Annotated in this window: 109 protein-coding genes, 2 tRNA genes and 1 other RNA gene (1 of these 112 running past the window's edge); 57 read left to right on the top strand and 55 right to left on the bottom strand. The window is 70.5% G+C overall.

Annotated features, from left to right (window positions below):
* A protein-coding gene (locus ACWEJ6_RS14510) for a flotillin family protein (RefSeq protein ID WP_452423945.1) crosses the window boundary here: on the top strand, positions 1-1,423 show its 3' portion. The gene continues 674 nt to the left of window position 1, outside the view; the window shows 1,423 of its 2,097 coding nt (coding positions 675-2,097); its start codon lies beyond the left edge, outside the window; it ends in the stop codon at positions 1,421-1,423.
* 1 nt (position 1,424) lies between these two features.
* A complete protein-coding gene (locus ACWEJ6_RS14505; RefSeq protein WP_452423943.1) occupies positions 1,425-6,263 on the top strand; it encodes a DNA repair ATPase in 4,839 nt (1,612 codons plus the stop codon).
* Between the two features lie 157 nt (positions 6,264-6,420).
* Here the strand turns inward: ACWEJ6_RS14505 and ACWEJ6_RS14500 are convergent, their stop codons facing one another.
* Together ACWEJ6_RS14500 and ACWEJ6_RS14495 are read right to left on the bottom strand one after the other, a co-directional pair.
* On the bottom strand, positions 6,421-8,259 hold the full coding sequence (locus ACWEJ6_RS14500) for an ABC-F family ATP-binding cassette domain-containing protein (RefSeq protein ID WP_452423941.1): 1,839 nt from the start codon (positions 8,257-8,259) through the stop codon (positions 6,421-6,423).
* 158 nt (positions 8,260-8,417) lie between these two features.
* Entirely contained in the window at positions 8,418-8,858 is a 441-nt protein-coding gene (locus tag ACWEJ6_RS14495) for a MarR family winged helix-turn-helix transcriptional regulator (RefSeq protein ID WP_358291403.1), read from the bottom strand.
* A gap of 84 nt (positions 8,859-8,942) precedes the next feature.
* On the opposite strand from ACWEJ6_RS14495, the gene ACWEJ6_RS14490 reads away from it, so the two are divergent.
* Complete coding sequence (locus tag ACWEJ6_RS14490) at positions 8,943-10,115, top strand: FAD-dependent oxidoreductase (protein WP_452423938.1); 1,173 nt, start codon at positions 8,943-8,945, stop codon at positions 10,113-10,115.
* Here the strand turns inward: ACWEJ6_RS14490 and ACWEJ6_RS14485 are convergent.
* Positions 10,077-10,955, bottom strand: coding sequence for a 4-hydroxy-tetrahydrodipicolinate synthase family protein (locus tag ACWEJ6_RS14485; protein WP_452423936.1), 879 nt, complete (start codon positions 10,953-10,955; stop codon positions 10,077-10,079). The genes ACWEJ6_RS14490 and ACWEJ6_RS14485 overlap by 39 nt on opposite strands.
* Positions 10,956-11,026: 71 nt before the next feature.
* Here ACWEJ6_RS14485 and ACWEJ6_RS14480 point away from each other — a divergent pair, with 71 nt between their 5' ends.
* Positions 11,027-11,896, top strand: coding sequence for a LysR family transcriptional regulator (locus ACWEJ6_RS14480; protein ID WP_387671681.1), 870 nt, complete (start codon positions 11,027-11,029; stop codon positions 11,894-11,896).
* Between the two features lie 25 nt (positions 11,897-11,921).
* Here ACWEJ6_RS14480 and ACWEJ6_RS14475 read toward each other — a convergent pair whose 3' ends face one another.
* Positions 11,922-12,509, bottom strand: coding sequence for a TetR/AcrR family transcriptional regulator (locus ACWEJ6_RS14475; RefSeq protein WP_452423934.1), 588 nt, complete (start codon positions 12,507-12,509; stop codon positions 11,922-11,924).
* A gap of 84 nt (positions 12,510-12,593) precedes the next feature.
* Between ACWEJ6_RS14475 and ACWEJ6_RS14470 the strand changes: the two genes are divergently transcribed.
* Complete coding sequence (locus ACWEJ6_RS14470) at positions 12,594-13,547, top strand: quinone oxidoreductase family protein (RefSeq protein WP_452423932.1); 954 nt, start codon at positions 12,594-12,596, stop codon at positions 13,545-13,547.
* Positions 13,548-13,552: 5 nt separating this feature from the next.
* Here the strand turns inward: ACWEJ6_RS14470 and ACWEJ6_RS14465 are convergent, their stop codons facing one another.
* Entirely contained in the window at positions 13,553-14,503 is a 951-nt protein-coding gene (locus ACWEJ6_RS14465) for a serine hydrolase domain-containing protein (protein ID WP_452423930.1), read from the bottom strand.
* A 124-nt stretch (positions 14,504-14,627) separates the two neighbouring features.
* On the opposite strand from ACWEJ6_RS14465, the gene ACWEJ6_RS14460 reads away from it, so the two are divergent.
* The 3 genes from ACWEJ6_RS14460 (at position 14,628) to ACWEJ6_RS14450 (ending at position 16,979) form a co-directional block, all read left to right on the top strand.
* Complete coding sequence (locus ACWEJ6_RS14460) at positions 14,628-15,611, top strand: polyprenyl synthetase family protein (RefSeq protein ID WP_452423928.1); 984 nt, start codon at positions 14,628-14,630, stop codon at positions 15,609-15,611.
* An 84-nt stretch (positions 15,612-15,695) separates the two neighbouring features.
* Positions 15,696-16,370: a hypothetical protein gene (locus ACWEJ6_RS14455; protein ID WP_352362137.1), complete on the top strand. Its 675-nt coding sequence runs from the start codon at positions 15,696-15,698 to the stop codon at positions 16,368-16,370.
* A gap of 48 nt (positions 16,371-16,418) precedes the next feature.
* A complete protein-coding gene (locus ACWEJ6_RS14450) occupies positions 16,419-16,979 on the top strand; it encodes a thymidylate synthase family protein (RefSeq protein ID WP_358291385.1) in 561 nt (186 codons plus the stop codon).
* Here the strand turns inward: ACWEJ6_RS14450 and ACWEJ6_RS14445 are convergent.
* Both ACWEJ6_RS14445 and ACWEJ6_RS14440 read right to left on the bottom strand, forming a co-directional pair.
* On the bottom strand, positions 16,957-18,387 hold the full coding sequence (locus tag ACWEJ6_RS14445; RefSeq protein ID WP_452423926.1) for an MFS transporter: 1,431 nt from the start codon (positions 18,385-18,387) through the stop codon (positions 16,957-16,959). The genes ACWEJ6_RS14450 and ACWEJ6_RS14445 overlap by 23 nt on opposite strands.
* A gap of 41 nt (positions 18,388-18,428) precedes the next feature.
* Complete coding sequence (locus ACWEJ6_RS14440; protein WP_452423924.1) at positions 18,429-19,157, bottom strand: class I SAM-dependent methyltransferase; 729 nt, start codon at positions 19,155-19,157, stop codon at positions 18,429-18,431.
* Positions 19,158-19,284: 127 nt separating this feature from the next.
* Between ACWEJ6_RS14440 and ACWEJ6_RS14435 the strand changes: the two genes are divergently transcribed.
* The 3 genes from ACWEJ6_RS14435 to ACWEJ6_RS14425 all read left to right on the top strand — a co-directional run bounded on the left by ACWEJ6_RS14435 (position 19,285) and on the right by ACWEJ6_RS14425 (position 22,156).
* Complete coding sequence (locus ACWEJ6_RS14435; RefSeq protein ID WP_387671691.1) at positions 19,285-20,664, top strand: LCP family protein; 1,380 nt, start codon at positions 19,285-19,287, stop codon at positions 20,662-20,664.
* Positions 20,665-20,762: 98 nt separating this feature from the next.
* A complete protein-coding gene (locus tag ACWEJ6_RS14430; protein ID WP_452423921.1) occupies positions 20,763-21,692 on the top strand; it encodes an ATP-binding protein in 930 nt (309 codons plus the stop codon).
* A 77-nt stretch (positions 21,693-21,769) separates the two neighbouring features.
* Positions 21,770-22,156, top strand: a complete 387-nt coding sequence (locus tag ACWEJ6_RS14425; protein WP_358291377.1) for an SCO5389 family protein — start codon at positions 21,770-21,772, stop codon at positions 22,154-22,156.
* Positions 22,157-22,191: 35 nt separating this feature from the next.
* Here ACWEJ6_RS14425 and ACWEJ6_RS14420 read toward each other — a convergent pair whose 3' ends face one another.
* Genes ACWEJ6_RS14420 through ACWEJ6_RS14410 form a run of 3 tightly spaced genes read right to left on the bottom strand, consistent with a single transcriptional unit; the run spans position 22,192 to position 24,806 of the window.
* Positions 22,192-23,172 (bottom strand): LLM class flavin-dependent oxidoreductase, encoded by a 981-nt coding sequence (locus ACWEJ6_RS14420; protein ID WP_452423919.1) that lies wholly within the window; start codon positions 23,170-23,172, stop codon positions 22,192-22,194.
* 17 nt (positions 23,173-23,189) lie between these two features.
* Positions 23,190-23,861, bottom strand: coding sequence for a ribonuclease HII (locus ACWEJ6_RS14415; protein WP_452423917.1), 672 nt, complete (start codon positions 23,859-23,861; stop codon positions 23,190-23,192).
* 9 nt (positions 23,862-23,870) lie between these two features.
* Positions 23,871-24,806: a LysR family transcriptional regulator gene (locus ACWEJ6_RS14410; protein WP_387671698.1), complete on the bottom strand. Its 936-nt coding sequence runs from the start codon at positions 24,804-24,806 to the stop codon at positions 23,871-23,873.
* A 79-nt stretch (positions 24,807-24,885) separates the two neighbouring features.
* Here ACWEJ6_RS14410 and ACWEJ6_RS14405 point away from each other — a divergent pair, with 79 nt between their 5' ends.
* The 3 genes from ACWEJ6_RS14405 to ACWEJ6_RS14395 all read left to right on the top strand — a co-directional run bounded on the left by ACWEJ6_RS14405 (position 24,886) and on the right by ACWEJ6_RS14395 (position 30,219).
* Positions 24,886-26,172 (top strand): pyridoxal phosphate-dependent aminotransferase, encoded by a 1,287-nt coding sequence (locus ACWEJ6_RS14405; RefSeq protein WP_449914045.1) that lies wholly within the window; start codon positions 24,886-24,888, stop codon positions 26,170-26,172.
* Between the two features lie 141 nt (positions 26,173-26,313).
* Positions 26,314-26,958, top strand: a complete 645-nt coding sequence (locus ACWEJ6_RS14400; RefSeq protein WP_352318377.1) for a GNAT family N-acetyltransferase — start codon at positions 26,314-26,316, stop codon at positions 26,956-26,958.
* A 255-nt stretch (positions 26,959-27,213) separates the two neighbouring features.
* Complete coding sequence (locus ACWEJ6_RS14395) at positions 27,214-30,219, top strand: AfsR/SARP family transcriptional regulator (RefSeq protein ID WP_452423914.1); 3,006 nt, start codon at positions 27,214-27,216, stop codon at positions 30,217-30,219.
* A 255-nt stretch (positions 30,220-30,474) separates the two neighbouring features.
* Here ACWEJ6_RS14395 and ACWEJ6_RS14390 read toward each other — a convergent pair whose 3' ends face one another.
* The gene (locus ACWEJ6_RS14390) at positions 30,475-31,887 is read right to left on the bottom strand and encodes a DUF7059 domain-containing protein (protein WP_452423912.1); all 1,413 of its coding nucleotides are present in this window, start codon (positions 31,885-31,887) and stop codon (positions 30,475-30,477) included.
* A gap of 124 nt (positions 31,888-32,011) precedes the next feature.
* Here ACWEJ6_RS14390 and ACWEJ6_RS14385 point away from each other — a divergent pair, with 124 nt between their 5' ends.
* On the top strand, positions 32,012-32,314 hold the full coding sequence (locus ACWEJ6_RS14385; protein ID WP_352318383.1) for a hypothetical protein: 303 nt from the start codon (positions 32,012-32,014) through the stop codon (positions 32,312-32,314).
* On the opposite strand, the gene ACWEJ6_RS14380 is transcribed toward ACWEJ6_RS14385, so the two are convergent.
* The 3 genes from ACWEJ6_RS14380 to ACWEJ6_RS14370 are packed head-to-tail and all read right to left on the bottom strand — an operon-like array spanning position 32,286 to position 34,405.
* The gene (locus tag ACWEJ6_RS14380) at positions 32,286-33,263 is read right to left on the bottom strand and encodes an NAD(P)-dependent oxidoreductase (RefSeq protein WP_358291318.1); all 978 of its coding nucleotides are present in this window, start codon (positions 33,261-33,263) and stop codon (positions 32,286-32,288) included. The genes ACWEJ6_RS14385 and ACWEJ6_RS14380 overlap by 29 nt on opposite strands.
* Before the next feature lie 33 nt (positions 33,264-33,296).
* A complete protein-coding gene (locus tag ACWEJ6_RS14375; protein ID WP_352318387.1) occupies positions 33,297-33,896 on the bottom strand; it encodes a TetR/AcrR family transcriptional regulator in 600 nt (199 codons plus the stop codon).
* Complete coding sequence (locus ACWEJ6_RS14370; RefSeq protein WP_452423910.1) at positions 33,893-34,405, bottom strand: N-acetyltransferase family protein; 513 nt, start codon at positions 34,403-34,405, stop codon at positions 33,893-33,895. Before ACWEJ6_RS14370 ends, ACWEJ6_RS14375 begins: the two co-directional genes overlap by 4 nt.
* A gap of 58 nt (positions 34,406-34,463) precedes the next feature.
* On the opposite strand from ACWEJ6_RS14370, the gene ACWEJ6_RS14365 reads away from it, so the two are divergent.
* The 4 genes from ACWEJ6_RS14365 to ACWEJ6_RS14350 all read left to right on the top strand — a co-directional run bounded on the left by ACWEJ6_RS14365 (position 34,464) and on the right by ACWEJ6_RS14350 (position 37,906).
* Positions 34,464-34,943 (top strand): winged helix-turn-helix transcriptional regulator, encoded by a 480-nt coding sequence (locus tag ACWEJ6_RS14365; RefSeq protein ID WP_387671709.1) that lies wholly within the window; start codon positions 34,464-34,466, stop codon positions 34,941-34,943.
* 32 nt (positions 34,944-34,975) lie between these two features.
* Positions 34,976-35,797 carry an SURF1 family cytochrome oxidase biogenesis protein gene (locus ACWEJ6_RS14360; RefSeq protein ID WP_452423907.1) on the top strand — a complete coding sequence of 274 codons (822 nt, stop codon included), beginning with the start codon at positions 34,976-34,978 and terminating at the stop codon, positions 35,795-35,797.
* Between the two features lie 10 nt (positions 35,798-35,807).
* Positions 35,808-36,551, top strand: coding sequence for a tyrosine-protein phosphatase (locus ACWEJ6_RS14355; protein ID WP_452423905.1), 744 nt, complete (start codon positions 35,808-35,810; stop codon positions 36,549-36,551).
* A gap of 158 nt (positions 36,552-36,709) precedes the next feature.
* Positions 36,710-37,906: an amidohydrolase family protein gene (locus ACWEJ6_RS14350; protein ID WP_352362172.1), complete on the top strand. Its 1,197-nt coding sequence runs from the start codon at positions 36,710-36,712 to the stop codon at positions 37,904-37,906.
* Here the strand turns inward: ACWEJ6_RS14350 and ACWEJ6_RS14345 are convergent.
* The 4 genes from ACWEJ6_RS14345 to ACWEJ6_RS14330 form a co-directional block, all read right to left on the bottom strand.
* Positions 37,903-38,256 (bottom strand): YkvA family protein, encoded by a 354-nt coding sequence (locus tag ACWEJ6_RS14345; RefSeq protein ID WP_452423903.1) that lies wholly within the window; start codon positions 38,254-38,256, stop codon positions 37,903-37,905. The two genes, ACWEJ6_RS14350 and ACWEJ6_RS14345, sit on opposite strands and share 4 nt — an antisense overlap.
* 65 nt (positions 38,257-38,321) lie before the next feature.
* On the bottom strand, positions 38,322-39,740 hold the full coding sequence (locus ACWEJ6_RS14340; RefSeq protein WP_452423901.1) for an amidase: 1,419 nt from the start codon (positions 39,738-39,740) through the stop codon (positions 38,322-38,324).
* Entirely contained in the window at positions 39,740-40,705 is a 966-nt protein-coding gene (locus ACWEJ6_RS14335; RefSeq protein ID WP_452423899.1) for an LLM class F420-dependent oxidoreductase, read from the bottom strand. Before ACWEJ6_RS14335 ends, ACWEJ6_RS14340 begins: the two co-directional genes overlap by 1 nt.
* A 66-nt stretch (positions 40,706-40,771) precedes the next feature.
* Positions 40,772-41,440, bottom strand: a complete 669-nt coding sequence (locus ACWEJ6_RS14330; protein ID WP_357973867.1) for a TetR/AcrR family transcriptional regulator — start codon at positions 41,438-41,440, stop codon at positions 40,772-40,774.
* A 319-nt stretch (positions 41,441-41,759) separates the two neighbouring features.
* On the opposite strand from ACWEJ6_RS14330, the gene ACWEJ6_RS14325 reads away from it, so the two are divergent.
* The gene (locus ACWEJ6_RS14325; RefSeq protein WP_452423897.1) at positions 41,760-42,509 is read left to right on the top strand and encodes a hypothetical protein; all 750 of its coding nucleotides are present in this window, start codon (positions 41,760-41,762) and stop codon (positions 42,507-42,509) included.
* A 146-nt stretch (positions 42,510-42,655) separates the two neighbouring features.
* Here ACWEJ6_RS14325 and ACWEJ6_RS14320 read toward each other — a convergent pair whose 3' ends face one another.
* The 5 genes from ACWEJ6_RS14320 to ACWEJ6_RS14300 all read right to left on the bottom strand — a co-directional run bounded on the left by ACWEJ6_RS14320 (position 42,656) and on the right by ACWEJ6_RS14300 (position 46,548).
* Positions 42,656-43,714 carry an aspartate-semialdehyde dehydrogenase gene (locus tag ACWEJ6_RS14320; RefSeq protein WP_352362183.1) on the bottom strand — a complete coding sequence of 353 codons (1,059 nt, stop codon included), beginning with the start codon at positions 43,712-43,714 and terminating at the stop codon, positions 42,656-42,658.
* The gene (locus ACWEJ6_RS14315; RefSeq protein WP_352318411.1) at positions 43,711-44,985 is read right to left on the bottom strand and encodes an aspartate kinase; all 1,275 of its coding nucleotides are present in this window, start codon (positions 44,983-44,985) and stop codon (positions 43,711-43,713) included. The genes ACWEJ6_RS14320 and ACWEJ6_RS14315 overlap by 4 nt, the downstream gene beginning before the upstream one ends.
* 87 nt (positions 44,986-45,072) lie before the next feature.
* Positions 45,073-45,603 (bottom strand): DUF5063 domain-containing protein, encoded by a 531-nt coding sequence (locus tag ACWEJ6_RS14310; RefSeq protein ID WP_352362187.1) that lies wholly within the window; start codon positions 45,601-45,603, stop codon positions 45,073-45,075.
* On the bottom strand, positions 45,596-46,195 hold the full coding sequence (gene recR, locus ACWEJ6_RS14305) for a recombination mediator RecR (protein ID WP_125640516.1): 600 nt from the start codon (positions 46,193-46,195) through the stop codon (positions 45,596-45,598). Before recR ends, ACWEJ6_RS14310 begins: the two co-directional genes overlap by 8 nt.
* A gap of 2 nt (positions 46,196-46,197) precedes the next feature.
* Positions 46,198-46,548 (bottom strand): YbaB/EbfC family nucleoid-associated protein, encoded by a 351-nt coding sequence (locus tag ACWEJ6_RS14300; protein ID WP_125640519.1) that lies wholly within the window; start codon positions 46,546-46,548, stop codon positions 46,198-46,200.
* Positions 46,549-47,043: 495 nt separating this feature from the next.
* Here ACWEJ6_RS14300 and ACWEJ6_RS14295 point away from each other — a divergent pair, with 495 nt between their 5' ends.
* Positions 47,044-48,300, top strand: coding sequence for a GAF domain-containing protein (locus tag ACWEJ6_RS14295; protein WP_452423894.1), 1,257 nt, complete (start codon positions 47,044-47,046; stop codon positions 48,298-48,300).
* Positions 48,301-48,324: 24 nt separating this feature from the next.
* On the opposite strand, the gene ACWEJ6_RS14290 is transcribed toward ACWEJ6_RS14295, so the two are convergent.
* Complete coding sequence (locus ACWEJ6_RS14290; RefSeq protein WP_452423892.1) at positions 48,325-50,679, bottom strand: DNA polymerase III subunit gamma and tau; 2,355 nt, start codon at positions 50,677-50,679, stop codon at positions 48,325-48,327.
* Positions 50,680-50,710: 31 nt separating this feature from the next.
* Positions 50,711-50,806: signal recognition particle sRNA small type (gene ffs, locus ACWEJ6_RS14285), an RNA gene on the bottom strand.
* A gap of 106 nt (positions 50,807-50,912) precedes the next feature.
* Between ffs and ACWEJ6_RS14280 the strand changes: the two genes are divergently transcribed.
* Positions 50,913-51,000: transfer RNA gene (locus ACWEJ6_RS14280), tRNA-Ser, on the top strand.
* Between the two features lie 95 nt (positions 51,001-51,095).
* Positions 51,096-51,878, top strand: coding sequence for a class I SAM-dependent methyltransferase (locus ACWEJ6_RS14275; RefSeq protein ID WP_452423890.1), 783 nt, complete (start codon positions 51,096-51,098; stop codon positions 51,876-51,878).
* Between the two features lie 10 nt (positions 51,879-51,888).
* Here ACWEJ6_RS14275 and ACWEJ6_RS14270 read toward each other — a convergent pair whose 3' ends face one another.
* Positions 51,889-52,308, bottom strand: a complete 420-nt coding sequence (locus ACWEJ6_RS14270; RefSeq protein ID WP_452423888.1) for an SRPBCC family protein — start codon at positions 52,306-52,308, stop codon at positions 51,889-51,891.
* Between the two features lie 36 nt (positions 52,309-52,344).
* Entirely contained in the window at positions 52,345-53,355 is a 1,011-nt protein-coding gene (locus ACWEJ6_RS14265; protein ID WP_452423886.1) for an aldo/keto reductase, read from the bottom strand.
* 16 nt (positions 53,356-53,371) lie between these two features.
* Between ACWEJ6_RS14265 and ACWEJ6_RS14260 the strand changes: the two genes are divergently transcribed.
* The gene (locus ACWEJ6_RS14260) at positions 53,372-54,613 is read left to right on the top strand and encodes a low temperature requirement protein A (RefSeq protein WP_452423884.1); all 1,242 of its coding nucleotides are present in this window, start codon (positions 53,372-53,374) and stop codon (positions 54,611-54,613) included.
* 50 nt (positions 54,614-54,663) lie between these two features.
* A complete protein-coding gene (locus tag ACWEJ6_RS14255; protein WP_387671730.1) occupies positions 54,664-55,140 on the top strand; it encodes a hypothetical protein in 477 nt (158 codons plus the stop codon).
* Positions 55,141-55,147: 7 nt separating this feature from the next.
* On the opposite strand, the gene ACWEJ6_RS14250 is transcribed toward ACWEJ6_RS14255, so the two are convergent.
* Complete coding sequence (locus ACWEJ6_RS14250; RefSeq protein WP_397212521.1) at positions 55,148-55,789, bottom strand: LysE family translocator; 642 nt, start codon at positions 55,787-55,789, stop codon at positions 55,148-55,150.
* Between the two features lie 88 nt (positions 55,790-55,877).
* Here ACWEJ6_RS14250 and ypfJ (ACWEJ6_RS14245) point away from each other — a divergent pair, with 88 nt between their 5' ends.
* From ypfJ (ACWEJ6_RS14245) to ACWEJ6_RS14230, 4 genes are all read left to right on the top strand, one after another.
* On the top strand, positions 55,878-56,837 hold the full coding sequence (gene ypfJ, locus ACWEJ6_RS14245) for a KPN_02809 family neutral zinc metallopeptidase (RefSeq protein WP_387671734.1): 960 nt from the start codon (positions 55,878-55,880) through the stop codon (positions 56,835-56,837).
* 53 nt (positions 56,838-56,890) lie between these two features.
* Positions 56,891-57,748 carry a KPN_02809 family neutral zinc metallopeptidase gene (gene ypfJ, locus ACWEJ6_RS14240; RefSeq protein WP_358291277.1) on the top strand — a complete coding sequence of 286 codons (858 nt, stop codon included), beginning with the start codon at positions 56,891-56,893 and terminating at the stop codon, positions 57,746-57,748.
* A 45-nt stretch (positions 57,749-57,793) separates the two neighbouring features.
* A complete protein-coding gene (locus tag ACWEJ6_RS14235) occupies positions 57,794-58,090 on the top strand; it encodes a type II toxin-antitoxin system VapB family antitoxin (protein ID WP_352318431.1) in 297 nt (98 codons plus the stop codon).
* Between the two features lie 109 nt (positions 58,091-58,199).
* Positions 58,200-58,517 (top strand): hypothetical protein, encoded by a 318-nt coding sequence (locus ACWEJ6_RS14230; RefSeq protein ID WP_452423880.1) that lies wholly within the window; start codon positions 58,200-58,202, stop codon positions 58,515-58,517.
* Between the two features lie 40 nt (positions 58,518-58,557).
* On the opposite strand, the gene ACWEJ6_RS14225 is transcribed toward ACWEJ6_RS14230, so the two are convergent.
* The 4 genes from ACWEJ6_RS14225 to ACWEJ6_RS14210 form a co-directional block, all read right to left on the bottom strand.
* Positions 58,558-58,647 (bottom strand) — tRNA-Ser (locus tag ACWEJ6_RS14225).
* A gap of 10 nt (positions 58,648-58,657) precedes the next feature.
* Positions 58,658-59,095: a tRNA adenosine(34) deaminase TadA gene (gene tadA / locus ACWEJ6_RS14220; RefSeq protein ID WP_397155899.1), complete on the bottom strand. Its 438-nt coding sequence runs from the start codon at positions 59,093-59,095 to the stop codon at positions 58,658-58,660.
* Positions 59,096-59,109: 14 nt separating this feature from the next.
* On the bottom strand, positions 59,110-59,586 hold the full coding sequence (locus ACWEJ6_RS14215; protein WP_387671735.1) for a tRNA adenosine deaminase-associated protein: 477 nt from the start codon (positions 59,584-59,586) through the stop codon (positions 59,110-59,112).
* Between the two features lie 19 nt (positions 59,587-59,605).
* A complete protein-coding gene (locus tag ACWEJ6_RS14210; protein ID WP_387671736.1) occupies positions 59,606-60,121 on the bottom strand; it encodes a tRNA adenosine deaminase-associated protein in 516 nt (171 codons plus the stop codon).
* A 149-nt stretch (positions 60,122-60,270) separates the two neighbouring features.
* Here ACWEJ6_RS14210 and upp point away from each other — a divergent pair, with 149 nt between their 5' ends.
* The 5 genes from upp to ACWEJ6_RS14185 all read left to right on the top strand — a co-directional run bounded on the left by upp (position 60,271) and on the right by ACWEJ6_RS14185 (position 64,345).
* Positions 60,271-60,909, top strand: coding sequence for a uracil phosphoribosyltransferase (gene upp, locus ACWEJ6_RS14205; protein WP_387671738.1), 639 nt, complete (start codon positions 60,271-60,273; stop codon positions 60,907-60,909).
* 210 nt (positions 60,910-61,119) lie between these two features.
* Complete coding sequence (locus ACWEJ6_RS14200) at positions 61,120-61,344, top strand: hypothetical protein (protein ID WP_352318442.1); 225 nt, start codon at positions 61,120-61,122, stop codon at positions 61,342-61,344.
* 252 nt (positions 61,345-61,596) lie between these two features.
* Complete coding sequence (locus ACWEJ6_RS14195) at positions 61,597-62,130, top strand: PH domain-containing protein (protein WP_352318446.1); 534 nt, start codon at positions 61,597-61,599, stop codon at positions 62,128-62,130.
* 96 nt (positions 62,131-62,226) lie between these two features.
* The gene (locus ACWEJ6_RS14190) at positions 62,227-63,570 is read left to right on the top strand and encodes a helix-turn-helix domain-containing protein (protein ID WP_452423877.1); all 1,344 of its coding nucleotides are present in this window, start codon (positions 62,227-62,229) and stop codon (positions 63,568-63,570) included.
* Positions 63,571-63,670: 100 nt separating this feature from the next.
* Positions 63,671-64,345, top strand: coding sequence for a FadR/GntR family transcriptional regulator (locus ACWEJ6_RS14185; RefSeq protein WP_352318450.1), 675 nt, complete (start codon positions 63,671-63,673; stop codon positions 64,343-64,345).
* A gap of 7 nt (positions 64,346-64,352) precedes the next feature.
* Here the strand turns inward: ACWEJ6_RS14185 and ACWEJ6_RS14180 are convergent, their stop codons facing one another.
* A complete protein-coding gene (locus ACWEJ6_RS14180; protein ID WP_452423875.1) occupies positions 64,353-65,195 on the bottom strand; it encodes an SDR family oxidoreductase in 843 nt (280 codons plus the stop codon).
* Positions 65,192-65,479, bottom strand: coding sequence for an antibiotic biosynthesis monooxygenase (locus ACWEJ6_RS14175; protein WP_387671743.1), 288 nt, complete (start codon positions 65,477-65,479; stop codon positions 65,192-65,194). The genes ACWEJ6_RS14180 and ACWEJ6_RS14175 overlap by 4 nt, the downstream gene beginning before the upstream one ends.
* 62 nt (positions 65,480-65,541) lie before the next feature.
* On the opposite strand from ACWEJ6_RS14175, the gene ACWEJ6_RS14170 reads away from it, so the two are divergent.
* Positions 65,542-65,997, top strand: a complete 456-nt coding sequence (locus tag ACWEJ6_RS14170) for a MarR family winged helix-turn-helix transcriptional regulator (protein ID WP_358291265.1) — start codon at positions 65,542-65,544, stop codon at positions 65,995-65,997.
* 7 nt (positions 65,998-66,004) lie between these two features.
* Here ACWEJ6_RS14170 and dnaN read toward each other — a convergent pair whose 3' ends face one another.
* The 3 genes from dnaN to ACWEJ6_RS14155 all read right to left on the bottom strand — a co-directional run bounded on the left by dnaN (position 66,005) and on the right by ACWEJ6_RS14155 (position 69,298).
* A complete protein-coding gene (dnaN, locus tag ACWEJ6_RS14165) occupies positions 66,005-67,102 on the bottom strand; it encodes a DNA polymerase III subunit beta (RefSeq protein WP_452423872.1) in 1,098 nt (365 codons plus the stop codon).
* 124 nt (positions 67,103-67,226) lie between these two features.
* Positions 67,227-67,880: a response regulator transcription factor gene (locus ACWEJ6_RS14160; protein ID WP_352362228.1), complete on the bottom strand. Its 654-nt coding sequence runs from the start codon at positions 67,878-67,880 to the stop codon at positions 67,227-67,229.
* Positions 67,880-69,298, bottom strand: coding sequence for a sensor histidine kinase (locus tag ACWEJ6_RS14155; RefSeq protein ID WP_452423870.1), 1,419 nt, complete (start codon positions 69,296-69,298; stop codon positions 67,880-67,882). Before ACWEJ6_RS14155 ends, ACWEJ6_RS14160 begins: the two co-directional genes overlap by 1 nt.
* A 109-nt stretch (positions 69,299-69,407) precedes the next feature.
* On the opposite strand from ACWEJ6_RS14155, the gene ACWEJ6_RS14150 reads away from it, so the two are divergent.
* Positions 69,408-70,313, top strand: a complete 906-nt coding sequence (locus ACWEJ6_RS14150) for an ABC transporter ATP-binding protein (protein ID WP_352362232.1) — start codon at positions 69,408-69,410, stop codon at positions 70,311-70,313.
* Positions 70,310-71,041: an ABC transporter permease gene (locus tag ACWEJ6_RS14145; RefSeq protein ID WP_358291255.1), complete on the top strand. Its 732-nt coding sequence runs from the start codon at positions 70,310-70,312 to the stop codon at positions 71,039-71,041. Before ACWEJ6_RS14150 ends, ACWEJ6_RS14145 begins: the two co-directional genes overlap by 4 nt.
* A gap of 5 nt (positions 71,042-71,046) precedes the next feature.
* On the opposite strand, the gene ACWEJ6_RS14140 is transcribed toward ACWEJ6_RS14145, so the two are convergent.
* A complete protein-coding gene (locus ACWEJ6_RS14140) occupies positions 71,047-71,958 on the bottom strand; it encodes an SMP-30/gluconolactonase/LRE family protein (protein WP_387671752.1) in 912 nt (303 codons plus the stop codon).
* Between the two features lie 56 nt (positions 71,959-72,014).
* Between ACWEJ6_RS14140 and ACWEJ6_RS14135 the strand changes: the two genes are divergently transcribed.
* Positions 72,015-72,446: an Lrp/AsnC family transcriptional regulator gene (locus ACWEJ6_RS14135; protein ID WP_452423868.1), complete on the top strand. Its 432-nt coding sequence runs from the start codon at positions 72,015-72,017 to the stop codon at positions 72,444-72,446.
* Between the two features lie 9 nt (positions 72,447-72,455).
* The gene (gene soxR / locus ACWEJ6_RS14130) at positions 72,456-72,962 is read left to right on the top strand and encodes a redox-sensitive transcriptional activator SoxR (RefSeq protein WP_352362238.1); all 507 of its coding nucleotides are present in this window, start codon (positions 72,456-72,458) and stop codon (positions 72,960-72,962) included.
* Here the strand turns inward: soxR and ACWEJ6_RS14125 are convergent.
* Positions 72,928-73,383 (bottom strand): universal stress protein, encoded by a 456-nt coding sequence (locus ACWEJ6_RS14125; protein WP_387671756.1) that lies wholly within the window; start codon positions 73,381-73,383, stop codon positions 72,928-72,930. The genes soxR and ACWEJ6_RS14125 overlap by 35 nt on opposite strands.
* A gap of 105 nt (positions 73,384-73,488) precedes the next feature.
* The gene (locus ACWEJ6_RS14120) at positions 73,489-76,122 is read right to left on the bottom strand and encodes a replicative DNA helicase (protein ID WP_452423865.1); all 2,634 of its coding nucleotides are present in this window, start codon (positions 76,120-76,122) and stop codon (positions 73,489-73,491) included.
* A gap of 282 nt (positions 76,123-76,404) precedes the next feature.
* Between ACWEJ6_RS14120 and ACWEJ6_RS14115 the strand changes: the two genes are divergently transcribed.
* Both ACWEJ6_RS14115 and ACWEJ6_RS14110 read left to right on the top strand, forming a co-directional pair.
* Positions 76,405-77,706, top strand: coding sequence for an MATE family efflux transporter (locus ACWEJ6_RS14115; RefSeq protein WP_387671758.1), 1,302 nt, complete (start codon positions 76,405-76,407; stop codon positions 77,704-77,706).
* A 122-nt stretch (positions 77,707-77,828) separates the two neighbouring features.
* Positions 77,829-79,298 (top strand): APC family permease, encoded by a 1,470-nt coding sequence (locus ACWEJ6_RS14110; RefSeq protein ID WP_452423862.1) that lies wholly within the window; start codon positions 77,829-77,831, stop codon positions 79,296-79,298.
* On the opposite strand, the gene ACWEJ6_RS14105 is transcribed toward ACWEJ6_RS14110, so the two are convergent.
* From ACWEJ6_RS14105 to rpsF, 7 genes are all read right to left on the bottom strand, one after another.
* Entirely contained in the window at positions 79,295-80,038 is a 744-nt protein-coding gene (locus ACWEJ6_RS14105) for an amino acid ABC transporter ATP-binding protein (protein ID WP_364333025.1), read from the bottom strand. The two genes, ACWEJ6_RS14110 and ACWEJ6_RS14105, sit on opposite strands and share 4 nt — an antisense overlap.
* Positions 80,035-80,874: an amino acid ABC transporter permease gene (locus ACWEJ6_RS14100; RefSeq protein WP_452423859.1), complete on the bottom strand. Its 840-nt coding sequence runs from the start codon at positions 80,872-80,874 to the stop codon at positions 80,035-80,037. The genes ACWEJ6_RS14105 and ACWEJ6_RS14100 overlap by 4 nt, the downstream gene beginning before the upstream one ends.
* 17 nt (positions 80,875-80,891) lie before the next feature.
* On the bottom strand, positions 80,892-81,770 hold the full coding sequence (locus tag ACWEJ6_RS14095; protein ID WP_452423856.1) for an ABC transporter substrate-binding protein: 879 nt from the start codon (positions 81,768-81,770) through the stop codon (positions 80,892-80,894).
* 183 nt (positions 81,771-81,953) lie between these two features.
* A complete protein-coding gene (gene rplI, locus ACWEJ6_RS14090; RefSeq protein WP_352322940.1) occupies positions 81,954-82,400 on the bottom strand; it encodes a 50S ribosomal protein L9 in 447 nt (148 codons plus the stop codon).
* 14 nt (positions 82,401-82,414) lie between these two features.
* Positions 82,415-82,651, bottom strand: coding sequence for a 30S ribosomal protein S18 (gene rpsR / locus ACWEJ6_RS14085; RefSeq protein ID WP_020543048.1), 237 nt, complete (start codon positions 82,649-82,651; stop codon positions 82,415-82,417).
* A 63-nt stretch (positions 82,652-82,714) separates the two neighbouring features.
* Complete coding sequence (locus ACWEJ6_RS14080) at positions 82,715-83,272, bottom strand: single-stranded DNA-binding protein (protein WP_352322941.1); 558 nt, start codon at positions 83,270-83,272, stop codon at positions 82,715-82,717.
* A gap of 148 nt (positions 83,273-83,420) precedes the next feature.
* Positions 83,421-83,711, bottom strand: a complete 291-nt coding sequence (rpsF, locus tag ACWEJ6_RS14075; RefSeq protein WP_026214314.1) for a 30S ribosomal protein S6 — start codon at positions 83,709-83,711, stop codon at positions 83,421-83,423.
* A gap of 266 nt (positions 83,712-83,977) precedes the next feature.
* On the opposite strand from rpsF, the gene ACWEJ6_RS14070 reads away from it, so the two are divergent.
* Positions 83,978-84,220, top strand: a complete 243-nt coding sequence (locus ACWEJ6_RS14070) for a hypothetical protein (RefSeq protein ID WP_358291234.1) — start codon at positions 83,978-83,980, stop codon at positions 84,218-84,220.
* 58 nt (positions 84,221-84,278) lie between these two features.
* Here ACWEJ6_RS14070 and ACWEJ6_RS14065 read toward each other — a convergent pair whose 3' ends face one another.
* Positions 84,279-84,458 carry a hypothetical protein gene (locus tag ACWEJ6_RS14065; RefSeq protein ID WP_357973985.1) on the bottom strand — a complete coding sequence of 60 codons (180 nt, stop codon included), beginning with the start codon at positions 84,456-84,458 and terminating at the stop codon, positions 84,279-84,281.
* Positions 84,459-84,534: 76 nt separating this feature from the next.
* Between ACWEJ6_RS14065 and ACWEJ6_RS14060 the strand changes: the two genes are divergently transcribed.
* Positions 84,535-85,278 carry a deoxyribonuclease IV gene (locus tag ACWEJ6_RS14060; protein ID WP_357973988.1) on the top strand — a complete coding sequence of 248 codons (744 nt, stop codon included), beginning with the start codon at positions 84,535-84,537 and terminating at the stop codon, positions 85,276-85,278.
* Positions 85,279-85,353: 75 nt separating this feature from the next.
* On the opposite strand, the gene ACWEJ6_RS14055 is transcribed toward ACWEJ6_RS14060, so the two are convergent.
* From ACWEJ6_RS14055 to ACWEJ6_RS14040, 4 genes are all read right to left on the bottom strand, one after another.
* On the bottom strand, positions 85,354-86,418 hold the full coding sequence (locus ACWEJ6_RS14055; protein ID WP_452423853.1) for a mannosyltransferase family protein: 1,065 nt from the start codon (positions 86,416-86,418) through the stop codon (positions 85,354-85,356).
* Positions 86,415-87,731 carry a glycosyltransferase family 87 protein gene (locus ACWEJ6_RS14050; RefSeq protein ID WP_452423851.1) on the bottom strand — a complete coding sequence of 439 codons (1,317 nt, stop codon included), beginning with the start codon at positions 87,729-87,731 and terminating at the stop codon, positions 86,415-86,417. The genes ACWEJ6_RS14055 and ACWEJ6_RS14050 overlap by 4 nt, the downstream gene beginning before the upstream one ends.
* A complete protein-coding gene (locus ACWEJ6_RS14045) occupies positions 87,728-90,190 on the bottom strand; it encodes a transglycosylase domain-containing protein (protein ID WP_452423849.1) in 2,463 nt (820 codons plus the stop codon). Before ACWEJ6_RS14045 ends, ACWEJ6_RS14050 begins: the two co-directional genes overlap by 4 nt.
* Positions 90,191-90,421: 231 nt before the next feature.
* A complete protein-coding gene (locus ACWEJ6_RS14040; RefSeq protein WP_352322948.1) occupies positions 90,422-90,808 on the bottom strand; it encodes a DUF5318 family protein in 387 nt (128 codons plus the stop codon).
* Positions 90,809-90,941: 133 nt separating this feature from the next.
* Here ACWEJ6_RS14040 and ACWEJ6_RS14035 point away from each other — a divergent pair, with 133 nt between their 5' ends.
* Together ACWEJ6_RS14035 and ACWEJ6_RS14030 are read left to right on the top strand one after the other, a co-directional pair.
* Positions 90,942-91,526 carry a PadR family transcriptional regulator gene (locus ACWEJ6_RS14035; protein ID WP_352322949.1) on the top strand — a complete coding sequence of 195 codons (585 nt, stop codon included), beginning with the start codon at positions 90,942-90,944 and terminating at the stop codon, positions 91,524-91,526.
* 13 nt (positions 91,527-91,539) lie between these two features.
* Positions 91,540-92,619: an inositol-3-phosphate synthase gene (locus ACWEJ6_RS14030; protein ID WP_452423846.1), complete on the top strand. Its 1,080-nt coding sequence runs from the start codon at positions 91,540-91,542 to the stop codon at positions 92,617-92,619.
* A gap of 26 nt (positions 92,620-92,645) precedes the next feature.
* Here ACWEJ6_RS14030 and idi read toward each other — a convergent pair whose 3' ends face one another.
* The gene (idi, locus tag ACWEJ6_RS14025; protein ID WP_452423843.1) at positions 92,646-93,230 is read right to left on the bottom strand and encodes an isopentenyl-diphosphate Delta-isomerase; all 585 of its coding nucleotides are present in this window, start codon (positions 93,228-93,230) and stop codon (positions 92,646-92,648) included.
* Between the two features lie 95 nt (positions 93,231-93,325).
* Between idi and ACWEJ6_RS14020 the strand changes: the two genes are divergently transcribed.
* Positions 93,326-94,615, top strand: coding sequence for an MFS transporter (locus ACWEJ6_RS14020; RefSeq protein WP_452423841.1), 1,290 nt, complete (start codon positions 93,326-93,328; stop codon positions 94,613-94,615).
* Here the strand turns inward: ACWEJ6_RS14020 and ACWEJ6_RS14015 are convergent.
* Positions 94,595-96,019 carry a CCA tRNA nucleotidyltransferase gene (locus ACWEJ6_RS14015; RefSeq protein ID WP_387671775.1) on the bottom strand — a complete coding sequence of 475 codons (1,425 nt, stop codon included), beginning with the start codon at positions 96,017-96,019 and terminating at the stop codon, positions 94,595-94,597. The two genes, ACWEJ6_RS14020 and ACWEJ6_RS14015, sit on opposite strands and share 21 nt — an antisense overlap.
* A gap of 130 nt (positions 96,020-96,149) precedes the next feature.
* Here ACWEJ6_RS14015 and ACWEJ6_RS14010 point away from each other — a divergent pair, with 130 nt between their 5' ends.
* From ACWEJ6_RS14010 to trxA, 8 genes are all read left to right on the top strand, one after another.
* On the top strand, positions 96,150-96,674 hold the full coding sequence (locus ACWEJ6_RS14010; protein ID WP_397155132.1) for a YbaK/EbsC family protein: 525 nt from the start codon (positions 96,150-96,152) through the stop codon (positions 96,672-96,674).
* Between the two features lie 44 nt (positions 96,675-96,718).
* The gene (locus tag ACWEJ6_RS14005) at positions 96,719-98,827 is read left to right on the top strand and encodes a DUF6049 family protein (RefSeq protein ID WP_452423839.1); all 2,109 of its coding nucleotides are present in this window, start codon (positions 96,719-96,721) and stop codon (positions 98,825-98,827) included.
* Positions 98,824-100,428 (top strand): murein biosynthesis integral membrane protein MurJ, encoded by a 1,605-nt coding sequence (gene murJ, locus ACWEJ6_RS14000; protein WP_452423837.1) that lies wholly within the window; start codon positions 98,824-98,826, stop codon positions 100,426-100,428. Before ACWEJ6_RS14005 ends, murJ begins: the two co-directional genes overlap by 4 nt.
* A gap of 230 nt (positions 100,429-100,658) precedes the next feature.
* On the top strand, positions 100,659-102,176 hold the full coding sequence (locus tag ACWEJ6_RS13995) for a protein kinase family protein (RefSeq protein ID WP_452423835.1): 1,518 nt from the start codon (positions 100,659-100,661) through the stop codon (positions 102,174-102,176).
* Between the two features lie 16 nt (positions 102,177-102,192).
* Complete coding sequence (gene sigM / locus ACWEJ6_RS13990) at positions 102,193-102,828, top strand: RNA polymerase sigma factor SigM (protein WP_352322958.1); 636 nt, start codon at positions 102,193-102,195, stop codon at positions 102,826-102,828.
* Positions 102,818-103,690 (top strand): anti-sigma factor family protein, encoded by an 873-nt coding sequence (locus ACWEJ6_RS13985; protein ID WP_452423832.1) that lies wholly within the window; start codon positions 102,818-102,820, stop codon positions 103,688-103,690. The genes sigM and ACWEJ6_RS13985 overlap by 11 nt, the downstream gene beginning before the upstream one ends.
* Before the next feature lie 124 nt (positions 103,691-103,814).
* Positions 103,815-104,747, top strand: coding sequence for a thioredoxin-disulfide reductase (trxB, locus tag ACWEJ6_RS13980; RefSeq protein WP_387671785.1), 933 nt, complete (start codon positions 103,815-103,817; stop codon positions 104,745-104,747).
* A gap of 10 nt (positions 104,748-104,757) precedes the next feature.
* A complete protein-coding gene (trxA, locus tag ACWEJ6_RS13975) occupies positions 104,758-105,072 on the top strand; it encodes a thioredoxin (protein ID WP_352322961.1) in 315 nt (104 codons plus the stop codon).
* A gap of 77 nt (positions 105,073-105,149) precedes the next feature.
* Here trxA and ACWEJ6_RS13970 read toward each other — a convergent pair whose 3' ends face one another.
* Positions 105,150-105,767, bottom strand: a complete 618-nt coding sequence (locus ACWEJ6_RS13970; protein WP_352322962.1) for a GNAT family N-acetyltransferase — start codon at positions 105,765-105,767, stop codon at positions 105,150-105,152.
* Positions 105,768-105,943: 176 nt separating this feature from the next.
* Between ACWEJ6_RS13970 and ACWEJ6_RS13965 the strand changes: the two genes are divergently transcribed.
* The 3 genes from ACWEJ6_RS13965 (at position 105,944) to ACWEJ6_RS13955 (ending at position 111,342) form a co-directional block, all read left to right on the top strand.
* A complete protein-coding gene (locus ACWEJ6_RS13965; RefSeq protein WP_452423829.1) occupies positions 105,944-107,269 on the top strand; it encodes an aminotransferase-like domain-containing protein in 1,326 nt (441 codons plus the stop codon).
* 129 nt (positions 107,270-107,398) lie between these two features.
* Positions 107,399-108,355 carry a D-alanine--D-alanine ligase family protein gene (locus ACWEJ6_RS13960; RefSeq protein WP_452423827.1) on the top strand — a complete coding sequence of 319 codons (957 nt, stop codon included), beginning with the start codon at positions 107,399-107,401 and terminating at the stop codon, positions 108,353-108,355.
* A 1,940-nt stretch (positions 108,356-110,295) separates the two neighbouring features.
* Positions 110,296-111,342, top strand: a complete 1,047-nt coding sequence (locus ACWEJ6_RS13955) for a threonine aldolase family protein (protein WP_452423825.1) — start codon at positions 110,296-110,298, stop codon at positions 111,340-111,342.
* The last annotated feature ends 404 nt before the right edge of the window (positions 111,343-111,746 follow it).

Genomic DNA, 111,746 nt, shown 5'->3' with positions numbered 1-111,746 from the left:
GATCACCCGCCAGAACGTGGACGCCCGCGAGGCCATCCTGGAGCTCCAGCGCCGCCAGGCCGACGCCGAGCTCAAGCAGCGCCGCGAGATCGAGACCGTCAAGGCCCGCGAGGAGGCGGAGATCGCCCGCGTGCAGGCCGAGGAGCGGCTGCGCGCGCAGACGGCCGGCATCAAGACCGACGAGCAGATCGGCGTGCAGCGGGAGAACCAGGCCCGCGAGGTGGCGGTCGCCGAGAAGAACCGCGAGCGGGTGATCGCGATCGAGAGCGAGCGCATCGAGAAGGACCGCCTGCTGGAGGTCATCGCCCGCGAGCGGGAGACCGAGCTGTCGCGCATCGCCAAGGACAAGGAGGTCGAGACCGAGAAGCGGTCGATCGCCGAGGTCATCAGGGAGCGCATCGCGGTCGACAAGACGGTGGCCGAGCAGGAGGAGAGCATCAAGCGGCTGCGGGTGGTCGAGGAGGCCGAGCGCACCCGTCAGCAGGTGATCATCGCGGCCGAGGCCGAGGCGCAGGAGAACCTGGTCAAGGACATCAAGGCGGCCGAGGCCGCCGAGGCGGCCTCGAAGTTCAAGGCCCGCGAGGAGCTGGTGCTGGCCGAGGCCCGGCAGCAGGCCGCGGAGCTGGAGGCGCGGGCCAAGATCCGGCTCGCGGAGGGCGTGCAGGCCGAGTCCGCCGCGGCCGGGCTGGCGCAGGTGCAGGTCAAGGAGCGCGACGCGGACGCCATCGAGAAGGTCGGCCGCGCCGAGGCCCTGTCCCTGGGCGAGCGGCTGCGGGCCGAGGCCGAGGGCGCGCGGGCCATGGCGCTGATCGAGGGCGACCGGCTCAAGGCGCAGGCCGAGGGCGAGCAGGCCATGGCGCTGGCCGGCGCCACCGCGATCGGCGAGAAGCTGAAGGCCGAGGCCGAGGGCCTGACCCAGAAGGCCGCCGCGATGGCCGCCCTGGACGAGGCCAGCCGGGGCCACGAGGAGTACCGCCTGCGCCTGGAGGCCGACAAGGAGATCAGGCTCAAGCACATCGACGTCACCCGCCAGGTGGCCGAGTCGCAGGCCAGCGTGCTGGCGGCGGGACTGGCCAAGGCCAACATCGACATCGTCGGCGGCGACACGATGTTCTTCGACAAGGTGGTCGGCTCGATCACCACGGCCAAGGCGGTGGACGGCTTCGTCGGCCACTCGAACGTCGCGGGGGCCCTCGCGGCGCCGTACCTCAACGGGACGGCCAGCCTGGCGGCGGACATCGCGAGCGTGGTCGGCGGGGTGCGCACCGAGGACATCAAGAACCTGACCGTCTCGGCCCTGCTCATGCGGCTCATCCAGGACGGCGGCCCGCAGTCGACGGCGCTCGGCGAGCTGCTGGAGACCGCGCGCCGGCTGGGCGTGGCCGACTCCCCCGTGGCCGCGCTGGCGGCGGCGAAGGGCTGACGTGAGCACCACCGAGCTGGAAGCCGGGACCTACGAGGTTCTGCGGAACCGTCTCCAGGCGCAGGCCAAGGCCCTCGCGGTGGCGGCGGAGGAGGTCAACGGGCAGCGGCTGCGCGTCTTCGGCGGCGCGGAGCTGCGCCTGCTCGGCACCGAGCGGATCAGGACCGAGAACAACTGCGTCCCGAGGGACATCGTCTCGCTGGGCGAGGTGATGTTGTTCGGCTACAACGTCTTCATCGGGCTCAAGCCGGAGACGACCGTGGCCGACGTGTTCGCCGTGCACCGCTTCACCAGGGACGGGGACGCGTTCACGTTCGAGACGGGGAAGCTGGAGACGCTGGAGGAGCCGGCGTTCAGGAAGGACTTCGCCGAGCTGTACCGGTACTACAAGGAGACCAGGCTCCAGCAGCTGCGCCGGGTCGAGGGCAAGCTGCTGGCGGTGTTCCGGACGGGCCCGGCGGACACCCGGGTGCTCAGGTGGACGGTCAGCAACGGCGGTATCCCGAAATATCTGGATAACAGGGGGGAGCGGGACCACGTCTTCCCCCCGTCCCACGATTTCGAGTGGACGCCGACCACCCGCGACGACCACGTGCTCGGCCGCCATCCGCACATCTCCATCGAGGGCGAGGTCTTCGTCGAGACGATCGGCGGCGACCTCACCATCAAGGTCGAGAACAACACCGAGACCGGCGCGGGCGTCTACTCCGAGCCGGTCACCGAACGCCTCCAGTCGCTGGCCGACGCCGACGTCGAGTACGCCAGGGTCGGGCCGCTCGTCCTCATGCGGATCAGGCCGTACAAGGAGCCGGACTGGCGGCATCTGGTGTTCAACACCCGTACCAAGGCGGTGACCAGGCTCGACGGCATCGGCCAGTCCTGCCAGCGGCTGCCCGAGGACCAGGGGCTGATCTTCCCGGGCGGCTACTACCTGGCCACCGGGATCAGCAAGACCTTCGACACGGACGTGGCGGACCTGGAGTTCGAGCGGGTCGTGCGCTCGCCCAACGGCGAGGACGTCCTGTACGTCTTCCACGCCCGCGGCGACGGCCGCTCGTTGCTGCTGCCGTACAACGTGATCAGGAAGGAGGTGGCCAACCCCATCGTCTGCCACGGGTACTCCCTGTTCGACGACGGCACGATGGTGGTCTTCCGCGCCCTCTCCGAGGAGCCGACCCGGGTCCACCCGATGCAGGTGTGGCAGACGCCGTACGTGTCCGACACCTACGCCGCCGCCCAGCCCGCCGGGACCGGGCCCCTGGAGCGCATCGGCAACGCCGAGCTGGTGCGCGGCATCTCCGACTGCCTGTCCGTGGCCCGGATGGTCGAGGAGATGGCGGCGTCGGAGGCCACGTTCGAGGCGCTGATCGCCGCCTGCACCCGCGCCGCCGACTCCTACCACTGGCTCGGCGAGCACGGGCTCGCCGCGCCGCTCGCCGACGTGCGCGCCACCGCCGAGCAGGTGCTCGACGAGTACGAGAACGTCGAGCAGCTCACCCGCCAGGCCGCCGACACCCTGGCCGCGGCCGCCGCGGAGACCACCCACCTGGTACGCGCGGCCGCCGCCGACACCCCCGCCACCGCCGACGCCTGGGTCACCACGCTGGCCGGACTGCGCAGGCAGCAGGGCCGCCTGGTGACCCTGCGCGACGTCCGCTACCTGGACCTCGCCCGCCTGGACGAGCTGTCCGCCGCCGTGACCGCGGAGCTGGCCGCGACCGGCCGGCGCGCGGTCGCCTTCCTGGAGGGCGCGGAGGCGTTCACCGCCTACCACGTGGCGGTCGAACGGCTGGCCGCCGACGCCGCCGCCATCGCGACCGTGGCCGAGGCCGCGCCCGTCGCCGACCGGCTGGCCGAGCAGGCGGAGGGCCTGGAGGTGGTGACGGAGGTCGTCGGCTCGCTGGAGATCGCCGACGCCACGGTCCGCACGTCGATCCTGGGCCGGATCGCCGAGGTGCTGGCCGGGGTGAACCGGGCGCGGGCCGTGCTCGACGGGCGGCGGCGCGAGCTGCTCGGCTCGGAGGGCCGTGCGGCCTTCGCCGCCGAGTTCGCCCTGTTCGGGCAGGCCGTCTCGGGCGCGCTGGCGATGGCCGACACGCCGGACAAGTGCGACGAGCAACTCGGCCGCCTGATGCTCCAGGTGGAGAACCTGGAGGCGCGGTTCGGCGAGTTCGACGACTTCGCCGCCCAGCTCGCGGGCAAGCGGGACGAGGTCTACGAGGCGTTCTCGGCCAGGAAGCAGACCCAGCTCGACGGCCTGGCCCGGCGGGCCGACCGGGTCTTCGCCTCGGCCGAGCGCATCCTGGGCAGCGTGACCAGGCGGCTGGCGTCCCTGGGGTCGATGGACGAGGTCAACACGTACTTCGCCACCGATCCGATGGTCGGCAGGGTCCGTACGGCGGCGGCCGAGCTGCGCTCCCTGGGCGACGCCGTCCGGGCCGAGGAGCTGGACGGCCGGGTCAAGGCGGCCCAGCAGGAGGCCGGCCGCGCCCTGCGGGACCGGCTGGACCTGTTCACCGACGGCGGCGAGACGCTGCGCCTCGGCCGTCACCTGTTCGCCGTCAACACCCAGCCGATCGACCTGACGCTGGTCCCGCACGACGGCGAGATGCACTTCGCGATCACGGGCACCGACTACCGCGCGCCCGTGCCGGCGTCGTTCGCGGACACGCGGCCGTTCTGGGAGCAGCTGCTGGTGTCGGAGACGCCGGAGATGTACCGAGCCGAGCACCTGGCCGCCTCGCTCCTGGACTCCGCGGAGCCCGGCGCTCCCCTGGCCGACCTGGTACGCCAGGCCGCCGAGCAGCGCTACGACGAGGGCTACGAGCGTGGCGTCCACGACCACGACGCGATCCTCGTCCTGGAGAGCCTGGTCCGCCTGCGCGAGGGCGCCGGCCTGCTGCGCTACCCGCCCGAGGCCCGCGCGGCGGCGCAGCTCTTCTGGGCCTTCGGCACGGACGAGGTTTCACGTAAAACATTGGCCACCAGGGCCGCCTCCCTGGTCCGCGCCCGCGCGGTCTTCGGCCGGACGCCCGCCCTGGAGGCGCTGGCCGCCGAGCTCGGCGGCCGCATCGCCGCCTTCTCCCCCGGCCAGGACACCGGCCAGGACACCGGGCAGGACACCGGGCAGGACACCGCGCAGAGCACGGCCGCGCTGGCCGGCGAGTACCTGGTCGAGGAGCTGGGCGCGACGCCGTCGGGCTTCGTGACCGGCAAGGCGGCGCGCGACCTCCTCGACGGCTTCAGGCAGGCGCTCGGCCCGGCCAGGACGCGCGAGTTCGAGGAGGAGCTGGCCGCGCTCCCCCTGCCCGAGCGGCTGCAGCTCGCCCACGCCTGGATCGGCGCCTACCGGCAGGGCCCCGAGGTGGCCGAGGCCGTCGCCGTGCTCCTGTGCGACCTGCCGCGTCACGACTCCGGCGCCGCCGTCGAGGAGACCGTCGAGGGGCTGCTCGGCGCGCATCCGCGCGTGCAGGACCGCAGGCTCCGGATCAGGCTCGACGAGCTGCTGACCAGGGCGCGCGCCTTCAGGCAGGACCGGGTCCCGGCCTACCGGGCCTACCAGCGCCGCCGCAACGAGCTGATCGAGCAGGAACGCCGCCGGTTGCGTCTGGAGGAGTACCGGCCCAAGGTCATGAGCGCGTTCGTCCGCAACCGGCTGCTGGACGAGGTCTACCTGCCGCTGATCGGCGACAACCTGGCCAAGCAGCTCGGCGCGGCGGGCGCGGGCAAGCGCACCGACCAGATGGGCCTGCTGCTGCTCATCTCACCGCCCGGCTACGGCAAGACCACGCTGATGGAGTACGTCGCCAGCCGCCTCGGCCTGGTCTTCGTCAAGGTGAACGGCCCGGCGCTCGGCCACGGCGTCACCTCGCTCGACCCGGCCGACGCGCCCGACGCCACGGCCAGGCAGGAGGTCGAGAAGATCTCCTTCGCGCTGGAGAGCGGCAACAACACCCTGCTCTACCTGGACGACATCCAGCACACCTCGCCGGAGCTGCTGCAGAAGTTCATCTCGCTGTGCGACGCCCAGCGCCGCATCGAGGGCGTCTGGAACGGCCGGACCCGCACGTACGACCTGCGCGGGAAGCGCTTCGCGGTGTGCATGGCGGGCAACCCGTACACCGAGTCCGGGCAGCGCTTCCGCATCCCGGACATGCTGGCCAACCGGGCCGACGTGTGGAACCTGGGCGACGTGCTCTCCGGCAAGGACGAGCTGTTCGCGCTGAGCTACGTGGACAACGCGCTGACCTCCAACCCGGTGCTCGCCCCCCTCTCGGGCCGCGACCGGGCCGACGTCGAGCTCCTGGTGCGCCTGGCCAAGGGCGACCCGGCCGTCCGGCCTGACCAGCTCCGGCACCCGTACGGCAAGGCCGAGCTGGAGCAGGTGCTCGGCGTGCTGGGCAAGCTGGTGCGGGCGCAGGAGGTGGTGCTGGCCAACAACGCGGCCTACATCGCGTCGGCGTCCCAGGCGGAGGCGTCCAGGACCGAGCCGCCGTACCGGTTGCAGGGGTCGTACCGGAACATGAACAAGCTGGCCGAGCGCATCGTGCCCGCCATGAACGACGAGGAGCTGGAGGCGGTGATCGACGACCACTACCTGGGCGAGGCGCAGACCCTCACCCAGGACGCCGAGGCCAACCTGCTCAAGCTGGCCGAGCTGCGCGGCCGCCTCACCCCCGCCCAGGCGGCGCGCTGGGCGGAGATCAAGGCGGCCTTCCTCAGGGCCAGGGCGCTCGGCGGCTCCGGCGACGACCCGATGACCAGGGCCGTGGGCGCCCTCGGCCTCCTCGCCGACCGGGTGAGCGAGGTGGGCACAGCCATCAGGGAGTCTGACCGCTGACCCCAGCCGTCAGGGGCCGGCCCCTGCGCGGAGCGGCCCCGGCCGTCAGGGGCCCGACCTGTGAGCGGAGCGGCCCCGGCCGTCAGGAGGCCCGATCGCTGAGTGCAGCGACCCGGTCCTCAGCGGGCCCGGTCCCTGAGGGGAGCGGGCCCGGCTGTCAGCGGGCCCGCTCGCTGGGCCGGGCGGGTGCGAGCTCCAGGTGGGTGCCGGAGAAGGCGGCGCGCAGGCGGCGGTCGTGGGTGACGACCACCAGCGCGCCCTCGTAGTGGGCCAGCGCCTCCTCAAGCTGCTCCACCAGCATCGGCGACAGGTGGTTGGTCGGCTCGTCGAGCAGCAGCAGGTCCACCGGTTCCGTGACCAGGCGGGCCAGCTCGACCCGGCGGCGCTGTCCGTACGAGAGGTCGGCCAGCCGCCGCCGCAGGTCGTCCGGCCGGAACAGGCCCAGGCCGAGCAGCCGGTCGGCGTGCTCGTCGGGGCTGCCCGTCCGTCCCTCGGCGAAGGCCGCGAGGACGGTACGGTCCAGCCGGGCCGCCCGCTCCTCCTGGCGCAGCAGACCAGCCCGCCCGGTCCGGCGTACGGTCCCCTCGTCGGGACGCAGCTCGCCGGCCAGCACCCGCATGAGCGTGGTCTTGCCCGCGCCGTTCGGCCCGGTGACGAGCAGCCGCTCCCCCCGCCGTACGGCGAGCCCGTCGATCCGCAGCCGCCCCGCCACCCGCACCCCGTCGAGCACGACCACCATGGACCGCCACCCCACCCCGCCCGCCTCGCCCACACCCGGAAGGCGTCCCGGCAGCCGCACGTCAGCCCGGACACCCACGTCGGGACATTCCGGCAGCCGCACATCGGCCCGGACACCCACGTCCTTGGGGTGTTCCGGCAGGCGCACGTCGGCGGGGGTGATCACCTTTCGCAGGTGATCCGGGAGGAGCACGTCGGCGGGGGTGATCACTTCTCGCGGATGATCCGGGAGGAGCGCGTCGGCGGGGGGCGGGGCGGTGATGGCGGCGGTGAAGCGGAGCGGCACCGGGGGCGGCGGCACGGCGTGCTCTTCGAGCCATCGCATCCGCGCCCGCGACTGCCGGACGCGCCCGGCGGCGCCGTGCGTACGCGACCGCGCCCGCCACGCGCCGGTGCCCATCCCGGCCTGCACCATCCCGCGCGGGATGGCCGCCATCCGCCCCGCGTTGGCCGCCACCAGCCCGGCGTGCCGGGCCAGCTCGGACCGCCACTCCTCGTGGGCCCGCACGTGCGCGGCCCGTTCGGCGGCCTTGGCCGCGAGGTAGCCCGAGTAGCCGTCGCCGTAGCGGCGCACCCGCCCGTCGGAGACCTCCAGGATCACCGTGGTGACCCGGTCGAGGAACGTCCGGTCGTGGCTGATCGCGACGACCGTGCCGCGGTGCTCGCGCAGGTGCTGTTCGAGCCAGGCGACGGCCTGGTCGTCCAGGTCGTTGGTCGGCTCGTCGAGCAGCAGCAGCTCCGGCGCGGCGGCCAGCGTCGCGGCCAGGGCGAGCCTGGACCGCTCGCCGCCCGACATCGTCGCGACCGGACGGTCCCGGTCCAGGCCGGGCAGGCCCAGGCCGTGCAGGGCGACGTCCACCCGGGTGTCGGCCTCGTAGCCGCCGCGCGCCTCGAACTCGGCGACGGCGGCGGCGTAGGCGTCCAGGTCGGTGCCGGCGAGCGCGCGCATGCGCGCCTCGATCTCGCGCAGCTCGGCCAGGGCCAGGTCGACGACGTCGGCCACGGTGGCGTGCGGCGGCAGCTCCAGCGACTGCGGCAGGTGCCCCACGCCGCCGGGCGCGAGCACGGTCAGCTCGCCGTTGTCCGGACGCTCGACGCCCGCCATGAGCCTGAGCAGCGTGGACTTGCCCGAGCCGTTGTCGCCGATCACCCCGGCCTTCTCCCCGGGCCGGACGGTGAGCGACACCCGGTCCAGGACGATTCGGGTGTCGTAACGCTTGGTGATCTCGTTCAGTGCCAATTGGGCAGCGGTACGCATAGAGGCTCCACCTCCTTGTCTCAACGCGGACATGACCGGTACGAGGCGCGGCGGAGCGGTCGGCTCAACGCGTATGCGCCTCGGGCGTGAGAATCACAGGAAGCAGTAACCCATATCGGCGGACACCGTAGCCCATAAGCGGAATTGTGTACAGCCCTTTATTCGGTGCGCAGCGACGTGGTGGCCTCCCGCTGCAGGGCCGTGGACCGCCGGAGGAAGTCGACGATCAGGGCCAGCTCGTCGTCGGTGTAGCGGTCGTACAGGCCGGACATGGCGGCCACGAACGGCTCGAACAGCTCACCGAAGCCGGCCAGCCGCTCCCAGTTGATCTCGACGATGACCCGGCGGCGGTCTTTGGTGTCGCGCACCCTGCGGACCAGCCATTTGGCCTCCAGCCGGTCGATCAGCCCGCTGACGGAGGCCGGGGCGAGGCCCGTGTGCTGGGACAGCTCCCCGGCGGTCAGCGGCCCGAGGCGCTGGAGCAGGTCGAGCGTCTTCTCCTCGGTCATCCCCAGGCCCAGCCGCTCGCCCATGGCGCTGTGGTACATGACCGCGGCGTTGCTGCTCTCCCTGCCCGCCTCGACCAGTTCGTCCAACAATTTCTTTCGATGCTCCGAAATATCCCTGGACATCCCGCCACCCGCGCTCATATATTTCGTTCGGTCGAACGAAAGGATACCAGCATGAAGGCTCTGATCATAGGCTGCGGGATCGGCGGGCCCGTCACGGCGATGGCCCTTCAGGCGGCCGGCATCGACGCCGAGATCCACGAGGCGTACCCGCGGGGCGCCGAGAACGTCGGCTCGTTCCTCAACCTCGCCTCCAACGGCCTGGCCGCCCTGCGCGTGCTCGGCGTCCACCGCGAGGTGCTGTCGTCGGCCATCCCCACCCCGCGCATGGTCATGTGGAGCGGCACCGGCAAGCGCCTCGGCGAGGTGGCCAACGGCCTGCGCCTCGACGACGGCACGGTCAGCCACACCGTGCTCCGCTCCGACCTCTACGGCGCCCTGCGCGACGAGGCCGCCCGGCGCGGCATCCCCATCGCCTACGGCCGGCGCCTGGTCTCCTACGACGACACCGGCGACCAGGTCGTGGCGACCTTCGAGGACGGCGCCTCGGCCGCCGGCGACCTGCTGATCGCCTGCGACGGCGTGCACTCGCGCACCCGTTCGCTGCTCGACCCCGGCGCGCCCGGCCCGCGCTACAGCGGCCTGTACAGCTTCGGCGGCATCGTCAGGAACACCGCGCGCAACGAACTCGGCGGGTTCGGCGGGTTCGGCGGCGAGCCCGGCGTCTACGACATGGTCTTCGGCAAGCGGGCCTTCTTCGGCTGCACGGTGACCGAGTCGGGCGACATGTGGTGGTTCGCGAACCTGCCCAGACGGCTCGGCGACGTGCCCGCCGACTGGCGGCCCGTCCTGGCGGCGGCGTTCGAGGGGGACGCGAACCCCTCGGCCGACCTCGTCCGCCGCGGTCCCGTGGGCCCGGCGCTGCCGGTGTACGACCTGCCGCCGGTGCCCGTCTGGCACCGGGGCCGCGTCCTGCTCACCGGGGACGCCGCCCACGCCACCTCGCCCAGCTCCGGCCAAGGCGCCTCACTGGCCGTCGAGGACGCGGTCGTGCTGGCCAGGTGCCTGCGCGAGGCCAAGGACCACCGCGCGGCGTTCGAGCGGTTCGAGGCCGAACGGCGGCCGAGGGTCGAGCGGGTGGTGGCCTACTCCAGGACGATCAGCAACAGCAAGGCCGCGGGCCCGGTCGCCCGGGTCTTCCGCGACCTGATGCTGCCGATGTTCCTGAAGCGCGGCGCGAGCCAGGAGTCACTGGCCTGGATGTACCGCCACCAGGTCGGCCTGTGACACCGCGGCGGCGGAGGCGGGCAGCAGCGGCAGCCGCACGTCCGGCGTCGGGATCAGGCCCCTGGCGTGCAGGACGCCCTTGATCACGGTGGGGTTGGGCTCGGCGAAGAGCGCGCGGGAGACCTGGGCCAGCCGGTGCCCGAGCGGACGAGCGGTGGCCACGTCACCCGCCAGCCAGGCGTCGACCAGCTCGACGAAGCTCCTGGTCAGCACGTGCGCCGAGGCCAGGATGCCGCCGGTGGCGCCGAGCGCGAGCAGCGGCGAGACGAACGCGTCGTCGCCGCCCAGCACCTCGAAGCCGTCGGGCAGGTCCGCGAGGAGGTCCACCGTGTCCTGGTCGATGCCGCCGGCGGCGTACTTGACGCCCGCGATGTTCGGGTGCTGCCCGACGGCCCGCAGTGTCGCGGCGCCCACGGCCTGCCCGGTCCGGTAGGGGATGTGGTAGATCACCAATGGCACGGGTGACGTCTCGGCCAGCGCCTCGAAGTGCGCGATCACGCCGCGCTCGCCGGGCCGCAGGAAGTACGGCACGGTCACCAGGGCCGCGTCCACCCCGGCGGGCAGCTCGCGCAGCGCCGCGGCTGTCGTGCGGGTGTCGTTCCCGGTCACGCCGACGGTCAGCAGCGCCCGGCGCTCGGCGCACACGCGTACGCAGGTCTCGACCACCAGGGCCCGCTCGCCGGGGTCGAGGGCGGCCACCTCGGCCGTCGTCCCCAGCGCCACCAGACCGGCCGCGCCCTCGTCGAGCATCTGCCGGGCGAGCTTCTCGACCGCGTCGGCGGCCACCTCCCCCGACGACGTGAACGGCGTGACCAGCGGTACGTGGATTCCTCTCAGCATGCTTCGAGCCTGCCGCCCGCAGACCTGTTAGGTCCAGTTCGGATTTCTTCGTTCGAGCTTAAGATGGACTTATGCTCGACCCACGCAAGCTCCACCTGCTCCGCGAGCTGGCCAGGCGCGGCACGATCACCGCCGTGGCCGAGGCGGTCACGTTCACCCCCTCGGCGGTCTCGCAGCAGCTCAGCGCCCTGGAACGGGAGGCGGGCGTGCCGCTGCTGGAACGCACCGGGCGCACGGTCACGCTCACCCCGGCCGGGCTGCTGCTGGTCGAGCACGCGCAGGCCGTCCTGGAACAGCTCGAACGCGCCTCGGCCGCGCTCGCCGCGGCCCGGGGCGGGCCGTCGGGGCCCCTGCGGATCGGCGCGTTCCCGACGGCCACCCGCGTGCTCCTGCCGCCCGCGCTCGCCCGCCTGGCCGCGGACTGTCCGGGGCTGGAGCCGATGGTGGCCGAGATCGACCCCGCCGACGTCTCGGCGGCGCTGCGGGCGGGCGAGCTCGACGTCGCCCTCGTGCACGAGTACGACTTCGTGCCCCCGGTCACCGACGCCTCCATCGAGACCGAGCCGCTGTTCACCGAGCCGATGTACCTGACCGACCGGGCCCGCGTCCTCGACGCCCGCGACGACCCGTGGATCACCGGCAAGCCGGGCACGCTCTGCCACACCATGGCGATCAGGGCCTGTCAGGCGGCCGGGTTCGAGCCCCGGGTCCGGCACCACATCGACGACTTCGACACCGTGCTCGCCTTCGCCGCCGCCGGTCAGGGCGTCGCGCTCGTGCCCAGGCTGGCGGCGCTGACCCCGCCGGACGGCGTCTCGCTGACCCGCCTGCCCCTGAGCCGCCGCACGCGGGCGGCCTTCCGCCGCGGCTACGGCGACCATCCGGCGGTCCGCGCGGCCGTCGCCGCCTTCCACACGGCCGCCACCACCCTCCCCCTCTGACGGCCGTACCCGCCGGTCCTCCGGGCTAAGGGGCGGGCCTGCCGAGCAGGCCCTCGGCGAGGGCGGCGAAGCTGCGGGCGAGCCGCGCGCTGTCCCCCGCCCGCAACCGGCTCGCGATCGGCTCCATGTGCAGGCACCCGAGCAGCAGGTGCGCGATCTCGTCCGCGTCCACGTCGGGGCGGCCTTCGGCGATCAGGGCGGTGACGTGCCGGTGCCAGCCGGTGTAGATCGGGTTGGTCTCCCGGGGCTCGGATCTGCTGGTCGCGACCGCGTGCTCGTGCGCGGCCACCAGGTTGCCGTTGCGCGCCGCCAGCTCGGCCACCGCGCCCAGGAAGGCGACCAGCCGCTCGACGGGCGGCGCTCCGGGGCCGAGCGGCGGCGGGCCCTCGGCCACCGCCTTGTCCAGCTCGCGGGCCCGCTCGCTCATCAGCTCCCGCATCAGCCCGGTACGGCTGCCGAACCGGTGGAACACCGTCCCCTTGCCCACGCCGGCGGCCACCGCCACCCGCTCGACGGAGACCTGCTCGGGCGGGTGGCGGCGGAGCAGTTCCTCCGCCGCCCGCAGGATCGCCCGCCTGTTGCGCGCGGCGTCGGCCCGCTCTTGACGTTCCATCCGGTCATTGTTGCCCATGGACAAACTTGACCAGCGGTCCATATATTAACTGGACCAACGGTTCAGATAGAGACGGGAACAACCATGCGCGCCATCCAGCTCGACGCCCTCGGCGGCCCCGAGACCCTGCGTCCGGTGGACCTGCCCCGCCCGCGCCCCGAGGCGGGCCAGGTCCTCCTCCGCGCACAGGCGATCGGCGTCAGCCACGCCGAGACGCAGATCCGCTCGGGCGCGCTGCCGTTCCCGCTGCCGCTGCCCGTCGTGCCCGGCGCGGAGGCGGTCGGCGAGGTGGTCGAGACCGGCGAGGGCGTGGACGACGGCCTGCTCGGCACCGTCCGCGTGGGGGTGACCGGCGGCCTCGGCGCCTACGCGGAGTACGTGGCCATGCCCGCCGCCCTGACCTGCCCCGTCCCCGAGGACGTGACGCCCCTGGAGGCCCTGGCCGGGGCCGCGCCCGGCGCGATCGCCCTCGCCCTGCTGCACCGGGCGCGGCTCGGCGCCGGGGAGACCGTGCTGGTCGAGGCGGGCGCCGGCACGATCGGCGGCTACCTGGTCGCGCACGCCAAGGAGTTCGGGGCGGCCCGGGTGATCGCCACCGCGGGCTCGCCGGCCAAGCGGCAGCGGGCCCTCGACCTGGGCGCCGACCAGGCCCTGGACCACGGCGACCCGAGCTGGCCGGACACGCTGCCGGACGTCGACGTGGCCTTCGAGTCGATCGGCGGCGCGTCGGCCCGGCGGGTGCTCGACCGGCTCGTGCCCGGCACGGGGCGGATGTTGTTCTACGGCATGCTGAGCGGCGAGCCCGCCGCCGTCACGGCCGCGGACCTGATGGAACGCGGCGTGACCGTCGTCGGCTGCGGCGGCCCCGGCTGGACCGGCCAGGTGTTCGGCACGCACTATCCCGAGATGCTGGCCCGGCTCGGCTCAGGACGCAGCCGCGCCGTCGTCCACGAGACCCTGCCGCTGGCCGAGGCGGCGAAGGCCCACCGGCTCCTGGAGTCGCGCGCGGTCACGGGCCGCGTCCTGCTGGTGCCGTGAGCGGCTCAGCGGTCGAGGACGGCGTCCAGCACGGCCGTGGCGCTGACCTGCTCGGCGTTGTAGTCGCCGGCCGTCACCGCGACGACCAGCTCCTCGCCGGGCAGCACGAGCAGCCGCTGGCCGCCGTTCCCGATCGCCTCGGTCCACGGCCGGTCACCGGTGCTCACGTACCACTGGTAGCCGTAGCGGAAGTCGCCGTCGATGACGACGCGGGGCCGCGTCATCTCGCGCACCCACTGCTCGGGGACGATGCCCAGCCCGCCGCCGAGCACCAATCGGCCGAGCGCGGCCAGGTCGAGGGGCCGCAGCCGCAGCCCGGCCGCGGCCATCGCCACGCCGTCCGTGCCCTTGACCCACTCGGTCCTGGTGATGCCCAGCGGCTCGAACAGCGCCTTGGCGGCGTACTCCGCCAGCGGTTCGCCGGCGCCCCGCGCGATGAGCCCGCCGAGCAGGGCCGAGGCGCCGCCGCAGTACCGCCACCGCTTCCCGGCCTCCTCGACCACCGGACGTTCCAGGACGAACCGGTACCGGTCAGGAGCGAGCTCCATCGCGATCTCGCTGTTGGCCGGGCTCGTGTACGGCAGGTCCTCGTTCCAGTCGATCCCGAGCGTCATGGTGAGCGCGTGCGCGACGGTGAGGTGCGCCCGGCCCGGATCAGCCACCAGGTCCGGATATTCGGGGAACTGCTCCACCAGTCTCGCGTCCGGCGGCGGCACCAGCCCGTCGCGCAGGGCCACGCCGTACAGCAGCGCGACCACGCTCTTGGTGACCGACCGCACGTCGTGCGGCGTGTCGCGGTCGAACACGACGTGCCGGGGCTCCTCGGTGATCCGCTGGTCGACGCCCGCGCCGTAGTGCTCGACGACGACCTCGCCGCCCCGCATGACCACGACCGCGTGCAGATTGGGCGCCGTGCCGGCCTTCAGGACCGCCTCGACCCGCTCCGCCATTCCCATGATGTCCTCCTAAGCCCGGGGGACATCCTGTCGTACCCGCTCACACGATGTCAGGGTCAAGGGCTGAGAGCGTCCTCAGCGTCTCTCAGGAGGGGCACAGCGGCGCGGGAGCAGGCTTGGTCCCATGGAGCAACTCGTGAACAGCCCCGCCGTCAGCCAGGGTCTGCGCAAGGTCGAGGCCAGGATCAGGCGGCTCAGCGGCTCGTCCGCGCTGCCGGGGATCAACGCGGGCGCCGGGCGGATCGTCAGCGCCGGAGGCAAGCGGTTGCGTCCGGCGCTGACGCTGGCGACCTCGCTCGCCCTCGGCAAGGCCCCCGACCGCCGGGTGATCACGGCCGCCGCGTGCGTGGAGCTGATCCACGCAGGCTCGCTCGTGCACGACGACCTCATGGACCGGGCGACCGAGCGGCGCGGCACCCGTACGCTCAACGCCGAGCTGGGCGAGGGCAAGGCCCTGGTGATCGGCGACTTCATGCTGGCCAGGGCGGGGCTGGCGGCCATCACCGCGGTGTCCAGGCCGGTCGCCGAGGTGCTCGCGGCCACCGTGGTGGAGCTGGCCGAGGGCCAGTACCTGGAGACGAGCGACCTGTTCAACCCGGCCAGGACCAGGGAGAGCGCGCTGCGTTCGATCACCGGCAAGACCGCCGCGCTGTTCCGGGCCGGCTGCCTGGTGGCGGCCGTCTGCGCGCGGGCTTCGACCGAGGACCGGGCGCGCGTGGCGGCGTACGGCGAGAAGTTCGGGCTGATCTTCCAGGTGCTGGACGACCTGCTCGACCTGACCGCCTCCAGCGCCCAGCTCGGCAAGCCGGCCGGCAACGACCTGCGGCAGGGCGTCTACAGCCTGCCGCTGCTCCTGTCCGGCACCGATCTCGGCGACCTGCTCGGCCGCGACATGAGCGACGAGCAGGTGGACGAGGCGCTGCGCCGCCTGCGCGCGGGCGACCTGGTGCCCAACACGCTGGAGTTCTGCCGCGGCCTGGCCTCGGACGCGCTGGCCGCCCTCCCGGTGATCCACGACAGGGAGATCGCGGCCCTGCTGTACAGCCTCCCGACGGCCTACATCGACCACGTCGCGGGGGTGTCGTCGCAGTTGACGGGCGTCAGTTGAGATTTGTTGGAACAATTGGTAGGAATCGCCTCCACAACCCGGCGAATCGCGCTAATACTGGAGTCACGCACTACAGGAGCGCACATGCGAAAGATCCCCCCTCGCATGATGATCCGGGACGACGGGCTTGAGTCCAGTCACTTCCTCCAGCTCGCCGCCGTGGACTTCACCGGCATCTACGCGGTCCACCTGGCCGCGAAGGAAGAACGGCTGAAGATGACCAGGCTCGCCATGAGCCTGTTGTCGGGGCCGTTCCTCGCGGCCATCGCCCTGACCAGCGCCAAGGTGGTGGACCCGCAGAGCCTCACGGAGTGGCAGCGCGTGCCGTGGTACCTGTTCGCCCTGGTCACGGCGTTCGGGGTGCTCAGCGTGCTGCCGTTCCTGCGGCTGATCGAGGCGGTCCGCGCGCACGCCAGGACGGCCCGCGCGATCAACAACTTCCGCCTGCTGTACGCCTCCAGGCTCAAGGACCGGCTCGGCTGGAGCCCGAACCTGCCGATCGACCCCCGCTTCCCGGAGACGTACGCGCCGCTGGCCTGGCCCGGCATCAACGTGACCACGCTGGCGCTGGCGAACTCGGCCTACCTGACGGTGGGCCTCACCGGCCTGTGCGGGCAGGCGCCCAACCTGCTCCTGCTCACCTTCGGCATCCTCCTGGTCACGCTGGTCCACTACGCCGTCTACTACGTGCGCTGCAACGTGACCAGGCGGCGCCGGCTCCCGCGCGACCCCTACGAGTTCCCGGATCAGGAGACCTGAATGCCCGGCCCTGCGTCATGGGCGTCATGTGGGGAGGCGTGGATGTGGATGATGCGACATGTCTGGACGGCGGGCACACTCGCCGACGACGACCGCGGCCCCGTGATCGAGGCCCCGTCCGTGCTGTTCGAGATCGCCGAGGTGCGGGGCGACGACCCGATCATCGCGCGGTACGGCGACGCGGAACGGCTGGCCCTGTACAGCAGGAAGTTCAGCGAGGACGTGGTCGTGCCGCCGTTCAAGTACAGCTACGGCGCCCGGATCAGGGGGCAGCTCGCCTGGGCGGCCGACCTGCTGCGGGTCAAGCCGTACAGCAAGAGCGCGTGGATCTCGCTGACCATCCCCGGCGAGCCGTACGACGCGGTGCCCTGCCTGATCGGCGTGGCGTTCCGGATCCGGGACGGCGCGCTCGCCATGACCGCGACCTTCCGCTCCCAGAACGCCTTCACCAGCTACCTCAACTACCTGCCGCTCGCCGAGGTGCACGCGACCATGGCCCGCGACCTGGAACTGGACCGCGGGCCGATGCGGGTGTTCGTGGACGTGCCGCACCTGTACCTGGCCGACAGCACCCAGGTGCTGCGGGTCATGCGGCCCGCGCGGCGGTGAGCGGCGCGGCGATCTCCTCCAGCCCCTTGCGCTCGGCCTTGACCCCGAAGGCCAGCTCGACCAGCCCCGCGACGATCATCACGATCGCGCCGATCGAGAACGCCAGCGCCGTGTCGCCCGGCGCGCCGCTCTCGACCAGCGAGGCGAACACGAGCGGGCCGGCGATGCCGCCGGCGGCCGTGCCGATGGCGAAGAAGAACGCGATGGCCATCGCCCTGGTCTCCATGGGGAAGATCTCGCTCACCGTCAGGTACGCCGCGCTGGCCCCCGCCGAGGCCACGAAGAGCACCACGGACCAGCAGAGGGTCAGCGTCATCGCGGTCAGCGCGCCCTGGTTGAACAGCCAGGCGGTGCCGAGCAGCAGCACCCCGGAGCCGATGTAGGTCGCCGAGATCATGGGGACCCGGCCGACGGTGTCGAAGAGCCTGCCGAGCAGCAGCGGGCCGAGGAAGTTGCCGACCGCGATGATCGCGAAGTAGTAGCCCGTGTGCGAGTCGATCTTGAAGAACGTGGTGAGGATCTGGGCGTACCCGAAGGTGATCGCGTTGTAGAGGAACGCCTGGCCGATGAAGAGCGACAACCCGAGGACCGTGCGCTTGGGATAGAGCGCGACCATCGTGTGCGCGATCTTCAGGAAGCCGATCGATTTGCGCTGGTGGATGGTCATCGACTCCTGCGGCTCGGGCAGGTCCCGGCCGATCTGGCGTTCGATGTCGTCCACGATCTGCTCGGCCTCGCGGTCGCGGCCGTGGATGAACAGCCAGCGCGGGCTCTCCGGGACGTTCCTGCGCACCAGGAGGATGGCCAGGCCGAGCACCACGCCCAACCCGAACGCCACCCGCCAGCCGATGTTGACCGGCAGGTCGTTCAGCAGCGGCACGGTCAGCAGGGCGCCGCCCGCCGCGCCGAGCCAGTAGCTGCCGTTGATGATGATGTCGATGCGTCCCCGGTGGTGGCTCGGGATCAGCTCGTCGATGGCCGAGTTGATGGCCGCGTACTCGCCGCCGATGCCGAAACCGGTCATGAAGCGGAACAGGAAGAACCACCACGCGTCGAAGGACAGGGCGGTCATCAGCGTCGCCGCGAGGTAGACCACGAGCGTCAGCAGGAACAGCTTCTTCCTGCCGAACCTGTCGGTCAGCCAGCCGAAGAACAGCGCCCCCACGCAGGCCCCGGCCACGTAGAGGGCCGCGGCGAGGCCGGCGACCTGCGCCTGGGTGATGTCCAGGCCGCTGCCGGGCTTGGCGAGCTGCCCGGACAGGTTGCCGACGATGGTGACCTCTAATCCGTCGAGCACCCATACCGTGCCGAGACCGATGACGATCATCCAGTGCCAGCGGGACCACGGCAGCCGGTCCAGCCGTGCGGGCACCTTGGTAGTTACCGTGCCGGTATCCACGTCGCTCATAAGGGCACTTGGGTACCCGGTAAACGGATGGCAAACGTTCCCTACAAGGCAGGTTTTCTGGCCTCGACCAGGGTGGTGCCGAACCAGGGGCCGCCGTACCACAGGCGGGCGCCCAGGTCGCGCCGGCGGATGTCGATCACGCCCAGGTCGCGCAGGGCGTCCTCGTAATCGGGCGCGTGCCGGAAGTCCGCGATCAACATGAGCCCGCCGGGCCGCAGCACCCGATGGGCCTCGCCGATCGCCCGCCGGCGGCCTTCGGCGGAGGGGATGTTGTGGATCGCCAGGCTCGACACGACGACGTCGAACACGCCGTCCTCGAACGGCAGGTCGCGCATGTCGCCCGTGACCAGCTCGACCCGGTCGGCGACGCCTTCGGCCGCGGCGTTGGCCAGGGTGACGGCCGCGGCGTTGCCCGACTGGTCCTTCGAGCTCCACAGGTCGACGCCGGCCGCCCGTCCGAAGGTGAGCCGGGCGGCGGCGGCCAGCAGCACCGCGCCGCGTCCGCAGCCGAGGTCGAGCACCCGCTCACCGCCTTCGAGCGGCTCCAGCAGCTCGGCCCAGACGGCGAACTTGCCCCGGCGCGTGGTGTAGAGGTAGCTGGCCGCGCTGGCCAGCGTGTAGAGCCCGCCGAAGGCGAAGGCGATCCCGGCGGCGGGGATGTCCAGCACGAAGGAGAGCGCCGCGAGAGCCAGCAGGACGATGGCCCCGAAGAGCAGTCCGCCGAGGGCCCACGGTGCGTCGAATCCGTAGCTACCGTGTCGAGTGCTCACTCTCACGTTATATCTCAAGAGGGTCTTGACCGGGAATTGAGCAAACACTTCCCCTTCACCCTCAATTGGCCCGCAACGCAATAACTATGGTGACTTGGATGGGCTGGCATTGGGGGTTTGACCAGGCATGACAGGGAAAAAACGCGAATTCGGCCTAGGAGCGAGCATCGCGCTGACGGTGGCGTCGGCCGCGCTGTGGGGGGTGGCGCACCTGGCCACCCACCGTCACCGGATGGGCATCGCCCTCATGGCGGCCTACGTGCTGATGCTCGCCGGCGTCCTGACGGTGTTCACCGCGTTCAGCACCCGGCTGCTGTCGCTGGCGGTCCAGCCCGGCTGGCTCACGGTGCTCACCGTGGCGCTGGTCGGGATCGCGCTGGCGTGGACCGCGGTGATCATCCGGTCGTTCCTGCTCGTCCGTCCCGAGTCCTCCGACACCGCCGGACGTTTCCTGACCACCACGCTCGCGGCCGCCCTCTGCGCGCTCGTCCTGGCCCCCACCGCGTACGCCACCCGCATGGCCTACCTGTCCCGCGACGTCGTCAGCCACGTCTTCGCCACCACCACCAGCAGCGCCCCGGTCGTCGCCCAGGACCCGTGGAACGGCGCGAAGCGCGTCAACTTCCTGCTGATCGGCGCGGACGCCGCCCCCGGCCGCCCCGGCGTGCGCACCGACAGCATGACGGTGGCCAGCGTGGACACCGAGACCGGCGCCACCACCCTGTTCGGCCTGCCGCGCAACCTGCAGAAGGTCCAGCTCCCGCACGGCCCGGCCAGGAGCCGCTTCCCCTTCGGCTTCACCGGCGACGGCCCCAGCACCCCCGGCCTGCTCAACGAGATCTTCCAGTACGCCGAGGACCACCCGGAGACGGTCCCCGGCGTGGGCAAGGGCAAGCGCGGCCCGTCGCTGCTCAAGCGCACCGTCAGCGACATCCTCGGCATCCCGGTCAGCTACTACGCCATGGTCGACATGAAGGGCTTCGCCGAGATCGTCGACGCGATGGGCGGCGTCCGGGTCACCGTCAAGGACCCCATCGTGTACGGCAAGTACCGCGAGGGCCTGCTGCCCGCCGGCACCCGCAAACTGTCCGGCGAGGAGGCCCTCTGGTACGGCCGCTCCCGCACCGACAGCGACGACTACGTCCGCATGGGCCGCCAGAAGTGCCTGCTCAACGCGGTCGCCAAGCAGGCCGATCCGATGACCGTGCTGAAGAGCTTCGAGAAGCTGGCCGCGGCCACCAAGCGGGCCATCTCCAGCGACGTGCCCCAGGACCTGCTGCCCGCCCTGATCGAGCTGTCGGACAAGGTGAAGGACACCAGGATCCGGAGCCTCAGCTTCGTCCCGCCGCTGATCAGCACCGTCACGCCCGACTGGTACCTGATCAGGCGCAAGGTCTCCGAGGCCCTGGACGAGCGCCCGGCCAACCGGTCGGCGAGCGCGCACCACTCCGCCGCCCCGACCCAGGACCCGGAGAACCCGGTCAGCCTGGACGCCGCCTGCGGCTGAACCTCACCTTTCCGACAGCCATCACCCCAGCACGGAGTGTGGCATGATGGTGCGCGGGCCTAACGGAAACGATTTTCATCGTCATTTCAGGAGCGCACGTGAGAGTGGCATTCGTCGGCAAGGGCGGCAGCGGGAAGACGACGATCTCGGCGCTGTTCGCGCGGCACGTGGCGGCCCAGGACGACCCGGTGGTCGTCATGGACGCCGACATCAACCAGCACCTGGCCCTGGTGCTCGGCCTCGACGCCCAGCCCGAGCCGCTCGGGGCCCACCTCACCGAGATCAAAGACCTGCTGCGCGGCGACAACCCGCGCATCGCCTCGGCCGAGACCATGGTCAAGACCACCCCGCCGGGCCGCGGCTCGCGCCTGCTGGGCTTCGACGACCTGGCCGCGCTCGACTACGCCGTGACCACCCCCCATGGCCTGCGCCTGCTGGCCACGGGCCCGTTCGACGACGACGACCTCGGCGTGGCCTGCTACCACTCGAAGGTCGGCGCGGTGGAGCTGCTGCTCAACCACCTGGTCGACGGCCAGGGCGAATACGTCGTGGTCGACATGACCGCCGGCTCCGACTCCTTCGCCTCCGGGCTGTTCACCCGGTTCGACCTGACGTTCCTCGTCGCCGAGCCGACCAGGCAGGGCGTGAGCGTCTACGAGCAGTACCGCGATCACGCGGCCAAGTACGACGTCGCGCTCGCCGTGGTCGGCAACAAGGTCCACGGCCCGTCCGACGTGGAGTTCCTCCGCGCGCACGTGGGCGACGACCTGCTGACCTGGATGGAGCACTCCTCGGCGGTGCGCGCCATGGAGCAGGGCCGCCACTTCACGCTCGACGACCTGGAGCCGGCCAACACCGAGGCGCTGGCCGTCCTGCGCAAGACCCTCGACGCGCAGGAGAAGGACTGGCCGCGCTTCGGCCGCCAGACCGCGGAGTTCCACCTGCGCAACGCCCGCGCGTGGGCCAACGCCCGCACGGGAGCCGACCTGGCTGAGCAGATCGATCCCGACTTCGTGTACGGCCCCTAAAACACACCTCCAGGTCTCTGGAGCTACCCCCTTCTCCCGCATAACGTCAGATTCGATCCCCTTCGAGAGGAGACAGCATGTCGCTGACCGTCCCGAACGATCTGCTGGACCAGGCCCGAGCCGGAGACGTGGACGACGCCGCGTTCGTCGCCTGCGTCCGCGACTCACTCCCCTACGCGTGGTCGCTGATCAGCGAGCTGGTCGCCGAGCGCGCGCAGAGCGGAGCCGAGTTCGCCGACAACCAGGTGCCACCGCCGTCCGAGGAGGCACGCGGCCAGCTCCTGCGGTGTCTGGCGAGCGACGCGATGCGCGGCGCGCTCGAACGCCACTTCGGCGTACGGCTGGCCTTCCAGAACTGCCACCGGGTCGCCGTCTTCGACCCGTCGGCCACCAAGGCCCTCGACGAGTTCGTCACCCCGCGGGCCCAGATCCTCAACCAGAAACCGGAGCTGGTCGACTGCTGAACCCACGGGCGAGCCGGGCCGTCCCGGCTCGCCCGTCAGTCCGCCAACAGGGGGATGACCTCGGCGCCGATGCGGCGCACGTCCTCCAGGGCCCGCCGGTGGTCGCCGATGCCCTCCACGGTCAGGATCACGTGCTCGATCCCGGTGCTCTCGGCCGTGCGCCGCAGCACCTCGGCGCAGTGGGCGGGCGAGCCGACCGGATGGATGCGCGTCAGCAGGTCGACGTAGGCGGTGACGTCCCGCGAGGGGCGCGGCCGGCCGTCCACCGGCAGGTAACCGGCCAGGCCGGGGCCCAGCCACGCGGGCATCGACTCCTTCAGCTCCCGGACGGCCGCCTCGGTCGAGTCGGCCACGTGCGCCACCCCGGCCGCCAGGTGTCCCGCCGGGCTCCCGCCCCGCGCGACGTGCTCGGCGACCAGCAGGGCCTTGTCGTGGTCGCCGATGTGCATGCCGAGCAGCATCGGCAGCCCGCGCTCGGCCGCCAGCGCCACCGTCGAGCCCGACGTGCACGCCACCACGGGCCGCAGCCGGGCCTGCGGCACCAGGGCGACCTCCCTGAACCGGAAGAACTCCCCCTCGGCCGCCACCGACCCCGTGGACAGGGCCTCGACCAGCAGGTCGAGCGACTCGGCGAAGCCCCGCTCGAACCGGTCGAGCCCGGTGCCGAACACCTCCAGGTCGACCCACGGGCCGCCCCTTCCGACGCCGGGCGTGAACCGCCCGCCCGACAGGTGGTGGAGCATGGCCGCCTGCTCGGCCAGCGCCACGGGATGCCGGCACGACAGCACGCTGACCGCCGTGCCGAGCCCGATCCGGCTGGTGCGCCCCGCCGCCACGGCGGCCAGCGTGACCGCCGACGGGCACACGCCGTAGGACATGAAGTGGTGCTCGGCGATCCAGGCATCGTGGAACCCGGCCGCCTCGGCGGCCTCGATCAGCTCCACCGAGTTCCGCAGGACCTGCCCTGGGTCCTGGCCGGGAAAGCAGGCCGCGATGACGAAGATCCCGATCCGCACTCCCCCGATCCTACGGCTCAGCCGAACAGCGCGGCCTGCCCTTCACCCACGAGCGGATCCCTGACCTGCTTCAGATGCCGCCACTGCGGCAGGTCGTCCAGGTAGGACCAGGAGAGCCGGTGGTGCGGTGTGGGGCCGAGCCGGGCCAGGGCGTCCTGGTGGGCGGGCGAGGGGTATCCGGCGTTCTCCGCGAAGCCGTACTCCTCATGCCCGATCGTGCCCATGTAGGCGTCCCGCCGCACCTTGGCCAGGACCGAGGCCGCCGCGACCGAGACGCTGGCCGCGTCGCCCTTGATCTCCAGGCGGACCGGCCAGGGGGCGCCGATGTAGTCGTGCTTGCCGTCGAGGATCACGGCGTCGGGGCGCACCGGCAGGGCTTCCAGCGCCCGGCGGGCGGCCCTGCGCAGCGCCTCGGTCATGCCGAGCGCGTCGATCTCGGCGTGGCTCGCCTCGCCGAACCCGATGCCGGCCGCCCATGCGGCCAGCTCGTCGGCGAGCGGGCCGCGCTTGGCGGCCGAGACCTGCTTGGAGTCGGTCAGGCCGGGCGGCGGCTCGGACAGATCGGTCACGACGGCGCAGACCGTCACCGGCCCCGCCCACGCGCCCCTGCCCACCTCGTCGACGCCCGCGACCGTGCGGGTGCTCGGCATGGACAGCAGGAGCTGCTCGATCTCGTACGTCGGCGCCATGGGCAGACGCTACCGCTCGGCCGGGGTCACCGGCTCCAGATCGCCGGCGATGTACCGGGCGGCCACGTGGATCGCCCGCAACGTCACCGACACCGACGGCCGGTGCACGCTGGACCGGCGGGCGACCGCGTGCACGTCGCGGCCGACCGGGTTGCCGGGGAACTCCCTGACCGCCAGCCCGCGTACCCCGGCGGCCAGCGCGAGCGCGGGCACCGCGGCGATGCCGATGCCCTTGGCGACGAGGGACAGGATCGTCCCGAGCCCCTCGAACTCCCAGGGCGTCGGCCGGGTGCCGCCGACGTCCACGAACAGCCGATCGACGGCCAGGCGCGAGGGCTCGCCGTCGGGGGTGGCCATCCAGGGCTCGTCGCGCAGCTCGCGCAGGTCGAGCGGCACCCCGGGGTCGGCCAGCCGGTGCCTGCGCGGCACGACGAGCACGATGGGGTCGCGCAGCAGGGGGAAGACCCGCAGGCTCTCGCTCTCGCGGACCGACCCGTACCAGTCGTCGACGAGGGCGATGTCCACCTCGCCCGACTGGACCTCCCGCATGCCGCGCCCCGACCTGCTCTGGCCCAGGCGGAGCGTCAGCTCGGTGTGGCGGCGCAGCGAACGCGCGAGCGCCGGCGCGAATGCCACGGCCGCTGTGGGGAAGGCGGTGACGACGACGCGCCCCGAGGGGGTGCCCGCATGGGCGGAGAGGTCGGACTCGGCCTCCTCGACCATTGACAGGATGCGTTCGGCGTGCTGGACGAGCCGGCGTCCGGCGTCGGTCAGCTCCGCGCTGCGCGCGGTTCTGTCGATCAGCGCGGTGCCGGTCTCCCGTTCCAGCGCCGCGAGCTGCTGGGAGACGGCCGAGGGGCTGTAGCCCAATGACTCGGCGGCGGCCGCGATGCTGCCCCGGCGAGCGAACTCACAGATCAGCACCAAACGCCGGAATTCGAGCATCAGACTTCCTTACGCCTACCCACAAAAAGCCTCGCTTGTACTGATGCCTTCATACAACCACCCTGGGAACGTGACAAACATGACCGTGACCTTGTCCGCCACCTTGGCGGCGAACGAAGACATCGAACGAAGACGGCGCGCTGGGGAACGCGTGCTGCACCTGGCCTTCGGCGAGGCCGGTCTGCCCGTCCACCCGGCGCTGCGCGACAAGCTGGCCGCCGCTTCCGAGCGCAACGGCTACGGGCCGGTCGCGGGCGCGTCCGGGCTCCGGGCCGCGGCAGCGGGCTACTGGACACGACGGGGGCTCCTGACCGACCCCGAGCTGGTCGTCTGCGGACCTGGCAGCAAGTCGCTGCTGTACGGCCTGCTCCTGGCGATCGGCGGCGACATCGTCCTGCCCATGCCCAGCTGGGTCAGCTACGCCGCGCAGGCCGATCTGGTGGGCTCCCGTCCCATCCTGGTGCCCGCACCGCCAGGAGAGGGCGGGGTGCCCGACCCCGACCTGGTCGTCGCGGCGGTCCGCAAGGCCCGGTCGGCGGGCAGGACGGTCAGCTCCCTGCTGGTCACGCTGCCCGACAACCCGACCGGCCGGCTGGCCACGCCGGAGACCGTCGCCCGCCTGGCGGCCGTGGCCCGCGAGCTGGACCTGATCGTGATCTCCGACGAGATCTACCGCGACCTGGTCCACGACGAGTCGGCCGGCTACACCTCGCCGGCCGACCTCGCGCCCGAGCGCACGATCATCACCACCGGGCTCAGCAAGAGCCTGGCGCTCGGCGGGTGGCGGATCGGCGTGGCCCGGCTGCCCGAGGGCGCGCACGGGCTGCGTACCCGGCTGCTGGCGGTGGCCAGCGAGATCTGGTCGGCGCCGGCCGCGCCCGTCCAGGAGGCCGCGTCCTACGCCTTCGACGAGCCGCGCGAGCTGACCGACCGGGTCGCCGGCAGCCGGAGGTTGCACGGCATCGTGGCGCGGGCCGTCCACGAGCGGTTCACGGAGATCGGCGCCTCGGTGCCGCGACCTCAGGGAGGCTTCTACCTCTATCCCGACCTGAGCCACCTCAGGCTCGGCGGCTCCGCCGAGATCACCCGGATCCTGCTGGACGAGCACGGCATCGGCGTCCTGCCCGGACACGCCTTCGGCGACGACCCGTCGGCCGCCCGGGTACGCGTGGCGGTGAGCCTGCTCTACGGCGACTCGCCCGAAGAACGACTGACCGCGCTGAACAGCACAGATCCCCTTCAACTGCCATGGATCGCAGCGAATCTGAACCATCTGTCCATGGGTCTGAAGGAGCTCGCTCTGGTCCGTCACGGCGTCGTGGGTGAACGTCACCCGGCGCTGGTGCCGGCACCATGTCACGGTTAGGCGAATCTTTCCCCAAGAGCTGGTTTACCATCCACCAAATCAGCCCTCTGACCTGCGGAAACACCGCACATCCAGAAACCCGGGAAAGATGGCTTCGAGAGCCTGGTTACGCGCGCGCCGCGCGAGCCTCATCATGTGCTCATGCCCGCTCTTGTCACCTTGTCCGGGCGCTCCGTGCGCCTGGAACCTCTCAGCCACGCGGTGATCGACGATCTCGTCGCCGCGGCGAGTGAAGACCGCTCCACTTACGCCTTCACTCGCGTCCCGGACGGCCGGGACGAGATGGTCTCCTATGTGGAGGCCGCCATGGCTGAGCAGGCGGAGGGCCGCACGCTGCCCTTCGCCATCCGGTGGCTGAACACCGACCGCGTGGTCGGTGCCACCCGTCTCATGCACCTGGAGTATTGGCAGGGCCCCATGCCCTGGCCTCCGGGTACACGGGGTGCGGTGGGCGACATCCCGTCCGTGGCGGACATCGGTTACACCTGGCTGGGCGCCTGCGCCCAGGGCACCGGCGTCAACCGGGAGAGCAAGTTCCTCATGCTCTCACTCGCCTTCGAGACCTGGAACGTCCACCGCATCACACTCAAGGCAGATGTCAGGAACGTCCGATCCCGGGCCGCCATCGAGGCCCTCGGCGCACACTTCGACGGGGTGCGGCGAGCGGATAGCCGAGGCGCCGACAACACGGTCCGAGATACGGCCTTCTACTCGATCCTGAACTCCGAATGGCCGCTCGTCCGAGAACGGCTGGCCATGCGGCTCGGACTGGTAGAGGCAGCGTAGGAACATCGGCAACGGCCCCGCCCATACTTTTCCGGGCGGGGCCTGTATTTTTCCGCGTCCCCATCGGCTCTACATGACACGCCCCCGTGTCGGTGCGCCATGTACGGCCTGCCATCAGCATGCGGAGGCATGGTCAACACCTGATCAAAGGCGGATCAACGGTGTGTTCCGGCGATCAGCCCAGTTCTAGGTGGTAAGCGGTACTGGATCTATCATTTGGACACAAATCGTTCCATTGCCCGGGAGACAGACGGCATGGCTGGTCAGAGCGTTGAGGGCGGGCTGCGGTTCGCCGTGCTCGGTCCCGTCCGCGCGTGGCGCGAGGGGCAGGAACTCGACCTGGGCACCCCGCTGCAACGTTCGATCCTCGGCATGCTGCTCCTGCGGGAGGGCCGTGCGGTCACCCCCGCCGAGATGATCGACGCCGTGTGGGGCGAGGACGCGCCGCCCCGCGCCCTGGGCGCGCTGCGCACGTACGTCTCCCGCCTGCGCACGGTGCTCGAACCCGACAGGCCCGCCCGCTCCCGTCCCGAGCTGCTGACCTCCATCGGCCGGGGCTACGCCCTCCGCCTGCCCGACGACGCGCTCGACCTGACCCGCTTCGAACGCGGCCTCGCCGAGGCCGAGACCGCCCGCAAGGCCGGCCGGCTCTCCGCCGCCGCCGAGGGCATGCGGGCCGCGCTGACCCTGTTCGAGGGCGAGCCGCTGGCCGGCGCCGTCGGCCCGTACGCCGAGCACCAGCGCGACCGCCTGGCCGAACGCCGCGTCAGCGTCATCGAGACGCTCATGGACCTCGACCTGGAGCTGGGCGGGCACGCCGCGGTCGTGTCCGAGCTGATCGCGCTCACCGCCGAGCACCCCCTGCGCGAACGGCTGCGCGCCCAGCTCATGCTGGCCTACTACCGGTGCGGACGGCAGGGCGACGCCCTCAACGTGTTCACCGAGACCCGCGAGGCGCTGATCGACGAGCTGGGCATCGAGCCCGGCAGCGAGCTGACCGCCCTCCACCAGCGCATCCTGGCCGCCGACCCGGCGCTCACCCTCGTGCCGCCGCCCGCCGCCCCGGCCGAGCAGGCCGCCGGCGAGCCCGCGGCCGAGGAGGAGCCGCCCGCGCTCGAACTGCCCCGCCCGGCGCAGCTCCCGGCCGCGGTCAGCGACTTCACCGGGCGCAAGGAGGTGGCCGTCCGCGTCCACACCCTGCTGTCCGCGCAGTCGTCGGCCGAGGGGGTGCCGGTGGTGGCGTTGTGCGGCATCGGCGGCGTCGGCAAGACCACACTGGCCGTCCACGTGGCGCACGCGGCCGACGACCTGTTCCCCGACGGGCAGCTCTACGCCGACCTGCGCGGCCACAGCGACGAGGTGACCGCTCCGGAGTCGGCGCTCGGCGGCTTCCTGCGCGCGCTCGGCATCCCGCCCGACGTCATCCCCGACGGCCTGGCCGAACGTTCGGCGCTCTACCGCTCGCTGCTGTCCGACCGGCGCATCCTCGTGCTGCTGGACAACGCCCGCGACGCCGACCAGGTCAGCCCGCTGCTGCCGGGCTCGCCGGGCTGCGCGACGATCGTCACCAGCCGGGCCAAGCTGGCCGACCTGCCCGCGGCCCGGCTGATCGACCTCGACGTCATGGAGCCGGACGAGGCGCTGTCGCTGTTCTCCTCCGTGGCCGGGCCCGAGCGGGTGGCCGCCGAGCACGGCGCCGCCATGGACGTGGTCGCCGCCTGCGGTTTCCTGCCGCTGGCCGTCCGGATCGTGGCCGCCCGGCTGGCCGCCCGCCCCTCCTGGACGGTCGCCTCCCTGGTGCCCAGGCTGGCCGACGAGCAGCGCCGCCTCGACGAGCTGCGCGTGGGCAACCTGGCCGTCGAGGCCACCTTCGCGCTCGGCTACGGCCAGCTCGAACCGGCCCAGGCCCGCGCCTTCCGCCTGCTGTCCCTGCCGAAGGGCCCCGACATCTCGATCGGGGCCGCCGCGGCCGTCCTGGCGATGAACATGTACGAGGCCGAGGAGCTGCTGGAGTCGCTGGTCGACATGAGCCTCCTGGAGGCCACCGCGCCCGGGCGCTACCGCTTCCACGACCTGCTCAGGCTGTTCGCCAGGCGCGTCCTGGACAAGACCGAGCGTCCCGAGGACAAGACGCTGGCGCTGCGCCGGCTGCTCGGCTTCTACCTGGCCTCGTCCCGGTCCGCCCACCGTCTGGCCTACGAGGGCAGCATGATCCCCGACAACCTGGCCGTGGTCGGCAGCGGGCTCACCTTCACCACCGTCGACGAGGCCGTGGCCTGGCTGATCTCCGAGGGCGACTCGCTGTTCGCGGCCATCAACCAGGCCGCGACCACGTCCACCGCCGGCGAGCAGCTCCTGCCCGCCGCCGACATGCTGGTGGCCATGGAACCGCTGCTGGAGGCCGGCACCCACACCCGCGAGTTCGACCAGGGCACCCGCGCGGTGCTCGCCGCCGCACTGAACCTGGGCGACGAGGCGAGCGAGCTGCGCTCCCGGTACGTGCTGGGCCGGGTGCTGTTCGCCGGCAACCAGCTCTCGGAGTCCGAGACCCACTTCCGCCGCGTGTACGAGCTCTCCGACACCCGCGGCGAGAAGATCGTCACCGGCGAGGTGCTCAACGCGCTGGCCGTCGTCGTCGGCCGGCAGCGCCGCCACACCGAGGCCCTCACCCTGTTCGACGCCGCCTCCCGCTACTACCGCGAGAACGGCGTCCCCGCCGGCGAGGCCCTGGTGCTCAGCTACTCGGCCCGCGACCACCTGGGCCTCGGCCACGCCGACGACGCCATCGCCGCGGCGGAGAAGGGCCTGGCGATCTTTACCGAGATCGGCAGCGGCGCCGGCACCGCCCGCGCCCGCTACCACCTGGGCATCGTGCTCAGCCGGGTCGGCCGGCTCACCGAGGCGGTGCACCACCACGCCGAGTGCCTGGCCTTCTTCCGCTCCAGCAAGCAGCGGGTCTGGGAGCAACGCGTGTGCTCCCGGCTGGCCGAGACGTTCATCGCCGCCGGGCGCTACCCCGACGCCGTACGCCACGCCGAGCAGGCGCTCGTGGTCTCGCGCGAGATCGGCCATCCCTACGGCGAGGCGCTCTCGCTCACCGTGCTCGGCCGGGCGCTACGCGGACTGGGCAGCGCCGCCCGGAGCCTCGACTGCCTCAGGCAGGCCTACGACGTCTTCACCAGGCTCGGCGCCCCCGAGGCCGGCGACCTGAAGCTCCTGCTGGACGGCTTCGCCGTCGAACGGTCCGTCGTCGAGTCCTGAGTACAGCTCGTCGTCCAGACGTGTCATCCACACATGGTTGATCAAGGCTGTCCTTAGTCAATGCCGATGGCAGCCCGGCCGGTCATCCTGACCGCCACGCGTCGCCAGGGGGCCCGGTCATCCGGATGCTTCGCGTGACGGCTAGCCGCCTCACACAGACGACCGGCCGGACTCGACGCGGACCTTCGAACCCCCCAGGCCCGCGTCTCGGTCAGAAGCCTCCACCGGCGCGGTCAACGTCGGATCAACGGTGAATCAAAGCAGGAAATAACCCTCGGCGATGAGCGGCCGGATCGCGTCGGCGTTGGGGATCTCGCCGTCGCCGACCAGCTCGGCGATCACGTTGAGCAGCGGCCCGAGCGCCAGCTCGCCGTCGCACACGCCGGCCAGGGCGGCCTCGACGGTGCCGACCTCCCTGCTGCGCCGCAGCCCCTGCGTCTGGCGCAGCACGATGCGGATCGGGTCCTCGGCGCCGGGCAGGCCGACGCGTTCGTCGAGCACCCCGTCGGCCGTGCGCAGCAGCGCCGCGTCGAGGTCGGCGGCGCGGTGGGCGGCGGCGATGGAGTCGAGCACGTCGTCGACGTAGTCGCCGACCGGCAGGGCCACCTGGTGGGGCAGGTGCTCCACGCGCACGACCGGGTCGAGGGTGCCCGAGTTGCGCATGGTGATCCAGCCGAAGCCGATGCCCTCGACCTTGCGCTCGTCGAACCAGGCCAGCCACCGGTCGTAGTGGTCGGTGTAGCCCTTGGTGCCCTGCTCGGCCGCGTCCTTGAGCCACAGCTCGACGTATTCGGCCGGATCCTGCACGTCACGCTGGACGACCCAGGCGTCGCAGCCGGTCTCGCGCAGCCAGCCGCCGACCCGGTCGTGCCAGTCCTCGCCCTCGACGTGCAGCCAGTTGGCCAGGAAGTGGGCCTGCCCGTCGGGCGCGAGGTGGCCCGGGGTGCACCGGACCAGGTCGCGGCAGAAGTCGTCGGCCTCGCCGCCGGACTCGCGGTAGGTCAGCGTGCGCTCGGCCCCGGGGGCGATGACGAACGGCGGGTTGCTGACGACCAGGTCGAACAGCTCGCCCTCGACCGGCTCGAACATCGACCCCACCCGCGCGTCGACGCCCGTCACGCCGGACAGCTCCCAGCTCAGCCGGGCCAGCTCCACGGCGCGCGGGTTGAGGTCGGTGGCCACCACCTGCTCGGCCCGCCCGTCGAGGTGGAGCACCTGGACGCCGCAGCCCGTGCCGAGGTCGAGCGCGCGCGTGACGGGCCGGCGGCTGACGAGCTGAGCCAGGTTGGCCGAGGCGCCCCCGGCCCCCACGACGTGGTCGGCCCGCAGCGCCGGGTCGCCGGGCCGGACCTTGCGGTCGGAGACCACGTAGCCGCCGGTCTCCCACGGCTGGAGGTGCACGGTCGCCCTGATCAGGTCGCCGTCGGCCGACACCAGCCCCGACTCCAGGACGGCGGCCGGCACGGATCTGGCCGGCACCGGCACGCCGAGCCACCAGAGCCTGATCAGGGTGCCCAAGGGGTCGCCGTCGGCGGTCGCCCGCAGGGCCGGGACGAGCTCCTCCCGCGCCAGGGCCGAGGCCGCCATGGCGCCGAGCCGGTCGCGGACGCCGTCGATCGTGTAGCCGGTTTCGAGGAGGTGATGGCGCAGTCGTTCCACGGACACCATCCTTTCACCAGCCACCGACAGTGCTCATACTGTTACTTACGCACCCAAGCGTTCTGCAAGCCATGGACAAGTGGGTGGCGGTATCTCTAGGGGTGCAAGACGCCGTACCGAGGAGCGCGCCCCCATGCTGATCCCCTGCCTGGCCTGCGAGTCGCGATTCGGGCCCGACGAGTACTTCAATGCCTGCTCCGACTACAACCGGGGCCTGGACCTGGTCTCGTGGACCTGCCCGCGCTGCGGCAACCGCGACGACCTGCGGGTGCTGCCCGGCGAGCTGGGGTTCGGCTACCCCTCGCGCGGCAGGTTCGACGTGCACGACCGGCTGCGCGTGCCCGGCCTGCGCAGGCAGCGCGGCGACCTGCGGCTGGACATCTCCCTCGACCGCTCCCGCTGGCAGGTCAGGACGCGGATCCGGCAACCGGCCTGACCGGCGCGCACGCGTACGCGGGCGGCTCGCCGCGCAGCAGCCGCGCGATGTCCTCCACCAGCGCCTCCGCCAGCTCCTCCAGGCTCTCCCCGGTGGCCTCGCCGAGCCTGGGCGTGAGCACCACGTTCGGCAGCCTGGTCAGCGGGTGGGCCGGATCGAGCCATTCGCCCTCGAAGTGGTCGAGCCCGGCGCCGCCCACCTGGCCCTGGCGCAGCGCGTCCACCAGGGCGGTCAGGTCGTGCAGGGCGCCGCGCGAGGTGTTGAGGTAGATCGCGCCCTGGCGCATCGCGCCGAACTCGCTGTAGCCGAACAGGCCCCTCGTGTCCGCGGTCAGCGGCACGTGCAGCGACACCACGTCGGCCTCCGCCAGCAGCGCGGGCAGGGTGTGCGTGGCCTCGGCGACGTAGGGGTCACAGGTGACCACCCGCATGCCCAGCCCCTGGCAGCGCCAGCGCATGGCCCGGCCCACCCGGCCGAGGCCGACGATGCCGAACGTGCGTCCGGTGAGCCGTCTGCCGCGGTGGCGCTGGGCGGGGGGCACCCTGCCGCGATGGGCGCGGCCTCTGCGCACCTCACGGTCGGCGGTGACGATGTTCCTGCTGACCGCGAACAGCAGCGCGAGCGTCAGCTCGGCCACCGCCTCGGGGTCGCGGTCGGGGGCGTGCAGGACGGTGACCCCGCGTTCGGCGGCCAGGCGCAGGTCGACCCCCGTGGGGGCGCCGAGGCTGGCCACGATGTCGATGTGGAGTCCGAGCACCGAGGTGCGAACCTGGTCGCCGTCGGTGATGAGCACGTTCGCGCCGGTCTCGATGACCAGGTCGGCGAGTTGCTCGTCGGTGAAGCCGACGCTCGGCCGGGGAGGAGCCTCGGCCACGTCGGCGACCTCGCCCAGACGGGCGAGCGCGCTCTCCGGCAGGTCGGGCAGCACGAGCGCCCGAGGTCTTCTCACATTTGGACAATAACACCACAGACGGTACTCAGATCATTGCTCCCCGCGCTGGCGGAGACTCTGCCAGGCCGCCTCGCCCAGGCCCTTGATCTCTTCCTCGGTCGGGGTGTGCGCCCCGGCGAACCACAGGCGGCACATCTCCTGCGCCGGCCCGAGCCACAGGACGTAGCACATGGTGGCGTGGACGGGCTGGAGCTGCCCGTTCTTCATGTGCGGCTTCCACCAGTCGGAGACCTGGCGGAAGAACGCGCGCCTGGCCTCGGCCACCTCGGCGCCGCCCGGCTCGTGCTTGCGCGGCGGGCGCTCGCTCACCAGGATCCTGGCCCGCTCGGGGTGCTCGCCGGCCCAGCGCATGTGGAAGGCGACGACGGCCTCGATGCCGGCGCGGGCGTCGTCGTGCCGGACCAGCTCGGCGAGGAACTCCTGCTGGTAGGCGTCGAGGATCTCGGCGTACAGGACGCCGTAGACGTGCTCTTTGCTGGCGAAGTGGTGGTAGAAGCTGCCGACGCTTACACCGCTCTCCTCGCGCAGACTGGCCAGCGTGGTGGCCGAGACACCGTCCTGGCTGAAGCGGCGGAGGGCGCCCTCGATGATGCGGGTGCGGCCGTCGCGTCCGTTCTTGACACTCTTCACACTGTCAATGGTGTGCTACCAGAACGTTGTTCCGCAAATACTCCGGCCAGATCGATCATAGCGGTCACCTCGACCGTGCCGGACTCGACCTTCATCTCGGCGTCCGGCCACAGCCTGCGGACCAGCCTGAGCACCCGCCGGTTCTCGCCCAGCACGTCCATCCCGACCGTACGCGCCCCCCGCACGGCGGCCCTGAGCAGCAAGGTGTCGACGAGCCGCGGGCCGAGCCCGTTCCCCTGCCAGCGGTCGGCCACGACGACGGCCACCTCGACGTCGGCGCAGCCGCCCCGGTAGCTCATGGCGTGCCCGACGATCTCGTCCCCGGCGGTGACGACGAGCGCGTCGCGGCGTTCGTCCAGGGTCAGCAGGGTGCGTACGAGGTGGGCGGCCGGGACGGTCACGCCGCTGAAGAAGCGCAGCGTCTGGGTGTGCAGCGACAACCCCGTCAGGAAGCGTCTGATCCGTTCCTCGTCGTCCGGGCGGACCGGGCGGATCTGGGTTCCTTGCATAGACTCAGCCTGCTCCTCGGAGCTGAGTCTGTCAATTGAACTCAGATATAATGCGGAGATGAACGTGCCGTTCCGATTGGGCTTCCGGGTGGACAACTGCTCGATCGAGCGCACCCTGGACATCGTCGGGGAGAAGTGGACCTTCCTGGTGCTGCGCGAGGCGTTCAGCGGCGTGCGCAGGTTCGCCGACATGCAGGCGGTCACCGGCGCACCCCGCCAGGTGTTGAGCGCACGCCTGGCCCGCCTGGTCGACGAGGGCCTGCTGCGCAAGGAGCCCTACCGCGAGCCCGGCCAGCGCCAGCGCGACGAATACCGGCTGACCGACAAGGGCCGCGACCTCTATCCGCTGCTCGTCGCGCTCATGCACTGGGGTGACAAATACCTGGCCGACGAGGAGGGCCCGCCGGTACTGCTCACCCACCGCGACTGCGGCGCCCCCATCGAGCTGCACTTCCGCTGCGCCGAGGGCCACGAGGTGGCCGGGCCGCGCGAGGTCACGCCGGTCCCCGGGCCGGGCCCCGGGGTGCGGAGCGTCTAGCGGGCGAGCCGCGTGAGGGAGCACCCGCCCCGGTGCCTAACCTTGAAGGCGTGTACCGGTTCCTGCTGACGCCCCGGTGGCTGGCGCTCCACGTCGTGGTGCTGCTGGTCATCCCCGCCTTCGTGTTCCTGGGCAGGTGGCAGTTCGGGCGTTTCGAGGAGCGGTCCGACAACAAGGACAGAGTGACCGCCAACATCGAGGCCGCCGCCGTCCCGCTCGACCGGCTCGCGGCTCCCGGCCGGCAGGTCGGCGAGGGCGACCGTTACCGCACGGTCATCGCGTCCGGCACGTACGACGCCTCCCACGGCCTGCTCGTCCGCCGCCGCCCACAGGAGGGCCGCAACGGCTTCTACGTCCTGACCCCGCTCGTCACCGGCGACGGCAGCGCCGTCATCGTCAACCGCGGCTGGATCCCGGCCGCCGCCAGCGCCGACGCGGCTCCCGAGGTCCCCCCTCCGCCCACCGGACAGGTAACTGTCACCGGGCGGCTACGTCAGAGCGAGACCGAAGACTCCACCGGCATCCGCGAGCGGTCCGGGCTGCCGGACGGCCAGGTGCTGCTGATCGACGCGGCCAAGATCGGGCAGCGCATGCCGTACCGGCTGGTGGGTGGCTATGTCGAGCTCACCGGGCAGCAACCGCAGGCCGCCGCCGCGCCCGCTCTGGTGCCCGCCCCCGACGTCGGCTCCGGCGGCGGCCTCAACCTGGCCTACGGGGTCCAGTGGTGGCTGTTCATCGGCATCGCGATCGGCGGCTGGATCCTGCTGATCCGGCGTGAGGTGGCCGAGCAGAAGTCCGGGAAACCCGCCGGTGAGACGGTGACGACCCCGGAGGCGGAAACCGCCGCCAACTAAGGTGTGAAGGGTGATCCGCCACATTGAGTTCACCAATCTCCGCAACTTTCGTGACGTAGGTGGATATGCCACCGAGGACGGGCGCACCGTCCGGTGGCAGCGGCTCTACCGGGCCGACTCCCTGGGCTGGCTGGCCGGCGACGACCTGCGGGCCTTCCACGCGCTGCGCGTGCGCACCGTGATCGACCTGAGGCATCCCGCCGAGGTCGAGCGGGCCGGCCGGGTGCCGGAGACCGAGGGGCTGCGCTACCGCAACCTGCCGATCGAGGGCCGTCCCTGGGACATCGCCCAGTTCAGCGAGGAGATCGGCGTCGAGCGCTACCTCGCCGACCGGTACCTGGAGGTGACCGAGGACGGCGTGGAGAACCTGCGCGCCGCCGTGGAGACGGTCGCCGTCGCGGACAACGCACCGGTCGTCATCCACTGCGCGGTGGGCAAGGACCGCACCGGCCTGCTCACCGCGCTGATCCTCTCGCTCGTCGGCGTCGCCGAGGACGACATCGTCGCCGACTACGCCCTGACCGGCCTGGCGACCGAGCGCTTCATCGCCGACCAGCGCACCAGGCACCCGGACGCCCTGCTGTGGCCGGGGTTCGGCCGGGCCCCCGCCCAGGCCATGCGCCTGTTCCTGGACGACCTGATCGACCGGCACGGCTCCGTCGAGGGCTACGTCACCGGGGTGCTCCAGGTCGACCGGGCCACCATCGCCGAACTTCGCGAAAATCTCCTGACTGATTCGATCTCCCGCGGGTAGAAGGCGCCGGGGTCCGCAAGGGGCAGCATCCTCAAGGACCCCACAAGCCCGGGATCGCCCCCATCCCCCTCCAGGCGGTCCCGGGTACGAATGCATGGATACCCAACGGATACGTCGCAGCTTGTTCGACGTTATGCCGCCGTCGTACGGTTACCTGCGTGACTACGCCGCTGCTCCCCGACCCTGACCCCCGGCGGCGCGACTATGTGATCATCTCTGCCGACGATCACCTGATCGAGCCTCCTGACCTCTTCGAGGACAGGCTCCCGGAGAAATACGCCGACGTCGCGCCCAAGGTCGTGGAGACGGACGCCGGTCACCAGGTCTGGCGCTACGGCGGGGCCACGTACCCGTGCGCGGGCATCGACGTGGGCGCCGGGCTGCCGCGCGAGCAGTGGACCCTGGATCCGGTCAGGTTCGAGCAGATGCGTCCCGGCTGCCACGACATCGAGGCCCGCGTCCAGGACATGGACGTCGCCGGCATCTGGGCCGCGCTGTGCTTCCCCGGCATGCTGGCCGGCCAGGCGGGCATGCCGTTCGCCCGCACCCGCGACCAGGAGCTCGGCCTCGCCCTGGTCAAGGCGTGGAACGACTGGCACATCGACGTCTGGGCCGGCACCTACCCCGAGCGGATCATCGGCCTGCAACTGCCCTGGCTGCCCGATCCCGACATCGCCGCCAAGGAGATCAGGGCCAACGCCGCCCGCGGTTTCAAGGCCGTGGTCTTCCCCGAGTTCCCGACCAGGCTCAGGCTCCCGTCTATCCACACCGGCCACTGGGACCCGTTCTTCGCCGCCTGCGAGGAGACCGGCACGGTCGTGGCCCTGCACACCGGCGACTCCTCCTGGTCGCCCGTGCCCTCCCCCGACACGCCCATCGAGGCGATCACCACGCTGATGCCCACCAGCGCCATGTTCGCCTGCGCCGACTGGCTCTGGTCGGGCCTGCCGCTGCGTTTCCCCGGGCTGCGCATCCTCATCGTCGAGGGCGGCGTCGGCTGGCTGCCGATGCTGGCCGAGCGCGCCGACTACGCGCTCGACCACCCGGTCGCGGGCGAGGCCGCCTGGGACGGCGGCCTCAAGCCCAGCGAGGTGCTGCGCCGCAACTTCTTCTTCGGCACCCTCGACGACCACGCGCTGTCCGGCGTGCGGCTCGCGGTCGGCCTCGACCACGTGCTCCAGGAGAGCGGTTACCCGCACTCCGACTCGACCTGGCCCGACACCCAGAAGGCCGTGGCCGCGAACCTCGGCGCGCTGCCGCCCGCCGACATCGCCAGGGTCGCCTACGGCAACGCCGCCCGCCTGTTCGGGCACCCGCTGCCCTCGCGCGCCTGGTTGCGGATGGAGGAGATCTAACCCTCGTCCTCGACCAGCCTGGCCTGGATGACCTTGCGCTCGTGCTCGACGTAGCGACCGCTCTCGCCGAGCAGCGAGGCGATCAGCCACAGGAACACGCCGAAGTCGTCGGCCACCCCGATGAGCACCAGGAAGTCGGGGATGACGTCGACCGGCGACAGGATGTAGACCACGCCGAGCGCCATCAGGGCGAGCTTGCCCTTGCCCATGCCGTCGTAGCGGCCGCGGGTGACCGCGCCGATCATGCGCGGGATCGCCCGCACCCTGGCCAACATCCCCGGCGTGCCAGGCTTGGTCACCTCGCGGTACGTCCGCCACGCCGCCGCTGCCCGTGCTGCCTTCGCCATCATGAGGATCCTCCTACCCCCGGCTTCTCACGACATAACGCGTCAGCCGGGTGAGGGGTTCCTGACGATCAGCGCATGGCGGCGTGCTCGAACGGCCTGACCTGCTCGATCTGCGCGGCCACCCGGATCAGCAGATCCTCCCGTCCGGCCGCCGCCACGAGCTGCACGCCGACCGGCATGCCCGCCGCGTCCCTGTGCAGCGGCAGCGAGACGGCGGGCTGGCCGGTCGCGTTGATCGGCGAGGTGTAGGCCACCACCTGCGCGGTCCTGCCGAAGGCGGTGCTGAGATCGGCGGGCGGGATCCAGCCGAGCCGGAACGGCGCCGCCCCCGACGACGGCATCAGCAGCAGGTCGTTGCCCCCGGCCCACCAGGAGGCCATGCGGCGGCGGAAGCCGTCCACCCACTGGGTGGCCAGGATGTGGTCGGCCGCGCTGTTGGCACGGGCGGCGGTGACCATGGCCGCGTTGCGCGGTTCGAGCTCGTGCAGCTCCACCGGCCTGCCGCGGGCCGCGCCCAGGCTCACGACGTGCGCGGCGAGGTTGTTGGCGACGATGGCGCCGAAGTGCCGGGCGAACTCCGGCTCGGCGAGCGCCGGCGGGCCGCCGGGGGTCACGTCGTGACCGAGGCTCTCCAGCAGCGCCGCCGCCCGAGTGACGGCCTCGGCCAGGTCGGGGTCGGCGGGCACGTCCGGCCGCGGGTGGGCGGTCAGGAAGCCGATGCGCAGCCGTCCCGGGTCGGCGTGCAGTTCGGCGGTCAGGGGGCCGGGCAGCGCCGGGGCGTCATAGGGGTCGCCCGGCTCGTAGCCGGAGACCGCGTCGAGCGCGGCCGCCGTGTCGCGCACGGTCCTGCTCACGAAGCCGGGGCAGGAGAAGCCGCTCCAGCCCTCGCCCATGGACGGGCCCATGCTCAGCCGCCCGCGCGTCGGCTTGAGCCCCACCAGGCCGCACAACGAGGCCGGGACGCGGATCGAGCCGCCGCCGTCGCTCGCCGTGGCCAGCGCGACCATGCCCGCGGCCACCGCCGCCGCCGAGCCGCCGCTCGACCCGCCCGCCGAGTACGCCGGGTCGTAGGGGTTGCGGGTGGGGCCGTACGCCACCGGCTCGGTGGTGACCGTGCTGCCGAACTCGGGGGTGTTCGTCCGGCCCAGCAGCACGAAACCGGCCCGGCGCAGGCGCACGACGCCGTGACCGTCCTCGGCGGTGTCCAGGTCGTCGCGCACCCGCGAGCCCGCGGCGTACGGCTCGCCGGCCTGCCGCCAGCCCAGGTCCTTCAGCAGGATCGGCACGCCGCGGAAGGGCGCGTCCGCCGGGAGGCCGTCGATCTCGGCCAGCGCCCGCTCGAACCGCCGGTGCACGACGGCGTTGAGCTCGCCGTCGTGCGCCTCGACGGCGGCGATGGCGGCCTCGGCCAGCTCGCGGGCCGACACCTGCCCGTCCCTGACCGCCTGGGCCTGGCCGACGGCGTCGAGCCGCAGCACGTCGTCCATCAGCCCTCCCGGACCGGGGCCAGGTCGCGCACGGCCTGCTCGATCGGCACCTCGCCGCCGGGAATGGGCGCGAGCACCGGCGTGTCGAGCCCGTTGTCGACGTACTGGCGGATCCTGGCCCGGCAGGTGGCGGCGTCGCCGTGCACGACGAGGGCGTCGACCACCTCGTCGGGGATGGCCTTGAGCGCGGCCTGGCGGTCACCCGCCGCCCACGCCTCGTGCATGGGACGCAGCACCTCGCCCCGGCCCAGCCAGTCGTGGAAGGCGGCGTAGGCGGGCACGGTCAGGTAGCTCGCCAGCATCCACCGGGCCATCTCGCGCACCTTGTCGGCGTCCTCGCTCACGCAGACGAACAGCCGGGCGATCAGCTCGATGTCCGGGCCGATCTCGGCGCGCACCTTGGGCACGTCCTCGGGGGCGAGCCAGTTGGTGATCGCGCCGTCGGCCTCCTCGGCGGCCAGGCGCAACATCCGGGGCCGCAGGGCGGCCAGCACGATCTTGGGGGCGGTCTTCGGCGCCCGTTCCAGCTTGAAGCCCTTGATCTCGAACGTCTCGTACCGCTCGGAGACCTTCTCCCCCGCCAGCGCCCTCCGCAGGAAGCGCAGCGTGTCACGGGTGCGGGCGTACGGCTTGGCGAACTCCACGGCGTTCCACCGCTCGACGATCGCCGGCGAGGAGGAGCCGATGCCGAGCACGAACCGGCCGGGGGCCAGGTCGGCCAGGGTGGCCGCGGACATGGCCAGCAGCCCCGGCCCCCGCGTGGAGACCGGGACGATCGCGCTCCCGAGCCGCATCCCCGGCGCCCACTGCGTGGCCATCGCCAGCGGGACGAACCCGTCGTTCCCGTTGACCTCGGCCGACCAGGCGTCGGTGTAGCCGAGGCCCGGCAGCTCCGCGATCAGCTCCTGCGACCTGGCCAGGGAACGGTCGTAGAAGGGGATGGTCATGCCCCAGTTCGGCGTCATTCATGGCCTCCGGTTCGGCGACGGTGAGCCGACCATACCAAGCGGTATGTCACCGCAAGGAGCCCCCTAGGCCCGCAATTCGTGCACCGCGGCGATGAAGTCCTTCGTTATCCCCTGCAACCCGGGCAGATGCGACAGCCCCACCAGCCGGTCCACCAGCGGCACCGTGACCTCGATCAGCCGGTACGTCCGCGCGCACCCCGGCGAGGTGTCGTGCACCCAGAACAGCACCATGCCCATCGACAACAACCACAGCAGCTCCGGCAGCTCCGCCCGCAGCTCGGCGTTCATCCGGTCCTTCGACCCCTCGACCACCTCGCGGTAGATCCCGATGGACGCCTCCCGCGCCGGCGACGACTGCGCGCTGAACGGGCTCAGCGGGTTCGTCGGCTCGGCCGCGTGCTTGAAGAACTTCACCGCGAACTCGTGGTACGGCTCCGACACGCGCACCCACTCGCGCAGCACCCCGCTCAGCCGCGCGGCGAACGACCTCTCCGTGGCCAGGAACTCCCGGCAGGCCTGCTCGTGCTCGGCCTGCGCACGGTCGTAGTAGGCCTGGATCAGCGCCTCCTTGCTCTCGAAGTAGTAGTAGGCGTTGCCCACTGACACCCCTGCCTCGGCGGCGATGGCGCGCATGGTCGTCGCGTCGAAGCCACGCTCACGGAACAGTCGCAAGGCCGTCTCGACGATGACCTCTCGGGTGCTCTCCGATCCTCTGTTTCGGGCTTCGGACACGTTCGTCACTTTACGTCTTGAAAGCGCGGTGGGTCATGGAGTGGCACGGTGATCGCCGCCACAGGGCAAAGATGACTATGAGACATGAGTTATCTCCTGGGAATGGTGGGATTGTCGTTTCAGGCGGAAGGGCTCTTTTCCGCGAAAAGGCATCGACATGTGGATACGTGGAACAGCGCGCACCTTCGTGGTGGCGCTCCTCGGCATTCAGATCACCATAATCGCGCTGGCGTCGGCCGCTTCCGCCGCCTCCCACCCATCAGGTGGAGAGCGGGTTCAGGCGCCAACACCGTTCAACCGTCCTGACGAGACCGGGGGGATGCTCGACCTGTCCCTGTGGTTCCCGGAGGGGATCGACGGACCGTGGACCAACATCCGGCAGGCCGCCGTCGAGGCGGCCGTGGCGGAGACATACCAGGTCGAGCAGCACCAGGCGGACCCCGCGTCCGCCAAGTCACAGCTGTCGAAGGAGGACTCCGAGGAGACGGAGGACGCCTGGGCCGAGGCCGAGGACGCGTTCGCCGCGCAGTCGGACATGCAGGACCACGCCGAGCGCTCAGAAGCCGTCACGAGGCCCGCGAGCGTCGAGGAGGCGGTGGCGCCTCAGAGCCGGCCGCAGAGGTCGCAGAAGCGATCTCAGCTTGATCTGGCGCGTGTGCTGCCCAGGCAGGCCGCCATGCACATGACCCACGCCCTGGCCGCCCGCTGGCTCAAGAGCTCGGGCCTGCGCACGAAGTCGTCGGGCCACTGTACGAGCCGCCACATGCACCACTGCACCTCGCTCGACTCCGTAAGGGCCGGCACGATCGCCCGGATCATCGACCTCAAGCATGACAGCGGCTGCCCGGTCATGGTGACCGGCGGCACCGAGGCGGGTCACGCGCCCGGCCAGTACAGCCACGGAAACGGCTACAAGCTCGACATCACGCACAACGCGTGCATCGACCGCTACATCACCAGGCACCACCGCAAGACGGGGGTCCGCGGCGACGGCGCCGCGCTCTACCGCTCCGCCACCGGAACCGTCTTCGCCAACGAGAGCAGCCACTGGGACATCCTCTTCCGGTGACAGGCCCCGCCCGCGGGAGAACACGCCCCGCCGGGAAAGCACGAATCGCCGGGAGACGCGACCCCTCGGAGAAGGCAACAGAACCCTCCGGGAAAACGCGAAGGACGCCGCACACCCGCACGGCGTCCCCACGGAGTCGGGCCGGGCTACAGCTCGGAGGCCACCAGCTCGGCGATCTCAGCCGCGTTGAGCGCGGCGCCCTTGCGCAGGTTGTCGCCGCAGACGAACAGGTCGAGCGTGTTCGGGAAGTCGATCGCCTGGCGGACGCGGCCCACGTAGGTCGGGTCGTTGCCGACCACTTCGAGCGGCGTCGGGAAGACGCCGTTGGCCGGGTCGTCCATCAGCACCACCGTCGGCGCCGCCGAGAGCACGCGGTGGGCGTCCTCGACCGTGATCTCACGCTCGAAGCGGGCGTGCACGGCCAGCGAGTGGGTGGTGATCACCGGCACGCGGACGCAGGTCGCCGAGACCTTCAGGTCGGGGATGCCGAGGATCTTGCGCGACTCGTTGCGCAGCTTGAGCTCCTCGGACGCCCAGCCGCCGTCCTTGTACGAGCCCGCCCACGGCACCACGTTGAACGCGATCGGCGCCGGGAACGGCGACTCGTCGGGCAGCTTGCCGGCCAGCGCCTTGCGCACGTCGCCGGCCGTCTGGCCGAGCGAACGGTCGCCGGCCAGGGCCTCGACCTCGTCGTAGAGCCGGGCCGAGCCGGCCACGCCCGCGCCCGACACCGCCTGGTAGGAGGCGACGACGAGCTCCTTGAGCACGTACTCGGCGTGCAGCGCGCCCATGGCCGCCATCATCGACAGCGTGGTGCAGTTGGGGGTCGAGATGATGTTCCTGGGCCGCTGCCGCGCGTCGAGCGGGTTGACCTCGGGCACCACCAGCGGCACGTCGGGCTCCATGCGGAACGTGCCGGACTTGTCGATCGCGATCGCGCCGCGCTCGGCCGCGATCGGCACCCACACGGCCGACACCTCGTCGGGCACGTCGAAGATGGCGATGTCGATGCCGTCGAAGACCTCGGGCGCGAGCGCCTGGACCACGACGTCCTCGCCGCGCACGCTCAGCACCTTGCCCGCCGAGCGCGGGGAGGCGACGAGACGGATCTCGCCCCAGATGTCCTCCCGGCTGGACACGATGTCCCGCATGACGGTGCCGACGGCGCCGGTGGCGCCGATCAGGGCGAGATTGGGCCTGCTCATCGTCCGCTACCTCCGTAAACCACAGCTTCGACCTGGTCGGCGTCGAGATCGAAGGCACGGTGGGCGGCCGCCACGGCCGCGTCGACACCGTCCTGCTCGACGATCACCGAGATGCGGATCTCCGAGGTGGAGATCATCTCGATGTTGACCCCCGCGTCGGCGAGGGCCGCGAAGAACGTCGCCGTGACGCCGGGGTGCGAGCGCATGCCCGCGCCGATCAGCGACACCTTCCCGATCTGGTCGTCGAAGAGCAGCGACTCGTAGCCGATGCGGCCCTGGATCTTCTTCAGCGCGGTCAGCGCCACCTGGCTGTCGGCCGTGGGCAGCGTGAAGGAGATGTCCGTGCGGCCCGTGGCCGCGGCCGAGACGTTCTGGACGATCATGTCGATGTTGATCTCGGCGTCGGCCAGCGTTTTGAAGATCGAGGCAGCCTCGCCGACCTTGTCGGGGACCCCGACAACAGTGATCTTGGCCTCGCTCCGGTCGTGCGCGACGCCGGAGATGATCGGCTGCTCCATCTCGGTTCCTTCGGTGTAAGGGTCGGAGACGACCCACGTGCCTTCCGTGGTGCTGAACGAACTGCGTACGTGGATCGGCAGGTCGAACCGCCGAGCGTACTCGACGCAGCGCAGATGCAGGATCTTCGCGCCGCAGGCCGCCATCTCCATCATCTCGTCGTACGAGATCTTGGGGATCTTGCGGGCGACGGGCACGATGCGGGGGTCGGCCGTGAAGATGCCGTCGACGTCGGTGTAGATCTCGCAGACGTCGGCCTCCAGGGCCGCCGCGAGCGCGACCGCGGTGGTGTCGGAGCCGCCGCGGCCCAGCGTGGTGATGTCCTTGGTGTCCTGCGAGACGCCCTGGAACCCGGCCACGATCGCGATGTGGCCCTGGTCGAGCGCCTCACGGATGCGGCCCGGCGTCACGTCGATGATGCGCGCCTTGCCGTGGGTGGAGTCGGTGATCACGCCGGCCTGCGAGCCGGTGAACGAGCGCGCCTCGTGACCGAGGTTGGCGATCGCCATGGCCAGCAGAGCCATCGAGATGCGCTCTCCGGAGGTCAGCAACATGTCGAGCTCGCGGCCCGGAGGCAGCGGCGACACCTGCTCGGCCAGGTCGAGCAGCTCATCCGTCGTGTCGCCCATCGCGGAGACGATCACGACCACGTCGTTGCCGGTTTTTTTCGTCGCGACGATCCGCTGCGCGACCCGCTTGATGCAGGACGCGTCGGCGACGGACGAACCACCGTACTTTTGCACAACGAGCGCCACGAGAGTCTCCCGGTCTGGACTGTGAACTGCCAGTCTACTGGGGGCCTCTTATGGGCCTGATGGTTCATACCACTATGTGGATGATCATCACACGGTGGTGGCTTCCTCCGCCACGTCGAGCCGCGAGTGCGCGGCGAGGGCCTGCAGCGCGCGCATCGCCGCGCCCGCGTGGTTGCCCCAGGTGTTGAAGTAGGAGTACTGCCACCACCACAGCGCCTCGTGCGGACGGCCCGCGTGGAAGTGACGCAGCCCGTGGATGAGGTCGGCGGCCACCGCGGTCAGGTCGTCCGACAGCCGGTACGGCGTGACCGACGTGTCCTTGTACGGGTCGAACACCTCGGCGTAGTCGTCGACCGCCTCCAGCCGCTCGGCCAGCGCCGTGCGAACGCCGTCGATGTCGGGGTCCTCGCTCATCGGCGGCTCGTAGTTGCCCGACAGGATCACGTCGCGGTTGGCGCCGAGCTTGGCGCCGGCCAGGCTCACCTGCGCGACCTCCACCAGGAGCAGCGACCAGATCGCGTCGCCGCCCTCGCCGCCGGCGACCCTGGTCAGGCCGTCGACGTAGTTCTGCGCGTGCGCGGCGATCTCTTCGGCCAGCACATCCCACATATCAGACATCCAGGAGCCTCCGTCCTTCGAAAGCACGGCCCAGGGTCACCTCGTCGGCGTACTCGAGGTCACCGCCCACCGGCAGGCCGCTGGCGAGTCGTGTCACTTTGATGCCCATCGGCTTGACCAGACGGGCGAGGTAGGTAGCGGTCGCCTCGCCTTCGAGGTTGGGGTCGGTGGCGAGGATGAGCTCGGTGACCCGCCCGTCGGCCAGGCGCGTCATGAGCTCGCGGATGCGCAGGTCGTCGGGGCCGATGCCGTCGATCGGGCTGATCGCGCCGCCGAGCACGTGGTACGTGCCGCGGTACTCGCGCGTCTTCTCGATCGCCACGACGTCCTTCGACTCCTCGACCACGCAGATGACGTGCGTGTCGCGCCGCGGGTCACGGCAGATGCGGCACTCCTCCTCGGAGGCCACGTTGCCGCACACCCGGCAGAAGCGCACCTTGTCCTTGACTTCGAGCAGCGCGTGCGCCAGCCGCTTGACGTCGGCCGGGTCGGCCGCCAGCAGGTGGAACGCGATGCGCTGCGCGCTCTTGGGACCGACCCCGGGCAGCATGCCGAGCTCGTCGATCAGGTTCTGGACGACCCCTTCGTACATGCCTAGAACCCTGGCAGCTGTCCGAGTCCGCCGCCGCCCAGACCTTGGGCGAGCGGGCCGAGCTTCTCCTGCTGCAGGTCGGCGGCGGCGCGCACCGCGTCGCGGACGGCCGCGATCACCAGGTCGGCGATCGTGTCGGCGGTGTCCTGCGGGTCGGCCGCGTCGATCACGCTCGGGTCGATCTTGAGTTCGAGCAGCTCACCTGAGCCGTTGACGACGGCAGTGACCATGCCGCCGCCCGACGAGCCCTCGATCTGCGCGTCGTTGAGCTCCTGCTGGGCGCTCACAAGCTGCTGCTGCATGAGCTGAGCCTGCTCCAGCAGCTGCTGCAGGTTGACATCCCCTGGGTTCACCGTCGTGCGCTCCTCGTGGCTCCGGTTCTTGACTGCCACGAGCCTACGGTGTTTGGGCGGCGTCATGTACTGGGAGGGCTCCCCATGTTTCCCTCCAGGCCATTCGTCACGGACCTTTGTCATGGCCGGATCTCGGCCCCCCTCCAGTGTCCGAGACCCGGCCATCACGTCGGACGGAGCGGCCGCACCACGCCGACGCGTGTTTCGGAACGGTAGTGCGCCCAACGTTGCACACACGTTGCGTTCATTCAATCACCCTACGCAATCCCCCTGAACAGCTTGCGCATATCGCCGCCAGGACGGATGCTCGTTGTTGACTACTTGGAGTGACCGATGAGTTACGGCCATCTCGATGCGTACTCCCGTCTTCTACGCGGAGCACACGAAGCGGCGGCTACCGGGCAGAGCTCGCCCGATTCGCCCCGCACCCTGATCACGGCCTCGTGGCGGCGATCGCTCGCGGCGGGGATCGACCCGGATGGCCGGAGCGCCCCTTTGGTCTGCGAGTCCTCCGACGTCGTCGAGATCCGCGAGGCTCATCCGCTGCGGCCGCTGCTGCCCCTGCTCGCCCAGACGCTCGCCGGCCTGGCCGACGAGGCCGAGCACGTCATGATCGTCACAGACCGTGACGGGCGAGTGCTCTGGCGTGAGGGCAAAGGCGGCATCCTGCGCGATGCGGACCAGGTGGGCCTGGCCGACGGCCATCACTGGGGCGAGTGCATGGCCGGCACCAACGGCATCGGCACCGCGCTCGCCACCGGCCGGCCGGTGCACGTCTACTCCGAGGAACACCTGATGCGGGTGCTGCACGTCTGGTCGTGCAGCGCGGCGCCGATCAGCGATCCGGAGTCGGGCGACGTCATCGGCTGCGTCGACGTCAGCGGCATCGCGCGGTCCCTGCATCCGGCGACGGTCGCCCTGGTCGGCGCGACGGCCAGGCTCGCCGAGTCGCAGCTCGCCGTACGGATGCACGAGCGCGACGAACGCCTGCGCCGCCGCTACGAGTCGCTGCGCAACCGCGGCGGCATCCTGCTGTCGCCCACGGGCCGGGTCATCTCGGGCGATCCCATGGGCCGCCTCGGCGCCCGCCTCCCCCTGTCCGGCCAGCGCATGATCCTGCGTGACGGGAGCGTCGCCTTCCTCGAACCCTTCTGCGACGGCTACCTCCTGCGCGACACGCCGTCCGCGACGCCGCCCACCCTGCGCCTGACCTGCCTGGGCGAGGGCACCCCGACGGCCGACCTGGGCGAGCGCCCGCGTCCGCTCTCACTGCGCCACGCCGAGATCCTCGCCCTGCTCGCCCTGCACCCGCAGGGCCTGTCGGCCGACCAGCTCTCGTTCCACCTCTACGGCGACGACGGCAACCCGGTGACGATCCGGGCCGAGATCCACCGGCTGCGCGGTCAGCTCGGGGAGGTGCTGGCGGCGAAGCCGTACCGGCTGGTCTGCCCGGTCGAGGCGGACTTCCTCGGCGTGCGCCGGCTGCTCGACTCGGGCGACACCGCCGCGCTGGCCCGCGCCTACCCCGGGCCGCTCCTGCCGCGCTCGGAGTCGCCGGACATCCGGCGCGAACGCGAGGAGCTCGAAGCCCAGGTCCGCGCGTGCCTCCTGCGCCACGGCTCGCCCGACGACCTGTGGACCTACGCCCAGACGCCCAACGGCCGCGACGACTACCAGATCCTGGAACGCCTGTCGGCCCTTCCGCCCACGGACCCCCGCTCGGCCGCCGCCCGCGCCCGCCTCTTCCCCTGACAGCCGTCCAGAGGGAGCTTGCGGTCAGGTGTGGTCGATCTCGCCGATGACCTGGGCGCCGAGCTCGCGTTGCAGCAGGGCCATGCCGGAGACGGCGTCGACGTCGGCGTCCGCGTCGTTCAGCGGGTCGACGTCGTCGGCGTCGGCGGCCTTGTCACGGCCCGGGATCGCGCTCGGCCACGCCGCCGTGCCACCCGCGCGGGACGCCGGGGTGCGCGGACCCGCCTGAGCGGCCGCCTTGGCGGCCGACCGCGCGGCGGCCAGCCCCGCTCCGACCGGCGCGGCGGCGGGCTGCCGGGCGGTCACGGTCTGGGTGGGGTCGGGGCTCGGCGGGGAACCGGGGCTGAGGTCGTCGGGCGCGTCGGGCCACGACTCGTCGGTGGTCGGGCGCGCGGACTCGGTGGCCGGGCGTGCTGACGCGGCGGCCGGAGGTTGGCCCGGGTCCTGGGAGCCCTGGTCGTCCTGGGAGCCGCCGTGCGAGCCGGACCGCCCCTGGGAGGTCGCCTGGACGCCCGTCCCGCCCTGCGGGCTGGTCGTCGCCTGGCTCGCGGCCGGGGCCGCCTGGGGAGCCGGGGCGCCGTGGCCGCCCGACGGCGGCTGCTGGCGTGCGGGGCCGCGGGTGGCCTGGGGCGCCGGAGAGCCGCCGACCACCGCCTCGACCCGCCAGGTGCCGCCGAGCACGTCGCCGAGCGCGGTCGCCACGACGGCGTCCTTGCCGCCGCCGGTGAAGTTCTTCATCGCGCCGACCTGGCTGAACCCGAGCGTGACCAGGTTGCCTTCGACGCCCACGACCTGGGCGTTCGTACTGACGTTGGCCCAGACCACGATGCTGCGCTGCTTGAGCGCGGCCAGCACGGCGGGCCACTGCTGCTGCATGCCGCCCGCCCCGCCCGCGACCGGGCCCGCCGCCGCGGGCGCCTGAGCGACAGGCGCCTGAGCGACGGGTGCGGGCGCGTCGGAGGCCGGAGCCGCCGCCGAACCGGGACGTACGGGCTCGGGCCAGTCGTCGGCCCCGCCGCCCACCGGCCCCTGTCCACCGGCGGAACCGTTGCTCCCCGCGGGCGTCGCAGGCTCCGGAACCGCCGCGTCGCCGCCGACCGGCGCCGCCGTACCGACGGAGACAGCCGGGGGCGCGACGGGAACGTGCACGTCGTGGCCGCCGCCCGGGGCAGCCGGACGGGGGATCGTCACCGCGCCCGCCCTGGAGGCCATCTGGGCGACCGTGCCGCCGCGCTCCAGACGTTCGAGCCGGGCGAGCAGGGACGCCTCGCCCTGCGAGGCGCCCGGCAGCAGCACGCGCGCGCACATCAGTTCGAGCAGCAGCCGCGGCGAGGTGGCGCCGCGCATCTCGGTGAGCCCCGCGTTGAAGATCTCGGCCGCACGGGTGAGCTCGGCCGGCCCCATCGAGGACGCCTGCCCCACCAGCCGCTCCAGCTCGTCGGCGGGACGGTCGAGCAGCCCGCTGGACGCCGCCTCGGGCACGTTGGCCAGGATCACCAGGTCGCGGAAGCGCTCCAGCAGGTCGGAGGCGAAGCGGCGCGGGTCGTGGCCGCCCTCGATCACCCGGTTGACCGCCTGGAACACCTGGCCGCCGTCGCGCGCGGCGAACGCGTTGACGACCTCGTCGAGCAGGTCGCCGTCGGTGTAGCCGAGCAGGGAGACGGCCTTGGCGTAGGTGATGCCGTCGTCCTCGGCACCGGCGAGGAGCTGGTCGAGGATGGAGAGCGAGTCACGGGCCGAGCCGGCGCCCGCGCGGACGACCAGCGGCAGGGCGGGCGGCTCGAAGGGCACGCTCTCGGAGGTGAGGATCTCCTCCATCAGCGCCTTGAGCGTCGCCGGCGGCATCAGCCTGAACGGGTAGTGGTGCGTACGCGACTTGATCGTGCCGATGACCTTTTCCGGCTCGGTCGTCGCGAAGATGAACTTCAGGTGCGGCGGAGGCTCCTCGACGAGCTTGAGCAGCGCGTTGAAACCCTCGCGGGTCACCATGTGCGCCTCGTCGATGATGTAGATCTTGTAGCGCGCCGACACGGGCGCGAAGAAGGCACGTTCGCGCAGGTCACGCGCGTCGTCGACGCCGCCGTGGGAGGCCGCGTCGATCTCGATGACGTCGAGGTGGCCGGGGCCGGTCGGGGCGAGCGCCACACACGACTCGCAGGTGCCGCAGGGGTCGGGCGTCGGGCCCTGCTCGCAGTTGAGGGAGCGGGCGAGAATGCGCGCGCTGGAGGTCTTGCCACATCCGCGGGGGCCGCTGAACAGGTACGCGTGGTTGATGCGGCCCGTACGCAACGCCTGTCGCAGCGGATCTGTGACGTGTTCCTGACCCTTGACCTCGGCGAAGGTCCCGGGTCGGTACTTGCGGTAAAGCGCAAGGCTCATGCGACCATCCCGCCTGCGAGGGGGCTCTCAACGAAGAGACCCCCCGCACACCCGCCAGAGCCCGCTTATCCTTGCTGCCTTCCGGCCCTGGGGAGGTTCACAGGATGACGCCGCGCGAGGGGTCCCTGGACAGTCTAACCGGCCTCAGCAGTGCTCGCTCCACGGTTCGGGTTGAGCATGTCCTGGAAAAATCGCGGTCACCGCAGTGCCGGAAGTCCGGTAAGCTCGTCGGCGGAGGATTCGCCTAGTGGCCGAGGGCGCACGCTTGGAAAGCGTGTATAGGGCAACCTATCAGGGGTTCAAATCCCCTATCCTCCGCCAGTCCAGAAGGGTCATGCCAGGTCAACGGCATGGCCCTTCTGGCGTTGTGTCGTTCTTCGGACGCCTCGACCGGCCGGTCTTCTATGGTCCGGTTCATGGAGGATGTGTTCGGCAGTGCCGCGCCGTACTACGCCAGGTACCGTCCAGGCCACGGGCAGGCGACGACTGAGCACCTGGCGAAGACGTTCGGCGCGGGCAGCCGGGTGCTGGATCTCGGCTGTGGCCCCGGGACGATCGCGATCCCCCTGGCGCGGCGGGTCGGGGCCGTGCTCGCCGTGGATCCGGCGCGGGAGATGCTGGCGGAGGGCAGGCGGCTGGCCGGGGGCGTCGCGAACATCGTCTGGCTGCGTGGCGACTCGACCGGTCTGGGGGCGTTGCCGCCGTTCGATCACGTGGTGATGGGACGGTCGTTCCACTGGATGGACCGCCGGTCCGTGCTGGTGGAGCTGGACGCGCTGCTGCCGCCCGGCGGCGTGGTGGCACTGGTCGGCCCCGCGAGGCGGCACGGTGAGCCGTGGCAGCCGGACGCGCAACCGTGGCAGCCGATCGAGAGACGGGTGTGCGAGGAGTTCGGCCTCGACATCCACACCGCCGCCAGTTCGTTCCACGCCACCGGCGAGCACCACAGCGGCGTGCTCGCCGCCTCGCCCTTCAGCAGCCTGGACTCCCGGGTGTTCAGCCGACGGCTGACGTGGGACGTGGACGGACTGATCGGGCTCCAGCTCTCCTACTCCTACAGCTCGCCCGCAAGGCTGGGCGACCGGCTGCCCGCCTTCGTGGAAGCACTGCGACGGGCGCTGCTCGCCGGCAATCCCGCGGGCCGGTGGGAGCAGCGGCTGACCACCGAGGTGCTGGTCGCCAGGCGCCCGGGGCGCTGAGCCGGTCGGGTCAGGCGGTCAGGGAGCCGTGCAGGGCGTCGAGGCCGTCACGGAAGATGGTGGTGAACAGGGCGACCGCCTCGCTCTCGCTCACCCCCACCGGGGTGAAGCAGCCGGACCACTGCACCTCGGCGGCGTCCTCGCGGCCGGGGATCGAGTGCACGCGCAGGGTGGAGAGGTAGCCGGTGACCGGGAAGGGCGCTTCGATGATGGAGTAGGTGTAATGGCGCTCGGTCTCGCTGAAGTGCATGAGGCGTTCGACGATCACCTCGCCGTCCGGGTTCGCCAGCCGGCGGACGCGGCCGCCTTCGAGCATGGTGCTCTCGGGAATGTAGGGAAGCCAGTCGGGCAGGGAGTGGAACCCGCCGATGAGGTCCCAGACCCGCTGCGGGGACGCGGGCAGCACGCGGCTGACCGAGGTCGATGCCATGGTCGTTCTCCTGTGTCGGTGCGGTGGGTACGAGGCTCAGGCGCCGCCGGGAAGGGGCGCGTCGGGGCTGACCAGGCCGAGGGCGCGCAGCTCCTGCCAGAACGCGGCGGGCACGTCCTCATTGAGTGCGGCGACGTCCTCGGCGATCCGGCTCGGACGGGTGGCGCCGGGGATCGCCGCGACGGCCGCCGGATGGGCGAGGGAGAACTGCAGGGCGGCCGCCTTGATGCTGACCCCGTACCGCTCGGCGAGCGCCTTGATCTTCCCGACGCGCTCGACGATCTCCGGCGGCGCCTGCTGGTACTCGAAATGGGTGCCGCCGGCGAGCACGCCGGAGCTGTAGGGCCCGCCGACGACCATGCTGACGTCCTGCTCCTCGGCCATGGGCAGCAGCCGTTGCAGGGCGTGCGCGTGGTCGAGGAGCGTGTAGCGGCCGGCGAGCAGGAAGCCGTCCGGCTGGGGCTCGTCCAGGGCGAGGGTCAGCTCGATCGGCTCGGTACGGTTGACGCCCAGCCCCCAGCCCTTGATCACGCCTTCGTCGCGCAGCCGGGCCAGCACCCGGAAGGCCCCGGTACGGGCCTCCTCGAACTTCCGCAGCCACAGGTCGCCGTGGAAGTCCTGGGCGATGTCATGGACCCAGACGATGTCCAGCCGGTCGACGCCCAGACGCTTGAGGCTGTCCTCGATCGAGCGCTCGGTGGCGGGGGCGGTCCACTCGTCGAGCATCCGGTTGGGTCGGCCGTGCTCGAACAGCCCGCCCTTCTCCCCCAGTTCCCGGTCGCCGCTCTCCACCTCGTCGAGGATGACCCGGCCCACCTTGGTCGACAGGACGTAGGAGTCGCGCGGCTTGCCGGACAACAGGCTGCCGAGCCGGGACTCGGCCAGGCCGGCGCCGTAGAAGGGGGCGGTGTCGTAGTAGCGGATGCCCTGCTCCCAGGCGGCGTCCAGGGTGGCCCGCACCTCCTCCTCGGGGATCGCGCGGAACATGTTGCCGAGGGGGGCCGTGCCGAACCCCAGCCGCCCGGGAAGAACTCCGGTGAGTGACATGACTTCTCTTCCTCCAGTGGCGACGACCGTCCGGGTTCCCATCCCCCGCAGGCGGAACGTCGCACGTCGAGGGGGTAAAGAGCGGTCCTGGCGGCCGGACGTCCTTCTTTACGCGGGTTCGGCAGGCGCCGTCTCCCCGCTGGAACTCTTCTTCGACCTGGTCTTAGTCTTCGCCGTCGGACAGCTCGCCGAGCACCTGCACGCCGAGCTGTCCTGGCGCGGCGCCGCCGAGACCGCGGTGATGCTGGTCGCGGTTCTCAGCACGTGGGTGCTCACCAGCTTCGACGCCACCTTCCTGGACATCGCCCGGTCCAGGACCCGCGGGCTGGTGCTGGTGGTGATGGGTCTGGGGCTGTTCATGAACGCGCAGGTCCCGCACGCGTTCGGGGACCGTCCGTGGGCGTTCGTGGTGCCGCTGGTGGTGATCCTGGTCCTGACCGGCACGACGGCCGCCGTGAGCGCGTCGGTGGCCGTCCTGCGCAGCCACTATCACCGGGTGCTGGTGTGGGCCGCGGTCTCGATCCCGCTGTGGCTGGCCGGGGCCGCGGCGGAGCACGGGCCGCGGCTGCTCTGGTGGGCCGCGGCCGCCGCGGTGGACCTCGCCGGGACGTGGCTGAGACACCCCCTGCCCGGCCGGGTCTTCCCGTCCCGGTATTTCGTGTTCGACGCCGAGCACATGGTGGAGCGCATCCGCCTGTTCCTCATCCTGCAGCTCGGCGAGACGGTGCTGACCATCGGTTCGTCGATCTCCAGCGCCGCGGTCGACGCGCCGACGGTGGCCGCCGCCTTCGGCGTGTTCGTCGCGCTGGTGTGCCTGTGGGCCACGTACTTCCTGGGCGGCGAGGAGATCGTGACGCGGCAGATCGCCACCACGACGGACCCGATGCGCTCGGTCCACCGCGCGGTGAACGGCACGTACGGCACGCTGACCGGTCTGGTGGCCCTGGCGGTCGGGGCCGCGCTGGCGATCGGCCGCACCACCGGGCCGGGCAGCGTCCAGCTGAGCCTGCTGCTGTTCGGCGGCCCGATCCTGTACCTGGTCGCGCAGGCGTGGTGGTACTACGTCACCACGGGCCGGGCGTGGGCGGCCCGGCTCCTCGCCTGCGGCGCCTGCGCCGTCGCCGGGCTCGCGGCGCGCCGGCTGCCGCCGCTGGTGTCCGTGCTGATCCTGGACGTCATCCTCGTGGTGCTGGTCCTCGCCCTCACCCGGGTGCACCGCCAGGTGGCCGAGACGCTGAACCCCGATGACGGTGCCTGATGGCCGTCACGGGTGGCGGGAGCTGGAATCGTCAGGATATCTTGACGGTTATGACTCTGAGCACGCCCGAGCTTCCCGGGCACGAGGGTTTCGTCGCGCCCGTCCTGCCCGACGGGGAGCTGGCCTCGTCGTCCAGCGCCTTCACCAGGACGTTCGTCGGGTATCAGGCCGCCTGTTCGTGCGGGTGGACCGATCGGCGGCGGTATCCGGCGACGCCGGAGGGGGCCAAGGAGGCGGAGTACCGGTGGTGGAGCAGGCACACGCCGCCGCTGCTCGCCGCCGCCCCGCCCAACTGGCTGGTGATCAAGTCGAACCTGCTGTGCGAGCAGGTCGTCAAGCTCGCGGCCGATCGGCCGCTGGCCGCGCTCACCCTGCTGTCGCAGGTGGAGAGCTGGCAGCGGACGCTGCTCGACCAGGCCGTCGCCGGGGCGCGGGACAACGGCGCCTCCTGGGCGGAGATCGGGGAGGCCATGGGGATCTCCAAGCAGGCCGCCCACGAGCGCTTCAGGGCCCAGGTGAGCCAGTAGAGCCCGGTCAGGCCGGCACGAGCGCCTTGGAGCGGTCGGCGACCATCCGTACGGCGAAGACGCCGAGCACGGTCCCCATCGCGTACCGCTGCACCCGCAGCCACACCGGATGCCGGGCGAGGAAGGCGGCGAGGCCGCCGGCCGAGATCGCGATCAGCGCGTTGACCAGCGTGCCGATCGCGATCTGCACCGAGCCGAGCGCGAGGCTCTGCAGCAGCACGTGCCCCATGGCGGGGTCGATGAACTGCGGCAGCAGCGACAGGTACAGGATCGCGATCTTGGGATTGAGCAGGCAGGTGAACAGCCCCATGGCGAACAGTTTCCGCGGCCTCTCGACCGCCAGCTCGCGCGGCTGGAAGACCGAGGCGCCGCCCGGCCTGACCGCGTTCCAGGCCATCCAGAGCAGGTACGCGGCCCCGGCCAGCTTGAGCGCCGTGTAGGCCACCGGCACGTACGCGAACACGGCCGTCAGCCCGAGGCACGTCGCCGTCAGGTACGCCATGAACCCGAGCGCGACGCCGACGAGCGAGATCAGCCCGGCACGACGCCCCTGGCTGATCGAGCGGGAGACCAGATAGATCATGTTCGGTCCGGGCGTCAGAACCATGCCCAGGGACACCAGCGCGATCCCCACCAACCCACCCGTCATGGCGGCAGATTAGCTGACAAATGGCAGGAAATCACAGTCCCACACATTGCCTTGCGTAATCGACCGACTACGGGGGATGACACAGGGCATGCAGTTCGACGACGACGCGCCACTCGACCCCTCACAGGTCGAGGACGTCCGGGCCTCCGGCTCCCAGCCCGGCCGGGGCGGCGGCGGCTGGGGCGGGATGCCGGGCGGCGGCTGCATGTTGCCCATCGGCGGCCGTGGCGGCGGCTGCCTGCTGCTGGTCCTGGCGGTGGCCGGGCTGTTCCTGTTCAAGCTCGCCCCCACGCCGTTCAGCGGCGACGAGGGCGGCGAGCAGGGCGGCGCACGCTACCCGAGCGCCCCCGGCCAGCTCTCCCCCAGCGGCAACCTGGCCGAGCGCTGCCGTACGGGCGCCGACGCCGACCAGTCGGAGGACTGCCGGATCGTCGGCACGGTGAACAGCATCCAGTCCTACTGGCGGCAGGAGTTCAAGGAACGCGACCAGCAGTACACGCCGGCCAAGACCGTGCTGTTCTCGCGGGCGGTGAACACCGGCTGCGGCCCCGCCGACTCGGCCGTGGGCCCGTTCTACTGCCCGCGTGACCGCAAGGTCTACCTGGACCTGGCCTTCTTCGACACGCTCCAGCGCGACTTCGGCGCCGAGGGCGGCCCGTTCGCCCAGGCGTACGTGGTCGCCCACGAGTACGGCCACCACGTCCAGAACCTGCTCGGCACCATGGACAAGGTCGGCAACAACAGCCGGCCAGGCGCCGGCAGCGCGTCCGTGCGCCTGGAGCTGCAGGCCGACTGCTACGCCGGCGTCTGGGCGCACAACGCGGTCAAGACGGGCTTCTACCGCGAACCGTTCTCGCAGGCCGACATCAACCAGGCCCTCGACGCCGCCGCGGCGGTCGGCGACGACAGCATCCAGCGCCGCTCGCAGGGCCGCGTCACGCCCGACGCGTTCACCCACGGCACCTCCCAGCAACGCGAGAAGTGGTTCAGCGTCGGATACGACAGCGGCCTCCCGGACAGATGTGACACCTTCTCGGATGGCATCTAGGCGCCCTCCCGGGGAAGCTCTCTAGCGGGCAGCACCCAGAAGGGACGTCAGATATGGATTTCAAGGACGACGTCAACCTCGACTCGTCGCAGGTCGAGGACGTCGGCGGTCGCGGTGGCGGCGGGTTCTCGGGCGGCGGCTTCCCCGGCGGCATGGTCCTCGGGGGCGGCGGCATCGTCGGCCTGATCGCCTTAGTGCTGGTGTTCGTGCTCAACAACCTCGGCGGCGGGGGCGGCGACGCCGAGCCGGCGCAGAAGCAACCCCCGGCCAAACTCGCCGAGGAGTGCAAGACGGGCAAGGACGCCGACCAGTCGGAGAAGTGCCGCGTCGTCGGGGTGGTCAACAGCATCCAGGACTACTGGAAGCAGGAGATCCCCGACTACCGGACGTCGAAGACGATCCTGTACTCCGGCAGCCTCCGCACCGGCTGCGGCGCGGCCAGCTCCGCCGTCGGGCCGTTCTACTGCCCGAGCGACCAGCGCGTCTATCTCGACCTGAGCTTCTTCGACCAGCTCCACAGCCAGTTCGGCGCCAAGGGCGGCCCCTTCGCCCAGGCGTACGTGATCGCCCACGAATACGGCCATCACGTCCAGGACCTGCGTGGGGCCCTCCAGTCGGACACCGGCAGCTCGGTCCCCGTCGAGCTCCAGGCCGACTGCTACGCGGGCGTGTGGGCGCACAACGCCGTCCGCACCGGCTTCTACGAAAAGGCCTTCACCCAGACGGAAATCGCCGAGGCACTGGACGCCGCGGCCGCCGTGGGCGACGACAGAATCCAGCAACGCACGAGCGGCAGAATCGATCCCGAATCGTTTACGCACGGCTCGTCCGAGCAACGCGTCAACGCCTTCCAGCGCGGCTACCAAAACGGCCGGCCGGGCGAGTGTGAACAGTCTGAGCTGGGCCGATAGCCCTGGACAACGCAGCAGGTCGAATTCTCTCCTAAAATGAGGTGGGTGATCTTCAAGCTCGTCGGCGACGGACGCCCTTATCCCGAACACGGTCTGACGAACCGAGAGTGGGCGCAGATCCCTCCCAGGCAGGTCCGGCTCGACTCGTTGATCACCACGAAGGCCATGCTGGACCTGCACTCGCTGCTCGCCGCGGACTCCACTTTCTACGGCGACCTGTTCCCGCACGTCGTGCAGTGGCAGGGCGAGCTCTACCTGGAGGACGGCCTCCACCGGGCCCTGCGCGCGGCCCTGCACCAACGGTCGATCCTGCACGCCAGGGTCCTGGATCTGCCCAACTGAAACGCGCCGGAAAAGGGAGCCGCCATTCGCGGCTCCCTTTTTCATGTGTCAACCTGATCGACGTGCCGTGTGTCACGTCCGCGTCTTTCAACATCATTCGGAGAATGCCGTGTCGTATCCACCGCCACACGGGTCGTGGCCGCCACCCGGATACGTCCCGCCGTCCTACTACTCGCAGCCGCCGGCGCACGAGTACGTCGAGGAGCCAGGGCCGCTCGACAATCGCAACCTGATCGTGCTGCTGGCCATCGGACTGCCGCTGCTGCTCCTGAGCGCCTGCGGCGCGCTGTTCTTCGTCCTGACCGACGACGGCCGTCCGGAGACCCGCGGCGGCGGGACGGTCCAGACGCAGGTCGTCGAGGACAGCCCGCCGGACGTCCAGCTCAACCTGAATCCGCCGGCCGACGGGCCCACCCAGCAGCCCTGAGGGCAAAAGAAAAGGGCCTCCGAGGTCGTCGGAGGCCCGCTGGCGGTGGTGGTGGGATTTGAACCCACGGATGAGTTGCCCCATCACACGCTTTCGAGGCGTGCGCCCTCGGCCACTAGGCGACACCACCGCGGACGAGCTTACCGGATTCTCCGAGTAGCGAAGAACGTCTTGAGGACGGCAGAGCATTCTTCGGCCAGGACGCCCATGACGACCTCGGGCCGATGGTTGAGCCTGCGGTCGCGTACGACGTCCCAGAGCGAGCCCACGGCGCCGGCCTTGGCGTCGACGGCACCGTACACGATCCGGTCGACCCGGGCGAGCACGGACGCGCCCGCGCACATCGTGCACGGCTCCAGCGTGACCACCAGCGTGCAGCCGCTCAGCCGCCACTCACCGCGCAGCGCGGCGGCCCGCCTGAGCGCCAGCACCTCGGCGTGCGCGGTGGGATCCGCGGCGGACTCGCGGTCGTTGCCGGCCGCGGCCAGCACCTCGCCCAGCGGGCCGAGCACGACGGCGCCGACGGGGATCTCGCCCCTGCCGCCGGCCGCGACGGCCTCGGCCAGGGCCAGGCGCATCGCTTCCTCGTGGGTCAACGCAACCGGTCGAGCTCGTCGGCGAACGACAGCCGTTCGGCGATCACCGAGAGGACGTCGGCGGGCAGCAGCCCCTCCTCCATGCTCAGCTCCAGCAGCTCCTCGGCGCTCACGCCGAGGTCGCTGAGCAGCTCGAAGTCACCGGCGGGACGCACGCCGAGCCCGTTGCCCTCTTTGTCGGGGGCCACGCCGGCGAACTCGGCGAACAGCTCGCCCATGCTGTTGGAGGTGATCGCGTGCACGTCCGACAGGAACACCCGGGGCTCGTCCTCGCCGCGGTAGCGGGCGATGGCGAACCATTCGTCCTCGACCTCGACGCAGAGCAGGGCCAGCTCGTCGCCCGTCAGGCCCAGGGTCTCGATGACGGCGTCACCGAAGTCGTCGACGATCTCCGCGTGGCGCAGATCGACCTCTGCGCCGGTCCAGCCGTCGGAAGTCCTGACAAAAGCCGCAGAGAAGGTGTTGGACGCCATGCCCGCACTCCAGGGGGGTTCAGCCGAAGACCGATTCGATGGCACGCTCGAACGGCTCGGAGAAGCCGAGTCGCGCGGCGATGCTGGACAGCACATCTTCGGGGAGGAGATCGATGTCGCCGGAGAGGATGCCCAGCTCCATCTCGTCCAATCCGAGATCGGCGAAGATCGACAGATCTCCCGCCGGCAGCACGGTCTCCTCGTCCTGGAGGATCTCGTCGAGCTCCTCCTCGTCGGGGACCGGCACGTCGAGGTAGTGCAGCACCTGGCGGGCGAGGGGGAAGTCCCAGGAGGCGGCGATGTCGGACAGGAAGACGTCGACCCGCTCGCCGAGCACGCGCAGCGCCACGAAGAACTCGTCGCCGACGGCGATCAGGCCGATGGTGCCGCTCTCGCTCGGCTGCTGCCTGAGGGCCTGGATCAGGCCCTGGAGGTCGGACGTGAGCGTGACGGGCAACAGCTCAGCGTGCCACCGCTCGTCCTCGCGGTAAATCACTATGGCGAAGTCGAGCGCATCTTCGTCTGTCATCGCCATCCCCACCCGAGCCTCTGACACGACAGGTTCGCACCAGACCCCAATCGTTCCAGAACAGGCCACGCGGCGTGTGCTTCTCCGACCAAATTGTGATCAAAACCAAAGGCCCGGGATGCCACCACTCCGTCCACCGGATACCGTTGGGCGCTATGGAAACCCTCGTCGTCGACCATCCGCTCGTGGCCCACAAGCTCACCACGCTGCGCGATGTCCGCACCGACTCCCCGACCTTCCGCAGGCTCGCGGACGAGTTGGTGACGCTGCTGGCGTACGAGGCGACGCGCGACGTCCGGGTCACCGACGTCACCGTCCAGACCCCGGTCTCCCCCGCCCACGGCGTGCGCCTGGCCAAGCCCCAGCCGCTCGTCGTGCCCATCCTGCGCGCCGGGCTCGGCATGCTCGACGGCATGACCCGGCTGCTGCCCACCGCCGAGGTCGGCTTCCTCGGCATGATCCGCAACGAGTCCACCCTCCAGGCCGAGACGTACGCCACCCGCCTGCCCGACGACCTGTCCGGGCGTCAGTGCTTCGTCGTCGACCCGATGCTCGCCACCGGCGGCACGCTCGCCGCGGCCGTGCAGTTCCTGTTCGACCGGGGCGCGGTCGACGTCACGGCCATCTGCCTGCTGGCCGCCCCCGAGGGCCTGGCGTACATGGACAAGGCGTTCGCCGGCTCCGGCAAGCCCATCCGCGTGGTCACCGCCGCCCTCGACGAGCGGCTCAACGAGAACGGCTACATCGTCCCCGGCCTCGGCGACGCCGGCGACCGCCTCTACGGCGTGGTCTGACCCTTCCATCGGCTTCCCTTCTCCTTACGCTGGGTCGTCACTTCGTTACATACTGTGGTTGGGTGGGTACGAAGAGACAGGAAGGGAACTTCCGCATGCGCGTGGGGGAAGCACGATGAGCGACATGCCCGGTGCCGAGGAGTCCTCGTGAACGAGCGACCGACCGGCAACAGCAGTGCCCCGTCTCATGCGACCAGCACAGGAGGGCGCATGAGCGAGCACACCGAGGCCGACCCGACCCCGTACGCGGAGGTCGAGGCCGCGCTGCGCGACGAGTTCGCCGGCGTGCATTCCTCCACCACCGTAACCCGCTGTGTGGAAGCAGCGCACTACGGCGCGCTGGAGGTCACCGGCTATGCGCATCCGAGCCTTGTGGAGCGCATCGCCCGGAAGCACCTTCACGTCCTGGCGCTGGTCGCCAGCGAACGTGGCTAAGCAAGATCAAAACTAACCCGCCAAGTTACCTTTACCCCGGCTACCGGGTGGGTAATGTATACGGCGGGTGGAGTGGGTTAGTGGCACGGAGGCGACAGTGCAGGTCAAAAAAGTCCTCACATACAGTGGGATCGCATTTGTGGCGTACTACCTGTTCGCACGACCAGCTGATGCCGCAGACGCGGTGAAGGGGGCGTTCGACACGGTGTTCAACGCGGCCGACTCTCTGGCCCAATTTGTGAACAACCTCGCATGAGACTGGTGACCCACGGGGACTCTGCTCCGTCGTCGGTCAACCGCTACCTCCTCCCCAACGAACAACAGGTCATCATGGTGCGGCGTCATCCCGCCGTGCTGCTGCGCCCGGTCGCCGAGGTCTTCGGCGGCCTGGTCATCGCCGGGCTCCTCAGCAAGTTCTTCGGTGGAGGGGAGTCCGGCGGCACGGCGCTCGTCGTGGTGTGGTGGCTGTGGCTGCTGCTGCTCGTGCGTTTCGTGTGGAAAGTCGCGGAGTGGTCGGTCGATTACTTTGTGGTGACGTCCAAGCGGATGTTGCTCACCACCGGGTTGATCACGCGCAAGGTCGCGATGATGCCGCTCGGCAAGGTCACCGACATGAGCTTCCAGCGATCTCTCCTGGGCCGCATGCTCGGTTACGGCGAGTTCATCCTCGAGTCCGCTGGTCAGGACCAGGCTCTGTCAACGGTCGAGTACATTCCGTATCCGGAGACCCTCTACCTGGAGGTCTGCCAGATGCTTTTCCCCAGCAAGGACGACAGCGACGATTAATCTCCGCGCGGCAAATTCTTCACGCGGGGATACCAGATTCGGCTACTTCATGCAATCATTGCGTGTTGTTGACCCTTCCCCGCCTTGAGAGATGAGATGCCGAGTCAGGGAACCATCGGTGACCGCGTCCGTGGACTGCGGCTGAACAGGCGGATGTCTCAGGCCCAGCTGGCCGGACCCGACCTGTCTGACAGTTATGTCTCGCTCATCGAGTCGGGCAAGCGTACGCCGACTCCTGTCGTGGCCCGCCTCCTCGCCGAGCGGCTGGGATGCACCACCGAGTTCCTCCTGCACGGCATCGAGCCGCGACAGCGCATCGACACCGAGCTGGGTCTTCGCCATGCCGAGCTGGAGCTTCAGCACGGCGACCCCGCGGTGGCGGCCGACCGCTTCACGGAGATCGTGAAGGCGGCCGACGAGGAGAACGCCATGCTCACCGCGCACGCCCGCTTCGGCCGGGCCCGTGCGCTGGAGGTCCAGGGGCGTCTCGGCCAGGCCGTCGAGGCGTTCGAACGGCTGCGCAGGGAGGCCGCCGCGCATCCCGAGCGGCTGGCCGACCTGCCGCTCACGATCGCGCTGAGCCGCTGCTACCAGCGAGCCGGCGACCGGCTGAGGGCCCGCGACCTGGCCGCGGCCGCGCTGGAGCAGGCCGAGCGGCTGTCCATCTCGCAGGGCGAGATCGCGGTCGACCTGGCCACCGCTCTGGTCGAGGCGCGCAGCGAGCGTCAGGGCGACTCCCCCGAGCTTGAGTACGTCAAGCGGGTGCTGGACAACAGCGGCGTTCCTGAAGTTATGGACCGTTCCGAGGAGATCCACGCCCTGTGGCAGGCGAGCACCGCCGCCGCCGCCGGTGAGGACTCCGCGCTGGCCGTGCGCCTGGCCGACGACGCCATCATGGCCGGTCGTCAGTCCCGGCTCGCGCTGCAGCTCGCGCGGGCGGCCATGCACTGGTCCAGGCTGGTCACCGCGCCGCTCGACGAGGCCGAGCGGCTGGCCGCCGCCGCGTCGCGGGCGTTCGCGTCCTCCCCCGGCAGCGTCCGCGAGCACGGCGAGAGCCTGGTCGCGCACGCTCGGGTGCGGCTGCGGGCTGGCGACCAGGCGGGTGCCGCCGAGCTGGCCACCACGGCGCTGGGGCTGGCCCACGACGGTTCGGGCACCACGCCGGCCGAGGCGAACCTGGTGCTCGCCACCGTCGCGCTCGACCTCGACGGCAGTGCCACGACGCAGCTCCGTACCGCGCACGAACTGCTCGACTCGCTCGACCGTCCGGTGTTCGGGTCCGACAGGCAGGCCGCCCGCTGCTGGCGCGAGCTGGGTGACCTTTACGGGAGGGTCGGGGCAAGAGCACAGCAGACCGCCGCATATCGTAAAGCCCTTGAAGCTGCCGGAGTTCGCTCCGCGTTGGCAGGGGTGACGGTCGAGGCCACGGTCGCGCACTGAACCTCCGGGAGCTCCAGATTTGGACTTTTGAGTCTGGAATAATTAGGGTCGACCAGTCATTGACTCATAGGATGATTGGTTTCCCCGGAGGAGGCGGACTGTGAGTCTGCGTACGGCGCAGCGGGCTTCGCTCGTCGACCAGGTGATCGATCAGCTCAAGGAGCAGATCACCTCAGGGTCGTGGCAGATGAACGGCAAGATCCCCACCGAGACCGTGCTCGCCGAGCAGCTCGGAGTGGGACGCAACACCGTTCGCGAGGCCGTGCGCGCGTTGACGCACGCCGGGCTGCTCGAGTGCCGTCAGGGGGACGGCACTTACGTCCGGGCGACCAGTGAGCTGTCCGGGGCGATGCTGCGCCGGCTGCGCCAGGCCGAGCAGCTGGAGATCCTTGAGGTGCGGCGCGCGCTGGAGGTCGAGTCCGCCCGGCTGGCCGCGACCCGCCGCACCGACGAGGACATCCGCCGCATCGAGGCCGCGCTGGCCGAACGCGACCGCGCCTGGGAGCTGGACGACCCCGACTTCTTCGTCGAGGCCGACCTCGCCTTCCACATGGCGGTCGCGCACGCCACCCACAATCTCGTGCTCATCGACCTCTACGAGGACTTCTCGGCGGCTCTGCGGGCCAGCATCACGGCCGCGGGCACGTCGTTCAACAAGAGCTACATCCCGCACGACGCCATCGCCCGCGCCATCGCCGCCGGCGACGCCACCGCGGCCGAGCGGGCCGGGCACGCGTGCATGGAGCACATCCTCATCGCCCTCACCGACTCCTGACCGGCCCTCATGCGGCGGGGCGCAGCTCGGCCGCATGGTCCTTGGCGAACTCGGTGAAGCTGCGGCCCGGGCGGCCGGTCACGTCGGTGAAGGCCGTCGTCGTGAGGTCGCCCCAGTTCGCGGCGTACGCCGTGAGGTATTCCCTGGTGACGGCCGCGTCCCATTCGCGCAGGCCGGCGTCGAGCATCGAGCGGTAGGCGTCGTCGGGGGCGACGGGCTGGTAGGCGATCGGCGTGCCGTAGACCTCGGTCAGGGCGGTGGCCGCCTCCCCCATCGAGATGCTGGCCGGGCCCGTGAGGGTGTAGGTGCGGCCCTTGTGCGGCGCCGGGTCGCGCAGCACCACGGCGGCGAAGTCACCGATGTCGCGGACGTCGATCAGCCCGATCCGGCCCTCGCCCGTGCCGCCGTAGAGGGTGTCGCCGGCCACCGAGCCGAGCAGGTTCTGCATGAAGAAGGCCGGGCGGATGACGGTCCAGTCGAGGCCCGAGGCGGCCAGCTCGACGTCGGAGAGCGCGTGCAGGCGGCCGTTGCGCGTGGGGGCGTCGTGCGCGGCTCCGATGGCCGACAGGCGCACGACGTGACGCACCCCCGCCTTCCGGGCCGCCCACAGGGCGTTCATGCTCGCATGGGGCGCCTGGGGGCCCATGGCGGTCAGCAGCCACAGGGTGTCGACCCCCTCGAAGGCGGCGTCGAGCGTGGCAGGCTGGTCGAGGTCGCCGACGGCCACCTCGACGCCCTCGGGGGCCTTGGCCGCGTCGCGCACCAGGACGCGCACGTCGCTCAGGTCGCCCAGCGACTTCAGCACGGCCCCGGAGACGGTGCCGGTGGCACCGGTGATCAGGATGGTCATCGCAATGTCCCCTCTTCTGCAGAGATCAACTCGTCGATCAGGTCGAAGAACTGCTGGATGCCGGGCAGGTTCGCGCCCTTGGCACGGGAGGCGGCGAAGTCGTCGCCCGAGCGCCAGTCGACGATGTCCAGCCACTCGTCGTCGGACAGGCGGACCAGCCGGGCGCCGAGGAATCCGGCGCGGTCGGCCGCGAAGTCGGCGAGCATGCCCGGACGGGCCGCCAGCAACTGGCCGGCGCGTTCCGGGGACACTCTGAATCTGGTGAGTTCCACCGTCGTGGTCATGGCATGACGATATAGTAAGAATCAGTGACAGTCAAAATCAGTGACTAATTGGAGGGCCGCACGTGCGCAGGAGTCATCGCAAGCAGGACGAACCAGATCTCGGGGTCCTGGCGGGGCGCACGCTCTTCGCCCTGCAGCGCGACCTGTTCGCCAAGCTGGCCGAGCAGGGCCATCCGGGGCTGCGGCCGCGGCACGGCGCCGTGCTGGCCTACCTGGACGAGGAGGGCAGCAGGGCGACCGACCTGGCCGCGCAGTCGGGGCAGCACAAGCAGGTGATCGGCACGCTGGTGGACGAGCTGGTCGCGCTCGGCTACGTGGAGCGGCAGCCCGACCCGGCCGACCGGCGGGCCAAGCTGATCGTGCCGACGGACAAGGCGCTGGACCACATGGTGAAGTCGGACGCGATCATCGCCGAGATGGAGGCCGCGCACGCACGGGCCGTGGGCGAGCAGGCGTACGCGGAGTTCAAGAGGGTCTTCAAGCTGGTCGCCGAGCGGCAGACGCTCGCGGCGGAGTGACGGCCGCTCAGGTCAGGCGCAACGACATGACGAGGTAGCGGAAGGCGGGCTGGGCGTCGCCCGGCACGTCCTGGATGAGGGCGGGCCTGGTCGGCGACTCCATGTTGATCCTGGCCAGCTCGCCCTCGATGCCGGTCAGGCCGTCGAGCAGGAACTGCGACTGGAAGGCGATCTGGATGTCGTCGCCGCGCAGCTCGCAGGGGACCACCTCGGTGCCGCGCCCGATGTCGCCGCCGCCCGCCTGGATCAGCACCTGGCCCTGCGTGAACGACAGCCGGATCGCGGTGTTGCGCTCGGCGACCAGGGCCACCCGCTTGATCGCGTTGACGAACGGAGTCACCGCGACGTCGGCCCTGATCGACCAGTCGGAGGTCAGCCTGGCCCGGTAGTCGATGAACTGCTCGTCGAGCAGGCGCACGGTGGTGCTGCGGCCGACGCTCTCGAACCCGGCCACGCCGTCGCCCATCGCGACCGACACCTCGCCGCCGCGCAGCGACTTGGCCACCTCGACCAGCACCTTCGCCGGCACCATGGCCGAGACGGCGACGTCGGGCGTGGCCGGACGCCAGGTGAAGTCGCGGGCGGCGATGCGGTAGCGGTCGGTGGAGGCCATCGCCACGGACTCGCCCTCGATGTCGACCCGGATGCCGGTGAGCATCGGCAGCGTGTCGTCGCGGCTGGCGGCGGGCGCGACCTGGCTCACCGCGGAGGCGAACACGCCGCCGCCGATCGCGCCGATGCTCGGGGGCATCGTCGGCAGGGCCGGGAAGTCCTCGACCGGCATCGTGATCAGCCCGAACTCGGCGCTTCCGCAGGTCAGCACGGCCTCGGCGCCTTCGGTGACGATCTCGACGTCTTCGGCCGGCAGGCTGCGGCTGATCTCGGCGAGCAGCCGGCCGGGGATGAGCACGCTCCCGGACTCGACGATGTCGGCGTCGACCAGGGCGCGCGCGGAGACGTCGTAGTCGAAGGCGGACAGGCTCAGCTCGTCGCCCGCCTCCAGCAGCAACCCGGAGAGCACGGGCACCACCGGGCGGCTGGGCAGGACTCTGGCGGCCCATGCCACCGCATCTGCCAGTACATCGCGGTTAACCCGGATCTTCACGAGGATCCACCCTTTCGTCGCGCCGTGCCTCTATGAAAATAGCCGCTCCCACCGACAACTCCGGCTGTGTCCGGGCACGGTTGGGCGCCCTGTGCACAATGGGCCTGGTGGGACCGGAAGGGCGTCAGGCGCGGCTGTTCAGGTAGGCGAGCACGGCGAGGACGCGGCGGTTGTCGTCGTCGGAGGGGGCCAGGCCGAGCTTGGCGAAGATGCCGGCCGTGTGCTTGGCGACGGCGCTCTCGCTGAGGAAGAGCCGCTGGGAGATCGCGGCGTTGGAGCGGCCCTCCGCCATGGCCTCCAGCACCTCGCGCTCGCGGGGCGTGAGCGCGGCCAGCGGCTCGTTCCTGGCGTTGCTGGCCAGCAGCTTGGCGATCACCTCGGGGTCCATCGCGGTGCCGCCTTCGGCCACCCTGCGCACGGCGTCGACGAACTGCTCCGCGTTGAACACCCGGTCCTTCAGCAGGTAGCCGATGCCGCCCGAGCCGTCGGCCAGCAGCTCGCGGGCGTAGAGCTGCTCGACGTGCTGCGACAGCACCAGAACGGGCAGCCCTGGAATCTGCGCGCGGGCGGCCAGCGCGGCCTGCAGGCCCTCGTCGGTGAACGTGGGCGGCAGCCGTACGTCGACGACCGAGACGTCGGGACGCAGCTCCAGCAGGCCCTTCAGCAGCTCCGGCCCGCTCTCGACGGCGGCGACGACCGTGAAGCCGTGCGCCTGCAGCAGGTGGACCAGGCCGTCTCTGAGCAGGTACAGGTCTTCGGCGACGAGCACCCGCTTCATCAGCAGGGCCCCAGACCGCCGACGCGGCCGAGTACGAGGCTTCTGTTGTGGACGAGCCGGATGCGCATGGCCGCAATGTACATGAGCGTGCCGAGGGCGATGTTGGCCACGATCACCGGCCACTGCAGGGGCTCGGGCAGGTAGAGGGCCAGGAACCAGCTCCGCTCGTCGATGTGGAACGCCTTGAAGACGGCCGTGACGAGGCCCTGGGGGAAGAGCGGGCACCAGGCCGTGCCGTACAGGACGGCGATGGTGGCGGCCTTCTTGGGAGGCAGCTTCGCCTGGTCGGCCTGCTCGGGCAGGACGTGCGGGATGTCCAGGGTGACGGTGGTGGGGCCGCCCGGCGGGCTGTGCAGGGCCAGCACGCCGTCGAAGGCGGCCAGGCGGCGTTCGATGCCGGTCAGGCCGCTGCCCTTGGCCGGGTCGGCGCCGCCCATGCCGTCGTCGCTGACGGTGACGCGCAGGGCCGCGCCGTTGACGCTGATGTCGATGGCCACCGACTCGGCGCCGCTGTGCCGGGCCGCGTTGGCGAGCAGTTCGCTGATCGCGAAGTAGGCCGCCGCCTCCACCGGGGGTTCCAGGCGGTGGGGCAGCTCGACGTCCACCTTGACGCGCAGCGGGCTGTCCATGGCCAGGGCGCGTACGGCGTCGGCGAGGCCGCGTTCGGCCAGCACCGGCGGGTGGATGCCGCGGATGACGGTACGCAGCTCGGTCAGGGTCTCGGCGGAGGCGTCCCTGGTCTTGGCCAGCAGGGCCTTGGCGGCGGCCGGGTTGTCGTCGATGAGCTGCTCGACCGCGCCCAGCGTCATGCCGATGGCCACCAGGCGGGCCTGGGTGCCGTCGTGCAGGTCGCGTTCGATCCTGCGCATCTCGGCGGCCTGGGAGTCGGCGGCGAGGTTGCGCACCTGCCGCAGATGGGTGATCTGGACGGCCAGGCGGCTGGCGGAGGTGGCGCCGAGCAGCAGGCGGACGGTGAGGGCGTACAGACGCAGGCCGCGCGCCGGGAGCAGGACGAACAGCGGCAGCAGGCCGATCTTGACGATCGGGTCGAGCGTCAGCCAGAGCGTGTCGCGCCAGGTCGCCGGGTCGGTGAGCAGCCACTTGAACCGGTCGTTCCAGGCCGGCATGCGCGGCGACTTGTACAGCGTGCGGTCGACGCGGTAGAGGCCGTCGGCCATGGGGACCGGCGGCGGCGGCTCGGGCAGGTAGGGCGCCTCGATCTCGACGCCGGTCCAGGCGCGCAGCAGGCGCCGGTGCTGCTCGGCCGCCCGCCTGACCAGCCTGGCCTGCCACGGGAAGAAGAAGACCATCCCCAGCGCGAACGACAGCATGATCATGGCGCCGGCCAAGGGGATCAGCGCCACCTCGACCAGCAGCAGCGCGAACAAGACCGCGACCTGCCCGAACCGTTGAAGCATGCCCCCAGTCTGCGCCACCATCGCCGCCGGGGACATTGCACCTAGATACACCCTTGCTCGGCATCTACCGAGATTCCCCGGAAAACCCGCAGCTCCTAGCGTCGATGCCATGAAGGTGATCGAAGTGCGGAACCTGCGCAAGCAGTATCCGAACCACCTCGCGGTGGACGACGTGTCTTTCGAGGTCGCCGAGGGCGAGATCTTCGGCATCCTGGGTCCCAACGGCGCCGGCAAGACCACGACCGTGGAGTGCGTGGCGGGCATGCGCCCGGCGGACGGCGGCACCGTACGCGTGGCGGGCCTGGACCCGCGGCGCGACCGGGACGAGCTGCGCCAGGTGCTCGGCATGCAGCTGCAGAGCGCCGCGCTGCCGGAGAAGATCAAGGTGTGGGAGGCCCTGGACCTGTACGCCTCCTTCTACCCCGACCCGGCCGACTGGCGGGAACTGCTCGAACACGTCGGCCTGGCGCACAAGCGGGACGCCGCCTTCAAGAGCCTCTCCGGCGGCCAGCGGCAGCGGCTGTCGGTCGCGCTGGCGCTGGTGGGCCGGCCGCGGGTGGCGGTGCTCGACGAGCTGACCACCGGCCTCGACCCGCAGGCCCGCAGGGACACCTGGGAGCTGATCGAGCAGGTGCGCGACTCGGGCGTGACGATCGTGCTGGTCACCCACTTCATGGAGGAGGCCGAGCGGCTCTGCGACCGGCTCGCGCTCATCGACGCGGGCAAGGTGGTGGCCACCGACACGCCCGCCGGCCTGATCGCCCAGGTGGGGGCCGAGCAGCACGTACGGTTCCGCCCCTCCGGCCCGCTGGACGACGCCGTGCTGCTGGCGCTGCCCGAGGTGCGCGAGGTCGTCCGGCACGGCGGTCAGGTCTCGGTGTCCGGCACCGGCAACCTCGCCCACGTGGTCACGCTGGCCCTGGCGCAGCACCAGATCATCCCGGCCGACCTGCGCATCGAGCAGGCGACCCTGGACGACGCGTTCCTCGCGCTCACCGGAAGGAAGTTGTCATGAGGAAGATCCTGCTCGTGGAGGCCAAGCTGCACCTGCGCGACTGGCCGTTCATGATCTTCACCATCGGGTTGCCGGTCGGCCTGCTGCTGGTGCTGGGGCTCAGCGTGCCGGACATGACCAAGCCCGACGCCTCCGGTCTGCGGTCGGTGGACGCGCACATGCCGGCCATGATGACCCTGCTCGCGCTGCTGACGCTGGCCTGCAGCGTGCTGCCCACCGTGCTGGCCGGCTACCGGGAGCAGGGCGTGCTCAGGCGCATGTCCACCACGCCGGTGCATCCAGGACGGCTGCTGACCGTCCAGCTCCTGGTCAACCTGACCGTCGGGGCCGTGTCCACGGTCGTGCTGATCGTGGCCGGGATGGCGGCGTTCGGCACGTCGGCGCCCAGGCAGTGGCTCGGGTTCGTGCTGGTCTTCCTGCTCGGCACCGCCGCGCTGATGGCCATCGGCCTGGTGATCGCGGCGCTGGCGCCCAACGGGAAGGCGGCCTCGGGGATCGGGTCGGCGGTGATGTTCCCGCTCATGTTCGTCGGCGGCATGTGGCTGCCGCGCGAGATGATGCCGGACGCCCTGCGCAAGGTCAGCGACTTCTCCGTGGCCGGGCCGTTCGCCCAGGCGCTCAAGGACACCTGGGCGGGGCAGAGCCCCCAGCTCCTGCACCTGGTGGTGATGGCCGCGGGGCTGGCGGTGTTCGGGGGCCTGGCCGTGCGGCTGTTCCGGTGGGAGTAGGGACGTCAGCGGCGGGCCCAGACCGGGCGGGCGCCGGTGACGTTGGTCATCAGGGAGTAGAGCGAAGAGGAGGAGGCGATGAACAGCCGATTCCTCTTCAGCCCGCCGAACACCAGGTTCGCCGTGAACTCCGGCAGCCTGAGCCGGCCGATCAGGGTGCCGTCGGGGTCGTGGCAGAGCAGCGCCTTGCCGGCCGCGGCCCAGACGCGGCCGGTGTCGTCGAGGCGCATGCCGTCGAAGTTGTCGGCCTGGGTGCCCTCGGCGAAGACCCGGCCGCCCGACAGCGTGCCGTCCTCGCGCACCTCGAAGACGCGCAGGTGCCTGGCCCTGGTGTCGGCGACGTACAGGAGCTTCTCGTCGAGGGAGAAGGCCAGGCCGTTGGGGCGGACGAAGTCGTCGGCCACCACCCGCACCTCGCCGGTCACCGGGTCGGCGCGGTAGACGTGGCAGCCGTCGATCTCCTGCTCGGCCACGACGCCCTCGTAGTTGCTGGTGATGCCGTACGGAGGGTCGGTGAACCAGACCGAGCCGTCGGAGCGCACGACCGCGTCGTTGGGGCTGTTGAGGCGCTTGCCCTGCCAGCGGTCGGCGATGACGGTGATCGAGCCGTCGGGCTCGGTGCGGGTGACGCGGCGGTTGCCCTGCTCGCACGAGATCAACCGGCCCTCGCGGTCGAGGGTGTTGCCGTTGGTGTAGCCGGACGGCTGCCGGAACGGGCCGACGGCGCCGGTCATCTCGTCCCAGCGCAGCATGCGCTCGTTGGGGATGTCGCTCCAGACCAGGAAGCGGCCGGCCGGGAAGTAGACCGGGCCCTCGGCCCAACGGGTGCCGGTGTAAAGGCGTTCGATCCGGTCGTCGCCGCCGATCGTGGCGAAACGCTCGTCCAGAACCTCGAACTCGGTGGGGATCGTGTCCATGGCGGCCACCATACGGCATTCGACCATCGGCACATTTCACCAGATACCATTCGGTCATGGATGAGATCGACAGGACACTGATCGGGCTACTGCTGGAGGACGCCACGCAGTCGTACGCCGCGCTCGGCAAGGCGGTGGGGCTGTCCAGCGGGGCCGCGCACGAACGCGTACGCAAGCTGCGCGAGCGCGGCGTGATCAGGCGTACCACGATCGAGGTGGACCAGGACGCCCTCGGCCGCACGGTGACCGCCTACGTGCTGGTGGACGGCGCGAGCTGGATGGGCGACAGCGCCGGCCTGCTGGCGCGGATCCCCGCCGTCGAGGAGGCCCACGTCATCGCCGGGCCCGCGTCGCTGCTGCTCAAGGTGCGCACGTCCAGCACCAAGGAGCTCCAGGAGGTCCTGCGCCAGATCTTCGAGGTGGACGGCGTGACCGGCACCCAGACCGTCGTCGTGCTGGAGACGTTCTTCGAACGAACCCTCAAGTAAGCTTCAGGAATGGTCGCCTGGAACAGCAGAGAACTGACGGTCGGACAGCTCGCCGAGCGCAGCGGCGTGGCCGTCTCCGCGCTGCACTTCTACGAGACCAAGGGGCTCATCGCCAGCCGCCGCACGGCCGGCAACCAGCGCCGCTACCACCGCGACACGCTGCGCAGAGTCGCCTTCATCCGGCTCTCCCAACGCCTCGGCATCCCCCTCGCCACCATCAAGGACGCGCTCTCCGAGCTGCCCGACGGGCGCACCCCCAACCGGGAGGACTGGGCCAGGCTGTCGGCCGCCTGGCGCGGCGAGCTCGACGACCGCATCGAACAGCTTCAGCGGCTGCGCGACGACCTGACCGACTGCATCGGCTGCGGCTGCCTGTCGCTCGACCGGTGCCCGGTGGCCAACCCCCGCGACCGGCTCGGCGAGGAGGGACCGGGCGCCCGTCGCATGGACACCCGGCTGTCCCCGCCCAAGGTCTGCTGCGTCACGCCTTCGGCTGCGCAACCGGCGGAACGATGAGCGTCGGCCGGTGGGCGTGGTGCAGCACATGGTTGGACACGCTGCCGAGCAGCACCGACCTGACCCCCGCCAGGCCACGCGAACCGGTCACGATGAGCGAGGCGTCGAGCTCGTCGGCCACGTCGACGATCGTCTTCCAGATCGACTCGTTGTCGGCGACCGCGCGGTAGCTCACCTCGGGCAGCCCGGCGGCGGTGGCCAGTTCGGCGCCTTCCTTGGCGTAGTACTCGGCCTGGGCCTGCCCCTCGGTCTCGGTCTCGGGGGAGATCGCCCCCGCCGCCAGCGGGTGCTTCCTGAGCTGCACGAGCAGCGGCTCCCACACGGTGACGACGACGGTCGGCTGGGCGGCCAGGTGCTTGGCGGCGAACTCGATGGCGCTGCGCGAGTCGGCCGAGCCGTCGTAGGCGATCAGGATGGTCATGGCGTTCTCCCCTTTGCTTCAGTCATCGGGTAAAGCGCCCCGATGATCGATCGCCATCCCCTCCGCGCTGTCTGGTTTGTCACACCTTGACCGGGCTTTCACGTCTCAGTGCTGAGCCATGTCCACGAAACGGCTGTAGTGACCCTGGAAGGCCACGGTCACCGTGGCGGTGGGGCCGTTACGGTGCTTGGCCACGATCAGGTCGGCCTCACCGGCCCGGGGGGACTCCCGCTCGTAGGCGTCCTCGCGATGCAACAGGATGACCATGTCGGCGTCCTGTTCGATGCTGTTGTGCACCGCGATGCCGTTGGCGACGAAGTTGTGCGTGCCGAGGACCGTGGCGTCGAACACCGGCTGATCGCCCAGGCTCTCGATCGATGCGACCTCGTCCCAGAACACGTCGTTCGTCGCCAGCATCTCCATGTCGGCGTCGTCGAGGATCGAAGCCACCTTGCCCAGACGTTCCCGGCTCGGCGCGTGCTTCCACAACGTGCTGCCGCAGAACTGGGTGCCGAGCCGGGCGGAGAACTCCCGGTGAGTCATGCCGCGCTCCGACAGCACGCCGCGCACGCGGTCCCAGATCTCGCGGGGAACCGTGTCCAGATTGGTGTTGCCCTTGATCTCCCGCAGCCGGCCCGCGGACGCGTCCGCCTGCGCCGACCGCTCGCCGTGCACGCCCACCTCGTCCAGGAACCGCAGCTGGTTCTCGGCACCGTAGACGACCAACTGGTATCCGGGCCTGTGGCCGTCCTTCCGCACCTCCTTCACGCGGGTCATCACGTTGAACCGGAGGAGCAGCCGAGCCACGTCGTCGACCAGCCTGCGGCTCGTCGAGGCGTAGTAGATCCTCGACTGACCGCTCTTCGCGTCCCACCACACACAGCCATCGGTGGCCCACAGGTGCCGCAGGAACAGCGCGATCTGCTTCTTGGGCAGGGAGAAGACTCCATCAGGGACGAACTTCTCATGGCTCCGCAACCCGAAGAGCCCCAAGCCGTCCAGCCAGGCGGCGACGGGGTTGCGCCTGCCGTGAGTCAGCCGGTGGGGAGCCGGCAACCTCAAGGTGGTGACCCGTGCGGCAGCGTACTCATCGCGGACGGCACTGATCCCGAAGTGCTCGGCCGCCCGCGTCACCGCCGTCAGGCAGGCCTCGTCCGTGCTCGCGTAGCGGATCGGCTGACGCTTGACGAAGGAGCCGTCGCCGATCATGTGCGCGAGCAGCACGATCTCCGCCTCCGGCCACTCCTGGAGGCCCTGCGGGGCCGGAACGTGGCGTGGGACCGCCAGCCGGGACCCGGTGGTCAGCTCACCCAGCGGCCGCCAGCCGTCGTAGGTCAGGAAGGGGTGGTTCGCGGTGGCCTCGATCTCACGGCCGGAGCGCAGACGCAGGCGGAAGACCTCCTTGATCCCGCTCGGGAAGGCGTGTGTCATCGTGCGCGGCACGAGCCGCAGCCGTTCGTCGAGCGACCACACCGGGATGTCGCGCGCGCCGCTCTCCAGCAGTTCGCCGATCGAGACCTCGGCGCCGGTGTCGGCGCGCAGGATGCGGGTGGCGGCGGTCAGGCAGCCCGACTCGCGAAGGTCGCTGACCGCGGGGCGCTTGTCCGTACGCTGCTCGGGGCCTCGGTTGAGCTGGGAGATCGCGATGACCGGCACCTCCAGCTCCTTGGCCAGCAGCTTGATCGCACGGGAGATCTCCGAGACCTCGTTCTGGCGGCTCTCGGTCTTCTTCGGCGAGCTCATGAGCTGGAGGTAGTCGATGACCACGAACCGCAGGTCGTTGCGCTGTTTGAGGCGCCGGCACTTGGCCCGGATCTCCATCATCGACATGTTGGGCGAGTCGTCGATGAACAGCGGCGCCTCGGCCACCTCGCTCATCCTGCGCGCGAGGCGCGTCCAGTCGTCGTCGCCCATCATGCCCGAGCGCATGGCGTGCAGGGCGACCCTGGCCTCGGCGGACAGCAGACGCATGGTGATCTCGTTACGGGACATCTCCAGCGAGAAGATGACGGTGGTCATTCCATGCTTGATCGCCGCAGAACGTGCGAAATCTAGACCAAGGGTACTTTTGCCGATGGCCGGGCGGGCGGCCACGACGATCATCTGGCCTGGGTGGAGGCCGTTGGTGAGCTGGTCGAGGTCCTGGAAGCCGGTCGGGACGCCGACCATCTGGCCGCCGCGGCTGCCGATGGCCTCCAGTTCGTCGAGGGCGCCCGGCATGATGTCGGCCAGCGGCGCGTAGTCTTCCGACGTGCGGCGCTCGGTGACCTTGTAGATCTCCGCCTGGGCGCGGTCGACGAGGTCGTCGACCTCCTCGTTCTGGCCGCCGTAGCCGAAGGAGACGATGCGGGTGCCGGCCTCGATGAGGCGGCGCAGGATCGCCTGCTCGCGCACGATCTTGGCGTAGTAGCCGGCGTTGGCGGCCGTGGGGACGACCGCCGTGAGCGTGTGCAGGTAGGCTGCGCCGCCCACCCGGGCCATCTCGCCGCGTTTCTGCAGCTCGTCGAAGACGGTGACGGCGTCGGCGGGCTCGCCGCGGCCGTAGAGGTCGGTGATGACGTCGTAGACCATCTGGTGGGCGGGCCGGTAGAAGTCGTCGGACCGCAGGATCTCGACGACGTCGGCGATGGCGTCCTTCGACAGCAGCATGCCGCCGAGCACCGACTGCTCGGCCTCGATGTTGTGCGGCGGGGTGCGCTCGAAACCGGGGCCTCCGCCGCCCTCTTCGTCAATGCTCACCGCGCCCCCTCGAACAACCTCGCAGGCGGTCGCCACCCCCACTTGTAGCCGACCGGTGTGACAGTTTCGCTCGTTCGGCGCGTGAGGGCAACGCGGCCTGTGGACAACGCTGTGGGTGAGCTGTGCACTATCGCGCCCAGGGTGTGAAAGCTCTGTGGACGAGCCTGGGGATAACTCTTTCGGATATGCACCGATCATCGTCTGACCTGGGCAAACAGTGTCCACCGACTGTGGAGGAAAGAAAGTTGGCCCGACACGCCGTGTAATGGCCATAATAGACAAATGCCCATTACACCCCGGGACCGGGAGATTCTGCGGCTCGCGCTGCCCGCGTTCGGCGCGCTGGTCGCCGAGCCGCTCTTCCTGCTCGCCGACTACGCCATCGTCGGCCACGGCCTCGGCACCACGGCGGTGGGCGCGCTGGGCGTGGCGGGGGCCGTCCTGGCGACGCTGGTGAACCTCTGCGTCTTCCTGGCGTACGGCACGACGGCGTCCGTGGCGCGGCAGAGCGGCGCCGGCAACCACGGGCGGGCCATGCGCAACGGCGTGGACGGCATCTGGCTCGCCCTGGCCATCGGCGTCGCGCTCATCGCCCTGGGCTGGCCGCTCGCGCCGGCCATGGTGGACCTGTTCGGCGCCGGTCCCGACCAGGCCGCGCTGGCCGTGACGTACCTGCGGATCAGCCTGCTCGGCGCGCCCGGCATGCTGGTCGTGCTGGCCGGCACCGGGGTGCTGCGCGGCCTTCAGGACACCGTCACGCCGCTGGTGGTGGCCGTGGGCTCGTTCGCGCTGAACGCGGCGCTGAACGCCTGGTTCGTGCTCGGGCTGGATTGGGGCATCGCCGGGTCCGCCTGGGGCACCACGCTGGCCCAGACGCTGGGCGCGGCCGTCTACCTGGTCGTGGTGGTCCGGGGCGCGCGACGGCTCGGCACGCCGCTCCTGCCCGACCTGGCGGGCGTCCGGCAGGCCGGTACGGCCGGTTTCGCCCTGCTCATCCGTACGGTCTGCCTGCGGATCGTGCTCATCGTGGGCACGGTGGTCGCCACCAGGATGGGCCAGGCCGAACTGGCCGCGTACGCCATCGCCGGCCAGGTGTGGAACCTGATGGCCTTCGCCCTGGACGCGATCGCGATCGCCGGCCAGGCCATCACCGGACGCTCGCTGGGCGCCGGTGACACGGTCGCCACCAGGGCCGCGACCAGGCGGATGATGCAGTGGGGCCTGTGGTCGGGCCTGGCGCTCGGCGTGGTGGTCGTGGCGGCCAGGCCGCTGCTGCCCGGGCTGTTCGGCGCCGACCCGGCCGTGACCGGCGAGCTGCTGGCCGTGTTGTGGCCGGTCGCGCTGTTCCAGCCGATCTGCGGCGTGGTGTTCGTGCTCGACGGCGTGCTCATCGGCGCGGGCGACCAGCGCTACCTGGCCTGGGCCGGGGTGTGGACGACGCTGGCGTACCTGCCGGCGGCGTTCCTGGCCGCCGGGTTCGGCGTGGTCGCGCTCTGGTGCGCGCTCGGGGTGTGGATGATCGCCCGGTTGATCACCCTCGGGCGGCGCGCGGCCGGCACGGCCTGGCTGGTGACCGGCGCGTAGCCGATCCGACCGGCCGCATTACCGCTTCGGACGCCCGGACGCCGGGTCACCGTAATCGTCCTGTGCTTGCCGTTGTCCAAGTGGTGAGACAGAGTGGGCGAGTTCCCTGAGCGGGGTGTTCCGTGTCCACGATTCTTCGACGACTGCCACCGTCAGAGGCGACCGGGTTACGCACCGGCGCCCGGCACAGCCTGTCCGAGGTCTACCGCCCGGCCGACCTCGTCGTTCTCGGTCTCGGTGTGATCATCGGCGCCGGCATCTTCAGCATCGCCGGCGAGCAGGCCCACACCATGGCCGGTCCCGGCGTGATCCTCTCGTTCATGATCGCCGGTATCGCGTGCCTGCTCGCCTGCCTGTGCTACGCCGAGCTGTCGTCCACGATGCCGACGTCGGGCAGCGCCTACACCTTCACGTACGTCATCTTCGGCGAGGTCTGGGCCTGGATCATCGGCTGGGCGCTGATCCTGGAGCTGCAGTTCGCCGCCGCGGTGGTGGCCAGGGCGTGGGCGTCCATCGCGGTCAAGGCGGTCGCCGACTTCGGCGTACGGGTGCCGCAAGGCGTGGACGACGTGCTCGTCCTGGTCATCCTGGTGCTGCTCACGGGCATCGTGGCCCTCGGCGCGCGGGTGGGGCTCCGGGCACTGTGGATCATGGTGTCGGCCAAGCTGCTGGCCATCGGGGCGGTCATCGTCGTGGGCCTGACCCACATCGACGTGGCCAACTACGGCGACTTCTACGTCGAGCCCAAGGCCCTGCCCGTCCGCCCGCAGACCGTCATCGAGGTCTTCGCCGGGCACGGCATGGCCTTCGGCTGGTTCGGCGTCTTCGCCGCGGCCTCGGCGATCGCGTTCGCCTACATCGGCTTCGACATCGTCGCGACCTCGGCCGAGGAGAGCGTCAACGCGCCGAAGTCCGTGCCCAAGGGCATGATCCGCAGCCTGGTGATCGCCACGGTCATCTATCTGGCGGTCGCGCTGGTCATGGTGGGCATGGTGTCGTACACGAAGATCAGCGGGGACGCGCCGCTGTCCAGCGCGTTCCGGGCCGTGGGCGTGGACTGGATGGTGCACGTCATCGACGCGGGGGCGGTGCTCGGGCTGACCACCGTGATCCTGGTGCTGATCGTGGGTCAGACGCGGGTGCTGTTCTCGATGGCCCGCGACGGGCTGATCCCGCGCGGCCTGGCCACGGTCAGCCGCAAGTACCACACGCCGTCGCGGGTGACGCTGGTGATCGGGTGCATCGCGATCGTGCTTGCCGAGTTCGTCCCGGTGCTCACCATGCAGGAACTGGTCGTCATCGGGACGTTGTTCGCGTTCCTGTTCGTGGCGGCGGGCGTGATCGTGATGCGGCGGCGCATGCCGCACCTGGAACGCGGCTTCCGCGTGCCGCTCTCGCCGCTGCTGCCCGCGCTGTCGCTGGTCGCCACGCTGTGGCTGATGCTCAACCTGCGCCTGCTCACCTGGGCGTGGTTCGTCCTGTGGATGGCCTTCGGCCTGCTGGTCTACCTCCTGTACGGCCGCCGCAACAGCCTGCTGGCCGCCCCGCGGGAGGCCCCGGCCGAACCCGGCCGGGGCCGCCACCGCCGCTAGAGGCGTCCGGATTCGAGCACGCTGCGCAGGAACTCCCTGGTGCGCGGCTGCTCCGGCGCGGCGAAGATCTTCTCCGGCGGGCCCTTCTCCACCAGCACCCCGCCGTCGAGGAAGCACACGGTGTCGGAGATGTCGCGGCAGAAGCTCATCTCGTGGGTCGTGAGGATCATCGTCATCCCCGACTCCTTGAGCTCCCTGACGATCCCCAGCACCTCCACCACCAGCTGGGGGTCGAGCGCCGAGGTGACCTCGTCGAGCAGCATCAGCCTGGGCTGCATGGCCAGCGCCCTGATGACCGCCACCCGCTGCTGCTGCCCGCCCGAGAGCTGGTCGGGGTACGCGCCGGCCTTGGCCGCCAGCCCGAACCTGGCCAGCAGCTCGTGCGCCTGCTCCTCGGCCTGTTCCTTGGACGTCCTGAGCACCCGCCGGGGCGCGAGCGTGATGTTGTCGAGCACGCTCATGTGCGGGAACAGGTTGAACGCCTGGAAGACGATGCCGAGCCGCTTGCGCACGTCGTCGACGTCCACGCGGGGGTCGGTGATCTCCTGGCCGTCGAGGTGGATGGCGCCGTCGTCCACGGTCTCCAGCAGGTTCACGCAGCGCAGGAGGGTGGACTTGCCCGACCCGGACGCGCCGATCAGGCTGACGACCTCGTGCGGCTGCACCTCAAGGTCGATCCCGCGCAGCACGCTGTGGCCGTGGAAGTTCTTCCACACCCCTTCGATGGTCAGCAGGCTCATGCGCCACGCCTCCTGCGCGTACGGGCGGCCAGATGGTCGGTGAACCTGGCCATCGGGATCGTGAGCAGGATGAACACCAGCGAGGCGACCAGGTAGGGGGTGTAGTTGAACTTGCTCTGGACGATGATCTGCGCCTGCCTGAGCGCCTCCAGCGGCCCGATGGTGGCCACCAGCGCCGTGTCCTTCTGCAGCGAGACGAAGTCGTTGAGCAGCGGCGGCACGACCCGGCGGGTGGCCTGCGGAAGCACCACGAACCGCATGGCCTTGAAGTGGCTCAGGCCCAGCGAGCGGGCGGCGGCGATCTGGCTCGGATGCACCGACTCGATGCCGGAGCGGAACACCTCGGCCACGTACGCGCCGTACGACAGCGTCAGCGCGATCACGCCCAGCGTCGCCAGGTCGGTCGGGATGCCCTGCAACCGCAGCGCGGGCAGCCCGAACCCGACGAGGTAGATGACCAGGAGCGTCGGCACGCCGCGGAAGACGTCGGTGTAGAGCGTGGCCAGGGCCCTGATCGGGAAGAACGCGGGCGCGGTGATGCCCCTGGCCAGCGCCACCAGCAGCCCGACGATCAGGATCAGCGGCTCGGCGATCAGGAACATCTTGACGTTGAGCAGGAACCCTTCCAGCACCTTGGGCAGCGCGGCGACGAACCACTCGGGAGAGAAGAACGCCTCCCGGACCCGGGGCCAGCCGGGCGAGTTCGTGGCCAGGACGGCGACCAGGACGATGAACACGATCGTCGAGGCCGTCGCGATCGAGGCCGAGCGGCGCGCCCGCGACCTGCGGACGCGCTCGCGCTCCAGCTGACGCTGCGAGGGGACGTGCTCGCTCACGGGCTTACTGGTCGGGCTCACGACAGTTCGGGCGCGCCCGCCGCCGAGCCCAGCCACTCCTGCTCGATCTTCGCCAGCTCACCCTTCGACTTCAGCGAGTCGACGGCCTTGTCGACGCAGGGCTTGAGCGCGCTGCCCTTCTCCATGACCAGCCCGAACTCCTCCGGCGTGCCGCCGGTCGAGCTGAACTGGCCGACGATCTTGGAGTTCTCCACCTGGGCGGCCGTCACGTAGAACGCGGTGGGCAGGTCGACGGCGATCGCGTCCACCTGCTTGTTCTTCAGCGCGTTCACGGCGTCGACCTGGTCGTTGTAGACGTTGGGCTCGGCGGACGGCTTGATCACGTCCTTGACGCCGGCCAGCGACGTGGTGCCCACCTGGACGCCGAACTTGGCGTCCTTGAGCTCGGCCAGGCTCTTGGCCTCGGCGAACTTGCTGCCCTTGATCGCCACGACGGCCTGCTTGACCGTGTAGTACCCCTTGCTGAAGTCGACCGCCTTGGCACGGTCGGGGTTGATCGAGACCTGGTTGACGTCGAAGTCGAACTGCTTGGCGCCGGGCGCGAACGCGGAGTCGAACTTGACCGTGCTCCACTCCACCTCGGTCCGGTCGAAGCCGAGCTCACCGGCCACCGCGAACGCCACCGCGCTCTCGAACCCCTGGCCGTTGCTGGGGTCGTCGTCCTTGAACCACGGCTCGTAGGCCGGCTTGTCGGTGCCGACGGTCAGCTTGCCGCCGTTGACGAGCTTGAGCTGGTCCTTGGCGCAGGCGTCGGCCGCCGCGGAGCCGGTCGGGGCGGAACCGGTCGCCGTGGCGGCCGGTTGGTCGGCCGGGGCACATGCGACGGCCCCTACCGCGAGCACACCGATCGCAAGCAGCATCGTGGAACGGGCCATGGCAGAGCCTCCAGGGGGAAACACACACAAAGAACGCAGGCATTCTACGCGGCCCCCATAGAGATGAAGTGCGCAGGTCACCAGGCCAGCCGGTCCCGCAGGGGAACGCGCCACCGTGGCAGCCGGTCCCCCGGAACGCGAAAAAGCCCCCCTCCTGACGGAGAGGGGCTTGATCAGCAGTCGTCAGCCGGCCACGACGTCGACGTCGACGGACGCCGACACCTCGGGGTGGAGCTTGACGGTGATCTTGTGCGACCCGACGCTCTTGATCGGGTTGCGGATCTCGATGCGACGGCGGTCGAGGATCGGGCCGCCGGCCGCCTTGACGGCGTCGGCGATGTCGCCCGTGGTGATCGAGCCGAACAGCCGGCCCGACTCGCCCGCGCGGGTGGACAGCCGCACGCGCAGGGCGCCGAGCTGGCCGGCGACCTCCTTGGCGGTGCCGAGGTCGCGGATCTCGCGAGCGTCGCGAGCCTTCTTGATGGTCTCGATCTGGCGCTCGGCGCCACGCGTCCAGCGCATGGCGTAGCCGCGCGGGATGAGGTAGTTACGGCCGTAGCCGTCCTTGACCTCGACGACGTCGCCAGGGGCGCCGAGGCCGGAGACCTCGTTGGTGAGGATGAGCTTCATGTCGACAGACCTCCTTAGCGCGCGGTGCTCGTGTAAGGCAGCAGAGCCACCTCACGGGCGTTCTTGATCGCGGTCGCCACGTCGCGCTGGTGCTGGGTGCAGTTGCCCGTCACCCGGCGCGCACGGATCTTGCCGCGGTCGGAGATGAACTTCCGCAGCAGCGCCGTGTCCTTGTAGTCGACGTATGAGATCTTGTCGTGGCAGAACAGGCAAACCTTCTTCTTGGGCTTGCGCAGTGCCGGCTTAGCCATCGTGGTGCTCCTCTCAGAGCCCCGCCTTTCGGGCGGGAATGGACTCGGGCTTGTGGACAGGTGTTAGAAAGGCGGTTCGTCGCTGAAGTCGTTGCCGCCGCCGAAGCCGCCGCCCTGGTTGCCGCCACCGCCGCCGCCGAAGCCGCCGCCACCGCCCTGGTAGCCGCCGCCCTGGGGCGGGGCGGGCGAGGCAGAGGCCCACGGGTCGTCGGCGGGACCGCCGCCGAAGCCGCCGCCACCGCCGCCACCCTGGCGGGTGGTGCGGTTGACCTTGGCCGTGGCGTTGCGCAGGGACGGGCCGACCTCGTCGACCTCGACCTCATAGACCGTGCGCTTCTCGCCTTCCTTGGTCTCGTAAGACCGTTGCTTGAGCCGCCCCTGCACGATGACCCGCATGCCGCGCTGGAGGCTCTCGGCGGCGTTCTCCGCCGCCTGCCGCCACACGTTGCAGGTCAGGAAGAGGCTTTCGCCATCCTTCCACTCGTTGGTCTGGCGATCCATGAACCGCGGAGTGGACGCGATGCGGAATCGAGCCACCGCTTGACCCGTCGGGGTGAAGCGCAGCTCCGGGTCGTCGACAAGATTGCCGACGATGGTGATTACGGTGTCGCCTGCTGCCATGGCTAGCGCTCGCCTTCCTGCACGCCTTCGCTTGGGTTACGGCTCAGAGTACGGGTGCTCTCCGACAAAAAGCCGGTGGTCGTCAACAAGAAACCCGCTCGTTGGGCCGCCTCCCGGAGGGACGGCCCGCTTCGCGGCTTTCCTGTGGCTAGTGCACGTCCGGGCGCAGGACCTTGGTGCGCAGAATGCCCTCGTTGAGGTTCATCTGGCGGTCGAGCTCCTTGACCGTCGCGGGCTCCGCGGACAGGTCGATGACGGCGTAGATGCCTTCCGACTTCTTGTCGATGTCGTAGGCGAGACGGCGACGGCCCCAGACGTCGACCTTCTCCACGGTGCCGCCGTCGTTGCGGACCACGGTGAGGAACTGGTCGAGGGACGGCGCGACAGTGCGCTCATCGAGCGAAGGGTCCAGAATGACCATTACTTCGTAACGACGCATGCGGGACTCCAACCTCCTCTGGACTTTTGCGGTCACGACACTCTGCCGTGACAGGAGGACGCTGACGTCAGGCCGCGGCGCCCCATTTCGGCGCCCCGGGGCGATGGGTCACCCATCACAACGCAGCGCTGCCCAGGTTACCAGCCACGAGTAGGTGGGAAGGCCTGTAGGAAACCAAGGGGGTGGCGGCTGTGCCACATGTGCTTCATCCCTCAGAGAGGGAGCGGTTCAGGCTCACGCTCAACACCGACGGACGCTCTCACCCGGTGGAGAACGGCCTGGCGATCGCGACACTGGTGTGCGGGCTCGTGGCGTTCGTCGCCGCGTTCTTCCCCGCCGCCCACGTGATCTCGTCCTGGATCGGCACGCTCGGTTTCGGGACCGGGCTCTACTCGCAGTACATCTCGGTGACCACGCCGCAGCGCTCGGTCAACATCGTCGGCCTGGTGGCCTCGTTCGTGGGGGCCGTGCTCGGCATCGCCCACGGCGGCTTCCTGCCGCATCCTTGACGGGCCTCTCGCCCGGCCTACGGCCCCGGTGACGCCGGGGCCGTCGGGTATATGTGACTCACCTGCCGATGTGCAGGTCGATGCCGAGCAGTACCAGGAACCACAGGAACACCGCGAGCAGAGCCTCGGCGACGTCCCGGAGGAGACCCGGGGTGATGTAGTCGTAGATCCAGGCGACGTAGATTCCGACGATCACGTAGACCAATAAGATCAGCGCCCGCAGCCGCCAGCGTGTCATGTGCGCTCTCCTCGGGGGTAGGGGGTGCCGGGCGTCTTCCCGGAGGCGGTTCCGCCAAACGGATAAGCTCCTTGACATGGTGCGTATCGGAGCTCACGTCGACCAGGACGATCCCGCCGCTCACGCCGAACGGGTCGGGGCGGAGGTCGTGCAGTTCTTCCTCGGCGACCCGCAGGGCTACGCCAAGCCGGTGCTGCCGGACAAGCCGGTCGAGGGCGTCGACGTCTACATCCACGCCCCCTACCTGATCAACGTCGCCACGACGAACAACCGCATCAGGATCCCCAGCCGCAAGCTGCTCGAACAGCACCTCAAGGCGGCCGCGGGGCTCGGCGCCAAGGGCCTGGTCGTGCACGGCGGCCACGTCAACAAGAGCGACGACCCGCAGGTGGGCTTCGACAACTGGCGCAAGGTGTTCGAGCGCATGGAGTGCCCGATCCCCGTGCTCATCGAGAACACCGCGGGCGGCGGCAACGCCATGGCCCGCAAGCTGGAGCGCATCGCCCGTCTGTGGGACGCGCTCGACGGCTTCGACGTGGGCTTCTGCCTCGACACCTGTCACGCGCACGCGGGCGGCGAGGAGCTGGTCGACCTGGTCGAGCGGGTCAAGGCGATCACCGGCCGGATCGACCTCGTCCACTGCAACGACTCGCGCGACGACTTCGACTCCGGCGCCGACCGGCACGCGAACCTGGGTCAGGGGAAGATCGACCCGGAGCTGATCCTGGCGGTCTGCCGCGCGGCGGGCGCCCCGGTCGTGGTGGAGACGCCGGGCGAGGGCCAGGCCGACGACATCGCGTTCCTGCGCAAGAACCTCTGAACGTCTCCCGACCGAAAACACACAGCCTGTGGATAACTTCCCTGGATTACCGAGGCGAAGAAACGGGTAGAGACTTCAGCCCGCCCAGGCGCCCGTGAGGAAGCGGGCCGCGTTCAGGTACATGAGCGGCCCGCAGATCACCGCGTACAGCACGATCACCCACGGCTTCCTGGTCGCGACCTTGGCGACCAGGACCCACAGCGGGAACCACAGCAGCAGCGAGCGCGGGATCGACAGGTAGTACGCCGAGGTCATCAGCGCCGCCGCCTGCAACCCGCAGTAGACGGCCTCGCTCCACCTGCGCAGCGCCAGCAGCCATACCAGCACGCCCACCGCCAGCACGGCCCCGGCGATCTCCATGCGGAAGGCCACCGCGAAGTCGTCGGTGCCCATGGCCGAGTTCCACGTCGTGCGCCACGCCTCCCAGGGCCAGACGAAGTCGCGTCCCCAGCCGGCCTCCTGCGCGTGCTTCCACGCCAGCCAGTCGCCCGAGCGCCGGTAGTGGTAGAAGGAGTACGCCGCCAGCGGCAGGAACGGCACCGCCAGCCAGCCGGCCCGCCGCCACGACTCCCTGCTCCTGACGAACTCCACCGCCAGCGCGACCGCCAGGAACAGGCCGGTGATCCGCACGCACGACGCCCCGGCCGCCAGCAGGACGGCCTGCGGCCAGCGTCCGAGCCGGGCGGCCAGCCACGCGGGGATCGCGAAGGCCAGGAACAGCGACTCGCTGTAGCCCGCCGCCAGGAACACGGCCATCGGGAACAGCAGCAGCGCCAGCACCGCCATCCAGCCGGTCGCGCCCTCGAACTCGGCCAGCCGGGCCAGGGCGACCATGGCCACCGCCCCGGCGACCAGCGAGATCAGCAGCCCGCAGATCGCCCAGTCGGGCACCACGAGATGCACCGCGCGCAGCACGACCGGCAGGCCGGGGAAGAACGCGGGCAGGCCGTCGTCGGGTGGTTTGCCCGGTTCGCCGTCGTAGCCGTACTGGGCGATGGTGACGAACAGGCCGGCGTCCCATTGGCGCCACTTGCCGGCGTACTCGGCCAGGGTCAGGCCGAGCAGCGTGGACAGCAGGAGCCCGGCCCGCGATCCGAGCCACAGCAGCAGCGCGTCCCGAGCGGCCGAGCGGGTGATCATCGTGTCTTCAGCACGAACCGGTCGGGGGCGTCGTCGAACACCCCGCCCGCCTGGTCGTCGACGCCGTCCTGGCGCACCACGTCCCGGTCCGGACGCAGGATGTCACGGACGACGAACGCCATCATGATCCCGATGGTGATGACCCGTCCCCAGACGGCGGTGAAGTACGTGTTGTCCCCGATGCCCAGGTCGTCCCTGCTGAGCGGGGGCTGGGCGAGCAGGTAGAGCCAGATCGCCGCGAAGTACCAGACCTCGGCGAGCTGCCACAACGCCAGCGGCTTCCACCTGGGCCTGGCCAGCACCGCGAACGGCACCAGCCACAACACGAACTGCGGCGACCACACCTTGTTCGTCATCATGAAGGCGGCCAGGGCGAGGAAGCAGAGCTGCGCCAGCCGGGGCCGGCGCGGCGCGGTGAGCGCGAGCACGGCGATGCCCAGGCAGAGCGCGGCCAGCGTCACCATGCCGAGGGTGCTGACGTCGGCCTCGCCCAGGACCCCCCAGCCCTTGCGCTGGAAGAACAGCCACGGAGAGCCCCAGTCGATCCCGCGTTCCTGGGAGAAGACGTAGAACCGGCGCCAGCCGTCCCAGGCGAAGACCATGAAGGGCACGTTCACCACGAGCCAGGCCCCCGCGGCCGACCCCAGCGTCACCAGGAACGGCCGCCAGCGCGCGGTCCGCAGCGTGAGCAGGAACAGCGCGCCGAGGAACATCAGCGGGTAGAACTTGGTCGCGATCGCCAGCCCGAGCAGCACGCCCGCGAGCACCTGCCGCCTGCGCGCCCAGGCCAGCAGCATGCCCATCGACAGCGCGCCGGCGACCAGGTCCCAGTTGATGTACGCGGCCAGGATCACGGCGGGCGAGATCGCGTACCACAACGCGTCCCACCGGCGGGTGGGCCCGGCCACCGCCGCCATCAGCAGGACGCCGGCCACCAGGCAGACGCCGAGCAGCAGGACCGTGAGGTCGTAGAACCGGACGGCCTGCGCGACCTGGTCGAGCTCCAGCTTCCGCGAGATCCAGGCGATGACCTGCATCACCTCGCCGAGCACCACGGGGTACTCGACCTGCTTGTCGAACGGCACGTCGGCGAAGTACGGGTTCTGGGTCGCGAGCTGCCGGTCGAAGTACAGCGGGTAGATGTCGGTGTAACAGAAGTTCGTGTACGTCTGGACCTGGTCGTTCCATCCACCGGTCCGGCACGGCAGCCGCACGACGTAGCCGAGGACGGCCCCCAGGGCGGCGATCAGCCCCAGGGGCAGGTACGGCACGGCACGCGCCGCCAGCGGGACGCGTGCCTCGGTCGTGGTCACCACTCCTCGTGTCGGGCGCTCATCTGCGAGGTTCCCGTCGGCCGGGAGTCGGGCACCTTGCCGCCTCCGCCGCCGCTCAGGATGCCGTGGTCGTCGGCCTCGGGGATGCCGGTGTCCTGGGAGTCGTCGGTGACGTCACCGCTGTCGTCGTTGCACGGCGCGACCAGGCAGTTCTGGTCGCTGCCGTCGTCGAAGGGGTTGTCCGAGCCGTCGTCGAACGGGTTCGTGGCGGTCGGCGTCGGCGTCGGCACCGGGCGCTCCACGATGTTCTCCGGCAGGCCGATGTCGGCCTTCTGCGGGAACTGCTCGATCGGCTTGCCCTCGTGGGCGGCGAGCATGAACCGCCGCCAGGTCGCGGTGGGCGGGCCGGCGCCCTCGAAGCCGAGCGAGACCTCCTTGGCCGTGGTGTACGGGTTGTCCGTGTTGTACTTCTTGTGCGGCTTGCCGCCGGGAGTCTCCGGGCAGTTGGAATGCATGGGCTGGACGATCTTGCCCGTCTTGGTCACGCACTGCTCGCGGTAGAACCCGACGGCCGTGGAGATCTGCGGGGTGTAACCGACGAACCAGGCTTCCTTCTCGTCGTTGTTGGTGCCGGTCTTGCCGGCCGCGGGCCGGTTGCCGAGGCCCTGACCGGCGGCGGTGCCGCTCCTCAGCACCTCCTGCATTGCGGTCGTCGCGTCGGCGGCCACCTCGGCGTCGATGACCCTGGTCGAGGTGCGCTGCTCGGGGTAGACGACCTGGCCGTTCAGCTTGACGTCCTGGACCACGTGGTACTTGGTGTACTTGCCGCCGTTGGCGAAGATCGCATACCCGGCGGCCTGCTCGACCGGCTTCACCAGGGCGCTGCCGATGGCGAACTGGAACTGGTGGTCCTTGACGTCCTGGTCCATGCGCCCCTTGTCGAACCCGGCGTTCTCCACGAGCTCCTTCACCTCGTCGAGCTTCCTGGGCAGCTTGTACGCCATCGACACGTACGCGGTGTTGACGGACTGGGCCGTGGCCTTGACCACGTCGACGGCCTGGCCGACGTTGTGGCTGTTGCGGAAGCCGCCGTCCTGCTGACCCGGGATGACCTTCGGCACGGTCTGGTTGCCCGGCACGTAGCTCTTGAGCGAGTAACCGGCCTGCAGCCAGGCCGCCAGCACGTACGGCTTGAACGCCGACGCGGCCTGCTTCTTGGCGTCGAAGGGCTCGTTGAACGGGTCGGTGAGGAAGTTCGAGCCGCCGTAGAAGGCCAGGACGCGGCCGTTCCTCGGGTCGACGGCCGCCAGCCCGGCGTGGTACTCCTTCGACCTGGTCGCCAGCTCGGTCTCCACCGCCGTCTTGGCGGCCTTCATGAGGTTCTCGTCGAAGGTCGAGGTGATCTGGTAGCCGCCGCTCCTGACCATGTCGGGGGTGAGCTTGCGCTGCTTCAGCTCCTCCAGCACCTGCGTGATCATGTAGCCGCGCAGGCCCGCGTAGACCTCCTTGGTCTCACCCTTGCGGATCTTCGGGAACTTCGCCTTCGCCGGCAGATCGCCGTACTTCTGGGGCCACTGCTCGGCCATGTACTTGATGGTCGTGCTCCACCGATCGCGCAGGCCGGGGTCGTCGGGGCCCCAGCTCGGGCGCTGGATGCGGGCGGCCAGGTAGGCGCCCTGCTCGGGGGTCAGGTCCTTGGCGTGCACGTTCTTGCCGAAGTACGCCTGCGAGGCGGCCTCGACGCCGTAGGCGAGGCCGAAGTTCACGGTGTTGAGGTAGCGGGCGAGGATCTCTTCCTTGGACAGCGACTGGTTGAGCTTGACCGCGACGAAGATCTCCTTGAGCTTGCGCTTGACGGAGACCTCCTGGCTGAGGCCGTCGTAGTAGCCGCGGGCCATCTGCTGGGTGATGGTCGAGGCGCCCTGGAGCTGCTGGCCGGTCGCGGTCATCCACACCGAACGGGCCATGCCCGAGAGGGAGACGCCGGAGTCCTCGTAGAACGTCTTGTTCTCGATGGCGACCGTGGCGTCCTTGACCGTCTCCGCCATCTTGTCGATGGTGACGGTCTGCCGGGGCACGCCGAGCTTGGCGAGGACCTTGCCGTTGCGGTAGTAGAGCGTGCTCTGCTGCGCCACCGCCGACGCCTGCGTGCCCTCGGGCACCGGCGTGAGGTTGTACGCGACCATGATCATGCCGAAGATGCCGGCCGCCAGCACGACCACGCTGGCCACGACGATCTTCCAGCTCGGCACGAACCGGCGCCAGCCGCCGCGCTTCCTGTCCGGCGGGCCGGGCGGCTCGGGGGGCTCGCCCTGCCCGCTCGCCCGGCGCGAGCGCCTGGGCGGCGCGTCGCTGACCATCGTCTCCTGGTTGCTCAGCGAACGCGTGTCCTGCCGGGCCCGGGAGCGGCCGCGCGGCGTCGGCTCCTCGCGCCCCTGGGGCGCCCCGCGCTGGGGCTGCGGCCCGGAGGCGGGGTCGCCGTACGGCTGCGCGGACATCGCGCCCGTCTGCTCGTACGCGGCTTCAGGACGACGCTGCTGCTGCGAGGCACCCCAATCGGAATCGCCGGTTTGGGGAGGAGAACCTGGGGGCACAGAACGGGATGAGTTGGAGCGACGGCGCCTTCCCGGGCGGGCCGTCCCCTCATTCATGCTGTTACTCACACGTCCTCGCATCGTCGTCGGATAAAAACGGCGTATGGGCGTGAGGTGACTCGCCGCCCTCGGTGTTCACGGTTGGCCGACGAGGTCTGGCGGTCCGTTGCCGAGGACGAACGAGACCGTCAGGTGGTTCCAGGAACAACCTTGGCAGACCTCGACGACGTACACCCGGAACTCATCGTAATCATGGGCCATTTCGACAAGCTCTGACGTGGCCTTTGCCTGACCGGCATGCCGTCCCAGCGAATCGCCGAAGACATAGGTCACGTTGGTGACGTTCTCCCTCTCGCACACCGGGCAGAGACGTTCGGTCGGCTCGCCGAACACGCGGGCCGCGCGAAGGAGGTACGGCTGTGCGTCACAGAGGTCCCCGCGCGAGGCACGGCCCACCTCCAGGGAACGGACCGCTGCCCGCTTGGCGAGGCCGTAGTCCACCACCCTCCGCTGTGACCACATGAGCGCCAGACTACGGCGTTTTACCGAATCATCCCAACGGCTTGGCAAATCCTTTGATTGCGGCCTTATAGCGAATCGACGTATCCTCTGGATGTATCGACTCGATACATCGGCGCGAGAGGGGGCGGTTCCAGTGGCCAGCGGACAAGGCAGAGTTCTGGAGCTAGCCGTGCTCGGGTCGCTGCACGAACAGCCGCTACACGGCTATGAGCTGCGCAAACGGCTCAACGCCCTGTTGGGCATGTTCCGTGCGTTCTCCTATGGATCGCTGTACCCCTGTCTGCGATCACTACTGGCCCAGGGCCTCATCGTGGAGGAGCAGCCCGCTCCCGCCACGATCGTCGGCGGCCGGTCGAAAATCGTCTACAAGCTCACCGCGGAGGGCAAGGAACGCCTCCAGGAGCTGCTGACCCAGGCGGGCCCGTCAGCCTGGGAGGACGAGAGCTTCGGTGTGCACTTCGCCTTCTTCAGGCACACGGAGGCCGAGGTGCGCCTGCGCATCCTCGAAGGCCGCCGCAGCCGCCTGGAGGAGCGCCTCGACAGCGTGCGCACGGCGCTGGCCCGTACCAGGGAGCGGCTCGACAGCTACACGCTGGAGCTGCAGCGCCATGGGCTCGAGTCGGTCGAACGCGAGGTGCGTTGGCTGAACGAGCTGATCGCCACGGAGCGGCGGGCCTCGGAAGGGCCCGAGAGAGATACCACGTCAACTGATGAGTAAGGGAGCGAGTGCGATGGGTTCGGTTCGCGTGGCCATTGTCGGCGTCGGCAACTGCGCGTCTTCGCTGGTCCAGGGCGTCCACTACTACAAGGATGCGGACCCGGCCGCACGAGTGCCGGGCCTGATGCACGTGAAATTCGGTGAGTACCACGTGGGTGACGTCGAGTTCGTCGCCGCCTTCGACGTGGACGCCAAGAAGGTCGGCCGCGACCTGTCCGAGGCGATCGTCGCCAGCGAGAACAACACCGTGAAGATCACCGATGTGCCGCCCACGGGGGTGACCGTGCTGCGCGGCCACACCTTCGACGGTCTGGGCGAGTTCTACCGCGAGATCATCGAGGAGTCCGACGAGGAACCCGTCGACGTGGTCAAGGTGCTCCGCGACAACCAGGTCGACGTGCTCGTGTCGTACCTGCCGGTGGGATCGGAGGAGGCCGACCGCTTCTACGCGCAGTGCGCCATCGACGCCAAGGTGGCGTTCGTCAACGCGCTGCCGGTCTTCATCGCCTCCGACCCCGAGTGGGCCGAGAAGTTCACCGAGGCCGGGGTGCCGATCGTCGGCGACGACATCAAGTCGCAGGTCGGCGCCACCATCACGCACCGCGTGCTGGCCAAGCTGTTCGAGGACCGCGGTGTCGAGCTGCTGCGCACGTACCAGCTCAACTTCGGCGGCAACATGGACTTCATGAACATGCTGGAGCGCAGCCGGCTCCAGTCGAAGAAGATCTCCAAGACGCAGTCGGTCACCTCGCAGATCCCGCACGAGATGGGCAAGGCCGACGTGCACATCGGCCCGTCGGACCACGTGCCGTGGCTCGACGACCGCAAGTGGGCGTACGTGCGCCTGGAGGGCCGCTCGTTCGGCGACACCCCGCTGAACCTGGAGTACAAGCTGGAGGTCTGGGACTCCCCCAACTCGGCCGGCATCATCATCGACGCCGTGCGCGCGGCCAAGATCGCTCTTGACCGGGGCATCGGCGGCCCGATCCTGTCGGCGTCGTCGTACTTCATGAAGTCGCCGCCGGAGCAGTACTCCGACGAGGAGGCCCGCGAGTACGTCGAGAAGTTCATCAGGGGCGAGGTCGAGCGCTGACCTGTGGGCCCCTCGCGGCCGCGGCTTCAGCCGCGCGCGGCGGGGGGCAGTTCGTCGTCGGAGGCGGGAGACCAGGTCATCGGGTCGGCGCCCAGCTCGCTGAGCAGCGGCACCTGTTCCCTGCACCACGGTGAGATCGCCAGCAGGCCGCTGCGCACGCCCTCGGCAAACTCCTTCCACGGCATCCAGCGCACCTCGCCCACCTCGTCGGGGTTGGGCGCCACCGGGGTGTCGACCGTGACGCGGTAGACCGGGCACAGCTCGTGCTCGACGATGCCGTTGCCCATGACGGCGCGGTAGGAGAAGCGGGGCAGCATGAGGTCGGCGCCGCCGGCATGCAGGCCCAGCTCGTAGGAGAGCCTGCGGATGACCGCCCGGCCGAGCGGCTCGCCCGGCAGCGGGTGGCCGCAGCAGCTGTTGGTCCAGACGCCGGGCCAGGTGAGCTTGTGGCTGGCCCGCCTGGTGAGCAGCACGCGGCCCTCGGGGTCGAAGACGTAGCTGGAGAAGGCTAGATGGAGCGGGGTCTCCCGGCCGTGCACCGACGTCTTGGGCGCGGTGCCGAGCGCGTGCCCCTCGCGGTCGACCAGCACAACGTGTTCCTCAGTGGTCACGCTTTGAAGCGTACGAGATCGCCATGCGCGTTCGGAACCCGCCCGGCCACCTCCGGCGCATCATATGCCGCGGTGCGCCCGGCTAGGCTGACGGGGTGTCATTCGTCGCCGATCTCCGCGTCGTCCTCCAAGGCCGTGACTTCCGACGGCTGTTCAGCACGCGGCTGGTCTCCCAGTTCTCCGACGGGATCTTCCAGTTCGGCGTCACGAACTTCGCCTTCTTCAGCCCCGAGAAGCAGACGACGGCCCTGGCGGTGGCCGCCGGCCTGGCCGTGCTGTTCCTGCCGTACAGCGTGCTCGGGCCGTTCGTCGGGGTGTTCATCGACCGGTGGTCGCGGCGGCAGATCCTGGTCATAGCGCCGTTCGTGCGCGGTGGACTGCTGCTGGTCGCGGCGGCGCTGGTCGCCTCCGACGCGCCCGATCCCGTCTTCTACGCGGCCGCGCTCGGCGTGCTCGGGGTCAACCGGTTCTTCCTGGCCGCGCTCGGCGCCTCGCTGCCGCACGTGGTGCCGTCCGACCGGCTGATGGCGGCCAACGCGGTGACGCCGACCTGCGGCACCGTGGTCACGTTCGTCGGCGCGGGCGTCGGGTTCCTGCTGCGCGAGGTGCTCGGCGACGGCGACCGGGGCATCGGGCTGCTGCTGGCCGTGTCCGGCGTGATGTTCGGGCTGAGCGCCCTGGTCGCCCGCACGATGGACCGCGCGCTGCTCGGCCCCTCCTACGACCCCGACCAGCCCCAGGCCCGCGAGGCCCTGCGGAACGTGGTCGTGGGCCTGGTCGACGGCGCCCGGCACCTGGCACGCCACCGCGAGGCAGCCGCCACCATGGGCGCGATGGCCGCCCACCGCTTCCTGTACGGCATGGCCACCGCCCTCGGCATCATCCTCTACCGCTACTACTTCACCGACGGCGACCCCGACGCCGCCCTGCGCGGGATCGGCCTGGTGGTGGCCGCCTCCGGCTTCGGCTACTTCCTCGCGGTGATCATCACCCCGTACGCGACCGAGCGGTTCGGCATCGGCACCTGGGTGGTCATCGCGCTGTCCTCGGCCGGCGTGCTGGCGGGCGCGCTGGTCCTGCCGTTCCAGACGTGGGGGCTGCCGGTGGCCGGCTTCGTGCTGGGCGTGGCCGGGCAGAGCGTCAAGATCTGCGCCGACACGACCGTCCAGCGCGACGTCGAGGACGCCTATCTCGGCCGTGCCTTCTCGCTCTACGACATGCTCTTCAACGGCATGTACGTGCTGGCCGCCGCGCTCTCGGCGGCGATCCTGCCGCCCAACGGCAAGTCGTACCTGGCCGTCGTGATCATCACGGTGGGCTACCCCCTTGCGGCGCTGGCCTACCGGATGGTCACGACGTCGTCGTCACGCTCCCAGGCCGTTTGACCGCGCCCAGTCGAGCAGCGCCTGGGTGGCCGCCTCCTTGCCGAGCACGCCCTTGTCCAGCCTGAGGTCGAGCAGGAACTTGTACGCCCGGCCCACCACGGGCCCGGGGCCCACGCCGAGCACGGCCTGGATCTCGTTGCCGTCGAGCTCGGGCCGGATCTTGGCCAGCTCCTCCTCCTCGGCGAGCCGGGCGATGCGCTCTTCGAGCTGGTCGTAGGTGCGCGACAGCGCCGCCGCCTTGCGCTTGTTGCGGGTGGTGCAGTCGGCCCTGGTCAGCTTGTGCAGCCGGCCGAGCAGGTGGCCGGCGTCGCGCACGTAGCGGCGCACGGCGCTGTCGGTCCACTCCCCCGTGCCGTAGCCGTGGAAGCGCAGGTGGAGCTCGACCAGCTGGGAGACGTCGGCCACGACGTCCTTGGGGAACCGCAGCTCGGTCATGCGCTTCTTGGTCATCTGCGCCCCGACGACCTCGTGGTGGTGGAACGACACCCGCCCGCCGGCCTCGTGGCGCCGGGTCTTGGGCTTGCCGATGTCGTGCATGATCGCGGCCCAGCGCAGGATCCGGTCGGGCTTGCCGTCCTCCTCCTGGGCGATGGCCTGGTCGAGGACGGTCAGGCTGTGCTCGTAGACGTCCTTGTGCCGGTGGTGCTCGTCGATCTCCAGGCGCAGCTTGGGCAGCTCGGGCAGCACGTGCGCGGCCAGGCCCGTCTCCACCAGCAGGCGCAGGCCCTCGCGCGGGTTGGCGCCGCAGAGCAGCTTGTCGAGCTCGTCGCGGATGCGCTCGGCCGAGACGATCTCGATGCGCTCGGCCATCGCGGTCATCGCCGCCAGGGCGGCCCGGTCGACGCCGAAGCCGAGCTGGGAGGCGAACCGGGCGGCCCTGAGCATGCGCAGCGGGTCGTCGGCGAACGAGCGCTCGGGGGTGCCGGGCGTGCGCAGCCGCTTGGCGCGCAGGTCGTCGAGGCCGCCATAGGGGTCGACGAACTCGTGGCCGGGCAGGCGCACCGCCATCGCGTTGACCGCGAAGTCGCGCCGCTCCAGGTCGGCCTCCAGCGTCTCGCCGTAGGCGACCTCGGGCTTGCGCGACTTGGGGTCGTAGGACTCGCTCCGGTACGTGGTGATCTCGATCAGCCAGTTGCCCTTGCGCAGGCCGACGGTGCCGAAGTCGATGCCGATCGTCCACACGGAGTCGGCCCAGTCCCTGACGACGTCGAGCACCCTGTGGGGGTTGGCGTCGGTGGTCAGGTCGAGGTCGTTGCCGACGCGGCCCAGCAGGATGTCGCGCACGGGGCCGCCGACGAGGGCCAGCTCGTGGCCGTGGTCGGCGAACAGGCGGCCGAGCTCGTCGGCCACCGGTGCGATCTTGCGGAACAGGTCGTGCATCGCCCGCTGCTGGCTTTCGGTCATTGTTGAGTCGGACAAACCCTGTCGGTCCTTCGATTCCGGAACATATCCCCCGAGCCACATCAGGTCCGGGTTACCTTCGGTCTGGGGACCGTCGGGGGCCATGGAACAGGGCGAGACGGAGGAGGACTTCATGAAGGACGCCCTCGCGATCCACCGCTGGCTCCTCGCACACCAGGTCCATCATGAGATCGTACGCCTTCCGCGCCCCATGACTTGCGCGGAGGAACTGCCGGAGACGGTCCGCGCGGAGCCCGGGCGGTGCGTCGTGGTCACCGTGTTCGACGTCGCCACCAGGATCGGCAGCGAGGTCGTCGTCGCCGTCGTCGCCACCGCGGCGAACCCGCCCCAGCCCGGCGTCGTCGGGGGCCTGCTGGGCGCCCGCCAGGTGCGGCCGGCGCCGGCCTTCCTGGTCAACTCGGCCACCGACTACACCGACGGGCTCGTCTGCCCGCTGCTGCTGCCGGAGTCGCTTCCGGTGCTCATCGACGACCGGCTCGTCGCCGACGACATGGCGGTCTTCACCGCCACCGGCGAACGGCACACCGCGCTCTGTCTTCGTGCGCTCGACCTGCTGAATCTCCTCACCGGCAAGACCGTCGACCTGCGTACGCCCCGACCACGGGGAACACGCGAGGCGGTCGCGCCGCGGCACTGAACCCGTACCATTGCGGGCGTGCGCCGTCGTACCCCAGCTCTGGCATGCGTGTGATCCGTAAGATCGCGCTGCTCGCCGTGATGTCCGTCGCGTCGCTCGCCCCCATGGTGGCGGCGGCGCCGAACTCTGCTGCCACGGTGGAGGCGGCGCGGGAGACGCTCTCGGTCTCCATCACGTCGATCACGCCACAGGTGACGCGCAGCCCGACCGACGAGATCAAGTTCACCGGCACGGTCCGCAACGACACCGGAACCGCGCTCGGCCCCCTCCGCGTACGCCTGCGCTACACCAGCGAGCGTTTCTACGACCGCGCCTCCATGGCGGCGTACCAGAGCGACCAGAACAACGCCACGCTGCCCGGAAACGTCTCCCGCACCTCGGCCATGGACATCCCGGCCCTGGCCGTCGGCGGGCAGGCCACCTGGACGTTCACGGCGACCCCGATCCAGCTGGGCTACCGCGCGTTCGGCGTCTACCGGATCGCCGTCGACGTCTCCCAGAACGAAGTGCCGATCTCGGCGCAGCGCACGTTCCTCACCTATGCCCCGCCCACCACGCCGAAGCTGCCGCGCAACAAGCTGGCCGTCGCCCTGCCCGTCATCGACCAGCCCCACCGGGGCTCCGACGAGACGTTGTTCGTCGACGACAAGCTGAGCCAGTCGCTCAGCGGCAAGGGCCGCCTGGCCGACCTGGCCCGCATCGCGCAGACGGCGCCGAAGAGCGTCACCTGGTTCGTCGAGCCGTCGCTGCTCGACGACCTGAAGGCGATGACCAAGGGCTACCACGTCAAGACCAAGAACGGCACAGAAGGCAAACCGGCCAACGACACCGCCGGCACCTGGCTGTCCACCATGAGCACGGCGCTGGCCTCCTCCCCCGTCATCGCCACCCCCTACGGCGACCCCGACGTGGCGGCGCTGGCCCACCAGGGGCTCGACGCGCAGCCCGGCCGGGCGATCGAGCTCGGCGGCCAGACCGCCCGGGCGCTGCTCAACCGCAACGCGCAGACCTCGATCAACTGGCCCCCGGCGGGCGTGCTCGACGCCGACGCGCTCGACCTGCTCTCGGTCAGCCCCGGCAAGGTCACCACCGTCCTGCTCAACTCCACCAACCTGCCGCCGCAGCCGCCCGTCGCCCACACGCCCGACGCCGTCGCCACCCTCGACAGCGTCGCCGGGCCGATCAAGGCGCTGGTCGCCGACGCCGAGCTGAGCCGGCTGTTCGAGCCGACCGCGCCCACGACGGTCCTGCTCAGCACGCAGCGCTTCATCGCCGAGACCGCGATGATCGCCGCCGAGGCCGGGCAGGTAGAGCCGCGGTCGCTGGTGGTCGCGCCGTCGCGCCGCTGGGACCCCAACCCGACGCTGGTCACCAGCCTGCTGAAGACCGCGGAGAAGCTGCCGTGGCTCTCGCTGACCAAACTCGACTCGATCAAGCCGAGCAAGACGGCCACGCCGCGGGCCGGGCTCACCTACACCGAGCAGGACCGCAAGGAGGAGCTGAGCGCCAAGTACCTGGCCCCCGTCAAGGAGGTCGCCACGCAGGCGCAGCTCACCGCCTCCGTCACCGCCTCCGTCGCCGGGACCAGGACGCCCTCGGCCTTCGACGCCGCGGTGCTCAGGCTCACCTCGTCGGCCTGGCGCAACAACACCCGCGCCGGCCGCGCGGTGACCAAGCTCGTCGGCACGGCCGTGGACGAGCGCATCGACAAGATCCAGATCACCGACGCGCCGCGCACTCTGGCCGGCAGCAACGGCGTGGTGCCCATCAGCGTGAAGAACTCGCTCGACAAGTCGGTCACCCTGCACATCGACGTCAAGTCCAACGACCGCGGGCGGCTGCAGATCCAGCCCGTGCCGCCGGAGCCGCTGGTGATCGGCGGCAACCAGAGCGGCACGCTGCAGGTGAAGATGAACGCCACCACCAGCGGCGACGCCACCGTCACCGTGCAGCTGCGCACGATCGACGGCCTGCCCTACGGCAAGCCGGAGCGACTGACCATCCGCACCACCGGCTACACCGGCATCGCCCTGGTCATCGTGGGCGCCGCGCTGACGGTGATGCTCGCCGCCGTCGTGACGCGGATCCTGCGCCGCCGGTCCGAGCGACGGCTCGCGCGAGCGGGCAAATCCCGGGAGAGTGAGACCGTATGAGCCGCATGCTGCGGGCCAGCGCCATCATGGCGGCGGGCACGATGGTGTCCAGGGTCACCGGGTTCGCCCGCACGATGGTGCTGGCCTACGCCATCGGCACCGCGGCGCTGGGCGACTCCTACAACGCGGCCTACGCGATCCCGTACAGCATTCTCGACCTGCTGCTGCTCGGCGTGCTGAGCAGCGTCGTGGTGCCGATGATCGTCCGGGCGCAGCAGCACGACCCCGACGGCGGCCGGGCCTACGAACAGCGGCTGCTGACGCTGGCCACCGCCGTGCTGGTCGTGGTGGCCGCGGTGGCCGTGCTGGGCGCGCCGCTGCTCATCGACCTCTACACCGACTGGGACCGCGGCAGCATCAAGTTCGAGACCGGGGTCATGCTGGCCCGGTTCATCCTGCCGCAGCTCGCCTTCTTCGGCATCGGCGCGGTCGCCGGCGCCATCCTGAACACCCGCGACCGCTACGGCGCTCCCATGTGGGCGCCGGTGCTCAACAACCTGGTCGTCATCTGCGTGTTCGCGGCCTACGCCGTGGTCGGCAGCGGGTCCGACATCGAGGCGGTCACCACCGGCGACCTCGCGCTGCTCGGTCTCGGCACCACGGCGGGCATCGTCGCCCAGGCGGTGGTGCTGATCGTCGCGCTCAAGCGGGTGGGGTTCTCGTTCGTGCCGCGCTTCGACGTGCGCAACGCCCGGCTGGGCGAGATGGGCAGGGCGGGGGTCTGGACCATCGGCTACGTGGTGGTCACCCAGCTCGGGTTCATGCTGACGACCAACCTGGCCAGCTCGGCGGGCAACGAGGTGGCCGGCCACGGCATCAGCCCGTACACGCTGGCGTTCCAGCTCTTCCAGCTTCCGTACGGGATCATCGGCGTGTCGGTGATCACGGCGATGCTGCCCCGGATGAGCCGGGCGGTGGGCGAGGGCCGGCTCGACGACGTGCGCAGCGAGTTCGGGTCGAGCGTGCGGCTCATCTGCTCCTTCATGGTGCCGGTCTCGCTGCTGCTGATGGTGCTCGGCCCGGCGATCACCGTGCCGATCTACGGCCACGGCGCCAACAGCGTCGCCGACGCCGTCTACATCGGGAACGTGTTGCAGGTCTACGGCCTGGCGCTGGTGCCGTTCGCGGTGTTCCAGCTCCTGCTGCGGGTGTTCTACAGCTTCGGCGACACCCGTACGCCGGTGTTCGTGGGGGCCGGCACGACCGCGGTCAACGCGCTGCTCATGGTGATCTTCTTCGTGCTGCTGCCCGCCCGCTACGCGGTGATGGGGCTGGCGCTGGCGTACGCCGTCGCGTACGGGCTGGGCGCGGTCCTGGCCTGGACGCTGGCCAGCCGCCGCGTCCAGGGCCTGGGCGGCTGGACCATCGGCACGGCGCTGACCAGGATGTACCTGGCCTCGCTGCCCACGGCCGTGCTGGGGCTGCTCACGGTCTGGGTGGTCACTCAGCTGTTCGGTGGTCTGGGTTTCGTCAACTCGCTGATTGTCCTGGCCGTGGGTGGTGGGCTGGGACTGTTGCTCTATCTCGCCGTCGCCCACAGGATGCGCATAGCGGAGGTCAACTCACTCGTTGGTATGGTCGCCAGACGCGTAGGTCGGTAGTAATTGGGAAATCCGGCATATGGACGGACTTGACCACGACGGCTGACGAGTTTCCCGTTGGCAAAGAACGCGGGCGGAATCGACTCGGCACTACCATGGTGCCCGACACGCGCGAATGGAAGCAGGAGGGGCGTGGGCGGATCCACCCGGCATAGCGTGCCTACGTGGGACACCACCACGCAGGTGAGTCGAGTCATGAGCACGCCCGATCGGCCTAGCGGAGAGAGCCTGTGAGCACGTCGGCCGTGGAACCCGGCACCCGACTGGCCGAGCGCTTCCGGCTGGAGGACCGCGTCAGCGAGTCCGACGGCGCGACCCTGTGGAAGGCGATCGACGAGATCCTCGCGCGCCCGGTGGCGGTGCACACGTTCGATCCCGACTTCCCGCGCGTGCACGAGGTCGTCACCGCCGCCCGCGCCGCGAGCCGGCTCACCGACCCGCGCCTGACGCAGGTGTTCGACGCCGGCGAGGACGACAAGCACTCCTACGTGGTCAGCGAGTGGGTCACCGGCGAGACGCTGACCGACCTGCTCGCCGCCGGCCCGCTGGAGCCCGACCGCGCGGCCGGCCTGGTGGCCGAGGCCGCCGAGGCGCTGGCGCACGCTCACGAGGCCAAGCTCTACCACCTGTGCCTGCGCCCGTCCCACCTGGTCTGGACGACGGGCAACACGGTCAAGGTGCTCGGCGTGGCCGTCGACGCCGCGCTGTCCGGGCTCACCACCGACCAGCCCGCCCTCGACGACGCCGAAGGGCTGGGCAGGCTGCTGTACGCCGGCCTGACCGGCCACTGGCCCGGCGACGAGGAGGAGGGCGGCCTGCCCGCCGCTCCCATGATCGACGGGCACTTCTGCTCGCCGCGGCAGGTCACCGCCGGCGTCCCGAACTACCTGGACACCGTCACGGTCCGCGCCTGCCTTCCCGAGTCGCGCAAGGGGCAGGGCGCGCTGTCGAGCCCGTCCGAGGTCGCCGAGGCGCTGGCCGACGTGGCCCGGCCCATGCCGATCGCCATTTCCTACCCCTCGACGCCGGCGGTCGCCTCCGCCTCGCACACCGAGGGCCTCGACGTCGCCCACCGGCAGCAGCGCACCATGCCGCCACCGCCGCCCGTGCCGCGCCGGCCGCCCAGCCAGAGCGGCGGCAGCGTGCTCAACCGGGTGCTGATGACGCTGGTGGTGCTGCTGGTCATCGCCGCCGTGGGCGTCGGCGCCTGGACGATCGGCCGCAGCCTCGGCAGCCCCGCCACCCCGGAGGCGTCGGTCAGCCCGACCACCGGCAAGTCCTCCGCCTCGGCCTCGGCCCAGGCCGTCAAGGCCGACAAGGCCAAGGGCTTCGACCCGCTCGGCGACGACGGCGACGAGAAGTCCGACATCGCCGAGCTGGCCATCGACGGCAAGCCCAGCACGGCCTGGACGACCCAGAGCTACGGCAACGCCGAGCTGGGAAACCTCAAGAAGGGCGTCGGCCTGCTGCTCGACATGGGCAAGTCCATGCAGATCAGCGACGTGGTGGCTACGCTGGGCAAGGCCGGCGGCGCGAGCGTCGAGCTGAAGGTCGGCGACTCCCCCGAGCTCGGCTCGCTCAAGACCGTGGCGACCGAGAAGAGCGCCTCGGGCAAGACCACCCTGACCCCCGACGACCCGGCAAGCGGTCGGTACGTTTTGATCTGGTTTACGCGCGTTCCGGCAGATGCGGGCCAGTTTCGTGGCACCATCTATGAAGTAGTGGTGCATTCTCCCGGATCGGCATAAATCAGGAATCTCTCTTGTGAACTCCCCACCCGAGACACCCTCACCAGCGGAGCGGCCGGCGATCACAGACGCCGAGCTGCTCACCGCGCACATCAACGGGGATCCACACGCGTTCAGCGAGATCGTCAAAAGGCACCGTGACCGCATGTGGGCGGTCGCGCTGCGTACTCTCGGTGACCCTGACGAGGCGGCGGACGCCGTTCAGGACGCGTTCGTCTCCGCATATCGCAAGGCCGCCTCGTTCCGAGGTGAGGCGGCCGTCACCACCTGGCTCCACCGCATCGTCGTCAACGCCTGCCTCGACCGGATGCGGCGCAAGTCCGTCCGTCCGGTGGCCGACGACGAACTGATCGAGGCCGCCGAGCGGGACAGCCCGCTCCCCGACCAGACCGTCGAGCGCGAGGTCTCGATGGAGGTTTCGGCCGCTCTGAAACTGCTGCCCGCCGACCAGCGGGCGGCTCTCGTGCTCGTGGACATGATGGGGTATTCCGTCGAAGACGCAGCTCAGGTGCTTCAGGTGCCCAGCGGCACCGTGAAGAGCAGATGCGCGCGGGGTCGCGCGAAACTTGCCCCAATTCTTTCGCATCTGCGGAACCGTTCGGACCTCAATCGCGTCTCATCCGCGAAGGGAGCAGAACTTCGTGACGGGTGATACGCACTACGATCTTGAGGTCCTGGCCGAGCTGGCAGAGGATCTCTTGGACGCCGCGACGGCACGCCGGGTCCGCGAGCATCTCGCGGTCTGCGACCCCTGTGGGGAGCTCCTGGCAGACCTGGCGGCGGTTCGCGAGGTGCTCGCGGCGACCCCAACACCGGCCATGCCGATGGGCGTCGCACTGCGCATCGACAAGGCGCTGGCCGCCGAGGCGGAGTCCCGCCGCGGGGGCGTCGACCTCGTGGAGGCACCGGACTGGGACAGGCTCATGCGGGACTCCCCGTGGGAGCAGCCGGCGGCGGAGACGCCCGAGCCGGTACGTCTCGGGGTGGTCTCCGACGACGGCACGATCGTCCCGGCCCGGACCAGGTCGGTACGGCGGCGCAGGTGGGCCATGCCCGCCGTGGCGGCGTCGGCGGCGGCCGCGGTGGTGGTCGGCACGCTGGCGGTCTCGGGCGGGTTGCTGGCCGGCGGGGACGGACCGGGCGGTTCGTCCGGGCCCACGGTGGCGCAGCCCGCGACGCCGTCGAAGCCTCATCTGCGGGCGAGGGCCTACGCGCTGACCGACAGCAACTACAACTACAGCGACCGGGAGCTGCGCCAGCCGCTGCTCGGGTACTTCGGCGCCGCTCCGGCCCTCGAAGGCCCCACGGACACCGCCAGGGTCGACCGATGCGTCGGCAAGGTGGCCGCCCGTTCGAAGCTGAAGACGTTCGCGGTCGACCAGGGCCAGTACAACGGCCAGGAGGCGCTGATCGTGGCCTCCTGGAAGGACCAGGCCGCCAAGAAGCTGCGCATCGACATCGTCGACCCGTTCAACTGCAAGAACCTGCGCAAGCCCACATTGGGCCGCTGGTAATCGAAAGCCCACGTCAGAGCCCGCTTCGGCGGGCTCTTTCGTTTTGCGGGCAGGGCCGGGAATCAGCGCGGCCTAGGATCTGTTGAGCCCGAAGCAAACAGCAGACGAGGAAGGCGTGGGAGCGTTGAGCGACGTTCGTAACGTGATCATCATTGGGTCGGGCCCTGCGGGCTACACCGCGGCCGTCTACTCCGCGCGCGCCGAACTCAAGCCGCTGGTCTTCGAGGGCTCCGTGACGGCGGGCGGTGCGCTCATGAACACCACCGACGTGGAGAACTTCCCCGGTTTCCCCGACGGCATCATGGGCCCCGACCTGATGGACAACCTGCGCAAGCAGGCCGAGCGCTTCGGCGCCGAGCTGGTGGCCGACGACGTGGTCGAGGTCGACCTGGAGGCCAACCCCAAGGTCGTCAAGACCCACACCGACACCTACTACGCCAAGTCGGTGATCCTGGCCATGGGCTCGGGCTACCGCGAGCTCGGCCTGGAGAACGAGAAGCGCCTGTCCGGCCACGGCGTGTCCTGGTGCGCCACCTGCGACGGCTTCTTCTTCCGCAACAAGGACATCGTGGTCGTGGGCGGCGGCGACACCGCCATGGAGGAGGCGACGTTCCTGACCCGGTTCGGGCGCATGGTGACGGTCGTCCACCGCCGTGACGAGCTGCGCGCCAGCAAGATCATGCAGGAGCGCGCGTTCGCCAACGAGAAGATCCGGTTCGTCTGGGACTCCGAGGTCGTCGACGTGCTCGGCGACACCAAGGTCGAGGCGGTCAAGCTGCGCAACGTCAAGACCGGCGAGGAGTGCGAGCTGGCGACCGACGCGCTGTTCCTGGCCATCGGTCACGACCCGCGCACCGACCTGGTCAAGGGCCAGGTCGAGCTCGACGACGACGGGTACATCAAGGTCGCCTCGCCGTCGACCGCCACCAACATCGACGGCGTGTTCGCGGCCGGCGACGTCGTCGACCACACCTACCGCCAGGCCATCACCGCGGCCGGCACCGGCTGTGCCGCCTCGCTCGACTCCGAGCGCTGGCTGGCCAACAACGAGAAGTAAGGAGCGCACCGTGAAGGCAGTTACCGACGCCACGTTCGAGACCGAGGTCCTCAAGAGCGACAAGCCCGTGCTGGTCGACTTCTGGGCCGAGTGGTGCGGCCCGTGCCGTCAGGTCGCGCCCATCCTGCAGGAGATCGCGAACGAGCACGGCGACAAGCTTGAGATCGTCAAGCTGAACATCGACGAGAACCCCGAGGTTCCCCGCCAGTACGGCGTGCTCCAGATCCCCACGATGAACGTCTACAAGGGGGGCGAGGTCGTGAAGCAGATCATCGGCGCCAAGCCGAAGGCCATGCTGCTGCGCGAGCTCGACGGCATCATCTAGTCGCCCTCATGTGAGAGCCCCCTGCGGCGGTGCCCGCGGGGGGCTTCCGTTTGCCCTTCTTCGGCCCCCAAGAGCCGTCAGACGGGACGAAGGGCGCGCTCCGGGCTCATGGACCCCAGAAGGCGTTCGAGGGCCACCTCGACGTCCTCACGCCACGAGATGGCGCTCTTCAGCTCCAAACGCAGCCGCGGAAACCGCAAATGCGGTCGAACCGTCTTAAAACCCACAGAAAGCAAGTATTCAGCAGGAACTACACAACTAGGCTCTTCCCACTTCAGGTCGCCGAACGCCTCGATGGCTTTCACCCCGCGCCGGGTCAGATCCTTCGCCACGCCCTGGATCAGCATCCGGCCCAGCCCGCCGCCCGAGAACTCGGGGATGATGTGGGCCGTCATCAGCAGCACCGCGTCGGCGCTCACCGGCGAGGTGGGGAAGGCCAGCGAACGCGGGCTGTAGAGCGGCGGGCTGTAGAGGACGAACCCGGCCGGAACCCCGTCGACGTAGACGATTTTCCCGCAGCTCCCCCATTCCAGCAGCGTGCCGGAGATCCAGGCCTCCTTCTCCAGCCCGGAGTCGCCGGAATGGATGGCACGCTCGCCGCTGACGGGATCGAGCTCCCAGAACACGCACCGCCGGCAGCGGCGTGGCAGATCTTCGAGATTGTCCAGGGTTATGTTGACCAGCCGGCGCGACAACTACGGCCCCTATCGTCGACCCAGAAAAGCGCGCGAAAACCGCGTCCGTTGGTGGCATGGTAGCTCAGTGAAGATGCAGCCAGCGGATACCACGACGGTCGAGCCCGGTCACGAAGGACATGTCCGACTGGCGTAATCTGGTATTTCGGTCCGATATGACACCTAGGAGGTGGGCCGTGACGGAAGAGCTGGATCACGGTCAGACACCCGCGACCCAAGGGTCGCGCATCGACGCCTACGTCGACCGGTATGCCGCGCGAGCTACCGGGATGGTCGCCTCCGAGATCCGAGCTCTCTTCGCCGTCGCGTCGAGACCCGAGGTGGTCTCGCTCGCCGGCGGCATGCCGTACGTCACGGCGCTCCCCCTCGACATGGTCGGCGAGCTGGTCTCCGACCTGGTCACCACGCGCGGCACGGTCGCGCTGCAGTACGGTTCCGGCCAGGGCGACCCGCACCTGCGCGAGCAGATCTGCGACGTCATGCGGCTGGAGGGGATCGAGGCCGGGGCGAACGACGTCGTCGTCACCGTCGGTTCACAGCAGGCGCTCGACCTGATCACCCGGATCTTCATCGACCCGGGCGACGTCGTGCTCGCCGAAGGCCCCTCGTACGTCGGGGCCCTGGGGACGTTCTCCGCCTACCAGGCCAAAGTGGTCCACATTGCCATGGATGATCAGGGCATCGTGCCCGAATCGCTGGCGCAGACCATCTACGCGCTGGAGACCGCCGGAGCTCCCGTCAAGTTCCTCTACACGATCCCGACCTTCCAGAACCCGGCCGGCGTCACGCTCAACCTGGCCAGGCGGCAGCAGGTGCTCGACATCTGCCAGCGTGCCGGCATCCTCATCATCGAGGACAACCCGTACGGGCTGCTCGGCTTCGACGGCGAGCCCATGCGCGCCCTGCGTGCCGACAACCCCGACGGCGTGGTCTACCTGGGGTCGTTCTCCAAGACGCTCGCCCCCGGCTTCCGCGTCGGCTGGGCGCTCGCGCCGCACGCCATCCGCGACAAGCTGATCCTGGCCATGGAGTCGGCCGTGCTGTCGCACTCGGTGTTCACGCAGCTCGCCGTGGGCCAGTTCCTGGCCACGCAGCCGTGGCGGGAGCAGATCAAGTCCTTCAAGGAGCTCTACCGCGAGCGGCGCGACTCCATGCTGGACTCCCTGGAGGCCCTGATGCCGCCCGAGGTCACCTGGACCCGGCCGGCCGGCGGCTTCTTCGTCTGGGCGACCCTGCCCGAAGGGCTCGACTCCAAGGCGATCCTGCCGCGGGCCGTGGCCGAGCGGGTGGCGTTCGTGCCCGGCACCGGGTTCTTCTCCGACGGCAGCGGCGCCCGGCACATGCGACTGTCCTACTGCTTCCCCGAGCCCGACCGCATCCGCGAAGGCGTCCGGCGCCTGTCCGGGGTGATCGAGCAGGAGATGCAGCTCCGGGACATGTTCGGCACCGGCTCCGGTCCCGAGCGGGCCGGCGTTGACACGCCGGGGCCCGAACTGGCCTAGCTTTCCTCGGTACGGCCGGCGCTCCCCGGGGACGGGGACGCCGGCCGTACTCGTGTGCGGGCCTCACCTACACCATTCGCCGCCAGCCGCCGGTACGGTTGGACGCGTACGATCAGCGGAGGAGATGTGATGAGCGATCTGGGCCACGTGCTCGTGCTGGCCGGGGGCCTCTCCTATGAGCGGGAGGTGTCCCTGCGCTCCGGCCGCCGGGTGAGCGAGGTGCTGCGCGCCACGGGCATCGACGTGGAGGCCCGCGACACCGACGCCTCCCTCGTGCCCGCCATCCTCGCCGACCCGCCCGAGGCGGTGTTCGTCACCCTCCACGGCGGCGCGGGCGAGGACGGCGCGATCCGTTCCGTGCTCGAACTCCTCGACGTGCCCTACGTCGGCGCCGGCCCCGACGCCTGCCGCGTGGCCTTCGACAAGCCCACCGCCAAGGCCGTCGTGCGCTCGGTCGGCCTGCGCACCCCCGAGTCCGTCACCCTCCCCAGGGAGACCTTCCACGACCTCGGCGCCACCGTCGTGCTCGGCCGCATCATCGACCGGCTCGGCCTTCCCCTGTTCGTCAAGCCCGCCCGCGGCGGCTCGGCGCTCGGCGCGTCCATCGTCCGCACGGCCGAAGAGCTGCCCGCCGCCATGGTCGGCTGCTTCGCCTACGGCGACACCGCCCTCATCGAGCGGTACGTCGAGGGCGTCGAGGTGTCGGTCTCGGTCGTCGACCTCGGCGAGGGGCCGGTGGCGCTGCCGGCCGTGGAGATCGTCCCCGACGCCGGCGTCTACGACTACGCCGCCCGATACACCGCCGGGCACACCGAGTTCTTCGCCCCCGCCCGCCTCTCCGCGGCCGCCGCCGAAGCCTGCGCCCGGATGGCCGTGACGGCGCACACGGCGTTGGGGCTGCGGGACATCTCCCGCACCGACCTGATCGTGGACGTGTCCGACGACCCGCACTTCCTTGAGGTGAACGTGGCGCCGGGGATGACGGAGACGTCGCTGCTGCCGATGGCGGCGGAGGCAGCGGGGCGCGACCTCGGCGACCTCTGCCGCACCCTCCTCCAAAACGCCGCCCACCGCCCCCGCCCCTAACCCTTTCCTGACCCGCTCCTCCTACGGCGGCTGTTCTCCTCCGCCGCCGCGGCAACCGTTCTTCTCCGCCGCACGGCTGCTGTTCTCCTCAGCCGTGCGGCTGCTGTTCTTCTCAGCCGTGCGGCTGCTGCCTTCTTGTCGTGCCGCGGGGGCCACCCGTTGCCCGCGGCCCGACAGCCCCCTTGGCCCGTCAGGCGATGACCGCTCCCGTCTTCGCACGACGGCTGCTCCCTCGCCCCTTGTGCGACGGCCTCCCCTCGTCTACCAGGCGACCACCGCTCTCTGGTCCCCCGCGCGGCGCCTCCCGTGATCCGCCGCACGACAACTCTCTTCGTCCGTCAGTCGACCACCGCTCGCGTGCACCGCATGATGCTGCTCCTGCCCCCCGCTCGGCGCCTCCCCTCGCCCGCCGCACGACAGCGCGCCTGGCCGCCGGGCAACCACCGTTCTCGTTCCCGCACGGCTGGTGCTACTGCCCTTCGTGCGGCGCCTCACCTTGCCCGCCGCACGACAGCTCCCCCTGACCGCCGGGCAACCACCGCTCCCGCCCTCCGGCGCGGCTGCTGCCTCTGTTTCCCTTGCGGCTCCTACCGCCATCCGCCGTACGACAGCCCTCCTTGGCCGCCTGGCCATGACCGCTTTCGTCCGTGGTGCGACGGCTCTCCTGTACTCAGGCGATGACCACTCTTCCTGTCACGCGGCTGCTGCTGCCTTCTCCACGCGGCCAGCCCACCTCTTCCCCTGCAGCGGCCGCTCCTCCACCCCTTAGCACGGCAGCTCCTTCACTTCCCCGCGTGAGCCCTCCACCTTCCCGTCTCTCGCTCCGAATCCGGCCCTGATTCCTCGTCTCTCCTCTCCGCTCCTGTCTCCATCTCTTGCTTGAGACGAGCTCTTATCTCCTCACCCGCCCACCTTCGAAGTCGGCCTCTCCCCTCCCTTCCAGGGATGCCTTCGGCAGCGCGTCACCCGCCTCTGCACCGGAGCCCTGTAACCAACGCCTTTCCTGGGCGCGTCTTCTGAACGCGCTCCTCCCACGCCGCCTCGCTCCCCGTCTCCCGTCGCACTCCCCTGACCGCTGCTCGCCACCGCGCCCTCAGCCGCCCGCGTCTGAGCACCTCGCCCATCGCACGTCCTTCAGCGCGCCTCTCCTGGGCGCCTGTCACTAACTACCTTCACCGCACTTCTCTCAAGACGTCTCCCCCACGGCGCGTCACCGCTTCTCTCGCGGTAGGAATCTCCTCCACGCCGCTCATGACGCGCCGCTCCCTGCCCGTCCATCAGTGACCGTCTTTCGGCGCACCCCTCAAGACCTCCACCCCCAGCACGCCACCGCTTCCCTCAGGGCGCCTGCCTGCTGGTCGCTGGTCATCAGCGCTGCCCCCAAACTGTCCGTCGCCGAGCGACTCCCGCTGACACCTCGCCGCGCATCCACTTCAGGACGCTCTCCTCGCCCACCCCCTCGTCCAGGGCTCTTCAGCGTGTGTCTCTCCACCCCCTGCTGGCACCTGTGTCGACGTTTCCCGTCTCGCGCGCCGGACTTGAAGGCCTGCTTCCCCTGTGCTCTGCTACACCGGAGCCGCATGCCTCGGCGCCACCGCTCTTTCCTCCCTCCCCACAGGCCACCCCCACTCCCCGACGGGGCGGCCCCGCCTTCCTTTCGATGCCTCGACTGGTTGCAGCCGCTAACTCATGGACAGCAGCTGTGGATCCTTTGGCGGACACCGTCGACCTCCCCGGCGTGCCAACCGCCGCCATGTCGCACAGGCGGCCGGTTGAACCCGCACTGCGCCAGAACCCCTGACAACGGCCACCGGATGAAGCATCAGCGCGACGCCGACGGGAGACATCACCGCCAACGACTCACGAGGTATCCGCGAGAACCACCCCGGCGGCCCCGCCCCTCACAGCCTCCGCCCAAGCGCCTTGCATAGCCTTACGGTGTGCCGATCAATCCCGCCCACCCGAAGAGCTTCGCCAGCGACAACCACGCCGGCGTGCACCCAGACATCCTCAACGCCATGACCGCCGCCAACCAGGGAGACGCCCCCGCCTACGGCGATGACACCTGGACCTCGACCTTCGAGCACAAAATCAAGGAAACGTTCGGCCCCGGAGCGGAAGGCTTCGCCGTACTCAACGGGGCCGGCGCCAACATGGTCGGCCTGGCTCTCATGCTCGGCCGCTACGACGCCGTCCTCTGCGCCGACACCGCCCACATCGCCACCCACGAAACGGGCGCTGCGGAACGCCTCCTGGGCGTGAAGCTCCGAACCATCCCCACCCCTCAGGGCAAGCTCCACCCGGATGACATCAAGGCCCATCTCCATCTCATCGGCCAGCACCACGAGCCTCAACCGACGGTCGTCTCCATCTCCCAGGTGACCGAGTTGGGCACCTGCTACTCCCCCGCCGAGATCGCCGCCCTGGCCGAAACGGCCCACGCCTCCGGCCTACGCCTCCACGTGGACGGCGCCCGCCTCGCCAACGCCGCCGCCCACCTGGACTGCTCCCTGAAAGCCATCACCACGGACGTAGGCGTGGACGTCTTCAGCTTCGGCGGCACCAAGAACGGCGCCATGGCCGCCGAAGCGGTGGTCGTCCTGGACCCGTCCCTGACGGACGCGGTCCCCTACCTTCGCCGCCAGTCGCTGCAGCTGGCCTCCAAGATGCGCTTCGTCTCAGCCCAGCTTTCCGCTCTCCTGACCGACGACCTCTGGCACCGCAATGCGTCCCACGCCAACCAGATGGCACTTCGTCTGGCGGACGGCCTCGCGGACGTCCCCGGCGTCACCCCCGCCTACCCCGTGGAGTCCAACGCCGTCTTCGCCACCCTCCCCCACGCGATCTCTGAATCCCTCCTGCAGAACTACCTCTTCCACTACTGGGACGAGATCGCCGGCACGGTCCGCTGGATGACCGCCTTCGACACCACCGAAGAACACGTGGACGACTTCCTGGCCGCCCTCCACAAGGCAGCCACCCCCTAGCCCTTCTCGGACACCGTTTCACGTGAAACACCGCCACCCGCCACGCTCCCCCGGCCGGAATCCCCCAGGCGTTTCACGTGAAACACGTTTACTCACCAATCCAGAACGGATGCCTAGGGCGTGGGACGTGAAGGGCCGCCCCCCGAGGCCCGACCCGAGAAGAGGTCGAGGCTGGACAGAACCCGCCAGGCGCGACCCCAGCCACGGGACTTCGACGCGAACGAAGCTGCCGAGCAATCACCACACAGCACTGAGCGAGCTACGCAAGAGCCGGGCAACCCAAGAAGCCGAAGAACCGAGCCGGCGGGACGAACCGAGAAGCCGGGGAGCCGCGCGAGCCGGGGAGCCGCGCGAGCCGGGGAGCCGCGCGAGCCGGGGAGCCGCGCGAGCCGGGGAGCCGCGCG

This window comes from Nonomuraea sp. NPDC004702, assembly GCF_053601695.1.
This window is presented reverse-complemented; position numbering and strand designations above follow the sequence as displayed.

Coding starts and splice junctions, on each gene's coding strand:
- ACWEJ6_RS14135 (WP_452423868.1), top strand. CDS start 72,015: ATGGATGAGATCGACAGGACACTGATCGGGCTACTGCTGGAGGACGCC.
- ACWEJ6_RS14150 (WP_352362232.1), top strand. CDS start 69,408: ATGAAGGTGATCGAAGTGCGGAACCTGCGCAAGCAGTATCCGAACCAC.
- ACWEJ6_RS14140 (WP_387671752.1), bottom strand. CDS start 71,958: ATGGACACGATCCCCACCGAGTTCGAGGTTCTGGACGAGCGTTTCGCC.
- ACWEJ6_RS14425 (WP_358291377.1), top strand. CDS start 21,770: ATGTCGCTGACCGTCCCGAACGATCTGCTGGACCAGGCCCGAGCCGGA.
- ACWEJ6_RS14030 (WP_452423846.1), top strand. CDS start 91,540: ATGGGTTCGGTTCGCGTGGCCATTGTCGGCGTCGGCAACTGCGCGTCT.
- ACWEJ6_RS14045 (WP_452423849.1), bottom strand. CDS start 90,190: ATGTCCGCGCAGCCGTACGGCGACCCCGCCTCCGGGCCGCAGCCCCAG.
- ACWEJ6_RS14265 (WP_452423886.1), bottom strand. CDS start 53,355: ATGTCACTCACCGGAGTTCTTCCCGGGCGGCTGGGGTTCGGCACGGCC.
- ypfJ (WP_358291277.1), top strand. CDS start 56,891: ATGGATTTCAAGGACGACGTCAACCTCGACTCGTCGCAGGTCGAGGAC.
- ACWEJ6_RS14325 (WP_452423897.1), top strand. CDS start 41,760: ATGCTCGACCTGTCCCTGTGGTTCCCGGAGGGGATCGACGGACCGTGG.
- ACWEJ6_RS14250 (WP_397212521.1), bottom strand. CDS start 55,789: ATGACGGGTGGGTTGGTGGGGATCGCGCTGGTGTCCCTGGGCATGGTT.
- ACWEJ6_RS14095 (WP_452423856.1), bottom strand. CDS start 81,770: ATGGCCCGTTCCACGATGCTGCTTGCGATCGGTGTGCTCGCGGTAGGG.
- ACWEJ6_RS14445 (WP_452423926.1), bottom strand. CDS start 18,387: ATGAGCGACGTGGATACCGGCACGGTAACTACCAAGGTGCCCGCACGG.
- ACWEJ6_RS14005 (WP_452423839.1), top strand. CDS start 96,719: ATGCGTGTGATCCGTAAGATCGCGCTGCTCGCCGTGATGTCCGTCGCG.
- ACWEJ6_RS14210 (WP_387671736.1), bottom strand. CDS start 60,121: ATGGCGATGACAGACGAAGATGCGCTCGACTTCGCCATAGTGATTTAC.
- ACWEJ6_RS14470 (WP_452423932.1), top strand. CDS start 12,594: ATGCGCGCCATCCAGCTCGACGCCCTCGGCGGCCCCGAGACCCTGCGT.
- recR (WP_125640516.1), bottom strand. CDS start 46,195: ATGTACGAAGGGGTCGTCCAGAACCTGATCGACGAGCTCGGCATGCTG.
- murJ (WP_452423837.1), top strand. CDS start 98,824: ATGAGCCGCATGCTGCGGGCCAGCGCCATCATGGCGGCGGGCACGATG.
- ACWEJ6_RS14040 (WP_352322948.1), bottom strand. CDS start 90,808: ATGTGGTCACAGCGGAGGGTGGTGGACTACGGCCTCGCCAAGCGGGCA.
- ACWEJ6_RS14115 (WP_387671758.1), top strand. CDS start 76,405: ATGCCCATTACACCCCGGGACCGGGAGATTCTGCGGCTCGCGCTGCCC.
- rplI (WP_352322940.1), bottom strand. CDS start 82,400: ATGAAGCTCATCCTCACCAACGAGGTCTCCGGCCTCGGCGCCCCTGGC.
- ACWEJ6_RS14345 (WP_452423903.1), bottom strand. CDS start 38,256: ATGATGGCGAAGGCAGCACGGGCAGCGGCGGCGTGGCGGACGTACCGC.
- ACWEJ6_RS14500 (WP_452423941.1), bottom strand. CDS start 8,259: ATGCGTACCGCTGCCCAATTGGCACTGAACGAGATCACCAAGCGTTAC.
- upp (WP_387671738.1), top strand. CDS start 60,271: ATGGAAACCCTCGTCGTCGACCATCCGCTCGTGGCCCACAAGCTCACC.
- ACWEJ6_RS14370 (WP_452423910.1), bottom strand. CDS start 34,405: ATGCAAGGAACCCAGATCCGCCCGGTCCGCCCGGACGACGAGGAACGG.
- ACWEJ6_RS14160 (WP_352362228.1), bottom strand. CDS start 67,880: ATGAAGCGGGTGCTCGTCGCCGAAGACCTGTACCTGCTCAGAGACGGC.
- ACWEJ6_RS14190 (WP_452423877.1), top strand. CDS start 62,227: ATGCCGAGTCAGGGAACCATCGGTGACCGCGTCCGTGGACTGCGGCTG.
- rpsR (WP_020543048.1), bottom strand. CDS start 82,651: ATGGCTAAGCCGGCACTGCGCAAGCCCAAGAAGAAGGTTTGCCTGTTC.
- ACWEJ6_RS14010 (WP_397155132.1), top strand. CDS start 96,150: ATGAAGGACGCCCTCGCGATCCACCGCTGGCTCCTCGCACACCAGGTC.
- ACWEJ6_RS14055 (WP_452423853.1), bottom strand. CDS start 86,418: ATGATCACCCGCTCGGCCGCTCGGGACGCGCTGCTGCTGTGGCTCGGA.
- ACWEJ6_RS14320 (WP_352362183.1), bottom strand. CDS start 43,714: ATGAGCAGGCCCAATCTCGCCCTGATCGGCGCCACCGGCGCCGTCGGC.
- ACWEJ6_RS14480 (WP_387671681.1), top strand. CDS start 11,027: ATGCTCGACCCACGCAAGCTCCACCTGCTCCGCGAGCTGGCCAGGCGC.
- ypfJ (WP_387671734.1), top strand. CDS start 55,878: ATGCAGTTCGACGACGACGCGCCACTCGACCCCTCACAGGTCGAGGAC.
- ACWEJ6_RS14450 (WP_358291385.1), top strand. CDS start 16,419: ATGATGCGACATGTCTGGACGGCGGGCACACTCGCCGACGACGACCGC.
- ACWEJ6_RS14180 (WP_452423875.1), bottom strand. CDS start 65,195: ATGACCATCCTGATCACCGGTGCCACCGGCACCGTCTCCGGGGCCGTG.
- ACWEJ6_RS14435 (WP_387671691.1), top strand. CDS start 19,285: ATGACAGGGAAAAAACGCGAATTCGGCCTAGGAGCGAGCATCGCGCTG.
- ACWEJ6_RS14255 (WP_387671730.1), top strand. CDS start 54,664: ATGACTCTGAGCACGCCCGAGCTTCCCGGGCACGAGGGTTTCGTCGCG.
- ACWEJ6_RS14270 (WP_452423888.1), bottom strand. CDS start 52,308: ATGGCATCGACCTCGGTCAGCCGCGTGCTGCCCGCGTCCCCGCAGCGG.
- ACWEJ6_RS14460 (WP_452423928.1), top strand. CDS start 14,628: ATGGAGCAACTCGTGAACAGCCCCGCCGTCAGCCAGGGTCTGCGCAAG.
- ACWEJ6_RS14410 (WP_387671698.1), bottom strand. CDS start 24,806: ATGCTCGAATTCCGGCGTTTGGTGCTGATCTGTGAGTTCGCTCGCCGG.
- ACWEJ6_RS13960 (WP_452423827.1), top strand. CDS start 107,399: ATGAGCGATCTGGGCCACGTGCTCGTGCTGGCCGGGGGCCTCTCCTAT.
- ACWEJ6_RS14390 (WP_452423912.1), bottom strand. CDS start 31,887: ATGGTGTCCGTGGAACGACTGCGCCATCACCTCCTCGAAACCGGCTAC.
- ACWEJ6_RS14485 (WP_452423936.1), bottom strand. CDS start 10,955: ATGCTGAGAGGAATCCACGTACCGCTGGTCACGCCGTTCACGTCGTCG.
- ACWEJ6_RS14385 (WP_352318383.1), top strand. CDS start 32,012: ATGCTGATCCCCTGCCTGGCCTGCGAGTCGCGATTCGGGCCCGACGAG.
- ACWEJ6_RS14015 (WP_387671775.1), bottom strand. CDS start 96,019: ATGACCGAAAGCCAGCAGCGGGCGATGCACGACCTGTTCCGCAAGATC.
- ACWEJ6_RS14465 (WP_452423930.1), bottom strand. CDS start 14,503: ATGGGAATGGCGGAGCGGGTCGAGGCGGTCCTGAAGGCCGGCACGGCG.
- ACWEJ6_RS14455 (WP_352362137.1), top strand. CDS start 15,696: ATGCGAAAGATCCCCCCTCGCATGATGATCCGGGACGACGGGCTTGAG.
- ACWEJ6_RS14145 (WP_358291255.1), top strand. CDS start 70,310: ATGAGGAAGATCCTGCTCGTGGAGGCCAAGCTGCACCTGCGCGACTGG.
- ACWEJ6_RS14310 (WP_352362187.1), bottom strand. CDS start 45,603: ATGTCTGATATGTGGGATGTGCTGGCCGAAGAGATCGCCGCGCACGCG.
- ACWEJ6_RS14155 (WP_452423870.1), bottom strand. CDS start 69,298: ATGCTTCAACGGTTCGGGCAGGTCGCGGTCTTGTTCGCGCTGCTGCTG.
- ACWEJ6_RS14290 (WP_452423892.1), bottom strand. CDS start 50,679: ATGAGCCTTGCGCTTTACCGCAAGTACCGACCCGGGACCTTCGCCGAG.
- ACWEJ6_RS14475 (WP_452423934.1), bottom strand. CDS start 12,509: ATGGAACGTCAAGAGCGGGCCGACGCCGCGCGCAACAGGCGGGCGATC.
- rpsF (WP_026214314.1), bottom strand. CDS start 83,711: ATGCGTCGTTACGAAGTAATGGTCATTCTGGACCCTTCGCTCGATGAG.
- ACWEJ6_RS14060 (WP_357973988.1), top strand. CDS start 84,535: ATGGTGCGTATCGGAGCTCACGTCGACCAGGACGATCCCGCCGCTCAC.
- ACWEJ6_RS14365 (WP_387671709.1), top strand. CDS start 34,464: ATGAACGTGCCGTTCCGATTGGGCTTCCGGGTGGACAACTGCTCGATC.
- ACWEJ6_RS14275 (WP_452423890.1), top strand. CDS start 51,096: ATGGAGGATGTGTTCGGCAGTGCCGCGCCGTACTACGCCAGGTACCGT.
- ACWEJ6_RS14105 (WP_364333025.1), bottom strand. CDS start 80,038: ATGAGCCTGCTGACCATCGAAGGGGTGTGGAAGAACTTCCACGGCCAC.
- ACWEJ6_RS14400 (WP_352318377.1), top strand. CDS start 26,314: ATGCCCGCTCTTGTCACCTTGTCCGGGCGCTCCGTGCGCCTGGAACCT.
- ACWEJ6_RS14065 (WP_357973985.1), bottom strand. CDS start 84,458: ATGACACGCTGGCGGCTGCGGGCGCTGATCTTATTGGTCTACGTGATC.
- ACWEJ6_RS14395 (WP_452423914.1), top strand. CDS start 27,214: ATGGCTGGTCAGAGCGTTGAGGGCGGGCTGCGGTTCGCCGTGCTCGGT.
- ACWEJ6_RS14215 (WP_387671735.1), bottom strand. CDS start 59,586: ATGGCGTCCAACACCTTCTCTGCGGCTTTTGTCAGGACTTCCGACGGC.
- ACWEJ6_RS14080 (WP_352322941.1), bottom strand. CDS start 83,272: ATGGCAGCAGGCGACACCGTAATCACCATCGTCGGCAATCTTGTCGAC.
- ACWEJ6_RS14195 (WP_352318446.1), top strand. CDS start 61,597: ATGAGACTGGTGACCCACGGGGACTCTGCTCCGTCGTCGGTCAACCGC.
- ACWEJ6_RS14175 (WP_387671743.1), bottom strand. CDS start 65,479: ATGACCACGACGGTGGAACTCACCAGATTCAGAGTGTCCCCGGAACGC.
- ACWEJ6_RS14415 (WP_452423917.1), bottom strand. CDS start 23,861: ATGGCGCCGACGTACGAGATCGAGCAGCTCCTGCTGTCCATGCCGAGC.
- ACWEJ6_RS14335 (WP_452423899.1), bottom strand. CDS start 40,705: ATGACGCCGAACTGGGGCATGACCATCCCCTTCTACGACCGTTCCCTG.
- ACWEJ6_RS14340 (WP_452423901.1), bottom strand. CDS start 39,740: ATGGACGACGTGCTGCGGCTCGACGCCGTCGGCCAGGCCCAGGCGGTC.
- ACWEJ6_RS14200 (WP_352318442.1), top strand. CDS start 61,120: ATGAGCGAGCACACCGAGGCCGACCCGACCCCGTACGCGGAGGTCGAG.
- soxR (WP_352362238.1), top strand. CDS start 72,456: ATGGTCGCCTGGAACAGCAGAGAACTGACGGTCGGACAGCTCGCCGAG.
- ACWEJ6_RS14405 (WP_449914045.1), top strand. CDS start 24,886: ATGACCGTGACCTTGTCCGCCACCTTGGCGGCGAACGAAGACATCGAA.
- tadA (WP_397155899.1), bottom strand. CDS start 59,095: ATGCGCCTGGCCCTGGCCGAGGCCGTCGCGGCCGGCGGCAGGGGCGAG.
- ACWEJ6_RS14125 (WP_387671756.1), bottom strand. CDS start 73,383: ATGACCATCCTGATCGCCTACGACGGCTCGGCCGACTCGCGCAGCGCC.
- ACWEJ6_RS14490 (WP_452423938.1), top strand. CDS start 8,943: ATGAAGGCTCTGATCATAGGCTGCGGGATCGGCGGGCCCGTCACGGCG.